Genomic DNA, 113243 nt, shown 5'->3' with positions numbered 1-113243 from the left:
ACGCCTGCACCTTGCGCGGGCCAGGCACCGGAATGGTTGTTGACGGCCCCTTCGCCGAGACCAAGGAACAATTGCTGGGACTCTATGTTGTCGACTGCGCCAACCGTGACGCCGCTGTCGACATTGCGCGCGACCTTCGCCGCGTCAATCCGACCGCCGTCTACGAAATCCGCCCGATTTCGCTGTATCTTCCCGGCGTGCCGCTTCCCGTCACGCGGCCCTAATGCATGTCGCGCAAAAGTGTGCAGCGGTTTGTGATAACGACATGCATAAAAACAAGAATCTAAAAGCGCGTCGCATGAGGCCGGTCGCACGCGACGCGCTTTTAGGACCGGGCTGAGACTAGCCGCGGCCGACAAACGGCATCTTGGTCGCCATCACCGTCATGAACAGCACGTTGGCGTCGAGCGGCAGGCTGGCCATGTGAAGGACGGCATCGGCGACGCGCTCGACATCCATCACCGCTTCGGCGGCAATGGTGCCGTTGGCTTGCGGCACGCCGACCGTCATCGCTTGCGCCATGTCGGTCAGCGCGTTGCCGATGTCGATTTGACCGCAAGCAATGTCGAAGGGCCTGCCGTCCAGCGCCAGCGTCTTGGTCAGCCCGGTGATGGCGTGCTTGGTCGCCGTATAGGGCACCGAGCCCGGCCGTGGCGCATAGGCCGATACCGAGCCGTTGTTGATGATGCGGCCGCCCATCGGCTGCTGCCTGCGCATGGCGCCGAACGCGCCGCGAGCACACAGGAACGAGCCGGTGAGATTGACTCCGACAACGTCGTTCCACACTTCGACCGGGATGCCGTCGATCAATGTCGATTTGTAACTCGTGCCGGCATTGTTGAAGAGCAGGTCGACGCGCCCGAAGGCCGCAGCCACCGTCTCGAACAGATCGTCGACCTGATCGGCCTTGCTGATGTCGCAGGCGACCGCCAATGCCTTGGCCTGTGTCGGCCCGGCCGCGGCGATCGCATCCTCCAGCACCGGCTTGCGGCGACCGCAGAAGACCGTATTCCAGCCGGCCTTGAGCAGCGCCGTGGCGACGCTTTTGCCGATGCCCGTACCGGCGCCGGTGACGATGGCGGTTTTATAGTCGGTCATGGCTGTACTCCCTGAAAGGGATGAGGCATCGCAAATGACGGGAACCATGGCAAGCCGGCCCAAAGCCTGTGCTCGCAAAAAGGGCGGCCATTGGCGACCGCCCCTGATTCGAACCGGGCTTGGGAGGAGGAAAGCCGATCCGACTGCCTGAAATCATGCGCTCACCGGATTAACGAGAAGCTAACGCCAACGGCGCACCGGGTCTCCGCCGCCCTACCTTCAACCTACCAGCGCGAACCGGTCACCGGCTTGGCCGTGCTGCCCGCTGCCGGCACCTTCGCCACCGTCACTGTCGCCTCGACATGATCGACCAGCGCGTCCGGCAGGCCGAGACGGCCGGCAAGCAGGTCGAGATAGCCGCGTTCGGCCCGCGTGTCCGGATCGATGGCAAGACGCGAGGCGGTGTAGAGTTCCAGCTTTTGCGCATCGGTCTTGGCGCCGGCGATCAGCACATCCAGATCGAGCGGTGCCTCCAGTTCCGATATCAGGAATTTCTCCGCTTCGGCGCCGACGCCGGCGAGGCTGAGCTTGCCGGCGATCTTCTGCCGCTCTTCGTCATCGACGTGGCCGTCGGCCTTCGCCGCCGAGATCATCGCCCTGACCAGCGTCAGCGTGAATTCGTCTTCGCCCTGCGGCGCTTGCGACGGATGGAAGGCGGTATCGGCCGGCGGCGGCAGCAATTCCGGTTCGCCGGCAGCTTGAGTCTCGGCCGGCGCGTTGCCGTTCTTGTAGTTCTGGTAGGCCTTGTAGGCGAGGCCGCCGATCGCAGCCAACCCACCAAGCTTCACCGCCGCACCGGTGACCTGACGGCCTGGGCCGGTTCCGAGCAGCACCGCCGCCAGCGCGCCGGCAGCAAGCGGATTGTCCTTGGCCATCTGCACCGCCTGCCCCGCCTTGTCGCGGACGGTCGATCCGGTGCCGGGAACTTGCGAGCCGAGCAGATCGTCGAGGAGCTTCTTGGGATCGAACATCTATGCCTCCAGAATTGGCCCGGCCAAAGGCGCGCGGGCAGGTTTGCACGTCGAAGACCTAGGTCCCGCAGTTTGACATTACAATGACGCGGTGCATCCTTTGCCCGCTGCCACGCATGACCTCGCACCGACATCTGCTGGGATTTCACACGGAAATCAAAGTGCTGCAGCCTCCTTCCACCCAAAAACACTCGTCGCTCTGGACATTGGACGTGTCGAAACCGCCCTCGACTTCGAGTAATGTCGCAGCATGTCGCTTGCGAGGAGCCTGGCATGACCGATGAGACTGACCGCGAACCCGCACGCGATCCCCAGGAACTGGAGCGCCTGCTGATTTCACGGCAATGGCTCGGAGACATTGACGGCATGGCCGCGCTTTTTGAGCCGCATGCAATCATCGACAGCGGTGGCGGACAACTGACGTTCGGCCGCGAAGCCATCCAAACGCTGTTCGCGGAGATCACCGCAACCGGCCGCAAATTTCAGTCCGGAGATCAGCGTCCGGCTGTCATCAATGGCGACCTGGCGCTCACCTCGACCCGGCTTCCCGACGGCACGATCACCACCGAGGTCGCGCGTCGGCAGAACGACGGGACATGGCTGTGGGTCATCGATCGCTTCTCTGTTGCTTAACGTGAAGTTGCTTGACGTGCAGCTAACTTCCGATGTGACGATCGCCGCGCGCTTGCGCCAGCTCGACCTGGCGCTGGCGCTCAGCATAGCGGGCGCGATCCTCGTCCGAGCGGGCATCGAAGCAATGCGGGCATGAAACGCCGGTGGCGTATTCCGGCGATAGCCGGTCTTCTGCGGCTAGCGGATGCCGGCAGGCGCGGCAGAGTTCGGCCTCGCCTTCGACCAACCCGTGCGATACCGAAACGCGCTCGTCGAAAACGAAGCATTCGCCCTGCCAGAGGCTCTGTTCGGCGGGCACGTCTTCGAGATACTTCAGAATGCCGCCCTTGAGGTGGAAAACGTCCTCGAAGCCAAGCGACTTCACATAGGCCGTCGCCTTCTCGCAGCGTATGCCGCCGGTGCAGAACATGGCGACCTTGCGCCCCTCGAGCGCATGCCGATGCCGCTCGACCCAGGCTGGGAATTCGCGGAAGCTGGTGGTGGCGGGATCGACAGCGCCCTTGAAGGTGCCGAGCGACACCTCGTAGGCGTTGCGCGTATCGATGACGATGGTGCCTGCATCCGAGATCAATGCGTTCCAGTCGGCCGGCGCAACATAGCTGCCTGCACCTGCCGCCGGATCGATATTGTCCACGCCCATGGTGACGATCTCGCGCTTCAGCCGCACCTTCATGCGGTGGAACGGCATCGCTGCGGCGCTGCTGTATTTAATCTCGAGGCCGGCGAGACCTTCGATGGATTCGAGATGATGGATGAGCGCGGCGATTGCCGCTTCACTGCCGGCGACCGTGCCGTTGATGCCCTCACGCGCCAAAAGCAGCGTGCCTTTGATGCCGCATGCGCGGCAGAAGGCGGCGAGCGGCGCGCGCAGCGCCTCGAAGGTGTCGAGCCGGGCGAAGCGGTAAAGCGCGGCAACACGGAAGGCTTGGCTGGACAGTGTCATCTCCAAGCCACTAAACGCTCACGACAGCCGGATCAAGGCAGAGCCGGGAGCGGTCTGCCCGCGACGGGTTTCGAACACCACGCGTGACATCGCGACACGCCGCGTTTCGTGGACAGAAAAACCGCCTTCTGCTAACCGGTCGACTTGATCAACAGAGGAGAGACGACGAATGCCCAGCACGACCGAAAAGCTCCTGTCGCTCCTCAACGGCCAGCCGGTCATACCGGTGCTGAAGATCGCCAATCCCGCCGACGCGGTGCCGCTGGCCCGGGCGTTGGCCCGCGGCGGCCTGCCGGCGATCGAGATTACGCTGCGCACCGCCGACGCGCTGGAGGCGATCCGCCGGGTGGCGGGCGAGGTCGAAGACGCCGTCGTCGGCGCCGGCACCATCCTGGACGCCCGCCAGTTCGGCGAGGCGGCGGCCGCCGGTTCGAAGTTCATCGTCAGCCCCGGCATCACCCGCGAGCTTCTCGCGGCAGCCAAGGACAGCGAAGTGCCGTTGCTGCCCGGTGCCATCACGCCGGGAGAGGTCATGGCCGCGCGCGAAGCCGGCCTGCGCTTTCTGAAATTCTTCCCGGCCGAACAGTCGGGCGGCATCGCCTCGCTCAAGGCCTTCGCCTCGCCGCTCGCCGACGTGAAATTCTGCCCGACCGGCGGTATCACCGGCCAGAATGCCGCCGACTATCTCAGCCTGCCCAACGTCATCTGCGTCGGCGGTTCCTGGGTGGCGCCGGACGATCTGGTCAAGGCCGGCAAATGGGACGAGATCGAAGCCTTGGCGCGCGCCGCGAGCAAGCTCGGGCGCTAGCATCGCCGCCGATCTGGCCTGCTGCCGATCTGGTTCGCCGGCTGGTTCCCGCTCATGGGCTCGAACCACGATTCACGCCTTCAAAGGGCGCTGTCCTACCATTAGACGAAGCGGGAGAATGCTGACCTTGGTTAGCATCCCGGCACGAAGGAAGCCAGTGCCGGCGGTGGCGGCAGCCGCGCCGGTTGCCAGCGCGGCCTCTACGATATTTGCCCAGCTGTTATTCGGTCTGGAAGCGGGCCACCGACATGAACTTGACGGCTTTGCCGGTGAACCGGTTGGCGTCGGCCATCTCGTTGCCCGGCTGGAAGCCGACGGTATAGACCTCGCTCGGTGCCGTACGGACGAAGTCGTAAGCGTAGCGCGGCGCCGTTGTCGCGTCTGAAACGGTCGCGACATACTCGCCGCTGTGCAGCGCCCAACGGGCAGCCTGCGGCGCGGCAGCGACCACCACCGGCTTGGGGCCTGGTTTCAGGTCGCGGGCGGTGGCCCTGGGTTCCTTGCGTGTGGTCTTCACGCCCGCGCCGATGACGGCCGTCGGATCGGAGCCGGCCGGGCGGGCAACGATGGCCTTGCGCGGCGACGCCCCGTCGCTCGATGCGTCGTCGCTCGCCGGTTCCTCGAACACCGATGCTTGCTCGGAAAGCGAAGCGACCTTGTATTCGTCGGTCGCGCTGACCCGTTCCAGAACGGCCTTGACCTCGTCGGGCTGCGAACTGTCGGGCCGCGCCGACGGCAATACCGAGAATGCATCGGTGGCGGTGTTGCTCCGCTCGGCCGCACTCGCGAGCGCCAGCAACACTTGCTTGTCCTGCGGCGCAAGACCAGCCGACGAAAGATCGGCCGGCAGCGAATGATCGGGCCGCCAGCTCGGCACGGGAATGTTGTTTGCCGCGACCTGCACCGGGCCGGCCGTAGCCGACGCGTCTGCCATGCCGAACGGAACACTTGCCGACGCCACACTTGCCGGCGCTTGCGCGGTTGCCACCGCCTGTTCGGTGGATGCAGTCGCATCCGCCACGCCGAACGGAACGTTTTCAGGCGGCTGGGCACCGATGTCGGCCTTCGGGCGCGGAGCAAAATCGGGCAGCGGAATGCTGCGCGCCGGCAATGCCGCGATGATCGTCTCCGGCGTGTCGTTCTCCGGTTCCGGCGCAGGCGCCGGAGCATCGGCGACTTCCGGAATCTCGGCACGCTTGGCATCCCGAGGCGCCACGATGGCGATGCCAGGCAGATTGCTGCTCTTGGCCGACGGCGCCGGCTTCACGTTACGGGGCTTTGGCGCTGGCTCGGCCATCGCCACATCGGCGCTGTCGTCCGCCTCGTCGTCGCCGCCGCCGAAGAAGGCTGCCAGGAAGCCGCGGGATTTTTTGCCACCGCCGCTTGCGCTGGCCAGTTCGATGGCCGGCGCGCCGGCGCCCTTGCGGGCTTTGTAGGAGGCGAGCGCCTGTTGATAACCAGGCAGCGGCTTGCCGTCGCTCGGCACATGCAGCGTCTTGCCATTGGGGAACACGCGCGCCAATTCCTGGCGGCTGATGCCGGGCCAGTGGCGCACATTGCCGACGTCCATGTGCACGAAGGGCGAGCCGGAGCTGGGATAATACCCGACGCCGCCGCCCTGCATCCTGAGGCCGATGTCGCGCAGCTTCTTCAGCGGCACGCCGGGAATGTAGAAATCCATCGCCCTGCCGAGCATGTGCTGGCTCTTCTCGGCGACGCCCCTGCTGCGGCTGCGCAGCATCGAATTCGTCGACGGCGAACGATAACCGCAGACGACCTGGATATAGTCGGTGGCGCCGCTCTCACGATAGGCTTCCCAGACCAGGTCCAGCAGGCGCGGATCCATCTTGGTCGGCTCGTTGCGACGCCAGTCGCGCAGGATGATGTTGATCTTTCGCAAGCCCGCTTGATCGTAGCGGCCGTTGCGCTTGTAGACGATCTCCGCCTTTTCATGCGTGTGGAGATGATAGAGCTTCAGCGAACGTGTCTCGGCGCCGGCGCCGGTTGCCGCCGCTGCAAGGAACCCGACGGCAACAATCACCGCTGCCAGCCATCTCGGCCAGACGCTCATGTGATAATGCCGCCCGTTTTTGTGTCGTTCGATTCTGTTCAAATCAAAAGGCCTTGCAGGCTGCCGTTTTGTCCCCGGATTTGACCAAACGGATGCGTTAGATGTGCATCCGAATATCGATCCTAATGGTTAATCATCGCTTATTGAAGCCGAAATGCGGTAACACCGTGGCGATATCCCGCCAAAAATATTGCGCAGGATATCTTGGTAAACCGCTGGTTTAGATCATGTTTTGGCGCCAGCTCGAAACACGATCTGTTACCGTCCGCCTTAATACGTGAACATTGCGGCGAACACGTCATTACGAGACTCAGTTGCCTGGAATGATGTCCGGATGAGAACCGGCTTGGCCCTGTGACTCAGGAAGCGAGCCTCTCTACACGGCCGGTCTCCGGGTCGATGCCGTATTCCTTGAGCTTGCGGTAGAGCGTCGACCGGCCGATGCCGAGGCGGCGGGCGACCTCGCTCATCTGGCCGTTGTAGTGGTCGATGGCGAGCTTGATCATTTCGAGCTCGACATCGGCCAGCGCACGCACATTGCCGCGCTCGTCGAGCGCCCGCAGCGTGCCGAAGCGGGGTCTGGCCGGCGCGTTGGGCTCGGCCGCGGCGGCGCCGACGGCGGCCGGGACGTTATCACGCGGCAGGCTGCCCGAAGCCAATCCGGAAGCTGGCCACCCTGAAGCTGGCCCCCCTGACTCTGGCGAGGCGATATCCGCATCGAGATTGACCGTGCCCTCGACCTGCGCCCGGATCTGCGGGAACTCTTCTTCGGTCAGCATGTCGCCCTCGGCGAGCACCGAAGCCCGGAAGACGGCATTTTCGAGCTGCCTTATATTGCCCGGCCAGTCATAGGCCTGCAGCATGGCGAGCGCCGCAGCCGAGATGCCTCGCAGACGGTGGCGCGGATCGGCGGGCGCCACCTTCTCCATGAAGTGCTCGACCAGATGGGGAATGTCGTCGCGACGGTCGCGCAATGGCGGCACGAAGATCGGATAGACGTTCAGACGATAGAACAGATCCTCGCGGAACTTGCCGTCCTTTGCCTGCTGCAGCAGGTTGCGATGGGTTGCCGAGATCAGCCTGATGTCGACCCTGACGGTCGAGCGCCCGCCTACCGGATCGACCTCGCCGTCCTGTACGGCGCGCAACAGCTTGACCTGCACGTCGAGCGGCAGGTCGCCGATTTCGTCGAGGAACAGCGTGCCCGAATGCGCTTCGACGAACTTGCCGGTGTGTTTTTCGGTGGCGCCGGTGAACGAGCCCTTTTCGTGACCGAACAGGATCGATTCGACCAGATTGTCGGGGATGGCGCCGCAATTGACGGTGACGAAGGGTTTCGAGCGGCGGTCGCCGCTGCCCTGGATGGCGCGCGCCACCAGTTCCTTGCCGACGCCGGATTCACCCTCGATCAGGATCGGAATGTTGGACGCCGCCGCCTTGCGGCCGAGCCGGATCACCCGATCCATCGCCGGACTGTGAGTGATCATGTCCTTGAACGTCAGATGGCCGCCGCGCTGCCGTGACGAGCGCTTCACTTCGCCTTCGAGCGCTTCGACCTTGAGGGCATTGCCGATCGACGCCTGCAGCCTGTCGGGAGAGGCCGGCTTGACGACGAAGTCGAAGGCGCCGTGACGCATTGCCGAAACGACGGTTTCGATGCCGCCCTGGGCGGTCTGCACGATGACGGGGATGTGGATGCCGCGCTCGCGCATTGCCTTCAGCACGCCGATGCCATCGAGGCCCGGCATCATCAGGTCGAGGATGACCACCGAGACGTCGCGCGCATTGGGCCCGTCGACAACATCGAGACCGGCCTCGCCGCCATCGGCGACGATCGCGGTGTGGCCGAATTTCGTCACCGCTGCCTCGAGCAGCCTGCGCTGCACCGGATCGTCATCGACTATGAGTATGGAAGCTGCCATGACTGATCCGACCGTGCCCGCCCGAGAATGCGCCCTATGGATCATCTTGGCACAGGGTTCTAAATAAGCTTTCAAAAAACCCGGTGAATGAATTCCTTAGGATTTGACCGGCTTCTCGTTTCCTCGAATTTTCGTGTTTGGAAGGATCGGCAATGCGCATGGTTTTTGCTCGAAAGCTGGCGGCGGCGTCCAGTCAGGGCGTGGCGGAGCTTGGCGACCTGCCGGAATGGAATCTGGCCGATCTCTATTCGGGCATGGAAGCGCCCGAGTTGAAGCGCGACATCGCCAAGGCCGCCGCCGATGCCATCGCCTTCGAGAGCCGTTGGAAAGGCACGCTCGCCGCCGAGGCCGGGCGTGGCAGCGCCGGCAGGCTGGGCGAGGCGCTCCAGGCCTATGAAGCGCTGGAGGAGCTGATCGGCCGGATCGTCTCCTATGCCGGGCTTGTCTATGCCGGCAACACGTCGGATCCGCAGCGCGCCAAGCTCTATGGCGACATCCAGGAAAAGATGACCGATGCCAGCGCGCACCTGCTGTTTTTCGCGCTCGAGCTGAACCTCATCGACGATGGCGCGATCGAAAACGCACTCGCCGCCGATCCGGCCTTCGCCCACTACCGGCCCTGGGTGCTCGATCTGCGCAAGGACAAGCCATATCAGCTCGAAGACCGCATCGAGCAACTCTTCCACGAAAAGTCGATCACCGGGCGCGGGGCCTGGAACCGCCTGTTCGACGAGACGATGACCGATTTGCGCTTCGGCCTCGACGGCGAGGAGTTGACGCTTGAGCCGGCGCTCAATCGCCTGCAGGACGCCGACGGCGAGGTGCGCCGCCGGGCGTCCGAAGCGCTGGTCGCAACTTTCCGCAAGAATTTGCGCGTCTTCACGCTGATTACCAACACGCTGGCCAAGGACAAGGAGATCTCCGACCGCTGGCGGGGCTTCGAGGACATTGCCGATTCCCGCCATCTCGCCAACCGCGTCGAACGCAGCGTGGTGGACGCACTCGCCGCGGCGGTTCGCGACGCCTATCCGCGCCTGTCGCATCGCTATTATGCGATGAAGGCGCGCTGGCTCGGCATGGACGTGATGAACCATTGGGACCGAAACGCGCCCCTGCCGGAGACCCCGCAGGCGGTCATCGGCTGGGACGAGGCCAAGAACACCGTGCTTTCCGCCTATCAGCGCTTTTCACCCGACATGGCGGAGATCGCCAGAACTTTCTTCGACCGCAACTGGATCGATGCACCGGTGAGACCCGGCAAGTCGCCCGGTGCCTTCGCCCATCCGACCGTGCCTTCGGCGCATCCTTATGTGTTGCTCAACTACATGGGCAAGCCGCGCGACGTGATGACGCTGGCGCACGAGCTCGGCCACGGCGTGCACCAGGTGCTGGCCGGCGGCCAGGGCGCCCTGATGGCGTCGACGCCGCTGACGCTGGCCGAAACCGCATCGGTGTTCGGCGAAATGCTGACCTTTCGCTCGTTGCTCGAGCAGACCACCGACAAGCGCGAACGCAAGGCCATGCTCGCCCAGAAGGTCGAGGACATGATCAACACGGTCGTGCGCCAGGTCGCCTTCTACGAGTTCGAGCGCAAGGTGCATGCCGAGCGCAAGAGCGGCGAATTGACCTCCGACAAGCTCGGCCAATTCTGGCTGGAAGTGCAGGCGGAAAGCCTCGGGCCGGCGATCAAGCTACGCGAGGGGTACGAGGTTTTCTGGACCTATATCCCGCACTTCATCCACTCGCCTTTCTACGTCTATGCCTATGCATTCGGCGATTGCCTGGTGAACTCGCTCTACGCGGTCTACCAGAACGCCGAGCGCGGCTTTCAGGAGAAATATTTTGCCATGCTGCGCGCCGGCGGCACCAAGCATCATTCCGAGCTTCTGGCGCCGTTCGGCCTTGACGCGGCGGACCCTGCCTTCTGGCAGATCGGGCTTGGTGTGATCAGCGGACTGATCGACGAGCTGGAAGCACTGGACAAGTGATGCGCAACACTGGGTGATGCGCAACACCGGGTGACCGGGTTTTCCAGAACAGTTTAGCTGCAATGCATATTGACGATGGTTCTATTCTTGTCTTGGATATTTGTTCTTAAATAACTTTCCATGGAAGTTTTCCGTTAGATTCCCGTAAGCTGTATGATAGCGTCCGCCCTCAAGCTCAGCCGGGCACGAATGGATCCGGTCGGAAAGTCCCGACCGGTCATGGCGCGTCGGCGGATGCGACAACGGTTGTTGGCCAGGGGCAAACCGGTCGCCGACAGCTCGATCGAAGCCGGCTGTTCTGCAAATTGCGGAACCACCATCGAATGGTCCTTCGCCGAGGTCATGGCTCCACAGGCCAGGGCGGACGGATCGGACTGGAGAGAGAAAGACAATGGGCACTTTTTTCTACATGCTCCTGGCGTTCCTGGTAGGTGTGTTGGTTGGCTGGTTCATTTGGGGACGCCTGCGTGGCGAACTCGACAGTTTGCGCGGCGATCTCGACCGCACGCGCAGCGAACGCGACAGATTGCGGGCCGATAGCGACCGTCTGACCGGTGAGTTGGATGCATGCGGCCGCGCCCGCGCCGACCTCGAGCGGCGGCTGGGCGAGGCGCCGGCCGCCAAGGCGCCAACCGCGAAGGCGGCAACAGCCAAGGCGCCAGCCGCCAAGGCCGGCGCGACCAAGGCGGCGATGCAGGCACCGTCAACCCTGATGTCGACATCCGCGCCGGCCAAACCGGCGCCGAAGAAATCTGCAACGGCCAAGGCTGCGACCGCGCCACGCACAAGTGCGGCGAAAACGGCAACGCCGAAGCCGGCTGCATCGAAAGCGAGCGCCGCACCCAAGACTGCGCCAGCGGCAAAAAAGCCTGCGCCAGCGGCAAGCAAGGCTGCGCCGGCGGCAAAGAAAGCCGCGACCGGCAACGCAACGACCGCAGCGGCGGGCAAAGCCAACGATCTGCGTCGCCTGATCGGCATCGGCCCGACCAACGAGCGGCTGCTCAAAGGGCTTGGGGTCACGACCTATGCCCAGATCGCCGCCTGGACGCCCGACGATGTCAGGCGGATCGAGGCGACGTTGAATTTCGACGGCCGCATCGAACGTGAACGCTGGATCGAGCAGGCGAAACTGCTTGCCGCCGGCGACGAAAAGGAATTTGCGCGCCGCTTCCCGACCGCGGGGGAAGCCAGCAACACCTGATCCATCGCAGGCGGCATTTGGAACAAGGCGGCGCTCTCGGGCGCCGCTTTTGTTTTTGCCCCGCCGCGCCTTTGCGTCTTGAGACGCCGTTCCCTCGATTGCGCACGGTCGAGCCCCCATATAGATCGATCGCTGGTGACCGCAGCATCCGAGCCTTATGTCCCTGCCCCTGCCCTTTGCAATTTTCCGGAACGACGAGACCGCGCGTCAGCTCGTTTTCGACCGGCCGGCCGAGATCATCTCGGCGCATGGCGAGGCGGACTTCCTGCCGGCGCTTGAAGCCGCGCAGGCTGCACATGATGGCGGCAAATGGCTGGCCGGCTATTTCTCCTACGAGGCCGGCTACCTGCTCGAGCCCAAGCTCGTTCCGCTGCTGCCAGCCGGCCGCCGCGCCCCGCTTTTCTGCCTCGGCGTGTTCGACCCGCCGGTCGAAGAGACGGTCGCGCCAGGCGATCTGCCGGCTAGCAACGGCCCAATCTTCGACCCCAAGGCAGCCTGGTCCTCGGACGACTACGCCAAACGCTTTGCCGGGCTGCATGACCACATCCGCAAGGGCGACTGCTACCAGGGCAATCTGACCTTTCCGGTCCACGCGCAATGGTCGGGCGATCCGCTGGACGCCTTCAACGCGCTGACCGAACGCCAGCCGGTGAAGTATGGGGCGCTGGTCGCGCTTGGCGATCCGATCGTCTTGTCGCGTTCGCCGGAACTGTTCTTCGAGGTCGACGCGGAAGGCATGATCGAGACGCATCCGATGAAAGGCACTGCGCCGCGCGGCGCCACCAAGGCGGAGGACGATCGCCTGAAAGCGTTCTTGCGCAACGACGAGAAGAACCAGGCCGAGAACCGGATGATCGTCGATCTCCTGCGCAACGACATCTCACTGATCAGCGAGGTTGGCACGCTCGATGTGCCGGAGCTTTTCCGCATCGAGAGCTACCCGACGGTCCACCAGATGGTGAGCCGCGTGCGGGCGAAACTTTTGCCCGGCCTCGCCATCCGCCAGATTTTCGCCGCGCTGTTCCCCTGCGGTTCGATCACCGGCGCGCCGAAGATCCGTGCCATGGAGATCCTGCGCGAGCTGGAAGGTGGCCCGCGCGATGTCTATTGCGGCGCCATAGGCTGGATCGCCCCCGGCGGCCGGATGCGCTTTTCGGTGGCGATCCGCACCATCTCGCTCTTTGCCAATGGCGAGGCAGTCTACAATGTCGGCGGTGGCGTCGTCTTCGATTCGACAGCCGAAGAGGAGTACCAGGAGTGTCTGCTGAAAGCCCGTTTCGCGACGGGAACACTGCCGATCTCGAACTGATCGAAACAATGCGCTGGGAACCCGGCTCGGGTTTCCTCCGTTTCGACCGCCATCTCGCGCGGCTTTACGGCTCGGCAGACGAACTCGGCTTCGGCTGCGACCCGCAACGGGTCGGTGAAGCGCTGATGAATGCGGTCGGCCGCCAGCACATTGCGTTGCGCACTCGCCTCGTCCTGTCGCGCAAGGGCGATGTAGCGGTTTCGGTGCAGCCCTACGCGCCGCTCGCCGCAGACAAGGTCTGGACCGTGCAGCTGGCGCGCGTGCGGCTTGATTCGAGCGATATGCTGCTGCGCCACAAGACCAGCCGCCGACAAATCTATACGCGCGCCCGCGCTGAATATCTCGCCGGCCGGGCCGACGAGGTGCTGCTCGCCAATGAGCGCGGCGAAATCTGCGAGGGCACGATCACCAATGTCTTTGCCGAATTCGGCGACGGCGTGCTGGCCACGCCGCGGCTCGATTGCGGCCTGCTGCCTGGCGTCCTGCGCGGCGAACTGCTGGATCAAGGCCGCGCCCGCGAAGCAATCTACACATGGAGCGAACTGAAATCGGCCAAGGCGCTGTTCGTCGGCAACTCGCTGCGCGGATTGATCCCGGCGCGGCTGGGCTGAAGCATCGGGAGACAACAATGTTCGTGGTTTCGCTGAAGTATACGGTGCCGCTGACCGAGATCGACAGCCTGCAGCAAGCGCATGTCGAGTGGCTGAAGGCCTGTTATGCGGAAGGCATTTTTGTCGCCTCCGGGCCGAAGCGGCCGAGGACCGGCGGCATCATCATCGCGCGCGGTCCACGCGACGTGCTCGATGCCAGACTGGCGGACGATCCCTTCGCCAAGGCAGGCGCCGCCGATTACGAAATCACCGAATTCACGGCGAGAATGGCCGCTGCCGCACTGGAAGCCTACAAAGAAGCATGAGTTTCCGCCCACCGACCCACACACCCTATGACGGCTCGTCGAAACTGTTCACCATCGGGCTGAAGCCGCTCAATCTAGATAGATGGATCGAGATCGACGAATATCTGCTGCCCTATCTTGCCGAGAAACGCCGGCTTTATGCCGAAATTCCAGACAAGGTTTTTGTCGAGGAGCAAGCCACACGCGATGCCCAACGCGAAGTGCTCGATCTGCTCGGTGCGCATCTGGCGGCGAACTTTCCTGGGACCCACAGGCGTACCGACAACGGGATCGTGGTGATCGGCGGCACCGACAGTCTTGTAGGCTCAGGCACCGCAGCTTCTTTCAGCGATGCGCCGCTTGTCGCGGCCTCGTTGCTCGTCCAGGAGGATTTGATCCTGATGCGCCGCGACGAGAGCGGCTGGCGTCTGGCGGCCGGCTCGCTCTGCTTCCCCTCGTCATGGTCGCTGACCGAAAAATTCGGCAAGCCGCTGCAGCAGATCCACGCGCCGGTACCGGGTTTCGGTCCAGGCACACGCCCGGCCGATCTCATCAACCGCATGTTCGACGGCCTCCAGGGCCAAGCCGTCGAGCGCTACAACTGGTCGATCCAGGCGGGCGACGCGCTCTACCATCCGCTCTCCAATGTCGAACGCATCGACCGCGCCAGCAGTCGCCCGTCGAGATTCCCGGACGGTGACATCGACGCCCATGCCTTTATCCGCGTCGAGCGGCAGACGCTGAGAAAACTCCCCGTTTCGGGCGACGTACTCTTCACCATCCGCATCCATCTCGACCCGCTCGCCGTGCTGGAGCGCCACCGCGACCGTGCGGCGCTCGCAGCGTCCTTGGCCGAACAACTTCTGGCGCTGGACGAGGCCCAGCTCGACTACAAGGGGATGACCGCCGATCGTGACCGGCTGGTCGCGTGGCTTAGGGCGCTGGCGCTGTCCTAGAGCAGTTCATCGTTTCACGGAAACGCCGAACCGCTCCACCTCTTTGTTCTTGCGCAATTCCGGACGGAAAACCGTCTCACACTTTTCCCGGAATTGCCCTAAATCGCAGCCAGGCCCAGCAGCAGGATCGCCGACATCGCGGTAAAGACGGTGACGTTGACATCCCACCGCCAGCCCGCCGGTCCAAACGGCGGCCGGAACGGCGGGTAGCCGTTCTCGTCATACAGCACGCCACCATAGATCGACCGCGAGAGCATGGCCGCGAAGAATGCCCCATACATGGCCGCGGCCAATCCGCCGGCGAGATAGAGCCGCTCGGCTTCGAGTTGCCCCTTGATCCAGATGAGTCCGAGGGCAATCAGCGCCACCCCGGTATAGCTCAGCACCTGCCAGACGACGTGAAACCGGGCATGGGGAGTCCACAGTGGATTGGTGGCGTGGGTGGCGTTCAAGTCGGCTTTGATCGTCGCTACACCGTAACCCACGGTCGCGACGCTCAGCAGAATTCGAGCAAGCAGATGACTGTCATAAGCGAGTTCCATCGCATTTTCCTCCCCTCACGCCGGAACGGCTTGAATGGCGCCCTGAGCACAGAAGAGCTGCCCATCGGCCAGCCGCGCATAATTATGGACGATCCGGTTCTCGTGATCCTGCAACTGCACAATGAAGTTGCCGCTCTGCTCCGTCCAACTCGCGAGCACGAGATTCGGACGCACGCTGGTCAGGCCGACCTTGACCACCTCGTCGATTTCAGTGGTCCCGATCGACGCCTGGATATGCAATTCCTGCGGCGAAAGAAACGTCAGCCGCGGTACGAAGGGGCCGAAAACGCAGTCGAAAGTCTTGCCTACGAGCGAGGCTGGAAAAGCATCGGTTTCTGCCATCATCCTCTCCTTGGGCATTGGCCGCTGCGACCATGCCATGTGACGATTCTCGGTGTCTCAGTCGCAGAAACACCCTCAGTATATGCTCTTGGAGCGCTCCAAGGAGCACGATCCTCCTATTTTGGTTTTGAGTCAATAAAATTCTTGGAGCGCTCCAAAAAATGGTCTACCTCAGGGAAAACGAGTGAATCGCCAATGCCCACCCTAGCCGATGTCGGCAAGGCTGCCGGAGTTTCCCGGGGGACTGTCTCCAACGTCTTCAACCGGCCGGAGCTGGTCAGGCCCGAATTGCGCGAGCGCGTCGAAGCGGCCGCGCGAGCGCTCGGGTTTGGCGGCCCCGATCCGAAAGGACGATTGCTGCGGGACGGCAAGTTCAATGCCATCGGGTTCATGCCGCCTGGCGCCTACGCCATCTCCGAAGTGATGAGAAGCCCATACGGCCGCGAGCTGGTGCTCGGCGTTTCGCTCGCCTGCGACGAGGCTGGAACGACGCTCAGCCTTGTAAACGGCACCGACAACACGCGCTTCGCCAGCATCCGCGATGCCCTGGTTGACGGCTTTATCCTTGGTCACAGCGCCGACATTGGTCTCATAATTTCGGTCCAGAGACGCCGTCTGCCCTTCGTCATTCTCGAAAGCGACGCAGGTCCCGACATCAATTCGATAAAGATCGACGGCAGGAGTGGCGCGGTTGCTGCCGTCCGGCACTTGACCGGGCTGGGGCACCGGCATTTTGCCATCCTTTCGGTGCGCCGGTCTCCCGGCCCGCCGATTGTCCACATGCCCGGAAAGGCAACGCGCCCGCTTCTGGCCGGCTTCCCGCTCGACGATGAAAGGCTCGACGGTTTCAAACAGGGTTTGGCGGAGGCGAATTTGTCGATCGACGATGTCCCGATCATCGAGACGATCCCGGGCGAGCCATCTGCCGGAGCAGTGGTGTTCGACAGGGCGCCTGAAGCAACCGCGATCCTGACCATGTCGGACTGGCAGGCGATCACGATCCTGGACGAGGCGGTTCGCCGCGGCATAGACGTGCCGGGCCACGTGTCGGTCGTCGGCTTCGATGGCACCGCTGAATCCGCACGCACCACGCCTCCGATGACCACTGTCGCACAAGACGTGATCGGAAAAGGCCGGCTTGCCGCCCGAATGGTCCTTGACAATGAAGCCCCCCGCCAAGTCGTTCTGCCGGTAGAACTGGTGGTTCGAGCCTCCACAGCCGCGCCGAGGACAAAAACCCGCTGAAACGGGCGGATGCGCCATCCGCACCAGGGGTGGCGCTCGCCGCGTCTTTTCGCTGAGCAGCCTCAGGTGCGGGACGAGGCACAACTTGACTATAAGGGCCTGACAGCCGACCGTGACTGCTGGCGCAAGACAGCTGTAACTTGCGGCTTGGGGGAAAAATGATCCAGCATCTTAGCAGGCCGGTCACGTTAATGGCCGCGATCCTGGTACTGTCGACAGCAGCCGAGGCGGAGCCGGTGACTTATGCCGGCAAGCTTGGAAAGAGCGATATCGTCGTCGAATTCACCGGCGACCCCGCCGCGCCCGGCGGCCCGCTGGCCGGCCGCTATTTCTACCGCTCGAAGGGCGTCGACATCCCGCTGCAGGCCCGGTCTCAAAAGGGCAGCAAGTTCGAACTGGCCGAGGAGGAGGCATGCGGCGCCGACAATTGCGATGACGGAAAGGCTGCGCCGATTGCCGCCGTCTGGCGCCTGGCCTCATCCAGTAACGGCAAAACCCTTGAAGGCAGCTGGAACGGAAAGAGCGCGCTGCCGCTCAGATTGGAACGGGTCGCAAGTCGGCAGGTGACCGAGAACGAGCCCAGCAGCCCGCTCGATCTCTACGATTTCAGCTTCATGAAGTTCTTCGGCAATGACACGCCGCTCACCATGGAAACGTCCCCTTATGACTATCTGCGGGTGGACACTCAGCTCGATAACGGCAAGACGACTGGTTGGCCGGACGCAACCTACCGCTATGTCGTCGACCCCCGCACCAAATTTGCCACGCCGCGCATTGTCGAACTGTCCGGCGACGTTCCAATCGAGGCCGCGAACGCTCTGCTGCAAGACAGGCACTGGCGCGCCAACATCGGCGCACTGGGCTGCGTGGCGGCGCAGTATGCCGGTTTCAACGAAGGCGGGCCGATTGACGGTGTGAACGGCGGCACACTCGGCGGCTATGAGGACAGCACATTCGAAGTGACCTCGCTGACTCCGCGGCTGATGAGCTGGCGGGAGTCCGGCAGCATCTTCTGCGGCGGAGCGCATCCGACCAACTATTCGGACGCCTACATCATGGATGTGCGGCGCGGCGTCCTGCTCGGCCTTCAGGACATTTTCTTGGATACGATAGATGGCAAGCCCGGTCCTTCCCTCGCCTCCTTCGTCAAGCAGCGGCGCAAGAAACCGAGCGATCAGACCGATATTGATCACGAAGCCGAATGCGGCATCGACGATCTGATCGACGAAAATTTGGCTGCCAGCCTCTGGCGCGAGGGCGACAAGCAGGTTCTGGTGTTCGGGCTCCAGACCCTGCCGCATGCCATCCAGGCCTGCGCCGACGATCTGCTGGAACTGCCGGTCTCCGAGGCACGTGCCCTCTTCAAGCCGGAGTTTGCAAGTCTGGTCGAGCCGTAGCCGGGATGGCGCGGCGTAACGCCGGCCGTCCGATTTTCGCTTTATTGTGACAATGATCTATGGTTTGTCGCGCCGCGGCCAAGCCGCTGTTCCGAAGCGTTTTTTGAGGGAGTAATCGATAAATGGTGAATGAAAACTGGCCCGTTTACGGTGAGATCACCGGCCCTGTGGTGATGATCGGCTTCGGCTCGATCGGACGGGGAACGCTGCCGCTGATCGAGCGCCATTTCAAATTCGACAAGTCGCGCATGACGGTCATCGACCCGCGCGACACCGACCGCAAATTGCTCGACGAGCGCGGCATCACCTTCATGCAGGACGCGGTGACCAAGAAGAACTACAAGAAGCTGCTGACACCGCTTTTGACCAATGGCGGCGGCCGGGGCTTTTGCGTCAACCTGTCGGTCGACACTTCCTCGCTCGAACTCATGAAGCTCTGCCGCAAGCTTGGCGTCCTCTATATCGACACGGTGGTCGAGCCCTGGCTCGGCTTTTATTTCGACGAAAAGGCCGACAATGCCTCACGCACCAACTATGCGCTGCGCGAGACGGTGCGTACTGAAATCGCGAAGAACCCAGGCGGCACCACGGCGATCTCGTGCTGCGGCGCCAATCCGGGCATGGTCTCGTGGTTCGTCAAGCAGGCGCTGGTCAACCTCGCCACAGATCTTGGCCTCGATTTCTCGGAGCCCGCGCAGCACGATCGCGAAGGCTGGGCCAGGCTGATGAAGAAAGCCGGCGTCAAGGGCATCCATATCGCCGAGCGCGACACCCAGCGCACCAAGAAACCCAAGCCGATGAACGTGTTCTGGAACACCTGGTCGGTCGAAGGCTTCATTTCGGAAGGCCTGCAGCCGGCCGAACTCGGTTGGGGCACGCATGAGACGTGGATGCCGAAGAACGCCAAAAAACACAAGAACGGCTCGAAGGCCGCGATCTTTCTGGAGCAGCCCGGCGCCAACACGCGCGTGCGCACATGGTGCCCGACGCCCGGTCAGCAATACGGCTTCCTGGTGACGCATAATGAGGCGATTTCAATTGCCGATTTCTTCACCTTGCGCGGCAAGAAGGGCAAGGTGCAGTACCGGCCGACCTGCCATTACGCCTATCATCCCTGCAACGACGCCGTGCTGTCACTGCACGAGATGTTCGGTGCCGCCGGCGAGGCTCAGCCCGTGCATCACGTGCTCGACGAAAACGAACTGGTCGATGGCATCGACGAACTCGGCGTGCTGCTCTACGGTCACGCCAAGAACGCCTACTGGTACGGCTCGCAGTTGTCGCTGGCCGAGGCGCGCAAGCTGGCGCCCTACCAGAACGCCACCGGCATGCAGGTCACGTCGGCGGTGCTGGCCGGCATGGTTTGGGCGCTGGAAAATCCCGAGGCCGGCATCGTCGAAGCCGACGAGATGGATTACAAGCGCTGCCTCGACGTGCAGAACCCATATCTCGGGCCGGTCAGGAGCTATTATACCGACTGGACACCGCTCGACAATCGACCTGGTCTGTTTTCCGAGGACCTCGACACCAAAGACCCGTGGCAATTCCGCAACATCCTCGTTCGATAGCAGCGTTGCGTCGACACTCCGCCAGCTTGCAATCGCCCGGAAATCGGGCGATTGAAGAGGAGCGGCCTAGAGCGACGTGCGTCCATTTGGACGCACAAAGTACGCTCTAGCACTTTGAATGTGAGCATCGTGCTTTCCGAAAATCGGATCGATTTTCGGGCCGATGCGAGAGGAGAGGATTTTGAAGATGACGATCGCGCAAAGACTGCTTTCGGCTGGCATTGCCGCGGCCGCTACGGTCGCGTTGGCGGCCTGCACCACAACCGGCCCAGGCGAGCCGCCGGTGATCACGGCCAAAGGGGTTGAAGGCTCCTGGATCGACGCGCAGGGCACGGGCTTGTCCACCTTCAAGGGCGGCAGCTTCGCGACCGTCGCAACCGACACCGGCCAGAAGCTTGCCGATGGCAGCTACACCATGACCGGCGGCACCTCGGTCGAGATCCATGGCACTTCGCTGATCCGCCAGACGCCGATCAGCTTCAACTGCCTGATGGTCTCCACAAGCCAGCTCAATTGCACCAGCGCGAGCGGGCAGAATTTTGTGCTGACCAGGCGCACCTGAAATCCGATTCCGAATTGACTTTGCAAAAGGGCGGCGGCTTGAAGCCGCCGCTTTTTACGCCGGCAAAGCCTTTTTACGCCGGCAAAGCTGATGCCGATTTCCGCTTGCATCGACTGAAACGCGATGTGAACATGGCCCGAGAGGGCTGTTACATCCCAGTCAAACAAGAGCTTTAAACGCGTCTGCGCATGACCCCGAAAATCGGAGTCGATTTTCGGAAAGGATCATGCGCAAAATAAAATTGGTACTTTGCGCGTCCCAAATGACGCGCGGCGCTGTACTCAAGTTATCCGGGAGACGAGAATGAAGAAGATCGCTGCCATCGCCGCGCTGTCGGCATCGGCGCTTGGCCTGTCGGCAGGCGTATCCTTTGCCGACTACACGCTGAACATCCTGCACATCAACGACTGGCACAGCCGCATCGAGAGCAACAACAAGTATGAATCGACCTGCTCGGCCGAGGAGGAGACCAAGGGCGAATGCGTCGGCGGCGCCGGCCGCCTGGTCACCGCGATCGCGCAGGAGCGCAAGAAGCTGCAAGGCCAGAACGTGCTGCTGCTCAGCGCCGGCGACAATTTCCAGGGCTCGCTCTTCTACACGACCTACAAGGGCAAGACCGAAGGCGAATTCCTCAACCAGATGAAATTCGATGCCGAGGTGGTCGGCAACCATGAGTTCGACGATGGCGAGTCGGCGCTGGCGCCGTTCCTCGACATGATCCAGTTTCCGGTGCTCGGCGCCAATGTGAAGGCCAATGCGCAATCCAAGCTCGGCGACCGCGTCAAGCCGTCGATCGTGGTCGAGGTCGGCGGCCAGAAGATCGGCATCGTCGGCGCGGTCACCAACGACACGCCGGAGCTTGCCACGCCTGGCCCGAACATCGCCATCGAGGACGACGTCAAGTCGATCACCGCCGAGGTCGAGAAACTGAAGCGAGAGGGCGTCAACAAGATCATCGCGGTCACCCATATCGGCTACAAACGAGAACGCGACGTGATCGCCAAGATCCCGGGCGTCGACGTGGTGGTCGGCGGCCACAGCCACTCGCTGCTGTCCAACACCGACCCCAAGGCGGAAGGCCCTTATCCGACGATGGTCGACAATCCGGACGGCTACAAAGTGCCGGTCGTGCAGGCGGCGTCCTATTCGAAATATCTCGGCGAGTTCAAGGTCGTCTTCGACGACAATGGCGTCGTCAAAGAGGCAAGCGGCGATCCCATTCATCTCGACAAATCGATCACGCCCGACCCCGCCGTGCTTGCCCGCATCAAGGAACTCGGCGCCCCGATCGAGGCTTTGAAGAACAAGGAAGTCGCCGAGACCACCAAGGCGATCGACGGCAGCCGCGAAAACTGCCGCGCCCGCGAATGCGAGATGGGCAATCTGGTCTCCGACGCCGTCCTCGACCGGGTCAAGGGCCAAGGTGTCGAGATCGTCATCTCGAATGGCGGCGGCTTGCGCGCCTCGATCGACCAAGGCACCGTCACCATGGGCGAGGTTCTCACTGTGCTGCCGTTTCAGAACACGCTGGCGACCTTCCAGATCACCGGCAAGGATCTGGTTGCCGGCCTGGAAAGCGGCCTCAGTCAGGTCGAGGACGGCGCCGGGCGCTTCCCGCAGGTTGCCGGCCTGAAATATGCGTTCGACAAATCGGCGCCGCCTAATGGACGCGTCAAATCGGTCGAGGTCATGGAAGGCGGCGCCTGGACGCCGATCAAACCGGACAAGGACTATCTGGTCGCCACCAACAACTATGTCCGCCAGGGCGGTGACGGCTACAAGGTATTCGCCGAGAAGGCCAAGAACGCCTATGACTACGGCCCGGGGCTGGAACAGGTCGTCGCCGATTACCTCGGCGCGCACCGGCCCTATACGCCGAAGCTCGACGGCCGCATCACCGAGATCGCCGCGACCGGAGCCCCGGCCGCGGAACCAGCCAACCCGGCCGAACCGCCAAAACCTGCTGAGGCAGCGCCGATAAAGCCTGCTGAGCCGGCAATGCCCGAAATGCCGGCCGGCTCCGGCGACATTTCCAAAACACCACCGGCCGTCCCGGCTGAAACCGCGCCGGCGGCCCCCGCACCCGCCGAGCCGGCCCAGCCGGCGGCACCTGCGGCTCCGGCCACACCGGCTCCGGCCACCCCTGCTCCGGCTGTACCGGCCAAACCGGCCGAGACGGCGCCTGCCCCGAGTCAGCCGGCCCCGAGTGAACCGGCCCCAAGTGAGCCGGCAAAACCTGCCGAGCCCGCCAAGCCGGCTGAGCCGGCACCGGCCGAAAGCAGCCATGTAATCGTCGCCGGCGATACCTATTGGGATCTCGCGGTGAAGGCCTATGGCGACGGTACCAAATGGAAAATGATCTTCGATGCCAACAAAGCCTACGAGCCACGCCGGCTGCCGGTCGGCGCAACCTTGACTATCCCGGCGGCCTCGAAGTAATCCGGCCGCAGGAACGCAATGCACCCGCCCGGCAAACCGGGCGGGTGCTGCATTTCTGGGATAAGGTGCGGCCAGACGCTGCATTTGAAAACCGGCGCGGCATCGCTACCTTCGCCGCGGCACCGCTGGTTTCGCGGTGTTGGAGAACCCCATGACGCTTGCCAACCCTGCTGAAAGCAAAGCCGAAACGACCGCCGGCGCGCTCCCGGCAGGACACCCTCCGGTCGGGACAGGCAAGGTCGGTGTCATGCTGATCAATCTCGGCACCCCGGACGGCACCGACTTCAAGCCGATGTGGCGCTATCTCAGGGAATTTCTGTCCGATCCGCGCGTCATCGAACTCAACAAGGCGGTCTGGTATCCGATCCTCTACGGCCTGGTCCTCACCACCCGGCCGAAGAAGTCGGGCGCCAACTATGCCAGGATATGGAACCGGGAGCGCAACGAGTCGCCGCTGCGCACCTATACCCGTGCCCAGTCCGAGAAACTCGGGCTTGCGCTCGGCGATTTATCCCATGTGATCGTCGATTGGGCGATGCGCTACGGCAACCCTTCGACCGAGAGCGTGGCCAACAGACTGGTCGAGCAAGGCTGCGACCGCATCCTGTCTTTCCCGCTCTATCCGCAATATTCGGCGACGACGACTGCGACCGCCAACGACCAGTTGTTTCGCGCGCTGATGAAGATGCGCCGCGCCCCAGCCATTCGCAGCGTGCCCCCCTATTACAACGAGCCGGCCTATATCGAGGGGCTCGCCCGTTCGATCGAAGGGCATCTGGCGAGCCTCGACTTCGATCCGGAAATCGTCATCGCCTCCTATCACGGTATTCCGAAATCCTACTCCGACAAGGGCGATCCCTACCAGGCGCATTGCCTGGAGACGACGCGGCTGCTGCGCGAAAAGCTCGGCTGGGATGAGAACAAGCTGATCACCACCTTCCAGTCGCGCTTCGGCGCGCAGGAATGGCTGCAACCCTACACCGACAAGACAGTCGAAAGACTGGGGCGCGAAGGCGTGAAATCGGTCGCCATCGTCAATCCGGGCTTTTCCGTCGATTGCATCGAGACGCTGGACGAGATCGGCAGGGAAGCGGCCGAGACCTTCCACCATGCCGGCGGCGAAAAGTTCGCGCACATCCCTTGCCTCAACGACAGTGCAGAGGGCATGGCGGTGATCGAGGCAATGGTGCGGCGCGAGCTGTCCGGCTGGGCTTGAATGGATCCCGCCGTCCATGCACCCGCAATCCGTGATCACCTGATTGTAACATTGCTGAAACACACTTAAGTGTTTGGTGGAATCGGCCGCGTGGCAATGTCCAACATGGCCTTTGAGGGGAGAGCCAAAATGGGTTTCAGTGGTTTCGATATTGCGCTTCTTGTTCTTGTCGCCCTTGTCGTGCTGGTGCTTTTCAAGGGCATCCGGACAATTCCGCAAGGCTACAATTATACCGTCGAACGCTTTGGCCGTTACACCAAGACATTGAGCCCGGGCCTCAACCTCATCGTGCCCTTCGTCGACCGTATCGGCGCCAAGATGAACATGATGGAGCAGGTGCTCGACGTTCCGACCCAGGAGATCATCACCCGCGACAACGCCACCGTGGCCGTCGACGGCGTTGCCTTCTATCAGGTGCTCAACGCGGCGCAGGCCGCCTACCAGGTCGCCGGCCTGCAGAACGCTATCCTCAATTTGACGATGACCAACATCCGCACCGTGATGGGCTCGATGGACCTCGACGAGCTGTTGTCAAACCGTGATGCCATCAACGAGCGCCTGCTGCGCGTCGTTGATGAGGCCGCGCACCCCTGGGGTATCAAGATCACCCGTGTCGAGATCAAGGACATCAATCCACCGGCCAATCTCGTCGAATCGATGGGCCGCCAGATGATGGCCGAGCGCAACAAGCGCGCCCAGATCCTCGCCGCCGAAGGCCTCAAGCAATCGCAGATCCTAGAGGCCGAGGGCCGCAAGGAAGCCGCCTTCCGCGATGCCGAGGCGCGCGAGCGCTCGGCCGAGGCTGAAGCACGCGCCACGCAGGTGGTATCGGAGGCGATTTCCAAGGGTGACGTGCAGGCGCTCAACTACTTTGTCGCGCTGAAATACACAGAAGCGCTGACCAGGATCGGTGCAGCGACAAACAGCAAACTCGTGCTGATGCCGATAGAGGCTTCCTCACTGATCGGCACGCTCGGCGGCATTGGTGAAATCGCCAGGGAAGTTTTCAAGGGCGAAGGCACCGCCAGTCCAGCACGACAGGCCCGCCCGCCCGTGGTTCGTCCCAGCGAGACCTGAGGCCATGTTCGATCGCATCATTTCCGAACTCGGTCCGTGGAGCTGGATGGTCCTCGGCTTCGTCCTGCTGGTGATGGAGGTCGTCGCGCCGGGCATTTTCATGCTGTGGATCGGCATTGCCGCGCTGTTGATCGGCGTCGTCTCGCTGCTCATCTGGGACGCCGGTTTCTGGAGCTGGCAGGTCCAGGTCCTCGCCTTCCTCGCGCTGTCGCTGGTCTCGGCCTATGTCGGCAAGCGGCTGGTGGGCGGGCGGCATGAGGAAACCGACCAGCCGCTGCTCAACCGGCGCGGCGCCCAGATGGTCGGCCGGACGGCGACCCTTGCCGAGCCGATCAAGGATGGGCGCGGCCGCATCAAGCTCGGCGACACGTTGTGGCGCGTCTCCGGCCCTGACCTGCCGGCCGGCACGCAGGTGCGCGTGACCGGTGCCGCCGACACCGACCTGGAACTGACGGTCGAGGCAGTCTAGAAGCCCGCTAGGCAGCACCGATGCGCAGCAGGTCGTGCAGATGGACGAGCCCGATCGGCCGTCTGCCTTCGACCACCATCAGGCTGGTAATGGCAGAATCGTTGATCGTCTGCAGCGCCGTCGCAACCAGTGTGTCGGGCGCCGCCATTTTTGGCTCTCTGGTCATCACCTGATCGACGCTCATGGCCAGAAGATCGCTGCCGATATGGCGCCTGATGTCGCCATCGGTGATGATGCCGATCAGCTTGCCGTCCGCCGAAGTGACCGCCACGCAGCCAAACCCCTTGCGCGACAATTCGAGGATCGCCTCGCGCATGCCGGTGCCGGACGACACCAGAGGCAGCCTGTCGCCGACATGCATGATCTCGCGGATCTGCGTCAGGTTGGCTCCGAGCTGGCCGCCGGGATGGAACGTTCGGAAATGGTCCGGGGTGAAGCCGCGCGCCTCGAGCAACGCGATGGCCAGCGCATCGCCCATCACCATTTGCAGCAGCGTCGAGGTCGTCGGCGCAAGGCCGTGCGGACAGGCTTCCGGGGCTCGCGGCAGCAGAAGCACCACGTCGGCTGCACGCGCCAGAGCCGATTTTTCGCCGGCGGTGACCGCGACCAGCGGGATCGAGAAGCGCCTGGAATAGGCGATGATGCCCTTGAGCTCGAGGCTTTCCCCCGACCACGACAGGGCGATGATGGCGTCGTTCCGAGCGATCATGCCGAGGTCGCCGTGATTGGCTTCGGCAGGGTGGACGAAGAAGGCCGGCGTGCCGGTCGAAGCGAGCGTTGCGGCGATCTTCGAGCCGATATGGCCGCTTTTGCCGACCCCGGTGACGATGACGCGGCCATCGATCTGCGACACCATGTCGACCGCCCGTGCGAACGGCTCGGCCAGCCCGTTTTCGAGCGCGTCTGCCAGTGCCGCGACGCCGGCCTGCTCTGTCGCCACCGTTCTCAGCGCCGAGGCAATCGCGGCCTGCTCGTCGAGCGGCTTCCTGTCTGGGGATTTCACGTCCATGGACGATGCGATTAGCGCTTCGGCGCGCGCCTGTCCAACGGAATTGCCGCCCAGAACACCTTGGCGGGCGATCCCTCAACGCTCCGTTAACCATCCCCATTTACGGTTTCGTAAGTATGGCGCGCGTGCGCCGCGCAAGCAGTGGTGCCGATGTCCGGGTTTCAGCCTCAAAACAAAATAGGACGAAAGGGCAACGCGGTTTGCGCTTTGCTGCTGGCAACCAGTGTCCTTGCGTTGTCGCGTCCGGCACTGCTTTGCGCCCAGGAAATCGAGCTGCGCGGTGAGGTTTCGGAATCGACAATCCTGGACGACCAGCAGTACAGGATCAGGCAGTTGGGCATGGCTGCTGCAACCGCCAACGACGATACGCCGCTGCCTACCTATCGTCCGGCCAGCCCGGGGGCCTTGCCTGACGACGGCACGGGCGAGGCGGCGGCCACAACCGGCGGCACTTTCGATCCACCAGCGGCCAGCGACGACCCGTTTGCCGACCCTGCTGCGCCGCCACGACGGCGGCCGAGCGCAACGCAACGCGCCGTCGAAGAAGGCAAGGCCAAAGATGAGGCCGTGGACAACAAGAAGCGCAAGAGAGGCGCCACTGCGACTGCAGCGACGCCGACGACCGACGACACCGACACCGCCGCCATAGACGAGCAGGATACGGCCAACCGCCGTGCGGTGACCATCGATTCCGCCGAAAGGCTCAAGCTCGACCCCGGCGCCGAGCGCACCGAAGCCATCGAAGGCCAGGACAAGAAGAACGAGGACGACCCGTTCGCCGCCACCGGCATCCAGCTCGGCTCCTTCGTGATCCGGCCGACGCTCGAGCAAGGCCTGACGTATTCAACAAACGCAGATTCGAGCAGCCTCGGCAAGCCGGCATTGCTGTCGGAAACGACGCTGCGCTTCAACGCCGTCTCCGACTGGCGGGAGAATTCGGCGACGATTGAGGGCTATGGCATCTTCCGCGAGACGTTGTCCGGCTATGACGTTCACGAGGCGCAAGGCCGCGTCGACGGCACGCTCAACATCGATCTCGACAATGATCTGCGCGCCATCGCCAAACTTGGCTACGAGGCCGTGCCCGAATCGGCCTCGGCGCCGGACGCCATCGTCGGCGCCGTTGGGCAGCCGGTGCGCCAGACCGTGAGCGGCAGCCTCGCCGTCGAGAAGGATGCGGGAAAGATGCGCTTCGCGCTGACCGGCGCGGTCGAGCACGACATCTTTGGTGACGCCAAGCTTTCGTCGGGGGGATCGCTGTCGCAGAAGGGCCGCGACTCGACGCTCTATACGGCCATTTTGCGCACCGGCTACGAGATCTCGCCTGCCATCACTCCGTTCACCGAAATCGAGGTCGGCCGGCGCGCTTATGATTTGCGCGTCGATCCAAACGGCTTCCAGCGCTCCTCGACGCGGCTTGGCGCACGGGCCGGCGTCGAGCTCGATCTCCGCGAGAAGCTTACCGGCGAGTTCTCGCTCGGCTGGTTGCGCGAAGCTATCGACGACAACGCCCTGCCGGCGATTTCGGGCGCGACGGTTAATGCCGATCTCAAATGGTCGCCGGAACGCGGCACCACGATCGGCCTCACCGCACAGACGACCGCCGAGAACACGACGAACGCGGGCGAAAGCGGCGACATGCTCTATTCCAGCAGCCTCACCGGCGAGCGGCAAATCCGCGCCAACCTGACCGGAAATGCCGCTCTCGGCGTTGAATGGCGCGACTATACCGGCTCCGACGATCATGATTTGACGCTGAGCGCCGAGGCTGGGCTGACATGGTGGCTGAACCGCTATGCCGGGCTCACCACCCGCGTCAGGACTGAAAAACTGACCAGCAACCTGGTTGGACGCGACTACACGGCCAACAGTATCTTCGTCGGCTTGAAGTTGCAGCGCTAATGCATGTCGCGCAGAAGTGTGCAGCGGTTTTGCGATAACGACATGCATAAAACAAGAACCTAAAGCGCATCGCATAAGGCTGGTCGAATGCGGCGCACTTTAGCCAGTCAGCGCGAACCGGTGTTGAAGCTAGAAGGCTACGCCGCGGCGTTCTGACGGCGCGAGTTCGTCGAGAAGCGTGCGAATGACACCGGCCATGCTTGCATTCATGTCGCTGCGCCACAGTGCGAAGGCAACGTTGGCCTCGACGAAGCCTTCGGGCGAGCCGCAGTCGAACGTCCGCCCGCGGTAGTGGTAGCCGTAGAAGGGCTGTTGCTTCTGCAGCTTCAGCATTGCATCGGTGAGCTGGATCTCGTTGCCGGCGCCTTTTTCCTGGCCTTCGAGTATCTTGAATATCTCCGGCTGCAGGATATAGCGCCCGTTGATGAAGAGGTTCGACGGCGCGGTGCCGGTCTTCGGCTTTTCCACCATGCCGGTGATGCTGAAACCGTGATGGGCGTCCTCGCCGCGGCCGACAATGCCGTATTTGTGCGCCTCGGCGGGATCGCATTCCTGCACGGCGACGATGTTGTTGCCGGTCTCGGCGTAAAGCTCGACCATGTCCTTCATGCAGCTTTTTTCCGACTGCATGATCATGTCGGGCAACAGCAGCGCAAAGGGCTCGTCGCCGACAAGCTCGCGCGCGCACCAGACGGCGTGGCCAAGGCCGAGCGGCACCTGCTGGCGGGTGAAGCTGGTCTGCCCCGGCGCCGGCTGCAGCCGCTGCAGGCGGGCGAGCTGATCATCCTTGCCACGCTGCGCAAGCGTGTCGTAGAGCTCGAACTGGACATCGAAGTGATCCTCGATGACCGCCTTGTTGCGGCCGGTCACGAAGATGAAATGCTCGATCCCGGCTTCGCGCGCCTCATCGACCACATACTGGATGACCGGCCTGTCGACGACCGTCAGCATTTCCTTGGGAATGGCCTTGGTGGCGGGGAGAAAGCGCGTGCCGAGACCGGCAACCGGGAATACTGCCTTGCGAACTCTCTTCATGTGCCAATTATCCATTTGCATGCCGGTTCGGCAATCCCGATTCGAGACATTTTCATGCCGAAATCGAGCATTACTGAACGACGGGACAGAAATCTCAGCTGGTAAAGCGTCGACGCATCTTTTCATCCCGGACGGCACCTATGGTAAACCAAATGCTAACCGGGTTCGGCGATGAATAGTCTTCCTGAGATAAAGAAGGAGGAAAAGATGTCCGTTCGCAACGTCGCAAGGCGCTTCACCAGCGTCCTGACGGCCGCCAGCCTCTCGCTTGCCTTGCTCATGCCCAGCGGGCCGGCTTTTGCCGATGCCGGCTTCCGCCAATGGGTCGCCAGCTTCCGTGCTACCGCCGTGGCGAGCGGCGTTTCCGGCTCCGTCTACGACCAGGCATTCAAGGGCATCAGCGATGCTGATCCGATGGTGCTGGAAAAGGCCCGTACTCAACCCGAATTCACCGCACCCGCCTGGGATTATTTCGACAACCGCGTCCATGACCAGTCGGTCGCCGTCGGCCAGCAGATGGCAAGGAAATGGAAGCCGTGGCTGGACAGGATCGAGGCAAGATACGGCGTCGACCGCTACATCCTGCTGGCCATCTGGTCGATGGAGTCGAACTACGGCGAAACCCTCAAGCGCGATGACATCATGCGCAATGTCGTGCGCTCGCTGGCGACGCTTGGTTATGCCGACCCGAAGCGCGCGAAATTTGCCCGCACCCAGCTGATCGCGGCGCTGAAGATCCTGCAGACCGGCGACATCGACGAAAGCCATCTCAGCGGCTCTTGGGCCGGCGCGATGGGTCATACCCAGTTCATCCCCACCAGCTACCTGTCCTATGCGGTCGATATGGACGGCAACGGCAAGCGCGACATCTGGAATTCGATTCCCGACGCACTGGCGACAGCCGCCAATTTGCTGAGGAAGAACGGCTGGCAGGCAGGCAAGACCTGGGGTTATGAGGTCAGCCTTCCGGACGGCAAGAAGCTGCCCGGGGGCTCGAAGTCGCTGTCGCAATGGCAGGCGCTTGGCGTCACCCGTGCCAACGGCAAGCCATTCAAGAACGGTGGGGACAAGGCGACGTTGAAGCTGCCCGGTGGCCGGGGCGGGCCGGCTTTCCTGATGATCAAGAATTTCTCGGTCATCAAGCGCTACAACAATGCCGACAAATATGCGCTCGCCGTGGGCCTTCTTGCCGACGAAATCGCCGGCTATGGCGGGCTTGTGCAGGACTGGAAGCGACCGTTTACCAAGCTCTCCTTCGAGGAAAGGCAGGAGCTTCAGAAGCGACTTTCCGAGCACGGCTATTACGACGGCAAGTTCGATGGCAAGATCGGTGACGGATCGAAAACCGCCATCATGGCCTTCCAGGCAAAGGCCGGCTTGACCCAGGACGGGTATCCGAGCAAGGAAGTGCTCAAATGGCTCAGGCAAAACTAGAGCCGGTTACGGGATGGAGAGGGTGATTGGTTTCGGCTGCGCGCATCCGGTTGATCGTTCGTCGCGTGCCGATCCTCGTTCTGGCGATCGTCGTTCTGGCAGTCGGCGCGGCCAGCGCCTTTCATACCTCGGCCATGGCGCAGGAGCCGGAAAGTCGTGGCTGGTCGCTGCGCGACCTGTTGTTTCCGCGCAGAAGCGAGCGGTTTGAGCAGCCGCCGCCCGAATTCCCGAGAGAATTCCAGAGAACAAAGCCCAGACCCAAGCTGAGGAAGCCCCGGTCCGTTCGCCGGCCGGCGCCGGCCGAGCCGACAACCCCGGTGGCCGAGAAGGCGCCCGATGCGCGCGTCGTTCTGGTGGTCGGCGATTTCATGGCGTCTGGACTGGCTGAGGGGCTCGACGCCGCCTTTGCCGAAAACACCGGCGTCAGGATTGTCGTCCGCGCCAACGGCTCGTCCAGCTTCGTGCGCGACGATGTCTACAACTGGCCCGAACAGGTCAAGTCGCTGATCGCTGCCGAAAAACCGGCAGCCGTCGTCGTCATGCTCGGATCGAACGACCGTCAGCAGATGCGCGTCGGCGATGTGCGTGAGCAGCCGCGATCCGAAAACTGGACCAAGGAGTACGAGCGCCGGACCGAAGCGCTCGGCAAAGCCATCGCTTCAGCCAAGGTGCCGTATCTATGGGTTGGCATGCCGGCCTTCCGGGTCTCGAAAATGACCTCCGACATGCTGGCCTTCAACGACATCTACCGCTCGTCCGCCGAAAGCCACGGCGGCGAATTCGTCGATGTCTGGGACGGGTTCGTCGACGAGAACGGCGCCTTTATCACCAGCGGACCGGACATAAACGGCCAATCGGTGCGCCTGCGCTCCGACGACGGCATCAACATGTCGAAGGCCGGCAAGCGCAAGCTCGCCTTCTACACCGAAAAGCCGCTGATGAAGATCCTTGGGCTGGCCGCTCCGGGAAGCGTGGTCACAGCTTCTGCCCCGGCCGGCGCTCCCGTCGAGGCGCCGGCACCTGCTGCCGCACCGATAGCCGCCGATCGCACTGTGCCGATGCTGCTCAGCGATCCGGCGCTGGACGGCGGCTCGGAACTTCTCGGCGCCGCCCCGCCGGCAAAGGCGGACAAGAATTTGCCCGGCGAAAAGCTGATCGTCGAGGGCAAGGCGACCGACGCCTCGCCCGGCCGCGCCGACGATTTCTCGTGGCCGCCCAAGATACAACCTGCGACTGCGGCTGCTGCATCCGACACGACGACGGCGATCCGGCAGTAAAACCGGCGACTCTTTCTGTAGAGTTTCGGAACGGACTCAGCGCGGCAGCACGCTCGATCCCATCAGAGCCTCATCGATGGCGCGCGCCGCCTGGCGGCCCTCGCGGATTGCCCAGACGACCAGCGACTGGCCGCGCCGCACGTCGCCAGCCGCATAGAGCCTTTCGACGCTGGTTCTGTAATCGCGGTCATTGGCCTCGACGTTCTTCGAACGGCGGCTGTCGGTGACGATCGTCATCTGCCCGTCGAGTTCCGACACCGGCCCTCGAGCGGCCGGCCCGGCAAAGCCGATGGCGATGAACGCGAGATCGGCGCGGATGACGAATTCGGTGCCGGCGATCGGCTTGCGCTTTTCGTCGACCTCGCAGCATTTGACCCCGGTCAGCTGGCCGTCTTCGCCGATGAATTCAAGCGTCGCCACCTGGAATTCGCGCTCGGCGCCTTCGGCCTGCGAGGATGAGGTGCGCATCTTGGTCGCCCAGTAGGGCCAGACCGACAGCTTGTCTTCCTTTTCCGGCGGCTGCGGCCGGATGTCGAGCTGGGTGACGCGCACCGCGCCCTGGCGGAAGGCGGTACCGACGCAGTCGGAGGCAGTGTCGCCGCCGCCGACGACGACGACATGCTGGCCGCCGGCGACGATCGGGCGCGACGGCCATGCCACCGACTGGATCGGCTCGCCGCCGATGCGCTTGTTCTGCTGCACCAGATAGGGCATCGCGTCGTGCACGCCGTCGAGATCGTCGCCCGGGATGTTGGCCGGGCGCGGCGTTTCGGAACCGCCGCAATAGAGCACTGCGTCGTATTCGGCGAGCAGTTCGGCGACCGGCTTGTCGACGCCGACATTGACGCCGCAATGGAAGCTGACACCCTCGCCCTGCATCTGCTCGATGCGCCGGTCGATATAATGCTTCTCGATCTTGAAGTCGGGGATGCCGTAGCGCATCAGCCCGCCCGGCCGGCTCTCGCGCTCATAGACGTGAACGTCATGGCCGGCGCGGCCGAGTTGCTGGGCGGCCGCCATGCCGGCCGGCCCCGAGCCGATGATCGCGACGCGCTTGCCGGTCTTCCGTTCCGGCGGATAGGGCCGGATATGGCCGGTTTCATAGGCCTTGTCGGCAATCGCCTGCTCGATCGTCTTGATGGCGACCGGAATGTCCTCGAGGTTCAGCGTGCAGGCTTCCTCGCAAGGTGCCGGACAGATGCGGCCGGTGAATTCCGGAAAATTGTTGGTCGAATGCAGGTTGCGGATCGCGTTGTCCCAGTCGCCATTGTAGACGAGGTCGTTCCAGTCCGGGATCTGGTTGTGGATCGGGCAGCCGGTCGGTCCATGGCAATACGGAATGCCGCAATCCATGCAGCGCGCCGCCTGTTTCTCGACCTCCTTATCCGACATCGGCAGCGTGAACTCGCGGAAATGCCGGATGCGGTCGGAAGCCGGCTGGTACTTGTGCACCTGCCGATCGATCTCGAGAAACCCTGTTACCTTGCCCATAGTCCAGTCCCTGCTGTCCGGAAGGCACGCCTGGCGACGCACCCGTTAACCTCATAAGGCAGCCGTGGCAACCTTCAGTCCGAGGTCAGGATTGTTGATGAAGATGGTTGCCGGGACGCATGGCTTCCCGGCAATTTCCAAATCTATTCCGCCGCCACGTTCATGCGCATACGTTCCATCTCGATCAGCGCGCGGCGGTATTCGACCGGCATGATCTTCCGGAATTTCGGCCGGAAAATCGCCCAATCGTCGAGGATTTCGCGACCTCGTTCCGAGCCCGTGTAGTGGACGTGGTTGGAGATCAACTGGTAGAGCCGCTCCTCGTCATGGCTGGTCATATCGCCGGATACGTCGACACGGCCCTTGTGGTCGAGATCGCCGCCATGGTGGAGCAGCTTTTCCATCAGGTCGTCCTCTTCCGGAACCGGCTCCAGCTCGACCATCGCCATGTTGCAGCGTTCGGCGAAATCGCCCGCCTCGTCGAGCACATAGGCGACGCCGCCCGACATGCCGGCGGCGAAGTTGCGACCGGTCTGGCCGATGACGACGACGATACCGCCGGTCATGTATTCGCAGCCATGGTCGCCGACGCCTTCGACGACGGCGGCGACGCCCGAATTGCGCACGGCAAAACGCTCGCCGGCGACGCCGCAGAAATAGGCCTCGCCCTCGGTCGCGCCGTAGAGCACGGTATTGCCGACAATAATGGACTCGGCAGCAACGATTTTCGTGTTCTCCGGCGGACGGATGACGATGCGGCCGCCCGACAGGCCCTTGCCGACATAGTCGTTGGCCGCGCCTACCAGTTCGAACGAGACGCCGCGCGCCAGGAAGGCGGCGAAGGACTGGCCGGCCGTGCCGGTGAGCTTGACCGAGATCGTGTCCTCCCGCAGGCCCTTGTGCTTGAAGCGCTTTGCCACTTCACCCGACAGCATGGCGCCGGTCGAACGGTCGACGTTGCGGATCGGCAGTTCGATGCTGACTGGCTGCCTGGCTTCGAGCGCCGGCTTTGCCAGTTCGATCAGCTTGCGGTCGAGCACGTCGTCGATCGGATGCTTCTGCCGCTCGGTCCAGTGCACCGCCTCGTGCGGCGCATCCGGCTTGTAGAACATCTTGCTGAAGTCGAGCCCGCGCGCCTTCCAGTGCTGGATCAGCTCGCGCTTTTCCAGAAGGTCGGTGTCGCCGATGATCTGGTCGAGATGGGTGTAGCCCATCTCGGCAAGCAGCGCCCGCACCTCTTCCGCCACATAGAAGAAGAAGTTGATGACGTGCTCGGGCGTGCCCTTGAAGCGCTTGCGCAGTACCGGGTCCTGCGTCGCGACGCCGACCGGGCAGGTGTTGAGATGGCACTTGCGCATCATGATGCAGCCGGCCGCGATCAACGGCGCGGTCGAGAAACCGAACTCGTCGGCGCCGAGCAGCGCGCCGATGACAACGTCCCGCCCGGTGCGCAGGCCGCCATCGACCTGCAGCGCGACGCGCGACCTGAGGCCGTTGAGCACCAGCGTCTGGTGCGTCTCGGCAAGGCCCATTTCCCACGGACTGCCGGCGTGCTTGAGCGAGGTCAGCGGTGAAGCGCCAGTGCCGCCGTCATAGCCTGATATGGTGATGTGATCGGCACGCGCCTTGGCGACGCCGGCCGCAACCGTGCCGACACCGACTTCCGAGACCAGCTTGACCGATACGTCCGCCGCCGGATTGACGTTCTTTAGGTCGTAGATGAGCTGCGCCAGATCCTCGATCGAATAGATATCGTGATGCGGCGGCGGCGAGATCAGGCCGACGCCCGGCGTCGAATGCCTGACTTTGGCGATGGTCGCGTCGACCTTGTGGCCCGGCAACTGGCCGCCCTCGCCGGGCTTTGCCCCTTGCGCGACCTTGATCTGCATCATGTCGGAATTGACAAGATACTCCGCCGTGACGCCAAAGCGTCCCGAGGCGACCTGCTTGATCGCCGAGCGTTCGGGGTTCTTGCCGCCGCCCGGCAGTGGCAGATAGCGGTCGGCCTCTTCGCCGCCCTCGCCGGTGTTCGACTTGCCGCCGATGGCGTTCATGGCGCGCGCCAGCGTCGTGTGCGCTTCCCTGGAGATCGAGCCGAAGGACATCGCCCCGGTCGAGAACCGCTTGACGATGTCGGCCGCCGGCATGACCTCGTCGAGCGAAACCTTCTTGCGCCCAGTTTCTTCCGCGAGCCTGATCTTGAACAGGCCGCGAATGGTCTGGGCACGGGCCGTCTCGCTGTCGATCTGGGCGGAATAGTCCTTGAACGTTTCCCACGAGCCCTGGCGCACGGCGTGCTGCAAGGTGGCCACCGCATCCGGCGACCAGATGTGTGCTTCACCGCGCATGCGGAACACGTATTCGCCGCCCACCTCGAGGCTGTTGCGCAGCACCGGGTCGTTGCCGAAACCATCGGTATGGCGGCTGAGCGTCTCGGCCGCGATCTCGTCCAGTCCGACGCCCTCGATCAGTGTCGCGGTGCCGGTGAAGTATTGCTGCACGAAATCGGTCTTCAGCCCGATGGCGTCGAAGATCTGCGCGCCGCAATAGGACTGGTAGGTCGAGATGCCCATCTTGGACATCACCTTGAGGATGCCCTTGCCGATCGACTTGATGTAGCGGGAGACCACTTCGTAGGCGTCCACCTCTTTCGGCAGTTCGCCACGCTTGTGCATATCGAGCAGCGTGTCGAAGGCAAGATAAGGGTTGATCGCCTCGGCGCCATAGCCGGCAAGGCAGCAGAAATGATGCACTTCGCGCGGCTCGCCGGATTCCACGACCAGCCCGACCGAAGTGCGCAATCCCTTGCGGATCAGGTGGTGGTGCACCGCGGCTGTCGCCAGAAGCGCCGGGATGGCGATCCGGTCCGGCCCGACCTGGCGGTCGGACAGGATGATGATGTTGTAGCCGCCGGCGACCGCCGCCTCCGCCCGCTCACACAAGCGGTCGATGGCACCCTGCATGCCCGCTGCGCCCTCGTTCGAGCCATAGGTAATGTCGATCGTCTTGGTGTCGAACCGGTCCTCGGTGTGGCCGATGGAGCGGATCTTTTCGAGATCGCCATTGGTCAGGATCGGCTGGCGCACCTCGAGCCGCTTGCGGCGCGAATTGCCAACCAGGTCGAAGATGTTGGGCCGCGGCCCGATGAAGGACACCAGGCTCATCACCAACTCCTCGCGGATTGGGTCGATCGGCGGGTTAGTGACCTGAGCAAAGTTCTGCTTGAAATAGGTGTAGAGCAGCTTCGACTTGTCCGACATCGCCGAGATCGGCGTGTCGGTGCCCATCGATCCCACGGCTTCCTGGCCGGTGGTCGCCATCGGCGACATCAACAGCTTGGTGTCTTCCTGGCTGTAGCCGAACGCCTGCTGGCGATCGAGCAGGCTGACATCCCTGCGCAATTCGCGCGGCTCGACCGGCTTCAGGTCTTCGAGGATGAGCTGCGTGTTGGCGAGCCAGCTCTTGTACGGATGCCTGGTCGCAATCTCCGACTTGAGCTCCTCGTCAGAGACGATGCGGCCCTTCTCGAGGTCGATCAGAAGCATACGGCCGGGCTGCAGCCGCCACTTCTTGACAATCCTCTCCTCCGGCACCGGCAGCACGCCGGCTTCCGAGGCCATGATGACGCGGTCATCGTCGGTGACGATGTAGCGTGCCGGGCGCAGACCGTTGCGGTCGAGCGTGGCGCCGATCTGGCGGCCATCGGTAAAGACCACCGCCGCCGGTCCGTCCCACGGCTCCATCAGCGCGGCATGGTATTCATAGAAAGCCTTGCGGTCGGCATCCATGAGCTTGTTGCCGGCCCAGGCTTCCGGGATCAGCATCATCATGGCGTGGCTGAGGCTGTACCCGCCCTGGAACAGGAACTCGAGCGCATTGTCGAAGCAGGCGGTGTCTGACTGGCCGTCGTAGGAGATTGGCCAAAGCTTCGAGATGTTGTTGCCGAACAGTTCGGAATCGACGGACGCCTGTCGCGCCGCCATCCAGTTGTTGTTGCCGCGCACGGTGTTGATCTCGCCATTGTGTGCGACCATGCGGTAGGGATGCGCCAGCTTCCACGACGGGAACGTGTTGGTCGAGAAGCGCTGGTGGACCAGGATCAGCGCGGTTTCGAAGCGCGGATCGGTGAGGTCCTTGTAATAGGCGCCGACCTGGTAGGCCAGGAACATGCCCTTGTAGACGATGGTGCGCGCCGACAGCGACACGCAGTAGGAACCGATGTCCTTGTTGTCGTTCTCGGCGTAGATGCGGCCCGATATCACCTTGCGCAACAGATAGAGCCTGGCCTCGTACTCCTCGTCGTCAAGAATGTCGGCTGTACGGCCGATGAATATCTGACGATGGAACGGCTCGGACGCCACGATATCAGGCGCCGTCGACAAGGACGAATTGTCGACGGGCACATCACGGAAACCGATGAGCGGAAGCCCCTCGGACTGCGCCGATTCGGCAATGATGTCCTCGATGTGAGCACGAAGTGCTGCATCCTGCGGCATGAACCAGTGTCCGACACCGTACTGACCGGCCGGCGGCAGTTCGATGCCCTGGGCTGCCATCTCTTCGCGGAAGAAACGGTCTGGAAGCTGCACCAGCACGCCGGCGCCATCGCCGGCCAGCGGATCGGCGCCGACGGCCCCGCGATGCGTCAGGTTTTCGAGCACGGCAAGGCCGTCCTCGACGATCTGATGCGACTTCACGCCCTTCATGTTGACGATGAAGCCGACGCCGCAGGCATCATGCTCGTTGCGCGGATCGTAGAGGCCGTGCGCGGCATAGCCGGTGCTGGTTCGCCCAATATTGGTCAGGGACGGATTTTTGACGGCTGCCGCTTTCGTCTGCGCGGCCTTCGTCGCAGATGGCGTCATGTCCGTCATCGTCCTGTCCTCCGTTCCGTCCCCTTCGGGCGCTGGTTTCCGTCGGGAAGCGCGTGGCTCCCCTTTCAATCTTGCGGCACGTCTGGCGAAATTCTTGCCGACCGTGCGGCTTTCCGCATGGCTCGCATATGGTATTCGTACAGGCCAGAGCCAGGCTGTCTAGCTGTCGCTCGCGGCAATGGCCGTAGAGGCGCAATCATATGCCAATGCGGCCAGTTTTGTGCGACAAAATAAGACAGCACTACTGTCCTAAATTTTTATGACAGAAATCTTGAGCGCATACAAGACCGATTCACAAAATTATTGGAGCGTTGGCGACAGAAAATTGCGCGGAACGCGGCGACAGCGTAACCTTCAGTCGCTGCATTTACGGTCCGGCTTTCACTGGCTTTAGCGGATTTTCGGCATCTGCCACTTGCGGCCGGCATGCGAAAGCGGCCAAGCTCGCACCAATTTCCCCAGCATAGGCAGACGCATGATTTTCGCTTCCGACAATTGGGCAGGCGCCCATCCCCGTATCGCTGCCGGCCTGTCGGCCCATACCGACGGCTTCTCCACCGCCTATGGCGACGGTATACTCGATAAGGCCGTTTACCAGCGCTTCAATGAAATCTTCGAATGCGAGGTCGCGGTGTTTTTCGTGGCCACCGGCACCGCAGCCAATTCGCTGTCGCTGACTACCTACAACAAGCCAGGCGGCATTTCCTTCTGCCATCGCGAATCGCATGTCATCGAGGACGAATGCGGTGCACCGGAATATTTCACCGGCGGTTCGCGGCTTTATACAATCGACGGCGCACTCGGCAAGATCGATGCCGGCGATCTGGAACGGGCAGTGGACCGTTTCGCACCCGAAAACGTCCATTCCGGGCGGCCGATGGCGGTTTCGATCACCCAATCGACCGAGGTCGGCACCGTGTACACGCTGAACGAAATCGCCAGGATTTCGGCGATTGCAAAGCAGCACGGATTGCCGCTGCACATGGACGGGGCCCGCTTTGCCAATGCGCTCGTCGCGCTGGGAACGACGCCGGCGGAAATGACCTGGAAGCACGGCGTCGACATCCTTTCCTTCGGCGGCACCAAGAATGGCTGCTGGTGCGCCGAGGCGATCGTGCTGTTCGACCTCGAGCGAGCCAAGGAACTGGCGTTTTTGCGCAAGCGCGCCGCCCAACTGTTCTCGAAATCGCGCTTCATCGCCGCGCAATTCGATGCTTATTTCAGGGGTGGGCTATGGCTCGACACGGCACGGCACGCCAATGCGATGGCGGCACGCCTAGCCGCGGCGATCGAAGATTCCCCTTCAGCCCGGCTGGCCTGGCTACCGCAGGCGAACGAGGTCTTCGCGGTCATGAAAAAGGCCGAGGCCGAAAGAGTGCAAGCAGCAGGCGCCGTGTTCCACGACTGGCATAGGCCGCTCGGCTACGACAACCATGTCGGCGAGGACGAAGCTCTCTATCGCTTCGTCACCAGCTTCGCGACCACGGCCGACGAGGTCGACCGTTTCGGCTACCTGCTCGCCGGATAGCAAGTCTTACCACCAGCAAAAAGGGGTGGCGCATTTGCTGCACCGCCCCTTTTTCCCGGGGAGTTGGCGTCCCGGGGAGTTTAGCTGCCCGATTTAGGCGGCGGTCTTGGCCTCGATCTGCTTGGCCTTGGCCGGAGCCGAGGTGATCGCGATCTTGCGCGGCTTCAGCTCTTCGGGGATGTTGCGCTTGAGGTCGACAAAAAGCAGGCCGTTCTTCAGCGCGGCGCCGACAACCTCGACGTGATCGGCAAGCTGGAAGCGGCGCTCGAAGGCTCGGCTGGCAATACCGCGATAGAGCAGTTCGGAGCCTTCGCCATTGCCTTCCTCCTTGCGCTCACCCTTGACGGTCAGCACATTGCGGTGAGCTTCGATCGAAATCTCATCTTCCGAGAAGCCGGCCACAGCCATCGAGATGCGATAGGCGTCCTCACCGGTGCGCTCGATGTTGTAAGGCGGATAGGTCTGGCCTTCCGGCTGCGCAAGCGAATCGAGCATGGTGAACAGCCGGTCAAAACCGACGGTCGAACGGTAGAGCGGGGAAAAATCAACGTGACGCATGGTGTGTTCTCCTGTTGAGCAACAAGGTTTGCGTATGGCCGGTGCGAAACCCGTGACGGCGTTCCGGATGGGCCAGCGGCCCCGACATTGGCGGCCGCATGACAAATTTGGGAAGCGGGCGACGGCATTTCAAGATTTGCCCGCGTCCGAACCGCATCGGCCCCTGATCACGTCCCGATGCCGATGAACGGCAGATGAACCGTGGCTTCGGCGAGCGTTCAGCCAGACGGCATTAAAACTGTTCTCGAGATCAGAAACAGGTCGCCTGAGAAGGCGACACGACGAGGCCGAACCGGGTGTAACGTCCCTTCCTCCCGGGTCGACAGAGGCCGGAAGCACGCCCTAGGCTGCTTCCGGCCTTACTTGTTCGCTGCCTGGGTCGACATCCCCGGCGTCCCGAATTCCTTTGCTTTTGGCGCATGGGCGTTTATGCCTGACTTGCGCCCACGCCGTCACCGACGCCAAGCAAACACCGTATGACCGATCTGTTCCCCCAGCCCTCCCTGTTCTACGAAACGCCAGGCAATCCGCTGCCGGAAAACGCGGCCGGCGGCTTCTTCACCACGCGCGACGGCAAGAAGATCCGCTATGGGCTGTTTGCCGCGGTTGCCCGCCCGATGAAGGGCACCGTCGTCGTCCTGACCGGCCGCAACGAGTGCATCGAGAAGTATTTCGAGACCATTCGCAACCTTGCCGACCGGGGTTTTGGCGTGGCGACCCTCGACTGGCGCGGCCAAGGCGCTTCCGACCGGATGATCGGCGATCGCCAGCGCGGCTACGTCCGAAGCTTTTTCGACTATACCGGCGATCTCGAGCAGTTCTTCGAAGAGATCGTGCTGCCCGATTGCCGGGGACCCTACTACATACTGGCCCATTCGGCCGGGGCGGTGATTGCGCTGCTCGCCGCACCCTCAATGGCGAACCGCGTACGTCGCATGGTGCTGATCGCACCATTCTTCACCGTGCCTGACCTCCCGGTTTCGGTAAAAACCGTTCGCGGCATCTGTTCGCTGTTCTGCCTTCTCGGCCTTGGCCGGCTCTATGCCGCATGGGGGCCGCGGCCGAAGGAATCGGTGCCCTTCGCCATAAACAAGCTGACCAGCGACCCGGAACGCTATCGGCGCAACACGCTGATCTACGAAACCTATCCGCAGCTGGCGCTCGGCGGACCGACGATCTGCTGGCTGAAGGCGGCCACGGAGGCGTCCTTGATCGTCAGCGACCCGGATTTCATGGCCAAGATCCAGGTGCCCTTGCTGATGATCGCCGCCGGCGCCGACCAGGTCGTCTCGACCAGGGCAGTCGAAGCCTATGCAAGACGTCTGCGCGTCGGCTCGCTAGTGATGATCGACGGCGCTCGCCACGAGATCCTGCAGGAGGCCGACCTCTATCGCGAGCAACTGCTTGCGGCATTCGATGCTTTCATCCCAGGAACCGGCGACGCTGTTTGACCGCTTCGCCAGCGCCCGGCAACAAAGCCTGCGCGGGTTGCTTGCCCGGCGCAGCTTGCCCCTTATTCCCGTTCAGGCATCGAGCGCTAGGTAGCGGCCAAAGAGATTGGAGGCAATTCGGCAGAGACCGGGAGAAAAACGACCATGAACGCATCGAACACGCTGTCACGTCAGGGGCATCGGCTACTGCAGATTGGCGTCGCGCTGCTGCTGTTTTCGTCATTCGAAGGGTTTGCAATACCGTACCTCGCCGCACCGCGGCTCGGACTGTCCGCGCACACGCTCAGCGCCCTGGAGGGCGTTCTGTTGCTGGCGCTAGGCCTCGCATGGTCTAGGCTCAATCTCGGCGCGGCGATGTCGCGGATTGCGTTCTGGCTGCTGATCTATTCGGCTTTGGCGATCCTGGCCGCCTACGTGATCGCCAGCGCCTGGGGGGCCGGCAACGAGACAATGCCGTTGGCGGCCGGAGCCTTCCACGGAAGTGCCTTTCAGGAAACAGTCATCAAAGGCGTGGCGTATTCATCTGCGCCGACCGGCCTCATCTCTTTCGTGCTCATTTTGCGGGGCCTGCGTCTCTCGGACGCTTGGCCTGCCGATAGCTAATGCATGTCCCGCAAAAGTGCGCAGCGGTTTTGCGATAACGACATCCAAACGAGCGCGTCTCCCATGAGTCGATTCAAACCCGACGCGCTTTAGAACCGTACCACGGTTTCCGTCGGATTTGCGCAAAACAGACGCTTGGGTATACGGATCCTCAGCCGCGCAGCGCCGCCATCGCTGCTGCGTGCAGCTCCGGCGTCGCCGCCGCCAGGATGTCGCCGCCCTTTTCCGCCGGTCCGCCCTCGAAAGTGGTGACGACGCCGCCTGCCTTCTCGATGATCGGGATAAGCGCAACGATGTCGTAGGGCTTCAATCCCGGATCGGCGACGATATCGACGCTGCCTGCCGCCACCATGGCGAAGGCATAGCAGTCGGTGCCGTAGCGGGCGAGCTGGACCTGTTGCTCGAACAAGTCGTAGCGCAAGCGCGCGTCTCCCTTGAACAGCGCCGGCGTGGTGGTGAACAGCGTCGCCTCGGCGAGGTTCGTGGTCTTGCGCGTCGTGAGTCTTCGCGGGCCGCCCGGGCCCTCATAATGCGAGCCGGAGGCATTGGCGTAGAACAGCTCGCCGGTGAAGGGCTGCGACATCATGCCGGCGACGGCATCGCCGTCGACCGTCAGCCCGACCAGCGTGCCCCATACCGGCAGGCCGGAAATAAAGGCGCGTGTGCCATCGATCGGATCGATCACCCAGACATGCCGGCTGGAGATGTTTTCGCTGCCATGTTCCTCGCCGAGAATTCCGTGATCGGGGTATTGCGCGTTGATCAGCGCCCGGATGGCGCGCTCGGCCTCACGGTCGGCCTCGGTGACCGGGTCGAAGCTGCCGTGCTCCTTGTTGGCGACCGCGCCCTGATTGCGGAAGCGCGGCAAGGTCTCGGCTGCGGCGGCACGCGCAATGCGCCGCATGAACTCGATGCTGATGTCCAACTGATTCTCCCGCTCCAGCATGTTTGAGATGCCGGTTTGCCTACGGATTTGTGCCGAAACAAGGGCGTTTTGTACCGAAACAAGGGCATTCGGAGCCTTTCGCACGACGCCAACTGTTGCTCGAATGCAACGCAGTCATCATGGAAATGCAATTTCCACTTCACAGTGAATTAAAAAAGCCGGAACGTGCCTTGACATTTGTGCAGCGCACAATACGTTTGTTCTCGGACAGGGGTTCCTGTCCATGCCCTCCTTGGGCGTTTCCTCCCTAGACTTCGACCGTGTCGTGCAAACGATGCGGTCTTTTTTTACGCTTTTTACGCTGCCACATGAGCGGCGAATGCCGCGATTCCGGCCGCTATTCGGCGGCCAGCGGCAGATCGACGAAATGATGATCCGGCATTGCCATCAACTCGGCCGAAAACCGCGCCAGGTCGTCGGCCAACGCGTCGAAACCAGCTGATCTCTGGAACGTCCGCTCATTCATGTAGAGCCCGCGATTGACCTCGATCTGCAGAGCATGCAGATGGCGCACGGGCCGGCCATAGTGCTCGGTAATGAAGCCTCCGGCATAGGGCTTGTTGTGGGCAACGCTGTAGCCCATGCCGGTGAGCAGGCCGATCGCCGTCTCGGTCAACGCCGCCGCGGCCGAGATGCCGAAACGGTCGCCGACGATGAAATCCGGCCGCAATCCGCTGTCGCCAACTCTTATGCTTGCCGGCATCGAGTGGCAGTCTATCAGCACGGCGTAGCCGAAGCGCGCATGCGTTCTGGTCAAGAGCCGCTTCAGCGTCTCGTGATAGGGCTTGTAGACCGCTTCGATGCGCGCGACGGCTTCTGCCAGCGGCAAGCGGCCGGAATAGATGTCGAGCCCCTCGCCGACCAGCTTGGGCACGGTGCCGAGCCCGCCGGCCACCCGCGCCGAGCGGATGTTGCAGAAGGACGGCACCGGTTCGGCGAACATGCGCGGGTCGAGTTCCCACGGCTCCCGGTTGACGTCGAGATAGGCGCGCGGGAAGTTTGCCGCCAGCATCGGCGCCCCGAGCGCGACGGCACCGCCGAACAATTCCTCGACATAGCAGTCCTCGGAGCGGCGGATGGCGTTGCGGTCCAGCTTGGCCATCGCCATGAACCGGTCCGGATAGTAGCGGCCGCTATGCGGCGAGTTGAAGAGGAAGGGAACGCGCTGTTCGGCGCCCGATCGGATTTCGAAGGGTGGAACGACCGAAAAATCCTCGGCTGCCGTTTTCAATTTGAACGAACCCGGAAATACCAATGCATCATGATAGGAAAGTGCCACCTCGCCGCCCGCATGTCCAGCCGCCGAAGCGCTAGCCAAATCAGGATTGTGCGCCCAACGTTCACTTGATGTTTACCGTCACCTCCTCATATACAGCATGGTTAACGGGCTTGCCGCACGGCATTGTCGGTTGGGTGATTCGGACGGGACAAGATGGCACGCATTCTGCTGGCGGAAGACGACGACGACATGCGCCGGTTCCTCGTCAAGGCGCTGGAGCGCGCCGGCTATCAGGTCAGCGATTTCGACAATGGTGCCAGCGCCTATGAGCGGTTGCGCGAGGAACCTTTTTCGCTGCTTTTGACCGACATAGTCATGCCGGAGATGGATGGCATCGAACTCGCCCGCCGCGCCACCGAGATCGACCCCGACCTCAAGGTGATGTTCATAACCGGCTTTGCCGCCGTCGCGCTGAACCCCGATTCGAAGGCGCCGAAAGACGCCAAGGTGCTGTCGAAGCCGTTCCACCTGCGCGACCTCGTCAACGAAGTCGAAAAGATGCTGCAGGCCGCCTGACGCGCTTTTTGTCCCGTCCTGACCGGCCCGGCAAGCCAGCCATTCTTTCCCTTTTCCCGCTATTGACGTGCAGAACCAAAAATGGTGTATGCGCGGCTTCGGATGGGCGTGTAGCTCAGCGGGAGAGCACTGCATTGACATTGCAGGGGTCACAGGTTCAATCCCTGTCACGCCCACCATCCAGACAATCCCTCAATCGGCCGTCGGTGTTTTCATCGGCTGACGTTCTCGGCCTGATCCGATCCTGACGCCGAGCTCGCCAATACCGACCTCAGGCCGCGCCGAGGCGAAGATCGCCAGTCTCGACGTGCTCCAGAAACCACGCATAGGTCTGTTCCAATCCGCTGCGCAGCGAGTAGCGCGGGCGCCAGCCGGTGGCGAACAGGCGCGATACGTCCATCAGCTTGCGCGGCGTGCCGTCCGGCTTTGTCGGATCGAATGTGATCGTGGCATCGGCGCCGGCGACCGACACGATGGTGCGGGCAAGGTCGGCAATGGTGATGTCTTCCCCAGAGCCGACATTGATGTGGCTGTCGCCGGCATAATTCTTCAACAGCCAGACCAGGGCGTCGGCGGCGTCGTCGACATGCAGGAATTCGCGCATCGGCGTGCCCGATCCCCACACCTCCAGGCTCTTGCGGCCGGCGCGCCTGGCCTCGTGCGCCTTGCGCATCAGAGCGGGCACGACATGGCTGGAATTGAGGTCGAAATTGTCGCCCGGGCCGTAGAGATTGGTCGGCATCGCCGAGATGTAGTCGACACCGTATTGGCGCCGGTAGGCCTGGCACAGTTTCAGTCCGGCGATCTTGGCGATCGCATACCATTCGTTGGTGGGTTCGAGCGGGCCGCTCAGCAAGGCGTCCTCGGAGATCGGCTGCGCCGCGAATTTGGGATAGATGCAGGATGAACCGAGAAACAGCAGCTTCTGCACCTCGTTACGGAAGGCGCTGTCGATGACATTGTTCTGCATGACGAGGTTGTCCTGCAGAAAATCGACCGGAAGCCTGTCGTTGGCCAGGATACCGCCGACCTTGGCCGCTGCCATCACCACTGCATCCGGCTTGCGGTCGGCCATCCAGCGCCGCACCCCGGCCTGGTCGAGAAGATCGAGCTCGGCGCGCGAGGCGGTCAGGACCTCGCAATCCTCGTCGGCCAATCTGCGCAGGATGGCCGAGCCGACCATGCCGCGATGCCCGGCGACAAAAACGCGCTTGCCCTGAAGGTCGAAGGTCATCAACTCACCCCAATGCAGAACGGCAGCTTTGCCAGTGGCCGGCGGAGCGCCGGATCGGCTTCTCTGTTGCCGGACGCATACCGCATACAGATTTATCCAGACAAGCCAAATCGCAAAACCACCCAAACCAGGCGTTTGGATCAGACGCTGTAACGTCTAGCGATCAGACACCCGCTACTGCGCAGAGGCTTGTCATTCTGGCGATGGCGAGTTCCGGCTCGGCCAGCAACCCCGCCTGATCGGCAAGGCGAAAGACATCGGCATAGTGACGGATGCCGCGCGCCGATTGCATGCCGCCGATCATCGAAAAGTGCTCCTGATGGCCGTTAAGCCATGCCATGAAAACGATGCCGGCCTTGTAATATTCGGTCGGCGCCTCGAAGATCTTGCGCGACAGCGGCACTGTCGGGACCATCAGCGCGTCATAGCCGGCGCGGTCGCCGTCGGCCAGCTTTGCCAGCGCCGCATTGGCGACGGGCGCGATGGCATCGAAAATGCCGAGCAGCGCGTGCGAATGCCTGTCGCCGTCGCCGGCGATCAGCTCGGGGTAGTTGAAGTCGTCGCCAGTGAACATCACCACGCCCTCGGGCAGCCGGTCCCTGAGCGCGATCTCCTTGCCGGCATCGAGCAGCGATATCTTTATGCCTTCGACCTTGCCGGCATGGCGTTCGATGATCGCGATCACCGTCTCGAGCGCAGTTTCGAAATCGCTGCTGCCCCAGTAGCCTTTCAGCGCCGGGTCGAACATATCGCCCAGCCAGTGCAGGATGACCTTGCCGGAGGACTGGGACAGGATGCGGTCGTAGACACTGACATAATCGTCGGGCCCTTTGGCGACCGCCGCCAGTGCACGGCTGGCCATCATGATCGCCTTGCCGCCAAGTCCTTCGATGAAGCCGAGCTGCTCTTCATAGGCCGCGATGACATCGGCGAGCGTGCTCGCGGCGCCCGGCGCCAGATGGTCGGTGCCGGCGCCCGACGCGAGATCGGCGCCGTCGACGCTGCGCGCCTCGGCGATCGAGCGGCGGATTAATTTCCTGGCATTTGCCCAGTCGAAACCCATGCCGCGCTGCGAGGTGTCCATCGCTTCGGCGACGCGGAAGCCGAGCCGCCAAAGGTGACGGCGAAACGCCATCGTCTTGTCCCAGTCGACTGCCGGCCGGGACCACGGATCGGTCATCGCCACAGGATCGGCGACCACATGGGCGGCGGCATAGGCGATGCGCGAGAACCGCGCGCCGGCCGCAGGCTGCGCCGGCTGGCCGACAAGCCGGTAGCGGATGCGGCCGCCGCCTTCCCCTGGCAAGGTGATGTCCATGGCTCTCTCCCTTCCCAGCGCCTATTAAATGGAACGTTCCAATAAATCAAGATGCTTTACCGCTCCGCCGTGCGCCGGTCGAATTGCGGCAGCGCAACAGCAGAAAGCCATACACTCCTTCGCAATTGGGCGCCATGAGCCGCATTTTCACGGATTCGCAAAAACGCGATTGACTCAAATCCATAGGAGGGATTAGATCGTTCCAATAAATCGCATAAGAAACCATCGGGAGGATAGATCTGGATGGCCAGCCGGGCCAAGGCAACGATACTCGACATAGCCCGTGAGGCGGGCGTGTCCAAATCGACGGTTTCGCTGGTGCTGCAAGGCAGCGGGCTGATCCGGCCTGAAACTGCGCTCAAGGTGCGCAAGGCGATCGAGGATGTCGGCTATGTCTACAACCGCGGCGCCGCCAATCTGCGCAAGGCCCATTCCAACGTCATCGGCATGGTCATCAACGATCTTACCAATCCGTTTTTCGCCGAGATGGCGGTCGGCATGGAGCGCGTCTTCCAGTCGGCCGGCATCGTGCCTTTCATCGCCAACACGGCGGAGAGCCCGGTGCGCCAGGAAGAGGTGCTGAAATCGCTGATGGAGCAAGGGGTCGCCGGGCTCGTCGTGTCGCCGGCGCGCGGCACCGCGCCTGGCGCCTTCCGCCGGCTTGAGACCGCGGGCGTTCCGGTCGTCTTCGTCATGCGCCGGCTTCCTGAAAGCCGCATTCCGGTGATCGCGCCCGACAACCATCGCGGCGCCTATCTTGCCACCGCCCATCTGATCGGCAAGGGGCATCGCCGGCTGGCCTTCTTCGGCGGCTCGCCCGATCTTGTCGTCTATCACGAGCGGCTGGGCGGCTTTCGCGAGGCCTGTGAAGCGCTCGGCATCGCACCGGCCGACAGGCTGGTCTTCGAGGGCGAAACCAGCCGCAAGGGCGGCATTGCCTGCCTGGAAACCGCGCTCGCCATGGCCGCGCCGCCGACCGCGGCGCTTTGCTTCAACGATGCGGTCGCCTTCGGCGTCTTGCTGGCCCTGCGCAAGCGCGGCCTGGAACCCGGCGCGGATTTTGCCGTCGTCGGTTTCGACGACGTGGCCGAGGCCGAACACTACATGCCGGCGCTGACCAGCGTCGCGGTGAACACCGCCGGTCTCGGCGAGCGCGCCGCCCATGTCGTGCTGAAGATGATCCAATCGCGCACCACGCGCGCCGAGGATCATATCGGCGCCGTCAACCTCGTGGTCAGGGAAAGCTGCGGCCCCGATCGCAAGGGACATAGCTGCGCAGGAATGGGAGACGCGGCATGACCGTCAGTTGGGGGCTGATCGGCGCCAGCACGATCGCAAGACAGTTCATGATCGGCGCCATCCGCGCGCAGCCGGACGGCGAGATCGCCGCAGTGATGAGCTCCAGCCCGGGGCGCGCCGCCACCTATGCCAGCGAAAACCGCATTCCGGCGGCGGTCTCGGCGCTTGATGAATTGCTCAGCTCCGACATCGACGCCGTTTACATCTCGACCACCAACGAATTGCATCTCGAACAGGCACTCGCCGCTATCGAGGCGGGAAAGCATGTGCTTTGCGAAAAACCACTGGCGCTGACCAGCGCCGACGCCCGCAAGATGGTCGCCGCCGCCAGGGCTGCCGGCGTCGTGCTCGGCACCAATCACCATTTGCGCAATGCCGGCTCGCATCGGGCGATGCGCGCAGCGATCGCTGCCGGCCGCATTGGCAGGCCGATCGCCGCGCGCGTCTTCCACTCTGTCTATCTGCCGGAAACCTGCAGGGCTGGCGCATCACCAGGCCGGACGCCGGCGGCGGCGTGGTGCTCGACATCACCGTCCACGATGCCGATACGCTGCGCTTCGTGCTCGGCGACGATCCAGTCGGGATCTCGGCCTTCACACAATCGGCCGGCATGGCCGCCGGCGGGCTGGAAGACGGCGCCATGTGCCTCTGGCGCTTCGCATCGGGCGTCATCGCCCAGTCGCATGAGGGCTTCACGACAAAATTCGCCGGGACCGGCTTGGAGGTGCATGGCACCGAAGGCTCGCTGATCGGCAGGGACGTGATGACGCAGAAGCCAGTCGGCTCTGTGTTGCTGCGAACGGCACAGGGCGAGGAGGAATTGAGCTTCGATCGCGAAGACCTCTATGCCCGTTCGCTGCGCCAATTCCACGCGGCGATCCGCGGCGAGGGCCAGCCTTCCGCCACCGGCGAGGACGGCGTCTGGTCGCTGACCGCGGCCGAAGCGGCATTGCAGTCGGCCAGGTCCGGCAAGGCCGTTGCCATCGACCCGAAGCTCGGGAGTGCTGGGTGAGCAAGCTCGTCTCCGCGACTGAGGCTGCCGGCCTGATCAAGGATGGTATGGTCGTTTCCGTGTCATCGTCGAGCGGCCTCGGCTGTCCGGACGCGGTGCTGGCCGCCATCGGCGAGCGCTTCGACGCGGATGGGCATCCCAAGGATATCACGACGCTGCACCCGATCGCCGCCGGCGACATGTACGGCATCAAGGGCATTGATCATCTCGCCAAGCCCGGCTTGTTGAAGCGCACTTTGTGCGGCTCCTATCCATCCGGGCCGTCCTCGTCCGAACCGCCGCAGATCTGGAAGATGATCGGCGACAATTCGGTCGCCGCCTATAACGTGCCGTCCGGCATCCTGTTCGACATGCATCGCGAGGCCGCCGCCAAGCGCCCCGGGGTGCTGACCAAGGTCGGGCTCGACACCTTCGCCGACCCGCGCCACCAAGGCTGCGCCATGAATGCCGCCGCCAGCGAGCCGATCGTTTCCGTGCAGCAGTTCGATGGCGAGGAGTGGCTCTATTTCCGCTCGATCGTGCCGCAGGTCGCGATCATCCGCGCCACCACCGCCGACGAGCGCGGCAACCTCACCTATGAGCATGAAGGCGCCTATCTCGGCGGCCTCGAACAGGCGCTGGCCGCTCGCAACAATGGCGGCATCGTCATCGCGCAGGTCAAGCGCGTCGTCGAGAACGGCACGCTGAAGCCGCACGATGTGCGTGTGCCCGGCGTGCTGGTCGATCATATCGTGGTGGCGCCCGACCAGTTGCAGACGACGCTGACGCCCTACGATCCGGCCATCTCCGGCGAGATCTTCCGGCCACTGTCGAGCTTTCGCAACGCTGAAATGAACGTCCAGAAGGTCATTGCCCGCCGCGTCGCCATGGAGCTTGCCGACGGCATGGTCGTCAATATCGGCTTCGGCATCTCGGGCAATGTGCCGCGCATCCTGCTCGAGGAAGGCCAGCACGGCAAGGTCACCTGGGTCATCGAACAGGGCGCGGTTGGCGGCGTGCCGCTGCTCGACTTCAAGTTCGGCTGCTCGTCGAACGCCGACGCTTTCATGCCCTCGCCGCACCAGTTCATCTATTTTCAGGCTGGCGGCTTCGACGCCTCGCTGCTGTCCTTCCTGCAGATCGACCGCCACGGCTCTGTCAATGTCTCGAAGCTTTCGGCGCGGCCGCATGTCACCGCCGGCGCCGGCGGCTTCGTCGACATCACCGCGCGGGCGAAGAAGATCGTCTTTTCCGGTTTCTTCAATGCCGGTGCCAAACTCTCATTGGCCGATGGCGGCATCCGCATCGACCAGGAGGGCAAGGTCAAGAAAGTCGTCGGCGAGGTCGAGCACATCTCCTTCTCGGGCAAGCGTGCCGTCGCCCAAGGGCAGGACATCACCTACATCACCGAGCGCTGCGTGATGAAGCTGACGCCGGCAGGGCTGATGGTCACCGAGCTGGCGCCGGGCATCGACCTTGAACGCGATGTGCTGGCGCAGGCCGAGATCCCGCTTGCTGTCGCCAACGACCTCAAAGTGACGCCGGACGCGCTCTACCACGACCGACCGATCGGCCTGTTGCTTAATAGCGGCGCCTCGCTTGGGGGCGCACATGGCTGAGCGTCTAGTAACCTTTGAAACTGACGGCGCCATCGGCATTGTCACGCTGCGCCGGCCGGAGAAATTCAACGCGCTCGACATTCCGATGCTGCGGGCGCTGGAAGCAGCACTCGACGAGGCCGAGGCGGCGGATGGCGTCCGCGTCGTGCTGGTCTGCGGCGAAGGCAAGGGCTTTTGCGCCGGCGGCGATGTCGAAGCATGGGCAGAAATGAGCGCTGTCGACTTCCAGGTGCAATGGGTGCGCCACGGCCACCGCGTCTTCGACCGGCTGGCGCGGCTGCGGCAGCCGACGATCGCCGTGCTTGCCGGCCATGCGCTGGGCGGTGGGCTGGAACTGGCAGCTGCATGCGACTTTCGCGTGGCAGAAACACAGGTGAAGCTGGGCTTCCCCGAGACCTCGATCGGCGTCGTTCCCGGCTGGTCCGGCACACAGCGCGCCGTGCGCCGGTTCGGTGCACAGGCGGTGCGGCGGATGGCGCTTGGCGGCGAGGTGTTTCTGGCAACCGATGCGATGGCGTTGGGGATTGTCGACCGGGCGGTCGAGACCGGCAAGGCGTTCGCGGACGCCAAGGCCTGGGCCGGCAAGATCGCCGAGCGCGGGCCGCTGGCAACCGAAGCCGCCAAGCTGATGATTGCCATCGCCGAAGGCGAAGAGAGTGCCGCCGCGACCGAAGCGCTGGCCAGCGGCTTCATTGCGCTGACAAGCGATCTCAGGGCCGGCGTCGAGGCTTTCAAAGCCAAGCAGAAGCCGGCGTTCTCAAGATCTTAGGAACCTGAAACTCACATGAACGCGCCTCTTAACATCACTATGCCCGCCGAGGCAGCCGCAGCGCCGAAAAGCTACCGGCTGCTGATCGACGGCAAGTTCGTCGATGCCCAGGACGGCCGCACGCTGGAGCGCAGCAGCCCCGGCCACGGCTTCACCGTTTCGCGCTATGCGCAAGCCGGCGCGGCGGACGTCGAGGCGGCGGTACAGGCCGCGCACAAGGCCTTCGAGACCGGCCCGTGGCCGCGCATGAAAGCCGCCGAGCGCGCCGCGATCCTGCTCAAGACGGCTGGGCTGATCGAGGCGCGACTGGACGAGATTGCCCGGCTCGACGCGCTGGAATCCGGCAAGCCGATTGCCCAGGCGCGCGGCGAGATCGGCGGCGCCATCGACATCTGGCGCTATGCTGCGGCACTCGCCCGCACGCTTCACGGCGAAAGCTACGCCAATCTCGGCGATGCCATGCTCGGTGTCGTGCTGCGCGAACCGATCGGCGTCGTCTCGATCATCACGCCGTGGAATTTCCCGTTCCTTATCGTCAGCCAGAAACTGCCCTTCGCGCTCGCCGCCGGCTGCACGGCGGTGGTCAAGCCGAGCGAGATGACCTCGGCCTCGACCTTCGTGCTCGGCGAGATCCTGATGCAGGCCGGCTTGCCCGATGGCGTCGTCAACATCCTTGCCGGGCTGGGCGCCGATGTCGGCGCACCGATGGTCAGCCATCCGCTGGTCGAAATGGTGTCGTTCACCGGCTCCACCCGCGTCGGCAAGATGACCATGGCGTCTGCCGCCAACTCGCTGAAGAAAGTCTCGATGGAGCTCGGCGGCAAGAACGGCCAGATCGTCTTTCCCGACGCCGACCTCGAGGCCGCCGCCGACGCGGCGGTATTCGGCGGCTTCTTCAATGCCGGCGAATGTTGCAATGCCGGCAGCCGGCTGATCGTCCATGAGGCGATCGCCGACGAGTTCCTCGGCGCCGTCAAAGCCCTCACCGCCAAGGTGGTTGTCGGCGACCCGCTCGACGACCGCACCAAGGTTGGCGCGATGATCTCCGCCGACCATGTGGCCAAGGTCACCGGCTACGTGACGGCAGCGGAAAACGACGGCAGCCGGATTTATACTGGCGGCAAGCAACTTGCTTCCAGCGCCGGCCAGTATCTCGACCCGACCATCATTCGCGACGTCACCGAAGACATGGCCATTGCGCGCGAGGAAGTGTTCGGTCCGGTGCTCTCGGTGCTGACTTTTGAATCGATTGAAAGGGCGTTGCACATCGCCAACAACACGCCCTATGGTCTGTCGGCGGGCGTGTGGAGCGCCAGCATCGATACGTGCATGTCGGTGGCGCGGAATGTGCGTTCGGGAACCGTTTGGATGAACACGTTCATGGAGGGTTACCCCGAACTGCCTTTCGGCGGCTACAAGCAGTCCGGTTTGGGACGCGAACTCGGCAAGCGCGCCGTCGAGGATTATACCGAGGAAAAGACAATCCAGTTTCATCGCGGCCAGCGCACCGGATGGTGGGTCGGCTGAGTTGGGAAGAACCCGGTGGCCATCCGCCGGTCGTTGTAAGTTCAACAAGGGAGGAAGTACATGTTGCGCAAACTGCTTATCGGGACGGCACTCGCGTCGGGCGTTGCGTTCGCGGCCCATGCCGAGGACGTCAAGGAAGTCCAGATGCTGCATTGGTGGACGTCGGGCGGCGAAGCTGCCGCTCTGAACGTGCTCAAGCAGGATCTGGCCAAGGAAGGCTTTGCCTGGAAGGACGTGCCGGTGGCCGGCGGCGGCGGCGACGCCGCCATGACCGCGCTGAAGGCGATGGTGGCGGCCGGCAACTACCCGACCGCCTCGCAGATGCTTGGCTATACCGTGCTCGACTACGCCGCAGCCGGCGTCATGGGCGACCTGACCGAGACGGCGATAAAGGAAGGCTGGGACAAGTCCGTTCCCGCGGCCCTGCAGAAATTCTCGGTCTATGACGGCAAGTGGGTCGCGGCCCCGGTCAACGTCCACTCGGTCAACTGGCTGTGGATCAACAAGGCGGTGATGGACAAGATCGGCGGCACCGAGCCCAAGACCTTCGACGACTTCATCGCGCTGCTCGACAAAGCCAAGGCGGCGGGCGTCATCCCGCTCGCGCTGGGCGGCCAGAATTGGCAGGAAGCCACCATGTTCGACTCGGTCGTGCTGTCGACCGGCGGGCCCGAGTTCTACAAGAAGGCCTTCAACGACCTCGACGAGGAGTCGCTGAAGTCCGACACGATGAAGAAGTCGTTCGACAATCTCGCCAAGCTCGTCACCTATGTCGACCCGAACTTCTCGGGCCGGGACTGGAACCTCGCCACCGCCATGGTCATCAAGGGCGATGCGTTGGTGCAGGTGATGGGTGACTGGGCCAAGGGCGAATTCAACGCCGCCAAGAAGGTCCCCGGCACCGACTTCCTGTGCTACCGCTTCCCCGGCACCGATGGCAGCGTCGTCTACAACTCCGACATGTTCGGCATGTTCAACGTTCCGGAGGACCGCAAGGCCGCCCAGATCGCCTTGGCCACCGCCACTCTGTCGAAGAGCTTCCAGTCGGCCTTCAACGTCGTCAAGGGCTCTGTTCCGGCCCGCACCGACGTGCCGGACACCGATTTCGACGCTTGCGGCAAGAAGGGCATGGCCGATTTGAAGGCCGCCAATGAAGGCGGCACGCTGTTCGGTTCGCTGGCGCAAGGCTATGGCGCGCCTCCGGCGGTTGCCAACGCCTACAAGGATGTCGTCTCGAAGTTCGTGCACGGCCAGATCAAGACCTCGGACGAGGCCGTGACCCAACTGGTCAGCGCGATCGAAGACGCCAAGTAAGGCACCGCCGATGTGAATGATCTCCCCGGCGCAAGCCGGGGAGATTTCCCTGCGGCGAGGTTTTGCGGTTGCGCCGACCGGCACGCTTTCGTGCCGCAGAGCCCGCGACAGCCGAATTCCGGACCCGCCATACGGAATGGACAGATGAGTACAGTTGCTGAAACCAGTATCACGCTGACGCCGGAGCACGATGCCCGTCCGGGCGCCTCTGTGCGCTCGCGCCTCCAGGACGCGCTGCCGAAGCTCGTGCTAGCGCCAAGCTTTGCCGCCTCCGTCGTCTTCGTCTACGGCTTCATCCTGTGGACGATCTATCTGTCCTTCACCAACTCCAAGACCTTTCCCTCCTACGCCATCACCGGGCCACGCGCCTATCAGCGGCTATGGCGCTGGACCTTCGAAAGCGATCCGCCGTCCAGCTGGTACACGTCGATCACCAATATGGGGATTTTCGGCTTCCTCTATATTTCCATCTGCTTGGCACTCGGCCTGTTCCTGGCGATCCTGCTTGATCAGAAGATCCGCGGCGAAGGCATGTTGCGGCCGATCTATCTCTACCCCATGGCACTGTCCTTCATCGTCACCGGCGTTGCCTGGAAATGGTTTCTCGACCCCGGCCTCGGCCTCGAGCAGACGTTGCACCAGTGGGGCTGGACGAGCTTCCATTTCGACTGGATCAAGAACAAGGATTTCGTCATCTACACGGTGGTCATCGCCGGCGTCTGGCAGGCTTCGGGCTTTATCATGGCGATGTTCCTGGCCGGCCTGCGCGGGATCGACGGCGAGATCATGAAGGCGGCGCAGATCGACGGCGCCACCACCTTCCAGCTCTACCGCCGCATCGTCATTCCGCTGCTGCGGCCGATCTTCCTTTCGGCGTTGATCGTGCTCGCGCATCTCGCCATCAAGTCCTACGATCTGGTCGTCGCGCTGACCAGCGGCGGGCCGGGCGGCTCGGCTTGGCTGCCGTCGAACTTCATGTATGAGTACACCTTCAAGCGCAACGAAATGGCCGTCGGCTCGGCCAGCGCCGTGATCATGCTGATGACCATCACCGCGATCATCGTTCCCTATCTCTATTCCGAGCTCCGGGAGAAGCCGCGATGAGCGCCGTGGCCACTCCTGCTCGCCAGAACACTGGCGGTATCCGCGCCAGGACGGTCAACCGCATCGTCATCTACGGGCTGCTGGCGCTGTTCGCGCTGTTCTACCTGATGCCGCTATTCGTCATGCTGGTGACCTCGTTCAAGACCATGGACGAAATCCAGAACGGCAACATGCTGGCGCTGCCGCAAGCGCCGACTTTCGCACCCTGGATAAGGGCGTGGAGCGAGGTCTGCTCGGGTCTCACCTGCGTCGGCATGAAAGGTTATTTCTGGAACTCGATCAAGATGGTGGTTCCAGCGGTCGTCATCTCGACCCTGCTCGGCGCGCTCAACGGCTATGTGCTGACGAAGTGGCGCTTTCGCGGGGCGACGCTGGTGTTCGGGCTGATGCTGTTTGCCTGCTTCATCCCGTTCCAATCGGTTCTCTTGCCGATGGCAACGATCCTCGGCAGCTTCGGCCGGTTCGGCGTCAAACTGCAGAACGCGACCGGCCTCACCTTCGGCTTCGGCAATCCGACGGTGAACCTGGTGTTCGTCCACGTCGTCTACGGCATCGGCTTCACCACCCTGTTCTTCCGCAATTACTACGAAGCGTTTCCGAATGAATTGGTGAAGGCGGCGCAGATCGACGGCGCCAGCTTCTTCCAGATCTTCCGGCGCATCATGCTGCCCAACTCGCTGCCGATCATCGTGGTGACGGTGATCTACCAGTTCACCAATATCTGGAACGACTTCCTCTTTGCCTCCGCCTATGCCGGCTCCGGCGACGTGATGCCGATGACCGTGGCGCTGAACAACGTCGTCAACACCTCGACCGGCGTCGTCGAATACAACGTCAACATGGCGGCGGCGATGATCGCCGCGCTGCCGACGCTCCTCGTCTATGTGCTCGCCGGCCGCTATTTCGTGCGCGGCCTGATGGCCGGCGCCGTCAAAGGATAATCGCATGGCTTTTCTGGAAATTGACGGGTTGAAGAAGCGTTTCGGAGCGGTCGAGATCCTGAAAGGCATCGATCTCGACCTCGAAAAGGGCGGCTTTCTCGTGCTGGTCGGGCCCTCCGGTTGCGGCAAGTCCACGCTGCTCAACACCATTGCCGGCCTGGAGACCATCACCGAAGGCGAAATCCGCGTCGACGGACGCACGATCAACGATCTCCACCCCTCCAAGCGCGACATCGCGATGGTCTTCCAGAGCTACGCGCTCTATCCGAACATGACGGTCGCCGGCAATATCGCCTTCGGCATGGAGATGCGCGGCGTGCCGGCCGACGAGCGCCAGAAGGCCATCGACAAGGTGGCGAAGGTCCTGCAGATCGGCCATTTGCTGAAGCGCAAGCCAAGCCAGCTTTCCGGCGGCCAGCGCCAGCGCGTCGCCATGGGCCGGGCACTGGTGCGCGATCCAAAGCTGTTCCTGTTCGACGAGCCTTTGTCCAACCTCGACGCCAAGCTGCGCGTCGACATGCGCATCGAGATCAAGCGCCTGCACGCCACCACCGGCACCACCATCGTCTACGTCACGCACGACCAGATCGAGGCGATGACGCTGGCCACCAAGATCGCGGTGATGCGCGACGGCGAGGTGCAGCAGTTCGGTACGCCGGCCGAAATCTATAACAATCCGGTCAACCTGTTTGTTGCTGACTTCATGGGCTCGCCGGCGATGAACCTGATCCCGGCGACGATCGGCAGCAACGGCAGCGGCTTCTCCGTCGTCATGGAGCGCGAGGCGCGCCAGCCGATCTCGCTGCCGCTGGCCAATGCGCCGGCCGGCCTGTCGGCGTTCCAGGGAAAACCGATCATCTTCGGCGTCCGCCCGGAAGCACTGACCGATCCCGAAGGGGCCGAACGCAACGCCTCGAACATCGCCCGCGCCGACTGTCACATCGAGGTCATCGAGCCGGCCGGCTCGGATACGTTCGCGGTCACCAATCTCGGCGGCAAGGCGGTGGTGGCGCGGCTGCGCGCCGACGCCAACATCCAGCCCGGCACGGTCACGCCGCTCGCCTTCAACCTGACCAAGGCGGTGTTCTTCGATCCGGCGACCGAGAGACGCATCGTCTGACGGCCATGACAAATCCAGATATCGTCATCATCGGCTCCGGCATAGGCGGCGCCACGATCGCTTCCGGCCTTGCCGGCGGTGGCGCCTCGATCCTGATGCTGGAGCGCGGCGAACCGCTGCCGGCGACGCCGCATACACGCGACACCCGCGCCATCTTCGTCGATGGCCACTACCGGCCGAAGGAGATGTGGCTCGAGGCCGGGGGTGCCGCGTTCAACCCTGGCAATTACTACTATGTCGGCGGCAATTCGAAATTCTACGGCGCGGTGCTGATCCGCTACCGCAGGCAAGACTTTTCGGAGATGGAGCACTATGGCGGCATCTCGCCGGCCTGGCCGTTTTCCTATGAGGAATTCGAACCCTGGTATTCCAGGGCCGAGCAGCTTTTTCGCGTGCGTGGTGCGCTCGGCGAAGACCCGACCGAGCCGTTCCACTCGACGCCCTACCCTTTCGGCCCGGTACCCGACGAGCCGCCTATCGCGCGTGCGCGCGCCGAGTTGAAGAGCCTGGGCCTGCATCCGGCATCGCTGCCGCTCGGCGTCGACATCGAAGCCTGGCTGAAAGACGGCAGCACGCCGTGGGATGCGTTTCCCAACACCGGCGCCGGCAAGGTCGACGCGCAAACGGGGCCGCTGGCGTCGGCCCTTGCCGACCAGAACATCAAGCTCGAGACCGGCGCGCATGTCGAACATCTCGAAGCATCGCCGGACGCCAGGACGATCGCCGCCGTCCATTATCGACAGAACGGTACGCTGAAGAGCGTCGCGCCGAAGCTGGTCATCCTGTCGGCCGGCGCGGTCAATTCCGCCGCCATCCTGCTGCGTTCGCCTTCCCCCAACGGCAAAGGCGGCGGCAAAGGCCTGGCCAACCGCTCCGACCAGGTCGGCCGCAACTTCATGAACCACAATTCGAGCGCCATGCTGGCGATCGATCCGCGCCGCCGGAACAAATCCGTCTACCAGAAGACGCTGATGCTGAACGACTATTATCTGTCCGACGGCAAGGGCGGCAAGCCGCTCGGCAATGTCCAACTCCTCGGCAAGATCGACGGCAACATCCTCAAGGCCAATGTCAGGCGCGCGCCCAAATTCGCGCTCGATTTCATGGCCGGCCGCGCCGTCGACTGGTATCTGATGTGCGAGGACCTGCCCGATCCCGAGAGCCGCATCATGGTCGACGGCAAGGACATCGTCATGCAGTGGCGGCGCTCCAACATGGAGTCGCTCGACGGGCTGACCAAGGTGATGCGCGAGAATTTCCGCGCCTGCGGCTATCCGATCGTCCTGTCGCGGCCGTTCGACAAGCGCACGCCCTCGCACCAGTGCGGCACGGTGAAGATGGGCAATGACCCGGCGACCTCGCCGCTCGACCCATTCTGCCGCTCCTTCGACCACAGCAATTTGTTCGTCGTCGATGCCGGCTTCCTGCCGAATTCGGCCGCCGTCAATCCGGCGCTGTCGATCGCCGCACAGGCGCTGCGCGTCGCCGACCACATCCGCAAGACGGAGCTCGCAACATGAGCCGCCCGGCAGCGATCGTCACCGGCGGCGCGCGCGGCATCGGCCTTGCCTGCGCCGAGGCGCTGGCCAGCGCCGGCTTCGACATCCTCGTCGCCGACCTTGCCAACGAAGCCGCCGACGGGCTCGCCGCCGACATCACCGGGCGCGGCGCGAAGTTCGCCTATGTCAGCGGCGACATCGCCGACCTCGACGACCATGCAGCGCTGATCGATGCCGCGACAAGCGCCTTCGGCCGCATCGACTGCCTGGTCAACAATGCTGGCATCGGAACCGTCCTGCGCGGCGACTTGCTTGAACTCAAGCCGGAAAATTTCGACCGGGTGCTCAGCATCAATCTGCGCGGCACCGTATTCCTCAGCCAGGCCGTTGCCAAAGCGATGCTCGACCTGCCGAGCGATGGTGCGAGGTCGATCATCACCATCACTTCGGTCAGTGCCGCCATGGCCTCGCCGGAACGCTCCGATTACTGCATTTCCAAGGCCGGGCTTTCGATGTGGGTGAAGAACCTGGCGCTGCGGCTTGCCGCCGAAAACATCGCCGTGTTCGAAGTGCGGCCGGGCATCATCCGCACCGACATGACCGCGGGTGTCACCGCCAAATATGACGGATTGATCGACGGCGGCCTGGTGCCGGCAATGCGCTGGGGCGAGAGCAAGGATATCGGTGCCGCCGTGGCGGCGCTCGCCGGGGGCAAGCTCGGCTTTTCGACCGGCTCGGTCATCAATGTCGACGGCGCGCTGTCCGTGCCGAGGCTATGAACAGGTGACGCCATGATCGACTACATCCCATGACTGACTACATAATTGTCGGCGCCGGCCCGGCCGGCTGCGTACTCGCCAATCGGCTGAGCGAAGATCCGTCGCATCAGGTGCTGCTGCTCGAAGCCGGCGGCAAGGACTGGCATCCCTTGATCCACATGCCGGCCGGTTTTGCCAAGATGACCAAGGGCATCGCCGCCTGGGGCTGGTCGACGGTGCCGCAAAAGTACATGAACGATCGCGTCTTCCGGTACACGCAGGCCAAGGTGATCGGCGGCGGCTCTTCGATCAACGCCCAGATCTACACGCGCGGCAACGCACGCGACTACGATGCCTGGGAGAAGGAAGAAGGCCTTGCCGGTTGGGGCTATCGCGACGTGCTGCCCTATTTCAAGCGCGCCGAGAACAACCAGCGCTATGCCAACGATTTTCACGGCGACCAGGGCCCGCTCGGCGTATCGAACCCGATCGCGCCGCTGCCGATCTGCGAGGCCTATTTCCGTGCCGGACAAGAGATGGGCATTCCCTTTAATCCCGACTTCAACGGCGCCAGCCAGGAGGGCGTCGGCTACTACCAATTGACGCAGAAGGACGCAAAACGCTCCTCCGCCTCGGTCGCCTATCTCAGGCCGATCCGCGAGCGCAAGAATCTCACCATCAGGACCGGCGTTCTGGTGACACGCATCGTCGTCGACAAAGGCCGCGCTGTCGGCGTCGAGATCGTCGACAAGCCGGGCGGCCAGCCAACGATCCTGCACGCCGAACGCGAGGTGATCGTCTCGTCCGGCGCCATCGGCTCGCCGAAGCTTCTGATGCAGTCGGGCATCGGCCCGGCCGACCATCTGAAGGCGGTCGGCGTGACGCCGGTGCACGATTTGCCCGGCGTCGGCTCCAATCTGCAGGATCATCTCGACCTGTTCGTCATCGCCGAATGCACCGGCAACCACACCTATGACAACTACGCCAAGCTGCACTGGACGGCGTGGGCCGGCCTGCAGTATCTTCTCCTGAAGAAGGGCCCCGTGGCCTCCAGCCTGTTCGAGACCGGCGGGTTCTGGTACGCCGATCCGACCGCCGCCTCTCCCGATATCCAGCTGCATCTCGGCCTCGGCTCCGGCATCGAGGCCGGCGTCGAGAAGCTGAACAATCCGGGCGTGACACTGAACTCGGCCTTCCTGCCACCGCGCTCGCGCGGCACGGTGCGGCTGAACAGTGCCGACCCGGCCGACCGCCCGCTGATCGATCCGAACTATTGGTCCGATCCCTATGACCGCGACATGTCGATCAAGGGGCTGAGGCTGGCGCGCGAGATCATGCGGCAGAAGGCGCTGCAGCCCTACGTGCTGCGCGAGGTACTACCGGGACCCGACCTGCAGACCGGCGACGAACTGTTCGACTACGCCTGCCGCAGTTCCAAGACCGACCACCACCCGGTCGGCACCTGCCGCATGGGCCACGATGCGATGAGCGTGGTAACGCCCGATCTCAAGCTGCGCGGCATCGAGGGCCTGCGCGTCTGCGACGCCTCGGTGATGCCGCGCATCCCCTCCTCCAACACCAACGCGCCGACGATCATGGTAGGCGAAAAGGGCGCCGATCTGATCCTTGGCCGGGAGCCGCTGCCGCCGGCGGTGTTTTCCACCAACCGAGCGGCATGAGGGACAAAGAATGATCAGGCACTGTGTTTTCGTCAGATTCCGCAACGATGTCGCCATCGCCGAGCGCGCGGCAATCCATGGCGATCTCGAAGCGTTGCGGCCGGTGATCGACGGCATGGGCAAGGTCGAGTTCAGCGCCAACACCAGCCCAGAACCCTTCGCCCGCGGCTTCACGCACGGCTTCACCATCGACTTTCGCGATGCGGCGGCACGCGATGCCTATCTGGAGCATGAAGCGCACCAGCGAGCCGGCGCGAGACTGGTCGCGGCGCTCGAAGGTGGCACGGACGGGCTGATAGTGTGCGACCTGGAGATCGCGTGACTATCCCAGTCTCAGCGCAACGACGCCGGCGACGATGCTAAGCACCGCAGCACCTCGCCATGCCGTCATCTTCTCGCCGAGCGCGAACACCGAGATCATCATGGCGAACAGGATCGATGTTTCGCGCAGCGACGCCACCGAGGCGATCGGCGCCTTGGTCATCGCCCACATCACGATCCAGTAGGCGCCGCCGCTGAGCACGCCGGTATAGATTCCCGCCTTCCAGTCGCGCGCCAGCACCGGCAGCGCCCGTGGGCCGCGAAAGACGACGCACAGCACCAGCGCCCACAGCGCGTCGCAGACGAACAGCCAGGCCGCATAACTCGACGCGGTGGCGGCGAGCCGCGCGCCGCTGCCGTCCGACAGCGTATAGCTGGCGATGAAGATCGATGTGCCCAGCGCGAAGCCGACGGCGCGCAGGTTCAACTTCTCCAGATGCGCGCCGCCGCGAAACGACAGCACCAGCGTGCCCGCCGACAACAAGACGATGCCGACGATAGCGAGCGGCGCCGGCATCTCGGCCACAACCACAATGCCCCCCAAAGCAGCCAATAGCGGCGCGGTGCCGCGCGCCAGCGGATAGGTCTGGGCGAAATCGCCGGCCTTGTAGGCACCGATCAGGAACGTCCTGTAGCCCATGTGGAAGACAACCGAGGCGAGGATGTATGGCCACACTTCCGGCTTCGGCACCTCGACGAAAGGCAACGTCACCAGCGCGGCGGCACCCATGCCGGCCGTCATCAGCGTAATCGACAGGAAACGGTCGAGATGGACCTTGACCAGCGCGTTCCAGATCGCATGCATGGCCGCAGCGGCAAGCACCGCGAAAAAGACAAACAGGCTCATCGGCGGCTCATCCGCCGCCGATCCCGGTGGCTACCGGCGCTTCCATGTCGATATCGACCCAGAGCGGAAAATGATCGGAGGCGATTTGGCCGACATCGGCACTGACCGAACGCACGCGCCCGGCAAACATGCCGCCGACGAAGCAATGGTCGAGCCGGCGCTTTGCTACTCTGCCGTCGATGGTCTTCACATGGGTATGGAAATCCGTTGTCGGTTCCATGGCGACGGCGGCGGCATCGACAAAACCGTCGAGATAGGCGGCACCGCGATGATAGGGCGCGCTGCCGGCGATGCGGCGGTACTCGGCGCTGCCCGGCTCCATGTTGAAGTCGCCCATCCAGATCGCCGCCAGCGGGCTTTCCGGCTCCTGTTCGCCATTGCTCCAGTTGCGCGCCGGCTCATCGTCGGCACCGCTCCATGGCCCGCCCTCGGACGGCGCCCGGTGATGCTCGGCGAGCAGGTATTCGATCTGCTCCAGCCGCTCCTCGGCGGCAATATGTGCCAGATGCAGCGACAGCACCCGCACCGGGCCGGCAGGGGTGCGGATCATGCACTCGAGTGCGGCATTGCGGGTGTTGAGCGGCCGCAGCGTGCGCCTGAGCGGCAGCGTGTGCAGCCGCGACCAGGCGATCGGCAGCTTCGACAGAAGCATGGTGCCGAATTGCCGCCGCCGGTTGACGATGCGGCCTTCACGCCGTCGGCTGGCATCCATGTCGAAGGCCGGGCCATAGACCCAATGGTAGTCGGGCAGCAATTGCGAAAGAAGTTCCGGCTGGTCGTCCTCGTTGCTGCGCAACCAGTGCCGCTCCACTTCCTGTAAGGCGATGATGTCGGCGCCGGCAACGACCTTGGCGCAGCGCGCCAGATCGTAGCGGCCATCGCTGCCGAAGCCGTACTGGATGTTGTAGCTGACCAGCTTCATTGCTTATCCGGCTCAGTTTCCTGCTGGCAGTAGCCGTTCGCTGACAGCCTTGCAATGTGCAGCCGGGCGGAGGGAGCTTGGGCCAGATGCTAATGCTTGTCGCCCAAAAGTGCGCAGCGGTTTTGGGATAACGACATGCATAGAGACAAAAACTTAAAGCGCGTCGCAAGAGGCTGTCCAAACGCGACGCGCTTTAAGTGGTCAGCGGCTGGAACCGACCGGGCGGGGATGCTGCCAGTTCCGACCAGTCGATTTCTTCCTCAAGGCGGTGGTAGGCTTCGTCGCCGATCGTTCCGTCGATGCGCAAACGCTCCAGCGCATCGCGCTGGCTCTTGATGGCATAAAGACGCAATCTGTCATACTCGGTCGCGGCCTGGGCATCCTCCGGGTTTTCGGCGATGGCGCGCTGCGCCGCATATTGCTCTCGCACCGCCCCTGCCGCACTCGATGTCTTGCCGCTCAGCACGTCCAGCGCCGCCTGCATGATGGCGACGCGCGCCTGCGCGACCTCCCGGTCGACGGTCTGGTCGGGGTCGAAATTGAGCAGAAGCAGCAACGGCTTCAGGCTGACGCCTTGCAGCACCAGCGTGCCGAGCACGACAGTGAAAGCGGCGAGCACGATCGGGTCGCGGCCGGGAAAATCGGCCGGCAAGGCGAAGGCTGCCGCAAGCGTCACCAGGCCGCGCATGCCGCACCAGCCGATGAGCACGCCGCCGCGAAATGTCGGAGCGTCTCTCCGCCTGTCCTCATCGCCCAGACGTGCCAGCCTTCTGAGAATCGCGCCACAGCCCAGCACCCAGACCAGCCGCGAGACGATGACGACAGCCAGCACGGCTGCGGCGAAGATGAATGCTTCGACCTGCCCCTGCTCAGCAAGGCGGCCGACGATCAACCGTGCCTGAAGTCCCATCAGAACGAAGGCCAAGACATTGAGCACGAACACCGCCGTCTCCCAGACCGAGTAGGAACTGACACGATTCCTTGCCGGCATGCGGCGCGGCGACGTACGTGCGATCGTCATGGCATAGACGACGATCGTGATGATGGCGGAAAGCCCTATCCTGTCGGCCAGGATCCAGACGCCGAACGTTGAGGCGAATTGCACCACGGTGCCGCTCGCCGGGTCGTCGATGCGGCCGAGTATCGCGAGAGACAACCGGCCGAGCACATAGCCTGCGGCAAGGCTGCCAACCGTCGACAGCAGGATCATTGGTACGGCACTGCTGAACAGGATGGAGCCGGCGGCTGCGGAAACCGACATCCTGTAGATCAACAGCGCCGTGGCGTCGTTGAGCAGGCTCTCGCCTTCCAGGATGGCGGTGATGCGGTGCGGCACCTTGAACTGTCCGAGCACGGCCGCGGCTGCGACGGCATCGGGCGGCGCCACGATCGCCCCAAGTGCTATGGCCGCGGCAATGGGCAGGCCTGCCATCGTCCAACCGACAAATGCCACGGTCACGGTGGTAAAGATGACGGCGCCGAGCGCCAGCAGGATGAGCGAAACCTTGTAGCGGTTGAGATCGCGCAGCGACGTGTCATAGGCCGCGTCGAGCAGCACCGGCGCGATGAACAGAGCGAGCGCCAGCTCCGGGTCGATCTCGATGGTCGGTGCAAACGGCAGGAAGGCTATGCCGGCGCCGGCCAGCGCCAGCAACGAAGGATAGGGAATCTGCAGACGCCGTGACAACGCCGTCAGGGCGACCGCGGCCAGGAGAAGAACAAGGGTCAGTTCAAAAAGCGCCATGCCCAGTTATAACCGTGAAAAGCGACCGACGGCAGGGGCCTGGACGGTTCGATCATGACTGAGGGCGGTCAGCGAACTGCGGCGGCGCGCTGGAATGCTCCAAGAAGCGCGTCCGCATACATCTGGCGACGCGCCGCATGATCGGCACGCAGCTTTTCGGCCTTTTCATGCGTTCGCGCCGGTCCCTGAGACATGGTGACCATGGCGGACGCTAACGCGACGGCATCGTCGACCGGAAAGAACGTCGCGTTTGGCGCCTGCTCCCGATGAAGGCTGATATCCGAGAGGAGCATCCGTGTGCCGAGCGCCTTGGCTTCCTCGACCGTGGTTGACCAGCCCTCGAACAGCGAAGGATTGATGAGAGCATCGGAAGCAGCGTTGAGGCCGAACACATCCTCGTAAGGCACAAGGCCCAGATGACGGAAATGACCCGACACGCCGGCCTCCCTGGCGCTAGCCAGCAACTGGTCGAAATGTCGGGGATTGCGCGGGTCTTCGGTTCGCCCGGTCAAGATCACGGGGGCAACCTTATCAAGCCCGCCATTTGCCGATATGTGCGCCAATGCTTTGATCACAAGCCCATGGTTCTTGTGCGACCAGAACTGGTTCGGTAGGTAGAAATAACGCTGCGGCAGTTCATACCGTGCGATCACCTCCGCCTGCCTTGCTATATGCGGGGCCGGATCAAGATCGATTGCAAACCGAACGACCGCCGTCTTGCCGCGTGCTGCGGGATAATACGTCTCGCAGTCCCGCCTGGCGTCATCGCTCGACAACAGGATGATGCGTTTGCCGGACGTCTGCAGACGGTATCCCAAATCGCGACGCCACCACATGGAGCGCGAGAACAGGTGTGGCAAGTGTCGGTGCTGGAAGTCAGGAATCCACGATACGACAGAAATCGGAAAACGGTTGCCGTAGAACTGCGCCGGCTCGAACACCACGTCGACGCCTTCGTGGCTTAGTATCCGTGCCGCATCGGCGTCGCTGCCGCTGGCCAGCGCCCGGATGGCGTTGCGACCGCGGCCAAAATCAGCAACCTTCGCATCGACGATCGGCGGCGCGGCCAGGAAAGCATCCATCGATGTGCCGATCTTTTCTGCCTGCGCCGGAGTTAAGAACAGCTTGGCCTGCAACTTCCCGGCCAATTCGCTGGAAATAACGCCGAGCATGTTGCGCAGGTAGGTCTCCCCACCTGACCAGTTGCCTCGGCCGATGAGCGTGAAGCCCGCGGTAATCATCTTCGCCCCTCGATGCCTCAGCCTGCCTTTTTGAAAGGAAACCCGCGCACGATATCGGCCACGGCGGCTGGAAGTTCGATCTTGGCGGACCAGCCAACTCGATTTCCGATCTTGTCCACCTTGGCCAGTTGCGTTGCGCGGTCGACCCTGCGTAAGCGCGCCTTGTCCTCGACGATCTCGATATCGACCTTCATCGCCGCTCCGATCAGGCGAACAAGCTCCTCCACCGATGCGTCCCTGCCGGAACCGATATTCATGACATCGAAACTCGCCTCACCAGTGTCGCCGGCCAAAGCCGCCACCCCGGCAGCGGTATCCTCCGCATGGATGTAGTCGCGCCGCGGTTTCAGATTGCCCAATGCGATCCTGGCCTGGCCCTTGGCATTGTAGAGCTGGTTGAGAATATCGGGAATGAGATGCGCATTGGGGTCGTCATGGCCGATAGTGTTGAAGATGCGCGCCACACGCCCCCTCCCGCCGGTCCTGTCGGCCCAGAAACGAAGCTGGCTTTCATTAGTCAGCTTGGACAGAGCATAATTGTCGCAAGGCCAGGTCCTGGTCGCATCCTCGTCGAGCGGGGCATCGACCCAGTCGTACACCGCGCCGCTGGACGCCAGCACGACCGTTCCGACACCAGCCTTTTCAGCAGCATCGAGGACGATTTCGGTGCCGACCACGTTCACGTCCAACGCATAGGCGCGCTGTCGCTCGCATGTCGGAATGTGGTGAATAGCCGCCAGGTGGATAATGGTGTCGGGCTTGAAACCCTCAGCCAACTCTACCATCCCACTCTTGTCGCGGATGTCGATCTCCCGCGTCTCGCATCCGTCCATGTCAGGCATCGGCATGCCGACCGAAAGATTATCGGCGATCAACACCCGAGCGCCGTCCTTGGCGAGATTTCGCGCGCACCGCCAGCCTATGAAACCAGCTCCGCCCGTAACGAGGACGCGTTGGGGATTCGTCATCAGGATTTCTCTCCGGCTATCTGAAGTTCACAAGGGCATGGCAGCCGGGGCGGACGGATCATCGCGCGGCCGGCAGAGCACCATGAGGGAAAAGCCGCCCAGCAGCAGCGCGCTGGTAGCGGGGGCAACGCTGCCTATCAGTTTGCGCACTGGATTGAGCAATTTGGTGCGCAGAGGCCTCGTGGAAACGTTGGCTTCGCCCGCCACGTCGGTAAAGTGCCAATCGACCACCGTGTAACCCGTGTCCTCAAGCGTCGCAAGCGCGGTCTCGCGCGTGAAATAATGGAGATGCCCCACCTTCTGACGTGCGTGCATGTAAGCTCGCCGAACCAGTCCCTGGACGTGAAGGTCCAAAGGAATATGAAAAACGTGATAGCGGCCGTGCGGGCGCAGTGCCCGCAAAAAGCCCATATAGTCTTCGACATGTTCGAAGACGTCGATCAGCATGACAAGGTCATGCACTGACTTGGTCGCCAGAAAATCCTCGTGGTGGAAGATCGCGCCAGACGCCTTTTGCAGCGGCCAGAGTTTTGCTGCGTCTTCGGAAATATCGTATCCATGAATAGGTCTGCCCGGATATTGCGCGGCCAATTTGCCGACGATGCCGCCGCTGCCGCAGCCGACCTCGACGGCGTCGCGCCAGACAACATTGTTGCGCTCCAGGATGTTTGCGATCTCGCGCGCCTTCCAGGCTGTATCGGCCAGATGCCAGTCAGGATTGTTGGCAAGGTACTGACTGTCCGAGTAGATGTCAGCCGCGGTATCAGTGACTGTTATCGGCCGCGCTTCTTCGACCCCTTTAGCCGACATCACGATCTTCCTTTTCACAAATGAACGATACCAGGTGACCGGCTTCGACGACATCAATGCGCGTACCGGTGTTTCTGGCGGGCGCCCGAATCGCATCAGTTCCGGTCAACGCGCTAGGGTCCGGCTCAACCGCCGTGACCTGCCATCCATCGGCCGCCGACGCAAGAGACAGGGTTCCATTGCCCACCCCGAGATCAAAGGCTCGCCCAAGCTGCTTCGGCAAATTGCGGCGCAACTCGGCACTTCCATGATAGCGGCGCGCCGGCATCGATTTCAGTTGATGGAAATACGCTGCGCGCGCCAAGTCGGCCTGTTCCGGATGACCAGGCAACCTGCGCACAGCGTCTTCAGAGTCCAGGAAATTGCTGGAGCCCATCAGCCAAAATGTCCCAAACTGCAGGTCACAAAACCGGCTGCAGACAATTCCAATTCAAGGATCAATCTTCACTCCCCAGCGGGTTTCCCTTGGCGGTCTGCTTGTCTCTTTTGACGCATGAGATTGACCGCGATTGCAACATTCCCTGACTAAATGTGGAGCACAGGAAATCACACCGTCGCGACCTCCGTATATTCGTCCGATCGACAATTGTCACGCTACCAAGCTTGGGTCTGAGCAGATCCGGTTCTTTTGCTCGCGCCGAGGCAAATCCGCCTGTCTATTGGCGGATCGCCTGAAGGCGATCCCAGGAAAATGTGGAACAGTTTTTCCAGAACTGCCTCAATGCAGCACAAGCATGTCGCCGGACGAGAACGAAATCTCGGCCTTTTCGCCGACGGCAGGCGGCGGCGTTGCCGGGCTGTTGAATGTGTCTAGCGAGACCGTGCTGCCGCCGATGCCGACGCGCACCCGGATCACCGAACCGAGGAAATGCACCTCGGCGATTTCGCCCGAAAGGCTGGAGTCGCGGCCGGGGTGGCGGCCGAGCGAGATCGCCTCGGGCCGCAACGCCAGCGACAGCGTGTCCCCGGACTTCGAGCCGTTGAGCTTGCCCTTGAGCGAGACCTCTTGCGAGTTGACGCGCACCTTGCCCGAAGCCGCGTCGGTGACCGTGCCTTCCAGCACGTTCAGCGTGCCGACGAAATTGGCGACGAATTTGGTTGCCGGCCGGTTGTAGATCTCGAACGGCGTGCCGACTTGCTCGGCCTTGCCGCCATACATCACAGCGATGCGGTCGGAAATCGACAGCGCCTCTTCCTGATCGTGGGTGACGAAGATGGTGGTGATGCCGAGCTTCTTCTGGATCGAGCGGATTTCCTCGCGCAGCGATACGCGCACCTTGGCATCGAGCGCCGACAACGGCTCGTCGAGCAGCAGGAGCTTCGGCTTCGGCGCGATGGCCCGCGCCAGCGCGATACGCTGCTGCTGGCCACCGGAGAGCTGATAGGGATAGCGATCGCCCATCTGCGGCAGCTTGATGAGGTCGAGCATCTCGGCAACGCGCCTGTCGGCATCGGGCTTGGGCATGCCCGCGACCTTCAGCCCGAAGCCGATGTTCTGCGCCACGGTCAGATTCGGAAACAGCGCGTAAGCCTGGAACACCATGCCGACATTGCGCTGGTTGGGCTTGAGCCGGGTGATGTCCTTGCCGGCCACCACGATCTTGCCGGCGCTCGGCTCCTCGAAGCCGGCGACCATGCGCAGCACCGTCGTCTTGCCGCAGCCCGATGGCCCGAGGAAGGAGACGAATTCGCCCGGCTCGACGTCGAGGTTGAAATCCTGCACCACGGTGGTGGCGCCGAAGGATTTTTGCACCTGCTGTATTGAGAGGAATGGCTCGGCCATGACTTTTTCTTTCGATCAGTTCGGGCGGTTTGCCGATTTCGGCGCGAAGCGCGACAGGATCTGGATCAGCGACATGCAGCCCCAGGTGATGGCGAACGAAATGATCGCCAGTGCCGACGGCTCATAGGCACTGTTGGCGCCGATGTTCTGCAGATAGGGGCCGAAGGCTGGGCGATTCAACAGCGAGGCCATGGTGAACTCGCCGATGACGATGGCAAAACTCAGGAACGCGCCGGATAAGACGGCGATCAGTACGTTCGGCAGGATGATGCGGGCGATGATGGTGGTCCAGCCGGCGCCGAGGATTTGTGCGGCTTCGGTGAGCGTTCTGACGTCGATGGTCCTGAGACCGGTATCGACCGCCCGGTACATATAAGGCAGCGCCAGCACTGCATAGCCGATGACCAGCAGAACATCGGTGCCGCGCGCTGTCGCCAGGAAAGGCAGCGTTGAATTCGAACCGAACATTCTGATGTAGCCGAAGACGATGACGATAGCGGGAATAACCAGCGGCAGCAGAGTGATGAACTCTACGAGCGGCCGCAGATTCGGTAGCCGCAGCCGAATCCAGTAGGCCGTCGGGACAACGAGGAGCACGCCCAAAAGAATGGTGAAAACCGCCACAACGACGGAGTAGGTAAATGTCGTCTGGAAATTCGGATCTTCGAAGACTGAGCGGTAGGCGTCAAAGGAGTATTCCCCGCGCCGCTTACGCAAGGAGAATTCAAAGGTCGCCAAAAGCGGCAGGACAAAATAGGCGGTTCCCACGCCAAAAACGAGCCAAGCCCAAAAGCGGCTGCCTTGCTTCATTTCAGCCACCGCTCGGCTCGCCGTTGGAACAAGATATAGAAGAGGTTGGCCAAGCCGGTGATGACTATCATGCCGAATGCAAGCGCGTAGCCTAGATTCGGATTGTAAAGCACGTCGCCGCGAATCTGCGCGAACAGCTGGATGGGCACGATGTTGAGTGACGGCCCCGTCAGTGCATAGGCTGTTGCGACCGCCCCGAACGCGTTGGCAAAGAGGAGGACCGTCGTACCGAGAAAACTCGGCCATAAGACCGGGATGACCACCATGCGCCAATATTGCCAATTGCTTGCGCCGAGCGTGGCGGCAGCTTCACCCCATTCCTTCTTCAGCCCATCGACCGCCGGCGTGATGATGACAATCATCAATGGAATCTGGAAATAAAGGTAGGTGAGGATTAGGCCCCAAAACGAAAAGATACTGAAGCCGAGCGAATAGATGTTGATGCCGAAAATGTCTCGCAACAGGATTGTCGCCACTCCGAGCCGACCTAGCGTCGCGATGAACGAGAATGCCAGCGGCACGCCGGCGAAATTCGAGACGACGCCCGAGAAGGTCAAGGTCGCCGAGCGTAACCACGACGGCAAACCTCCGCGAACGACTGCCACGGCCATTGCCAGGCCGATCAAGGCGCCAAGGATCGCAGAAACAAAGCTGATCTGAATGGATACCCAATAGGCCGCCGCGAGCTTGGGTTGCGACAACGCTATGATGTTATCGAGCGTATAGTCGCCAGCTGCATTTTTGAACGCGCCCGCGATCAGCCCTACCGTGGGCAAGATCAGAAAGAGCAGCGCGAAAATGAAGAACGGAGTTACGCCTAACCAATGCAGTGGCAGCCGAAGGCGGCTGATCTCCGGCGCGCCAGGACTGACGCTGGCTGTCTGGGACATTGTGGAATCTGCCATGGAGTTCCCGAAGTTGGCATAGGGCGCCGGGCGGCGAACCGCCCAGCGCCCTATGAATTACTTCACGACGGCGCCAACGATGGCATCCCAGTTCGTGCTGATTTCCTTCTTGGCAGCGTTCTGTTCCTCCAAAGTAGGGAAGACCGCTTTTTCATAGTTCTCGGCGGCCGGCAGCTTATCCAGCATCTCCTTCGGGATCACGCCCTTCTTGGCGAGATCGTTGAAGCGGATCGGGTGGCAGTAGCCCTTCAGCCAACCGAGCTGGCCTTCGTCCGAATAGAGATACTCCATCCACAACTTGGCGGCATTCGGGTGCGGCGCATAGGCACTGATCGCCTGAACGTAGACGCCTGCGACCACCGCTCCCTTTGGCACGACGATTTCGATTTCCGGATTGCCGGCCATCTTGTCGCGCATGGCAAGCAGGTTGTAGTCCCAGTTCATCACGATCGGCGTCGTGCCCTGGGCGACAGCTGCCGCTTCAGCGTCGACCGGCACGAAGTTGCCGGCATCGTTGAGCTGCTTGAAGAATTGCAGACCCTTGGCGGCGGCGTCCTGGCCGCCGGTACCGCCAGCCGCGAGGCCCGCAGCGTAGACCGACATGACGGCGTTGTTCGACGTGCGCGGGTCACCGGCGAGCGCCACCGAGTTGGCATATTCCGGCTTCTGCAGGTCAGCCCAGTCCTGTGGCGCGTTCTGCACGACGGCTTTGTTCACGCCGAAGGCGAGCACGCCGTAGTAGTCGCCGGTCCAGAAGCCATCGGCATCCTTGGCGCTGTCAGGGATCGTATCCCAGGTCGACACCTTGTAGGGTTGGATCAGGTTATCTGCCTTGGCGGACGGGCCGAAAGACAGGCCGACGTCGATGACATCAGGCGCCTGCGGGCCTTTATTGTCCTTGTTGGCCTTGATCGCCTCGATCTCGTCGCCGGAGCCGGCATCGGGATTGAGTTCGTTGACGGTGATCCCCGGATATTTTGCCTTGAAGCCGGCGATGACGTCGCCATAGCCGCACCAGCTGTGCGGCAGCGCGATCGTGGTGAGCTGGCCTTCCGCCTTGGCTGCGGCGACCAGTTCATCCATGGACTGGGCCGACGAGATGGCAGAGGTCGCCATCAGGGCGACGGCCGAAAGGGAAAGCAGTTTTCCCGTGAATTTGAACATGTGTTCTCTCCGTTGAACTGACGCCGTTGGACGCCTGCGATGCGGTATCGTTTTCGTGTGACAGCCAGATGAAAGCTTTGTGAAAGCGATGCCCTGCAGTACGAAAAAGTAAACTCTTTTTAACCGGCTGTAGCAATCGCTACGCCGTTATTTTTCCGGCTAACTAGTTTCGGCCTTGCCTTTCATCCTTTCCCCCTTTCTTCGCCTCGTTTTTCCCAAATGGATTTGCAATGCTGAAGTTGCCTCAGACGGCGCCGGCGATGGCGTTTTCCAGCAGCGTCAGCGCCGCCTTCTTGGTCAGCTTGACCGGGTTGCCGCCGGCGGTCGGATCGACCACCGCCATGTCGGCGATCAGGCCCTTGCGCTTCTTGTCCATGTCGAGCCCCTTGATCAGGCCGGGCAGCGCGTGCGGCACCTTGAGCTCCTTGCGCAGCTTGACGATCGCCTTGGCAAAGCCGTTGAAGCCGCCCTTGATGCCGCAATAGGCGGCGAGCCGGGCGATGCGCGGCTCGATCGCCTCGCGGTTGAAGGCCAGCACATAGGGCATGAACACGGCGTTGGTCATGCCGTGGTGGGTGTCGTAAAGCGCGCCGATCGGATGCGACAGCGAATGAATGGCGCCAAGCCCTTTCTGGAAGGCGGCGGCCCCCATGGCGGCGGCACTCATCATATTGGCGCGGGCAACCAGATCCTTACCATTGGCATAGGCTTTCGGCAGGTTTTCGAAGACCAGCCTGATGCCTTCCACGGCGATGCCGTCGGCCATCGGGTGATAGCCCGGCGCGCAATAGGCTTCGAGGCAGTGGGCGAGCGCATCCATGCCGGTGCCGGCGGTGATGAAGCCCGGCATGCCGACCGACAGCTCCGGATCGGCGATGACGATCGCCGGCAAAAGCTTCGGATGGAAGATGACCTTCTTGGTGTGGGTCGCTTCATTGGTGATGACGCCGGCGCGGCCGACCTCCGAACCGGTGCCGGCCGTGGTCGGCACGGCGATGATCGGCGCGATCGCATCGGCATCGGCGCGCGTCCACCAGTCGCCGACATCCTCGAAATCCCAGACCGGTCGCGTCTGCCCTGCCTGGAAGGCGATCAGCTTGCCGAGGTCGAGCGCCGAGCCGCCGCCAAAGGCGATGACGCCGTCATGCTTGCCCTTCTTGAACACGGCGATGCCGGCGGTCAGGTTGGAATCGACCGGGTTCGGCTTGACCTCGGAAAACACGCCATACGGCACCTTGGCGTCGTCGAGGATCTTCAGCGTCGAGGCCACCACCGGCAGCTTGGCCAGTCCCGGGTCGGTGACGAACAGCGGCCGCTTGATGCCGGTCGCCGCCAGCACCTCCGGCAGTTCCTTGATGCGTCCGGCGCCGAAGCGGACGGTCGTAGGGTAATTCCATTTAGAAACGAGTTTTGTCATTTCGACCTTCTGACTGCTTTCATGCTCTCGGATGTCGTTAATTCACAAAGGTATTGGCCACACGGTCTGACCGCATCATGTACGGAATCCAGATGGCTGCGGCCCAGACCGAACGGTAAATGTCGCGCATCGTTTCTTTATCGAACGCATCATCCAGCGTTGGAAAGCTGTCGGGAAAAGCCAGATACCCGGCCCATGAATCGACAACGGAATATATCGGCATCGCGAATGCCCAAATCATGTACCAGCCGGGGAATATCTGCCAGCGCTTGAACATGAAGAACAATAATAGGGCCGGGGCTGTAAGGTTTAGTATGCCGGATATCACCAATTCGGCAACAATCAGCACACCTTGGGACAAACTGAAGGCCTGCCAGTTCTGTAACATGCCGAGATAGTCGGTATTGTGCAATTGTACCAACCCTAGTATCGGGGTGAGCATCAACCCGAGCATCGGCAGGACAAGCCAGCCGCCGATACCCTCGGGACCTTCACGATCCGGCAGCGCCGATTGTTGCGTATCCGCCATTACTCCCTCTCAACAGCGATCGTTGGCTTGCCGATCGCCACCTTAGATCACCTCGCGCAGATGGTATGATTTCGGCCTGGTCAGATTGTCGTAGCCGATGGCCGACAGTGCCGCACCCTTGCCGGTGTCCTTGACGCCGGTCCAGACCAGCGCCGGATCGAGATAGTCGCAGCGGTTCATGAACACGGTGCCGGTCTCGACGCGGTCGCCGATCGCCGCCGCATGGTCCGTGTCGCGCGTCCAGATCGAGGCCGTCAGCCCATAGGGGCTGTCGTTCATCAGCGCGATCGCCTCCTCATCGTTGCGCACCTTCATGATACCGACGATCGGGCCAAAGCTTTCCTCGCGCATCACGCTCATCTGGTGGTCGACCTGGGTAAGCACTTCCGGCGCCAGATAGGGCGAGCCTTGCCTGTCGTTAGCCACCTTCATGTCGATGTGCGCCTTGGCGCCCTTGCGTAGCGCCTCCGCCTTTTGCTCGCGGATCAGGTCGGCGAAGCGCGCCTGCGCCATCGGCCCCATGGTGGTCGCCTGGTCGAGTGGATTGCCGACGACGTAGTTCCTGGTCTCGGCGATGAAGCCTTCGACGAATTCGTCGTAGACCTTCTCGTGGACATAGACGCGCTCGATGCCGCAGCAGCACTGGCCGGAATTGAAGAAGGCGCCGTCGACCAGATTGGCAACGGCATGGTCCATCTTGGCGTCCGGCAGCACATAGGCCGGATCCTTGCCGCCAAGCTCGAGGCCGAGCGTCATGAAGGTGCCCGCCGCCGCCTTTTCGATGGCGCGGCCGCCGGCGACCGAGCCGGTAAAGTTGACATGGTCGATCTTGCCGGAGCCGAGCAGCCTTTCGGTCTGCGCATGGTTCAGAACGAGGTTCCGGAACAGGCCCTTGGGCAGGCCGGCTCTGTCGAACGCCTGCTGAAACCGTTCGCCGACCAACAATGTCTGTGCCGCGTGCTTGAGGATGACGGCGCTGCCCGCCATCAGCGCGGGCACGATCGTGTTGACGGCAGTGAGATAGGGATAGTTCCACGGCGCGATCACCATGACCACGCCGAGCGGCACCTTCTTCACATAGCGGCGAAAGCCGTGCTTCGGGTTGGAAGCCATGACCGGCTTCAGTGCCGCCTCGGCGATCTCGACCATGTAGCTGACGCGTTCCTTGACGCCGCCGAACTCACCGCCATAACGCACCGGCCGGCCCATCTGCCAGGCGATCTCCGGCACGATCTCGTCGCTCATGGCGACCAGCGCTTCCAGCATGGCAAGCATGTACTTGCCGCGCTCGACGACCGGCGTCTGCGCCCACTTCTCCTGCGCCGCCTTGGCACGTTCGACCGCGGCACCGATCGCCTGGTCCGTGGCCAGAGGCCGTTCGGCATAGATCGAACCGTCGATGGGGGATTTTATCTTGACCGTTTCGGTCATGCCTTGGGTCCTCGCATTCTACAATAATTCTCGTTGGTCATGCCGCTCTGGAAGGGACGAAACACCGGCGTTGGCCCCGTTCTTCACAGCGAGCGGGTAAGGGACGGGCGGCGCCGACATTGCCAGGTCATTTAATACCGCTCGAACCCCCTGTGCAGTTCCCAGTCCGTAATCCGGCGGTCGTATTCGAACTGTTCCCAGTGTGCCGTGTGGACGTAGTGTTCCAGCACATCGTCGCCGAGTGCCTGCCTCAGCATCTTCGATTCCACCAGCGTCGCGGTAGCGTCGCGCAATGTCTTTGGAATTTCAGGCAACTGCGAGGCCTGGTAGGCGTCGCCGACGAAGGGCTTCTGCAGTTCAAGCTTTTCATCGATGCCGGCAAGCCCGGCCGCGATCAGCGCGGCGAAAGCCAGATAGGGGTTCAAATCGGCACCGCCGATGCGGCATTCCATGCGGATGCCCTTGGTGCCCTCGCCGCAAAGACGGAAACCGGCGGTGCGGTTGTCCTCGCTCCACATGATCTTGGTCGGCGCAAAGGTGCCGGCCTGGAAGCGCTTGTAGGAGTTGATGTAGGGCGCCAGGAACCAGGTGAATTCCTTGGCATATTTGAGCTGGCCGGCTGCCCATTGCTGGCCGAGCGTCGACAGCGTCCACTCGGCATTTTTGTCGTAGAACAACGGCGTCTTGCCGTCGGCGCTCCACAGCGAATTGTGGATGTGGCTGGAATTGCCGGCGAGCCCGTAATTGTACTTGGCCATGAACGAGATCGCCTTGCCTTCGGACTCGGCGATTTCCTTGGCGCCGTTCTTCAGGATGACGTGGCGGTCGGCCATGTCGAGCGCTTCAGCATAGCGGACATTGATCTCTTCCTGGCCGGGACCCCACTCGCCCTTGGAATTCTCGATCGGAATGCCGGCCGCCTCCATTTCGTTGCGCAGCCGGCGCATGACGCCTTCTTCCTTGGTGGTGATGCCGATCTGGTAGTCGCCGATATAGGGCGATGCCGTCTCGAGGCCCTGCCAGTGCTTCCTGCGGGCGGAATCGTAGGTCTCGCTGAACAGGTAGAATTCGAGCTCGGACGCGAAATAGCCGATATAGCCGCGCTCCTGCAGCCGCTCGACCTGCTTCTTCAGCATGGCGCGCGGCGAATGCGCCAGGTCGTCATGGGTGTGGTGGTCGAGCACGTCGCAGATCACCAGCGCCGTCTTCTCCAGCCACGGAATGCGCCGCAGCGTCGCAAGGTCCGGCTTCATGACGAAATCGCCATAACCCTTCGACCAGCTCGCCGCCTTGTAGCCGGGCACCGGTTCCATATCGATATCGGCGGCCAGCAGGTAGTTGCAACCATGCGTCTCGTCATGCGCGGAATCGACGAAGTACCGGGCCAGGAACCGCTTTCCCACAAGCCGCCCCTGCATGTCGACGATGCAGGCCAGCACGGTGTCGACCTCACCGCTGGAAACCGCTTGCTTCAACTGATCGAACGAGAAATTTCCGGCCATTCTTACGGCACTCCAGCGCTTGTCGTTTTGAAAAGGGAATGAAACCATGGCCGGCGCGATGCCGGCCATGGTCATGAGAGAGCGTCAGGCGCCGGCTTCGCCGACAGCTATCTCGGCTGCCTTGATCGCCGCCTGGCGCTTCGCGATCTGGTCGCCGATGGGCGGACCCTGGAAGCGGCGGTTCTCGAAACCGAACCAAAGCACCGCGGTCAGTACAATGAAGCCCAGGGTGATATAGAGCACTTTGTCGTTCGGCGGCTGGATGGCGATGTAGAAGATGATCGCCATGCCGATGACCGACAGGATGCAAAACAGCTTGAACAGGCCGGCACCGAGATTCCATGGGCCGGGATTCGGCCATTTCGCCGTTCCGAAAGCCATCATGCCGAGCGCGATCGGAATGGTGAAGGACAGGAACAGGAACACCAGCGTCGAATTGACGACGATGGTGTAGATGTTGGTGCCGCCGATCGAAATGAACTGGGCAAGAAAGACATAGATGATCTCGAGGATCGCAGCTGTCCAGATGGCATTGACCGGCGTGCGCCAGGTTGGGCTGACTTTGGCGAGCCCGGCCGAACCGACCGGCATGCCGCCGTCGCGAGAGAAGGCAAACAGCATGCGCGAGGCCGAGGTCACCGTAGCGAGGCCGCAGAGGAACTGCGAGATCAGGATGGCCAGATAGAGCAGTGTTTTTAACCATCCTGGCAAGATCGCGTTCATGGTTTCGAAGAACACGGCCCACCCTTGCTTGGCGCCTGCCGCCATATCCGGAATTGCCAGCACGATCGCGCACAGCATCACCCAGCCGATCAGCGACGACCAGAGCACGGATGAAACGATTGCCCGCGGAACCGAGTGCGCCGCCCTCAACGTTTCTTCCGAGGTATGCGCCGACGCATCATAGCCAGTAATGGTGTAAACCGGCAGCAGCAGGCAGAGCAGGAAGAGATACGTCATGGAATCGGACTGCGGGAAAACACCGCCGCCCGCATCGCCCGAATAGTTCGTGAACGTCCACAACCGGGTGATGTCGATCGCTGGAGCAAACACCAGGCAGGCGACGATCAGCACCGCCGTCGCTCCGAGAATCAGGAAGCCGGACGCATCCGTCAGCATGGCGGTCAGCTTGATGCCGAAATGGTTGAACAGCGCCTGAAGGACCGTGATGATGGCAACAAAACCAACGACTTGAGCCGGAGACGCAACACCGTCGGTGGTAAGCCCTGCGCCGAAGGTCCCGTAGAAAAACAAAGACGTTCCGATGTTGATCGCGCCGAGCACGGTGATCAGGCCGAGCAAATTGAGCCATGCGGTAAGCCAGCCAGTGAAACGGTTCCCCAGAATGGATGCCCAGTGATAGAGGCCGCCGGCGGTCGGAAATGCCGAGGCGATCTGGGCCATGGCGAGCGCGAAAAATCCCGAAACCATGCACCCGACGATCCAGCCGATACCAGCGCCGGCGCCACCGATGGACGATGTCGCCTGCGCGAAGGAATTGATGCCGCCTGAGAGGATGCAGATGATCGAGAACGAGATCGCGAAATTCGAGAAGCGGCTCATGCTTCGCGACAGTTCCTGAGCATAGCCCATTCCGTGGAGAACTTTCAGGTCCTCCTTCTTGTCACCTTCGCTGTAACCCGGTGCTACCATTTTGAAGTCCCCTTTTAGTTTCTTAGCTGGCCGATTGAACTGACTTTCCGACTGCGCTTGGTCTGGAGGCCTTGGCCGCTTCGGGCTCCAGATTGAGAAAAATACCCGTGAGCAGATCCGCCCATTTCCGCTGCCCGGCTGCGCCGGAGATCTCGTCATTGCGGATTTCGATCATTGCGCAGGGCAGCCCGCGCGAGCGGGCATGGCGTTCCAGCGTGAAATAGACGCGGTCGGCCGGCGAATAGGGTTCGTTGACGCCGACGGTGACGCCGGCGACCCGCTGCAGCGCCGCGATCAGCGGCGCCGCCAGCCGGCGGTCCTCGTCGTGGATAACGCCGATATGCCAGGGCCGGCTGCTGCCCTTGTAGACCGGGGTGAAAGAATGGACCGAGACCAGCCGCGTCTCCCGTCCGGCCGCCAGGCGCTCGTCGATGATCGTCGCGATCCGGTCGTGGAACGGCCGCCAAGCGAGCGCGATGCGCGCCTCCCGCTGATCGGCCGAAAGCCCCTGATTGGCCGGGACCACGGTTTTTTCGCTGGCGCTGACCGTCACTATCAGGTCCGGTGCATCGAGCGGGCGGTTGCAGTCGATGACGAGCCGCGAAATGCAGGTCTCGACCAGCGTCGCATCGAGTGCCTCGGCCATGCGGCGCGCCACCGGTAAGGCGCCGGGATCCCAGGCGATGTGGCGGGAAAGCTCCTCGGCGGCAAGTCCGAGCGTTCCGAATTCCGGCGGCAGGAAATTGGAGGCGTGGTCGCAGGTTAGCACGAAAGGGCTCAATCCGCCGGGGTTCGTCACCCTTACGGTTTCAGGCGATGCAAGGCTGGCGGGCCGTGCTGTCTCCATTGTCTGCCGTCCCCGGGGAGCGCTGTACCGTATGTTACGTATTTTGCCTCATTGCGTCCCTACGGATGATTTCATACAGTTTGGCCGGCTTTGTCAAACGCGATTTCGATAATGCGGTAACGGCCCGGCCAGGGTGGGGAAAAACATGGTTTCCAGCATTGCCGAACTGATCTCCGACCGCATCGGCACCATGCCGGCCGGCGAGCGGCGCGCAGCGCAAACGCTGATCGCCAGCTATCCGCTGATCGGGCTGAAGACGGTCGCCGAATTCTCGGCTGCCGCCGGCGTATCGTCGCCGACGATCCTGCGTTTCGTCGCCCGGCTCGGCTTCCAGAACTATCCGGAATTCCAGTCGGCGCTGCAAGACGAACTGGCGGCGCAATTGCAGTCGCCGGCCTCGCGCACGCTCAATCCGCCATCGCCGGGCAGCAGCGCCGTGTCGCCGATGCTGGAAGCGACGCTCGACAATATGCGCGAGACCTTCCGGCACCTTTCGGATAAGCAGCTTGCCGACATCGTCGCCAAGCTGGCCGACCGGCGCGGCAAGACATTCCTGATCGGTGGCCGCTTCACCGACCCGCTGGCGCGCTACATGGCCGCCCACCTCGCCATCATCCAGCCCAACGTTTTTCACCTCGGCGGGCAGGAAAGCGTCTGGCGCGACCGGCTGATCGACATGGGTAAACGCGACGTGCTGGTGATCTTCGACATCAGGCGCTACCAGGACAGCCTTGTCCGCTTCGCCGAGACGGCCAACCAGCGTGGCGTGCAGATCGTGCTGTTTACCGACCAGTGGCTGTCGCCGATCGCCCGCTTCGCCCGCCACGTCATCGCCGGGCGCACCGCCGTGCCTTCGGCCTGGGACTCATCCGCCGCACTTTTCGTCGTCGTCGAAACGCTGATCGGCGCCGTCACAAGGCAGCTCGAGGCCGACGGCACCAAACGCATCCGCGAGTTGGAAAGCCTACGGTAGAGCGGCCCTTCGGGCGAACGGTCTTCGTTGGGTCTAGTCAACCAAAAGGCTGACCATCTGCAGGATCAGGATCAGCAAAAAGACGCCAAAGACAGACGCAAAGACCGCTGCCAACAGGACGATGCGTTGTTTCTTACCCACAGCTCCCTCGGGAAGGCATAGCTCCCCCACGATCACGAACGTCAGTCCTGCCTATCGCTCGGCTACCGTCCCAAGTCCTCAAGATCTGCCTGCGGCTTGGGCGGAGGAGTAATGACGAGTTGCTTCACGCGCGAAATGAACCGCTGGCCAAGGTGCTCGCTTAGGGAGACGGCTGCATCATTCATCCGACCCATGTCACGGCCGAATGACCACCTTGCCGCTGGGGCTTAACCATTTCAGCCGCAAAGCGTGCCATCGCCCCAGTCCAGATACTTTACCCGTGGCAAGGGTGATCGAAGTTCGGCTAGCCTTGGCGACGCGAAGCCGCTCCTTGACCCACCATCAAACAGCGGTGAACTGCGCGGAGGAATTCGATGAGCTATCTGGACGAGCTGTTCTCAGTCGCCGGCAAGACGGCGCTGGTCACCGGCGCCGCGACCGGCATCGGCCGCATGGCGGCGACCGCTCTGGTCAGGGCCGGCGCCACTGTGATGATCGCCTCGCGCAAGGGCGAGGATTGCGCCAAGGTAGCGGGCGAGTTGAACGGGCTTGGCGCATCCGGCCGGGCCGAGGGTTTCGCCGGCGACGTCGCGAGCGAGGCCGGCATTGCAGCGCTTGTCGCCGAGGTCAGGGCGCGGACCGAACGGCTGCACATACTGGTCAACAATGCCGGCATCTCCTGGGGCGCGCCGCTGGAAAGCTTTCCCTATCATGCCTGGGCCAAGGTGTTCGGCGTCAACGTCACTGCGGTCTTCCATCTGACGCGCGAATTGCTGCCTCTGATCGAGGCCGCTGCCAGCGAGGCCGACCCGGCCCGGGTGATCAATCTGGGATCGGTGATGGGCACGCAGCCTTTGGCCGAAGACGCTTACTCCTACTCGGCCTCGAAGGCTGCGGTTCACCATCTGACGCGTATCCTGGCGATCGAGTTCGCCGCCCGCCGCATCACCGTCAACGCCTTTGCGCCCGGCCCTTTCCAGAGCCGGATGACGGCCTTCGCCACCGGCACCGAAGACCAGGCAAGACATGTCGGCAATCACGTTCCGATCGGCCGCATCGGCGCACCGGATGACATTGCCGGCGCAACGCTCTATTTGTGCAGCCGTGCCGGCAGCTATGTCACCGGCGCCATCCTGCCGATCGATGGCGGGCAGTCGGTGCAACACGGGCTGACATTGTTCAAGGAATGAGACGCACGCCATCCGGCGAGTGAAATGCCGGGGGTGAAGATGGAGGACATCAGCGTGGAACCGATCAGTCTCGATGTGCTTCTGGCCAACGTCGGCAAGGAAGTCGGCGTGTCGCCATGGCGGGTGGTCACGCAGCGCATGATCGACCAGTTCGCCGATGCCACCGACGACCATCAGTTCATCCATTGCGATCCGGAGCGCGCCAGGCGCGAGACGCCGTTCGGCGGCACCATCGCGCACGGCTTCCTGTCGCTTTCGCTGTTGTCGGCAATGACCTTCGAAACCATGCCGCCGCTGGAAAACAGCAAGATGGGCGTCAATCACGGCTTCGATTCGCTGCGCTTCCTGGCGCCGGTGAAAACCGGCTCGCGCATCCGCACCCGCTTCGTGCTGGCCGATGTCAAGGTCAGGCCGTCGGGCTGGGTGCAGACTGCGCACGACGTGACGATCGAGATCGAGGGCTCGAAAAAACCGGCGCTGACCGCGCGCTGGCTGACGCTGACGCTGATCGAACGCCAGCCGGAAGCGGTTTGACTGGCATCCGGGCCTGGGAACCTAAATCTATTTGGCTTCGGCCGCGACGTACTTCATGTGGCGGCTCACCTGCAGCGCAATGTAGACGACCAATGAGCAACCGATTGGGAACACGATCTCGTTGAGGCCGGTTGCGATAGCCTGTGGCAGTGCCAGAGCAGCGTCGTTCGCCGCGGCCGTCTCAATCGTCAGCACCGTGATGCCGCCACCGAATACCGCGCCTATCAGGGCGCCTGCCAGCGCGAAATGGAGCGGACGGGGTTCTTCCTTCGATGCCAGCGACGCCAGTATCCAGCCGAGCAGCCCGTATTCGATCGCCCGCAGGACGCCCAGCGTCGTGAGCGACAGGATGGCCGGCTTTGCCGCCGCGTCGAGCGCGCTGACCATGACCTTTTGCGTCCCCTTGGCGATGCCCATGGCCAGCGGTGCCGAGATCGCGGCGATCAGGCCGCCGAGCGAGGCTCGCACTTTGGCGAGCGCCGTGCCGAGGCTGACGCCGGCGCAGACGAAGAACGACCAGGTCACGCCTTGCGCCAGTTCGATCAGGATCAGCGTCGTCGCCGGGTAGGAACCTGCCGCAAATCTGACGGTCAGAATGAGAGCCTCCATGGCGAAGCCGAGCGCGATCGCCAGCCATGCGACCATGACGACGCGCCTGAGCGCCATCCTGGCGCGATGGGAAAGCGGGTTCACGTCCGGCACGCCGGACGAAAGCTCAGTCAGGGCCATGTTGGCCTCCCAGATCACAATTCTTGCAGAGCCGCGAATTAGCGTTTGTCTGTAACAGTCCGATGTTGCCGGCTTTATTGCCGGGTTACATCGTTTTGTGACGTCAAGCTTCTGCTTCGTGCCACCCTTGCCCGACGTCGTACAGCGTATATATGCTGCATCCAGCCATCAGTTATTAAAGGCAGTCGAACAATTGCAGCTAAGCGTCCAGGAGCGCCGCGAAAAACAAAAGGCCGAACTGCGTTCCGAACTTGTCGACGCCGCGCACAAGCTTGTCCAGGAAGAAGGCTATGACGGCCTCACCATCCGCAAGCTCGCCAAGCGCGTCGGCTATGCGCCGATGTCGGTCTATTCCTATTTCGCCGACAAGCAGGACATCCTGTTCGCGTTGGCCGAAAACGCCTTCGAGACCCTGGCCAGGCACATCGAAAATCATACGGCCGACGACCCGATCGAGGCGCTCAAGGCGGTGCTGGTCGAATATGCCGCCTTCGGGCTCGAGAATCCCAACGAATACCGCACCGTCTTCATGACCGAAAAAGTCAGGCCGCCGGCCGGCAAGACGTTCGCCGAAATGCAGAGCGGCAACCCGGCGATGAAAGTGCTGATCGAGAGGGTCGAGGCCTGCGTTGCCGCCGGCAGGCTCAAGGGCGATCCGCGCGCCATCGCCACCATGCTGTGGGCGGTCGGCCACGGCGCCATCTCGCTGCTGATCACCTTCCCGTTCTACCCGTTCGGCGACCAGACGACGTTCATCACACGGATCGGCAACATCATGCTCGAAGCGATCGCCGCGCACGAGATTGCGCCCCTCGGCCCGCCGGTCAACTGCTGAGGAGCGGCGCTCCTCCCGATCTGTAAAATCTTTCTCCGAACGATCCGCGCTCCGGTGCCGAGCGTCCGGCAATTCCTGCGCCTAATTTCTCCGTACGTGTACGATTTTTGCTTGAACTCCCTCAGCCTTGGGCGTATCTGTACGCAATACCGTACATGTACGAATTCACTAGCTGGAACCGGAGACCGATCATGAAGAAGGCAATTCTCACGCTCGCCGCCCTGCTGGCGCTCTCTGGCGCCGCAATTGCCGGCAGCAATCAGACAGGCAAGCAAGAAGCGGCCTGCATCGACACCAAGACCGATGTGAAGCTCGATTGCGCGCCGACCGGATCGCTTGAAAATGCCGATACCGAGACCCACAAGGCCGGCAGCAAGGGCCCGAGGCTCGGCATCGGCATCGACCCGTGGATCGTGCCCAGCAGCTTCTGAGCCGACCGGCGATAATATGCGGCGATGAACCGAAAGGGCGGCAGCAATTTCCGGCCGCCTATCTTGCCGGCCTCAGCCCTGCTTTATCGCGCCGTGCAGATCACTTCTTACGCTTCTGTCCCGCCACCCTCTTCGCCTTGCCGGGTCTTGCCGGCGCGCCGGGAATGGCCGTTCCGGTGATCGACACCGGATCGCTGGCCGGAAACGTATCCTCGAGGCCTTCCTCGAGTTCCTCTTCGACATCCGCCTCAGTGCGCTGCTCGTGTTCGAAAGAGCGCACGGCCGGCGTCTTGGCCGGCAACTTCGGCGCGGAGTTCGACGGCATTTGCATTCTCCCTCGGCTCGCTGTCGCAGAACTGCTGGGCGCGGCGAACATTGCTATGCTGCCGCGTCGCGCGCTGCCTCCGACAGAAAAGTAAAGACATAGTCGGAGAAGGAACGCCAGCATTCGACGCGGAACGCGTCGGCCGCCGTGCGCAACAGCACGATTTCGACCTTGCCGAGAATGGTGCGCGATGCCGCCCCGATCGGAAAGGCGTCGAGCGACAAATCCTGCGGGCAGCCGGCATTGATCGTCGTCGCGGCAGCCGGTCCGGTGACCGATACGGCGACGTTGCGGTGCGAGATGCCGACCGCCGAATGCAGCGCGGAAATCTTGGCGCAATCGGCGAGTGGATCTTTGCCGCTTTCATCGATGACCAGCCATTCGTCCGGCCCGAGCCACAAGGCGGTCCGTCCAGCCTTTGCCGCCGAGGTTTTCGGCCTTAGCGGCAGGGCGATGCCAAGTGCTTTCGAAAGTGCCGCGATCGAGGCGTCCGGCGCGCGCAGCGATATGCGTTCGGCCGGCGGCAGCACGACAAGTGTGACGCCGGTGGCGGAAAGCGACTGGCCGGCGACAGCCGGACGGCGTTCGACCGACGGCCCGGCGACGGCGGTTTTCACTGCGGCCTTAGCCATTGAGGCGCTCCCCCTTCTCGTCGAAGAACACCATACCGGTAACCTCCACCTCAATCACCCCGTTCGGCATCGGTACATAGAGCGTCTTGCCTATGCAATCGCGGCCGCCGGCAACCAGCCCCAGTGCGATCGAGCGGCCGCAATTTTGCGACCAATAGCTCGACGTGACATGGCCGATCATCTTCATAGGGATTGCCTGCTTCGGGTCCGCGACGATCTGCGCGCCCTCCTCCAGCACCACCTTGGCATCCCTGGTCTTCAGGCCGACAAGCTGCTTGCGGCCCTTGGCGACCAGATCCGGCCGCTCCATGCCGCGAATGCCGACGAAGTCGGCCTTCTTCTTGCCGACCGCCCAGTCGAGGCCGGCGTCGTTCGGCGTCACCGTGCCGTCGGTATCCTGGCCGACGATGATGTAGCCCTTTTCGGCGCGCAGCACATGCATGGACTCGGTGCCATAGGCACAGGCGCCGTGCTTCTGGCCCTCGGCCCATAGCGCTTCCCAGACCGCCTCGCCGTAATCGGCCGGCACGTTGACTTCGAAGCCGCGCTCGCCGCTGAACGACATGCGAAACAGCCTGGTCGGTACGCCGCAGATCCGGCCTTCGCGCACCGACATATGCGGCAGCGCCTCGTCCGACATCTCGATGCCTTCGACCAGCGGTGCGATGATGTCGCGAGACTTCGGCCCCTGCACGGCAATCACCGCCCACTGCTCGGTGATCGAGGTCAGCCAGACGTTGAGATGCGGGAACTCGGTCTGGAGATAGTCCTCCATATGGTTCATGACGCGCGGCGCGCCGCCGGTCGTCGTCGTCACATGGAAACGGTCGGGTGCAAGCCTGCCAACGACACCGTCGTCATATATGAAACCGTCCTCGCGCAGCATGATGCCGTAGCGGCAGCGGCCGGGCTCGAGCTTCTCCCATGGATTGGTGTAGAGCAGTTCCATGAATTTGGCCGCATCCGGCCCGACCACCTCGATCTTGCCCAGCGTCGAGGCGTCGAACAGGCCGGCCGTCTTGCGCACCGTGACGCATTCGCGGTCGACGGCCGCATGTATGTCCTCGCCCGGCTTCGGGAAATACCAGGCGCGCTTCCACTGGCCGACATCCTCGAACATCGCGCCTTGACGCTCTGCCCAGGGATGGATCGCCGTCTTGCGGGTCGGGTCGAACAGGGGACCCCGCGCATGCCCGACGATCGAGCCGAACGTCACCGGCGTATAGGGCGCACGGAACGTCGTCAGCCCGACCTGCGGGATCGGCTTGCCCAACGTCTCGGCGGCAATCGCCAGGCCGTGCATGTTGGAGGTCTTGCCCTGGTCGGTCGCCATGCCGTTGGTGGTGAAGCGCTTGACGTGCTCGATCGAGCGCATGCCCTCATGCACCGCCTGGCGGATGTCCTTGGCGGTGACGTCGTTCTGGAAGTCGACGAACGCCTTTACCGTCGTTTCTGCCCCGGCGCCGGGCGCCGCACCCAGCATGCCGCGCGACCAGCTCTCGCTGGCATCGACTTTCGGCTTGGTTCCCTTGGCTGGCTTGCTGCCGGCGTCCTTGGCGCCCGCTGCATAAGCCTCGTCGATCGTCGCCGACAGCCCGTCGGTGCCGTTGCAGGCGCCGACCGATACGCAGTCCTGCGCATAAATTCCGGGCACGAAGCGCTTGGTCTCGTCGTTGAAGGCGACCTTGCCGCGCGATTGCGAGAACAGATGCACCGATGGCGTCCAGCCGGCCGACATCAGAATCGCGTCAACCGGGATGGTGCGTTCGCCGCCGCCATTCTTCGGCTGCACAGTCATTGACGACACCCGCAGCTTGCCGCCGGCGCGGATCACCGCGCGACCGAAATTAACCTCGATGCCAAGCCCCCTCGCCTCGTCGATCGCCGGCCCGGTCGGATTGTCGCGCAGATCGACGATCGCCGCCACGTTGATGCCGGCCTTCTTCAGGTCGATCGCCGCCGCATAGGCGGAATCGTTCGCCGTATAGACGCCGATATTCCTGCCGACCGCGACGCCGTAATGGTTGAGATAGGTGCGCGCCGCCGACGCCAGCATGACGCCGGGACGGTCGTTGTCGGCAAACACCATGTGGCGCTCGATGGCGCCGGTCGCCAACACCACGCGTTTGGCGCGAACCTGCCACAGCCGCTCGCGCGGCAGGTCGCGGCCGGGGCTCTGCAGATGGTCGCTGACGCGCTCAACCAGTCCGACGAAATTCTGCGCGTAATAGCCGAAGGCCGTGGTGCGCGGCAGTACGCGGACATTGTCCATCGCGCTCAACTTGGCGAGAGCGGATTGCGCCCAGGAAAAGCCGTCCTGGCCTTCGATCTTCGCCCCGCTCTCGAAGCGAAGGCTGCCGCCGAATTCCGCCTGCTCGTCGGCAAGGATGACGCGCACGCCGGTTTCGGCGGCAGCCAATGCCGCGGCAATACCCGCCGCACCACCGCCAAGCACCAGCACCTCGCAATGGGCGAAGCGCGCCGAATAATGGTCGGGATCCGGCTGTTCGGGGGCGACGCCGAGACCGGCCGCGGCCCGGATCTTAGGCTCGTAGAGGTTCTTCCACGCAGCCTTCGGCCACATGAAGGTCTTGTAGTAGAAGCCGGCCGAAAGCATCGGCGAGGCGATGCTGCTGACCGCACCGATGTCGAAGGCGAGCGACGGCCAGCGGTTCTGCGACTGTGCCGTCAGCCCGTCATAGAGTTCCTGTACCGTGGCGCGGACGTTCGGCGTCTTGCGTGCCGCGTCGCGCTTGATCTCGACCAGCGCGTTCGGCTCTTCGGCGCCGGCCGACAGGAAGCCGCGCGGCCGGTGGTATTTGAACGAGCGGCCGACGAGATGGACGCCATTGGCAAGCAGCGCCGAGGCCAGCGTGTCGCCCTCGATGCCGGTATAGGGGCGGCCGTCGAAGCTGAAGCCAGCTATCTTTGCCTGCTTGAGCCGCCCGGCGCCGGCAATGCGGAACGTCGCGCTCATTTGGCGGCTCCCGGCAGCTTCGCCGGCTTTGGCTCGCCGGCCTTGTAGGTCATCAGGAACCTGTCGCTGACGGTGTCGCGCACGGCGTTGAAGAACCGCGCGCAGCCATGCATGTGCCGCCACCGCTCATAGATGATCCCCTTGGGATTGGAGCGGATGAAGAAGAACTTTTCGAAGTCGTCGTCGCTCTCGCCGGCGATGTTTGGGGAACGCGCAATATGCGCCTCACCGGCGTTGCGGAATTCGAGCTCGGGACGCTCTTCCTCGCAATAGGGGCAGCGGATGAGAAGCATGGTTGGTCCTACAGTTCGCCGTGGCCGACGCGAGCGCCGGCAGGTTGGTCGCAAAGCCTCTGACCCATCGTGACGAAAGGCGCGACGAGCCGGATGCGCTCCTCGATGCTTGCCGCAGGGCGAAACAGAGCGCGATTGGCCATGTTGCCGATGGTCAGTTGGATTGGATCGGTGGTAACGATGACGCCGCGCGGTTGGAAAGGCTCGTCCGGATCCAGATCGGAAGGACGGGCCTCGAAGAAGAAGACGATCTTTCGCCCGCCGCTCCAGACGCAGGTCAGCATGCCGTCATCGATGGAAAACGGCCAGTCGGCCTCGTTCCCGGCGCGACTGATCGGCTGCGTGCGCACCTCGTCCGGTGACGGAAAATGAAACAGGCCTTGCTCGCCGGCGAGCATCAGCGGCATGGCGACGGCCATCTCGGTCATCATCAGTGCGCCACCGCCGCCGCCGCCGCCTCGTCGATGAGGCGGCCGGTGCGGAAGCGCTCGATGGTGAAGGGTGCGTTGATCGGGTGCGGATCGTCCCTGGCGATCGTATGGGCAAAGACGTGGCCCGAACCCGGCGTCGCCTTGAAGCCGCCCGTGCCCCAGCCGCAATTGACGTAGAGGCCGGGCACCGGCGTCTTGGCCAGGATCGGCGAACGGTCCGGCGTCACGTCGACAATGCCGCCCCATGAGCGCAGCATCTTCATGCGGGTGAAGATCGGGAACATCTCGCAGATCGCGTCGAGCGTGTGCTGCAGGATGTGCAGCCCGCCGGTCTGCGAATAGGAGACATATTGGTCGGTGCCGGCGCCGATGACCAGCTCGCCCTTGTCGGATTGCGAGATATAGGCATGCACCGTGTTCGACATCACCACGCAAGGCACCACCGGCTTGACCGGCTCCGACACCAGCGCCTGCAGCGGATAGCTTTCCAGCGGCATGCGCACGCCGGCCATGTTCATGATCACCGAGGAGTGGCCGGCGGCGACCACGCCGACCTTCCTGGCGCCAATGAAGCCGCGCGTCGTCTCGACACCGGTAACCGCGCCGTTCGGCGCCCGTTTGACGCCGGTGACCTCGCAATTCTGGATGATGTGGACGCCGCGCGCCGAGGCGCCGCGCGCATAGCCCCAGGCGACAGCATCGTGCCGCGCCGTGCCGCCACGGCGCTGCAGCGCGGCACCCATCACGGGATAACGGGCATCGCGCGAAATGTTGAGCGGCGGGCAGAATTCCTTGGCCTGTTCCGGCGTCAGCCATTCATTGTCGATGCCGTTCAGCCGGTTAGCATGGACGTGGCGCTTCAGCACCTGAATGTCGTGGATGTTGTGGGCGAGCATCATGACGCCGCGCGGCGAATACATGACGTTGTAGTTGAGCTCCTGGCTGAGCCCGTCCCACAGCTTCAGCGCATGGTCGTAGATGCCGGCGCTCTCGTCATAGAGATAGTTCGAGCGGATGATGGTGGTATTGCGGCCGGTATTGCCGCCGCCGAGCCAGCCTTTTTCCAATACCGCGACGTTGGTGATGCCATGCACGGTGGCGAGGTAATAGGCTGTGGCCAGGCCGTGGCCGCCGGCGCCGACGATGACGACGTCATACTCCTTCTTCGGCTCCGGCGAGGACCACTGTTCCTCCCAGCCCTTGTGGCCGCGCATGGCCTCGCGGGCGATAGCGAATACCGAGTATTTCTTCAACGTTGCAGGCCTCGCAAATGGCGGCCGGGCAGATCAGCCAACCCCGGCGCGCGAGCTGTATCACTAGCGAAACCGCACTGCCAGCCTTGCACTGTTTGCGACGGCGCTTGCCGTTTTGCGCCGTGCCTTCAACGGCCGCTGTTCTGAGTTTCGCCTTTTGACGTTTCAGACGAAGCACGCTTGAAGATGGACGGCCCGATTGCATAGGTCGGCCGCAAATAACCTTCACGGCAATCGCTGGCGATTTTACGAACTTCCGCGTCGTCCGACTGCTCCGCCATGGCCACGAAGCGCTCGATGATCACGTCGCGTGGCCTGATAGCCACTGCCGCTGCAAAGCGCCGCAACACCGCATCCGGATCCTCGAGCAGTCGCCGCAGGTCCTTGGCGCTCGGCATGAAATACCTGCCGTAAGCGTTAACCAGCATCGCGAAAGCAGAGTCTGGACGCAGTGCGGCGGCATTTTCCACCCCGAGCCGCAACTGCCAGCGCTGCGCAAAGCAGATGAACTTGACGACGGACCACCGAACGCCCGCATGCTCATCATCCAGTCGCAGCATCACGCGACCTAGAAAGGCGCCATCTGCAGGTGTGGTACAACTTCTGAGCGTTTAGATCGCATCGAAGCGTATCGTTGAACTTTTGCTGTCGAGCAGGTTGGCTATTTCCGCCGCTACACAATTCAGCTCGAAGCCCAACCTAAAGACCGTTTCGACCGTTATAAAGACGGCCGCGGCCTGGGTCTGGACATTGCTGGACACCAACAATTGCCGCAGGTTTTCGAGCGGAAAACCCTTGAGGAATTCCGAACGAAGCGCATTCGCCAATTCGCCGTCGCCCTCGTAGCCGGGCTCCAGCAACTTGCTCATCATGTCTTGGGGGGTCATTGCAAATGGGTGGCGCGTCCACCCGCGATTTTGGATGAGGACCCGTAGCTTGGTGGCCAGCGGGCGTCAAGAAGCGCTGTTGAAAACAGCGCAGGTATCGGGTGGCCCGCGCCGCCTCGATCTGCGACCAAGCATCCCGATTGCCGGCAAGGGCTGGCGCGAAGAAAAGGATGCAGAAAATGTTCGCACTTACCGACAAAGTCGCCATCGTCACCGGCGCCAGCTCCGGCATCGGCCGCGCCACGGCCAAGGTGTTTGCGGAGGAAGGCGCCAAGGTGGTCGTCGCAGCCCGCCGCCAGGCGGAGCTCGATGCGCTGGTTGCCGAAATCGAAGACGCCGACGGCACCGCCGTCGCTCTTGCCGGCGATGTCCGCGACGAAGCCTACGCAAAAGCCCTCGTCGACCTGGCGGTCGGGAAATTCGGCGGGCTCGACATCGCCTTCAACAATGCCGGCTCGGTCGGTAGGATGGGGCCGGTTTCGGAGCTGTCGCTGGAGGGCTGGCGCGAGACGCTCGATACCAATCTGACCAGCGCCTTTCTCGGCGCGAAATACCAGGTGCCGGCGATGATCGATCGCGGCGGCGGCTCGCTGATCTTCACCTCCACCTTCGTCGGCCACACCGTCGGCATGCCGGGCATGACCAGCTATGCCGCAAGCAAGGCCGGACTGATCGGGTTGACGCAGGTGCTGGCCGCCGAATATGGCGCCAAGGGCATTCGAGTCAACGCGCTGCTGCCGGGCGGCACCGACACGCCTTCGGCGACGTTCAAGACACCTGAATCGCGAGCCTTCGTCGAAAACCTGCATGCCTTGAAGCGCGTCGCCGAGCCTGAGGAGATCGCCCGCTCGGCGCTCTACCTGGCGTCCGACGCATCGAGCTTCACCACCGGCGCGGCGCTGTTCGCCGACGGCGGCGTCTCGATCACCCGGACGTGAGGGTTCGGAGGGCGCAACGCATGCCCGCCAGCCGAAATGTCGCGAACCGGCCCTTGATTTTTTCGGCGATTTGACGATTCCGTCTTCTCCTCGAAGACGGGTTGGAAACATGTTGCTGATCAGGACCTATATCGCTGCAAGCGCAATCGAAGGCGTCGGTGTGTTTGCCGCCGAGCCGATCCGGAAAGGCGCGCAGATCTGGCGGCTCGATCCGGACTTCGACCGGCTGATCCCGAGGGAAAAATACGAGACGGCGCCGCCGCACCTCAAGGAATTGCTCGACAGATATGCCTATCCCAGCCCGGACCGGCCGGGCTTCATGGTCTATGAGGTCGACAATGGCCGCTTCATGAACCATGCCGACAAGCCAAACACCGATTTTTCGCAATATGGCGGGGCCACCGCGACCCGCGATATCGCCGCCGGCGAGGAGATAACCTGCGACTACGGCGAGTTCTTCGAGGGTTTCGAGCAGCTCCACCTGGCCACGGCCGTGGCCACGGCATAGCGGCGCCTATCTGGCCCAAGGCGAATTTTGTTCTTGCTTTGTGCCGGCAGCTATGCTACTAAATTGCCTATGGTGATGATTCACACCAGAGACCCGCCGCCGAGGCGGGTTTTTCGTTTCGGGATCGGCACCGCCTCTCAATCGGCTGTGGACAGCGCCCCTTGATTCTGCTATCAGCCGCCCCAATTCGTGGTGTAACGCGCCGCGGAGGCTTGCGGCTATGGCCGCTTGCCTGTTGATTTCAAACCGAAAGACAGGATTGCACGTGCAGGTACTCGTCCGCGACAACAATGTTGATCAGGCGCTTCGCGCGCTCAAGAAAAAGATGCAGCGTGAAGGCATCTTCCGCGAAATGAAGATGCGCGGACATTACGAGAAGCCTTCCGAGAAGCGCGCCCGTGAAAAGGCGGAAGCCGTGCGCCGCGCCCGCAAGCTGGCCCGCAAGCGCGCCCAGCGCGAAGGCCTGCTGCCGATGACGCCACGTCCGGTCGCAGCCGGTGCTGCCGGTGCCGGTGCTCCGCGTCCGCCGCGGTTCTGACGTCAATTTTTCGTCCTTTTCCAAGGATATCCAAGGTGGCGCGATGCGGAATCGCCGCCACCTTTTTGTTGTGATTTCGATCCGGTCCGAGAGGACCGGTTGGGAGAGATGCCGGTTCGGAGGGGGAACGGACCAGACGGCGCAGTAAGGACAGGGCAGACATGGACGCAATCACCGTAAAGCGCAGAACCGCGTGGCGCGGCCTCGCCCTGACGGCAGCCCTGCTCTCCGGGTTGGCGCTTGCCGGCTGCCAGAGCGTTCCGACCGGCGAGTTCAACAACATCGACAAGGCGCAAGCCTCGACCGAGAACATCTCCTCGCTGTCGGCGGTGATCCAGCGCAACCCCCAGGATCCGGAAGCCTACAATGTGCGCGGCTCGGCCTATGGCCGCGGCGGCCAGTACCAGGCGGCGCTGAAGGACTTCAACACCGCCATCCAGCTCAATCCGAATTTCTACCAGGCCTATTCCAACCGGGCGCTCATCCAGCGCTTCCTCGGTGATCAGGCAAGCGCGCTTGCCGACTACAACCGCTCGATCCAGATCAATTCCAATTATGACGCCGCCTATATCGGCCGCGGCAATCTCTACCGCAAGGCAGGCCGGGTCCAGGAGGCGTTCAACGATTTCCAGAAAGCGATCCAGCTCGACACGACCGACGCGCGCGCCTATCACAATCGCGGCCTGATCTACCAGAGCCAGGGCCAGCACGCCTTTGCCATCGAGGATTTCTCGACCGCCATTTCGCTGGCGCCGGATGCTTCCGAGCCTTACAACGGACGCGGCCTCTCCTACCTTGCCATGAACGACGAGGACAATGCCTTCGCCGACTTCAACATGGCCATCAAGCTCGACGGCAAGAACGCCGAGGCCTGGTCCAACCAGGCGCTGATCTACGAGCGGCGCGGCGACAAGGTCAGGGCCGCGAAATCCTACCGCGAGGCAGTGCACCTCAATCCGACCTACCAACCCGCCAAGGACGGTCTGGCCCGCACCAGCGCCGCCTGACCGGGCCGGTTTTATCGGGCCTCCGTTCCGCACTCCGACAACCCTGCGTTTAGTCTGCCTTGCTGGCGCCAAGTTTTCGGCGGAACGCTCGGCGTGCTCAGCCGTTGTACCCTCCCATGATCAAGCAACTTGCCTGTGCCGCCGCACTCGCCACAACCGTCGTTGCCGCTCCCGCCAGCGCCGGCAAGCTCCAGCTCGGCGTGCTCGACTGCACCATCGACGGCGGCACGGCCTATCTGGTCACCTCCAACAAGGGTGTTTCCTGTGTCTTTCGTCCGCATCGTGGCGGCCCACCCGAAGTCTATACCGGGGTTATTTCCAAGCTCGGCGTCGACGTCGGCCGGACGCATCAGGGCCAACTGGCATGGGCGGTTCTGGCAGCAACCCGCAACCACGATGAAGGCGATCTTGCCGGCAGCTACTATGGCGTGAATGCCGAGGCGAGCGTGGTCACCGGTGGCGGCGCCAATCTTCTGGTCGGCGGCCTTGGCAGCGCCTTCTCGCTGCAGCCGCTCAGTGTCCAGGCGCAGACCGGCGTCAACCTGGCGGTCGCCGTCACCTCGCTGGACTTGATCCATTCATTCAAATAGCGGCGCAGCATGGCTCCCCGATCAGCGGGGCAGCGTAGGTGTCGGCCTGCGAATAGCTGCCGAAAGCTCATGGATTCCGGCAGGCCCACTCCGCAGAGGATGGGCCGCCCTGATGTTCAAAGTTGCAGCGCTCGAAGATCACGGCATGGATCCTAGGATCCATGCCGTTACCGTGACCGAAGATTGCGGCGATCCAATATTGCTTGCATCTTCGGCCTGACCAGGATCTCGACATCTCGTGACTGTCTCGCGCCGCATGATCTTTGGCATCCGCCACGCTAACGGCGATCAAAAAACCGCTTGAGCTCAACGGCGGTTGAGGTTTTACAAACCGCACGCGAACAAGGCGCGCATCGCGCCTGAAGTGGCAAAGATGCTCTGGCTCGGCAGGAATTCGGGGGTGGACTTGACCAGAACAAGCACAAACAGGGTCGATTGGCGCGCGCTGTGGGCGAGCGGCGATCTGGCGCGCTTCTGCTTCATCAGCCTCGGCATCCTGTTGCACGCCACCAACGAAACCATGGTGGCAACGGTCATGCCGGCCATGGTCGGCGAGCTCGCCGGCGTGCAGCTGGTCGGCTGGTCGCTGGCGATCTACGAGCTCGGCGCCATCGTTGCCGGTGCGGCCGCAGGACGGCTGGTGAGCTATGTCGCGCTGCGCACCAACATGACGGCCGCCGTCCTGCTCTATGCCGCCGGCGCGCTGGTCTGCGCCACCGCGCCTTCGATGCCGCTGTTCCTCTCCGGCCGCCTGATCGAAGGGCTTGGCGGTGGCGCGCTGGTGTCGCTGGCCTTCGTCTCGGTCGAGCGGCTGTTTGCCCGCGCGATCTGGCCGCAGCTTTTCGGCGTTATGTCGGCGATCTGGGGCGTCGCCGCCTTCAGCGGGCCGGTGCTCGGCGCGGTCATGACCGAATTGCTGTCCTGGCGCTGGGCCTTCGGCGTCTTCACCCTCGGCGGCACGGCCATGGCGCTGGCAAGCTTCCTCGTGCTCGATACACCTAAAGCAACAAGGCCGCAGGCGACCGGCGGGTCGGCGCCGCCCTTCCCGTTTGCGGCACTTGGCTGTCTTGCCGTCAGCGTCGTGCTGATCGCCACCGCCGGCGTCGACATCGCCCTGCTGCGCTCGTCGCTGCTGCTCACCCTCGGCATGATCGGCCTGGCGCTGTTCGTCTATATCGACGCGCTGAAGCCGCGCTCGCGCCTGTTCCCGTCGCGGCTGTTTTCATGGCGCTCGCCGGTCGGCGCGGGCATGACCATGGTCGCGGCGTTTTCGGTGGCGACCTGCTCGTTTGCGGTCTACGGGCCACTGCTCCTGACCAGCCTGCACGACATTCCGATCCTCACCACCGGCTACATCATCGCCGCCGAATCGATCGCCTGGTCGATCCTGTCGATCCTCGTCGCCAATGCCCCGCCGGAGCGCGAGCGGCTGATCATCGTCGGCGGGGCGCTGATGATCGCCACGGGCGTCGCGGGTTTCGCCTATACGGTGCCGGCGGGCTCGATCCCGTTGATCCTGCTTTGTGCCTTGCTGCAAGGCGGCGGTTTCGGCATCGCCTGGCCGTTTGTCACGCGTGTCATCGTGGCATCGGCCAAGGAAGGCGAGCAGACGATCGCCTCGGCCGCCGTGCAGACCATGCAGCGCATCGGCTATGCCGTGGGTGCGGCACTGACCGGCATCGTCGCCAACGCCAGCGGCTTTTCCGAAGGCCTGAACCGCGAGGCCGCGGCAAATGTCGCCGCTTGGCTGTTCCTCGCCTTCATCCCGCTCGGCATCCTGGGATGCCTTGCCGCCTTGCGGATTTCGGGCGCGAGCGACGACGCGCGGCTGGCGAAGCTGCCAATCTCCCTCACGAGAGGTGAGATCGGCTAAACACCCGAGGGGAGATCGCTAAACCACGACCGTCTTCAGCCGGCCGGCGATCAGTGCCGCGAGCCGCGTCGCCACCTCTTCCTTGCTCATCTCCGGCCATTCCTCGACGCCGGCCTTCGAGACGATCCGCACCTTGTTGCGGTCGCCGCCCATCACGCCCGGAGAACCATCTTCATGCGAGACATCATTGGCGACGATAAGATCGGCACCCTTTTTCGCAAGCTTGGCCTCGGCATTCCTGACCAGGTCCTGCGTCTCCGCGGCGAAACCGACCACCAGCATCGGCCGCTTTTTGTGATGCCCGACGCCGGCAAGAATATCGGGATTTTCCACCATCTGCAGCGCCGGCGGCCCCTCGCCCGCCACCTTCTTGATCTTTTCCCCGGCCGAACTTTGAGTGCGCCAGTCGGCGACAGCCGCGACGAACACTGCCGCGTCGGCCGGCAGCAGCTGTTCGACCGCATCCTTCATCTCGACGGCCGTTTCGACATGCATCGTGGCGACGCCGGCCGGATCCGCAATGCCGACCGGACCGGAGACGAGACGCACGTCGGCGCCGAGCCTGGCCAGCGCCGCCGCGATGGCATGGCCCTGCTTGCCCGACGAACGGTTGGCGATGTAGCGCACCGGGTCGATCGGTTCATGCGTCGGCCCGGAAGTGACAATGATCTTCCTGCCCGCCAGCGGCTTTGGCCGACTGTCGAGCAGCGCCTCGATCGCGGCGACGATCTCCAGCGGCTCGGCCATGCGGCCCTCGCCCGCCTCGTTGCTTTCGGCCATCTCGCCCTTCGCCGGGCCGACGAATGCGACGCCGTCCTTACTCAGCATCGAGCGGTTGCGCCGGACCGCCGGGTGCGTCCACATTTTCGGGTTCATAGCCGGAGCCATCAAAACCTGCTTGTCGGTGGCGATGAGCACCGTCGAGGCAAGGTCGTTGGCGTGGCCGTTGGCGAGCTTTGCCATCAGGTCGGCGGTGGCCGGCGCCACGACCACAAGGTCGGCCTCGCGCGACAGCCTGATGTGGCCGATGTCGTGCTCGTCCTGCCGGTCGAACAGCTCGGTGAAGACATGATCGGCGGACAGTGCTCCGGCCGACAGCGTGGTGACGAATTCCTGCGCCGCGGCGGTCATCACCACGCGCACCGAAGCACCGCGCTCGCGCAGCCGGCGGATCAGGTCGAGCGCCTTGTAGGCGGCGATACCGCCGCCGATGATCAGCAGGATGCGCTTGCCGGAGAGGACACCTCGCGCGACTTGGCTGGGGACCGCGACCACCGGAGCTGCAGGATTCTGCAAGCTTGTCAGTTCGCGCAACGTTTTCTCGATCTGGTCGATGCGGCCGGACGAACCGAGTTGACCTTCGACCGCTGCGCGGATCATGACCCGCGCCTGGTGTTCCATTGACCGGCCATTCTCCGCAGCCAATCGGCGCAGCATATCCTTGACCTCGTCATCAAGGTTGCGGATCGTGATGCTGGCCATGTGATTGCACTTTGCCCGAGATCGCTGCAAGCAATGATATCAATGCAATCAAGCGACAACAAGGCGTTAGAGCAGCTTCCAGGCGATATACAGCAGCGTCAGAGCGATCACCCACAGCGCCAGCCGGCCGGAGCGGGTGTAGCGCGCCTCGGCCTTGCCGATCGCGCGCGCGGTCCTTTCGTCGAAACGCAGGCCGTTTTCGGCCATCAGGTCGATCTCGCGCGACAGCCGCTCGGTGCGTGCGGCGAGGTCCGGCGCCTGGCGGGCCAGCGCCAGCAGCGCACTGGCACCGTCGCGCGCATCGGCCAGCAGGGCGCGCGGGCCGAGGTTGCGGGCAATCCAGCCGCTCACCACCGGCTCCGACGTCTTCCACATGTTGAAGGCCGGGTCGAGCGTGCGGGCGACGCCTTCGACGACGACCATGGTCTTCTGCAGCAGCACCAGCTCGGACCGCGTCGCCATGTCGAAGAGGTCGGTCACTTCGAACAAAAGCGTCAGCAGCTTGGCCATCGAGATTGTCTCGGCAGGCTGGCCGTGGATCGGTTCACCGATCGCCCGGATCGCCTGGGCGAAGGCCGCGACATTGTGCTGGCGCGGCACGTAGCCGGCCTCGAAATGGACCTCGGCGACGCGCTGATAATCGCGCGTGATGAAGCCGTAGAGGATTTCAGCGAGGAACCGGCGCTCCTTCCTGCCGAGCCGGCCGGCAATGCCGAGGTCGACGGCGACGATGGTGCCGTCGGCCTCGACGAACAGGTTGCCCGGATGCATGTCGGCGTGGAAAAAACCGTCACGCAGCGTATGGCGCAGGAACGACTGGACCAGGTTGGCGGCGATCGCCTTCAGGTCGTGGCCGGCGGCGGTCAGGCCGACAATATCGTTCATCTTGATGCCGTCGACCCACTCCATGGTCAGCACATCGCGGCCGGTGCGCTCCCAGTCGACCGACGGCACGCGAAAGCCGGGATCGTCCTTGGTGTTTTCAGCGAGCTCCGAAAAAGCCGCCGCCTCCAGCCTCAAATCCATTTCGATCTTGGTGGTCTGGGCCAGCGTCTCGGTCACCTCGACCGGCCGCAGCCGGCGCGACGACGGGATGTATTTTTCCTGCAGCCGGGCGGCGAGGAAATAGCTCTCGAGATCGCGAAAGAAGCGGCGGCGCACGCCCGGCCGGATGACCTTCACCGCCACCCGGGTAACGACGCCGTCCTGCAGGGTTTCGGCGGTATGGACCTGGGCGATCGAGGCGGCGGCGACGGCCTCGCCAAAACTGGCATAGAGCTCGCCGACCTTGCGTCCGAGCGAGGCCTCTATTGCCGCTATGGCTTCGGCCTTCGGAAATGTCTGCATCTTGTCCTGCAGCATGGCGAGATCGAGCGCTATGTCGTTGCCGACGACGTCCGGCCGCGTCGCCAGGAACTGGCCGAGCTTGACGTAGGATGGGCCGAGCCGCACGACCGCCTTGGCCAGCCGGTCGCCGCGCTCGTAGGCAAGCGCGCGGCGGCGGGTGAACAGCCGGGCCATGCGCCAGCCGAATTTCGGCAGGCCGAAGAGTTCGTCGCCGGGCAACGCCGCGATGACACCCTCGCGGACCAGCACCCAGCCGGCCCGCACGAGCCTGAAACCAGCGCCTATGCTGCTCATGGCTGGCTTTGCCTTGCCGGTTTCCTGAACTGGCGAAAGGCACGTCGGGCTATGAAAATGCGGGCCAGCCTCAAAGCTTCCAGCCCGAATGAAGCGCGGCGATGCCGCCGGAATAGTTGCGGAATGAGGCGCGCTCGAAGCCCGCGCGCGAGATCATCGCCGCGAAATTCTGCTGGTTGGGAAATTTGCGGATCGATTCGACCAGATAGGAGTAGGGCTCGCCGTCGCCGGTCACCGCCTTGCCGATCCGCGGGATGGCGTTGAACGACCATGCCTCATAGACCTTGTCGAGCAGCGGCATCTCGACCTCGGAAAATTCAAGGCAGAGAAAGCGCCCGCCAGGCTTCAGCGCGCGATAGGCTTCGGCAAGCGCCACATCGATGCGCGGCACGTTGCGGATGCCGAAAGCAATGGTGTAGGCATCGAAAGTAGCGTCGGCAAAAGGCAGTTCCTCGGCATTGGCCTCGACGAAATCGGTATTTGCCGACAGGCCCTTTTTCTCGGCTCGGTCGCGGCCGACGGCGAGCATCGAACCGTTGATGTCGAGAACCGTTGCATGGGCGTGCCTGGCGCTCGCCTCGACGATGCGGAAGGCGACGTCGCCGGTGCCGCCGGCAACGTCGAGAACGCGCCAGCCCGGCCGCTTCGGTGGATTGAGCCAGGCGACCATGGCGTCCTTCCACAACCGATGCAACCCGGCCGACATCAGGTCGTTCATCAGGTCGTACCGGTTCGCCACCTTGTGGAAAACATCATTGACCAGGGGCTGCTTGTCGCCTGGCCCTACCCGCTTGAAACCATAGGACGTTTCCATGCCGCCCGCAGCCGTGGTTCTTTCAACCGACATCGTTTTGATCCGCCACAAAATCGGCGGGACCATAGCCGATCGATGGTGCGGGCGCTATTGTTTAAGGCGCGGTGTTCGGCCGCGCTTCGAAGCAGGTTCCGGAAAAGCGTCGCACGGTTTTCCGACCAGAACCTGCGTCATAAGAAAAAGGCCTGACGGGATAATTGAATGCCTTTGAAAGCAGAACTGCACTGCCACATCGAAGGGGCAGCGGCGCCTGAACTCGTCCTCCGCCAGGCCGAGAAATACGGCAGGGATGCCTCGCCCTATATCCAGAACGGCTCCTTCGTCTGGCACGATTTCACCTCTTTCCTCGCCGCCTACGACTTCTCCTCCGACCTGTTCCGCACCGAAGAAGACTATGCGCGGCTGGCCGATCACTACCTGACCAGCCTCGCCCGCGACGGCGCCATCTATTCCGAGGTTTTCACCTCGCCCGACCATGCCGGCAAGGCCGGGCTGTCGCCGAAGGCCTATACCGATGCGCTCGGCGAAGGCATGGCCCGCGCCAAGGCGAAGACCGGCATCGAAGGCCGCATGATCGTCACCGGCGTGCGCAATTTCGGTGTCGAATCGATCGAGCGGGCGGCGCGTTTCGCCGCCCGCAGCGGGCATCCGCTGGTCACCGGCTTCGGCGTCGCCGGCGACGAGCGGATTGGCGATTTGGAAGATTATGTCAGGGCCTTCGAGATCGCCCGCGAGGCCGGCCTCGGCATCACCGTGCACGCAGGCGAATTGATGGGCTGGGAGAGCGTCGAGGCGGCACTCGACCATATCCGCCCCTCTCGCATCGGCCACGGCGTGCGCGCCATCGAGAACCCCGATCTCGTGCGGCGCATCGCCGACGAAGGCGTCGTGCTCGAATGCTGCCCCGGCTCCAACATCGCCCTGAAAATCTTCGACAGCTTCGCCAACCATCCCTTTCCTGCTTTGAGGGCGGCGGGCTGCAAGGTGACGCTCAACTCCGACGACCCACCCTATTTCTGGACCTCGCTGAAGCGCGAATACGACATCGCCGCCGAACATTTTGCGATGGATGACAAGGCGCTCACCGCCGTCACCAGGACGGCCATCGAGGCAGCTTTCGTCGACAGGAAGACCAGGGCGGCGCTGCTGGGCAGGCTCGGCGCCAAGGGCAGGTGAATGGTGAATTGCGAGCCTGGCGCTTCGGTCCGTCAACCGCGAGTTTTTCCGCGCAACCAAGGACTCGCAAACCAGTTCACTATTCACTATTCACCATACACCATTCACTATTCACCTGCGCAGTTCGGAGAACACCATGAAGGGCGTCACCGTCGTCGACCATCCGCTTGTCCAGCACAAGCTGACCATCATGCGCAAGAAGGAAACCTCGACGGCCGGGTTCCGGCGGCTGCTGCGCGAGATCTCGCTACTGCTCGGCTATGAGGTCACCCGCAACCTCGAACTGACCACGACGACGATCGAGACGCCGATCGAGACGATGGAGGCGCCGACGCTGGAGGGCAAGAAACTCGTCTTCGCCTCCGTGCTGCGCGCCGGCAACGGCTTGCTCGAAGGCCTGCTCGATCTGGTGCCGGCGGCGCGTGTCGCCCATATCGGCCTCTACCGCGACCATGAGACGCTGGAAGCGGTCGAATATTTCTTCAAGGCGCCGGGCGACCTCGCCGACCGGCTGGTGATCGTCGTCGACCCGATGCTGGCGACCGCCAATTCGGCGATCGCCGCGATCGACAAGCTGAAAGGCCGCGGTGCCACCAACATCCGCTTCCTCTGCCTGTTGGCGGCACCAGAGGGCCTCGAGCGGTTTACCCAGGCGCATCCCGATGTTCCGGTCTTCACCGCTTCCATCGACCGCCAACTCAACGAGAAGGGCTACATCATGCCCGGTCTCGGTGATGCCGGCGACCGCATGTACGGCACCAAATAGATCCATTTACCGATTGTTTACGCAAACGGCTGGTTTCCGCATTCGTTAAAGCGGCAAACACCATGTCGGACTAAGGATCGGCAACCACAAAGGCCGGTCCATGCTGCGCAAGCTCCTCATCCTTGGCGTGTTTGCCGGAACGTCGGCATCGCTGCCGATCGTCTATCAGTCGAATCCACAGACGATCGAGCGGCTGTTGAAATCAGCCATCGGAGCCAACCCGGCCGACACACAAACCGACCTGAACCTCGCCGCCGTTCCGGACAGGCCGGCAACGCCGCAGCCGCTCGGCCGCAAGGTCGTCGTCACCGCGGACGCGCGCGGCCATTTCGTGTCGGTCTTCAAGTTGAACGGCCGCCAGATCGACGGCATGATCGATACCGGTGCGACGCTCGTCGCCATCAACAGCTCGACTGCGCGCAGGATCGGCATCTCGCTCAATTCGACGGATTTCAGCCATCAGGTCAACACCGCCAATGGTGCGATCAAGGCCGCCGTGGTGACGATCGACCGCCTGCAGATCGGCAGGATCAGCGTTGAGGGCGTCGAGGCCGTCGTGCTCGACGACAGGGCGCTGCACACCAACCTGATCGGCATGAGCTTTCTGCAGCGGCTCGAAAAATACCAGGTCGAAGACGGCACGCTGCTGCTGGTTCAGTGACTATCAGCGCGGCAGGATCCGCCGGATGACGGTTTTCTCCGCGGCCGGTTTGGAAGTCCCGATCGTATAGGCCGAAAGCACGGCGGCCGCGGCCGCCTCGGCATCCCCGGCATTGCGGGCATGGACCAGCGCCAGCGCCTCGCCGGTCCGCACTTCAGCGCCGACCGGCAGCAGCCTGGTGATGCCGACGGCGTGATCGATCCTGTCGTCCGGCCGCGTCCGCCCGCCGCCAAGCCCGACCACCGCAAGCCCGATCTCGCGGGTTGCGATGCCGGTGACGAAGCCGTTCGCGCTCGCCTTGACGGCGAATTCCGTTGCCGCTTTCGGCAGATATTTTTCCGGATTCTCGATGAAATCGGCGGGACCGCCAAGTGCCGCCACCATGCGCGCGAAGATGGCAGCGGCAAGACCGCCGGCCAGCGTCTCGGCGGCGCGGCGTAGGCCGTCCTGGTTGGACGACACCAGGCCTGCCGATTGCAGCATCTCGGCGGCCAGCGCCAGCGTCACATCCTCCAGCCGCCGGTCGCGAAAGCGGCCGGTGAGAAAATCGACGGCGTTGCGCACCTCGACCGCATTGCCGGCGGCGGATGCCAGCGGCTCGTTCATGCCGGTCACCAGTGCCGAGGCTTTCAGGCCGGCGCCATTGGCGACGTCGACCAGGCTGTTGGCCAGCGTGGTTGCGTCGCGCGATTTCTCCATGAAGGCGCCGTTGCCGACCTTGACGTCGAGCACCAGCGAATTGAGGCCGGCCGCCAGCTTCTTCGACAGGATAGAGGCGGTGATCAGCGGCACCGGTTCCACCGTTCCCGTCACATCGCGGATGGCGTAGAGCCTGGCGTCGGCGGGTGCGAGATCGGCGGTCTGGCCGATGATGGCGCAGCCGGTTTCGAGCACGGTCTTGCGGAAGCGCGCAACATCCGGCTGGCTGATATAGCCGGGGATGGCATCCATCTTGTCCAGCGTGCCGCCGGTATGGCCGAGGCCCCTGCCGGAAATCATCGGCACATAGGCGCCGCAGGCAGCGACGATCGGTGCCAGCATCAAGGAGACATTGTCGCCGACGCCGCCCGTCGAATGCTTGTCGGTGACCGGGCCGGGCAGATCCGACCAGTCGAGCACATCGCCGGAATCGCGCATCGCCATAGTCAGCGCCACCACCTCGTCGCGGCTCATGCCGTTGAAGAACACCGCCATGGCGAAGGCGCCGACCTGCGCGTCGGTAACGGTGCGGGCGGTCAGGCCCTCGATGAAAGCCGATATCTCCTCAGCCGAGAGTTTTTGACCGTCGCGCTTGCGGCGGATGATTTCCTGGGGAAGCATCAGGCGTCTACCCTGTGCTCCGGAAGCCCGTCCTGAAAAACACGCTGCAGAATGGTCGCCAGCCGCGCGCCGCCGACCGGCGCCATGTCCTTGGTCTCCTGGTGCGACAGCTCGGCTCCGGTCATGCCGGCGGCAAGGTTGGTGACGACCGAACAGGCTGCGACGCGCAGCCCGAGGAAGCGGGCGAGAATGACCTCCGGCACCGTCGACATGCCGACCGCGTTGGCGCCCATGATGCGAGCCATGCGGATCTCGGCCGGCGTCTCGAAGCATGGGCCGGAGAACCACATGTAGACGCCCTTGTGCAGCCTGGTACCGGTGGCCTTCGCGGCTTGCTCGATGGCGGAGCGGAGACCGGCGTCGTATGCTTCGGTCAGGCCGACGAAGCGGCGGTCGCTCGGCTCGCCGATCAGCGGGTTGGAGCCTGAGAAATTGATGTGGTCGGTGATCAGCATCACCGAGCCCGGGCCCATCCCGGGATCGACCGAACCGGCGGCGTTGGTGAGGATCAGCCTGGAGATGCCGAGGCCGGCGAGCACCTCGAGTGCAGGCCGCATCGCCGCCGCGTTGCCGTGCTCGTAATAGTGTGCGCGACCGGACAGCATCAGCACCGGCGTGCCGGCAAAGAGCCCCGCCACCACCTCGCCGGCATGGCCGCTGACGCCGCTTCTGGGGAAGCCCTGCAAGTCGGCATAGGAAATGCGCACCGCATCCTCGACCTTGTCGACAAGCCCGCCAAGCCCCGATCCCAGCACCAGCGCAGTGGTCGGCGCCAGCCCGTCCAGCCTTTCGACGAGGTGATCGAGTGCTTCCTTCATTTCAACACATCGCCCTGGAAGCCGTATGGCAGCAACTCGCCCATGGTCACGGTCTCGACCACGCCGCTATCATCGCAGAGATAGAACTTCGTTTCCGGCCGGCAGAATTCAGCCAGCCGCTGCCGGCAGCCGCCGCAGGGCGAGCATTTTGCCACGCGTTCGGCGATCACGGCGATTTCCGTAATCTTGCCGCCGCCACCCATGATGTAGTGGCCGAGCGCGGTGGTTTCGGCGCACCAGCCCTCCGGATAGGACGCGATCTCGACATTGGCGCCGGTGAAGACACGGCCGTCCTCGGTGCGCAACGCCGCGCCGACCGGAAATTTCGAATAGGGCGCATAGGCCTTGGCCATGGCGGCTTTCGCCGCTTCGAACAGATCACGAGCCATGATAAATCAGCGTTCCTTGACATAAGGCACGCCGCCGGCACGCGGAGGGATTGCCTTGCCGATGAAGCCTGCAAGCAGGATGACGGTCAGCACATAGGGCAGCGCCTGCATGAATTGCACCGGCACCTTGCCGATCAGCGGCAGCGGCGTGCCTTGCAGGCGGATCGACGCCGCGTCGAGGAAGCCGAACAGCAGGCAGGCGAACATGGCGTTGACCGGTTTCCATTTGGCGAAGATCAGCGCGGCCAGCGCGATGTAGCCCTTGCCGGCGGTCATGTCCTTCACGAAGCCGCCATTCTGCACCATCGACAGGTAGGCACCTGCAATGCCGGTGAGCACGCCGGTGCAGATCAGCGCCCGATAGCGCAGCCAGGCGACCGATATGCCGGCGGTATCGACCGCGGCCGGGTTCTCGCCGACGGCGCGCAGGCGCAAGCCGAAGCGGGTGCGGAACAGCACCCACCAGGTGAACGGCACGGCCAGGAAGGCGAGATAGACCAGCACTGAGTGGCCGGAGATGAGTTCCGAATAGATCGGCCCGAGGATCGGCATGCTCCTGAGCGCATCCGCGCCCGGCCAGATGATTGTCTCGAAGCGCTCGCCGGCGGCCAGCGCCGGCGTGCGCCCGCCTTGCTGGAACCAGGCCTGGCCGAGCATGATCGTCGATCCGGCGGCAATGAAATTGATCGCGACACCGGAAACGATCTGGTTGCCGCGGTGGGTGATCGAGGCAAAGCCATGGATCAGCGCGAAGGCGACCGAAATGAGGATGGCCATGCCGAGGCCGAGATAGGCCGAGTGGAAGACCGAGGCGGCGGCGGCACCGGCGAAGGCCCCAACCAGCATCTTGCCTTCGAGCCCGATGTCGAAGACGCCGGCCCGCTCTGAATAGAGGCCGGCGAGGCAGGCGAGCAGCAAGGGGACCGACAGACGGATGGTCGAGTCCAGGACCTGTACGATGGCGTTGAAGAAATCCATCTCAGGCGCCCTTCCCCTTGACCGCTTCCATGCCGACCGATCTCGGGCTGAGCGAGGCGAACAGCGCCTGGACATAGGGCCGGAACATATGCTCGAGCGCGCCGGCGAACAGGATGACCAGGCCCTGGATGATGACGATCATGTCGCGGCTGATCGCCGGCATCTCGAAGGCGAGCTCGGCGCCGCCCTGGTAGAGCATGCCGAACAGGATTGCGGCAAGCACGATGCCGACCGGGTGCAGTCGCCCCATCAGCGCCACCGCGATGCCGACGAAACCGGCGCCCGAAACGAATTCGAGCGCGACATTGTGCTGGTCGCCCATCGTCGGGTTGAGCGCCATCATGCCGGCCAGCGCGCCCGAGATCATCATCGCAATGATGATGATGCGGATTTCCGAAATCCCGGCATAGCGCGCCGCTTTCGGGCTGTGGCCGTAGGTACGCATCTCGTAGCCGAGCTTGGTGCGCCAGATCAGGACCCACACCAGAAAGGCCATGGCCAGCGCCAGCAGCGAGCTGACGTTGAACGGCGCCGAACGGATTTTGGCGCCGAACAATTCGATGATCCAGTTGAGCTTCGGCAATTGTGCGCCTTCGAGGAAGGTGCGCGTCTGCGGCGCCATCGAGCCGGGCGGCTTCAGCATGCCCACCAGCGCATAGACCATGACGCTGGCGGCGATGAAATTGAACATGATGGTGGTGATGACGATGTGCGAGCCGCGCTTGGCCTGCAGATAGGCCGGGATCAGCGCCCACAGCGCGCCCATCGCCGCGGCGGCGATAATGGCGATCGGGAAGGTCAGCCACCAAGGCAGCACGCTGTCGAAGGCCAGGCAAACGATGCCGATACCGAGACCGGCGATATAGCCCTGGCCCTCGCCACCGATGTTGAACAGGCCGCAATGCGCCGCAACCGCCACCGACAGCCCGCTGAAGATGAAGGTGGTGGCATAGAAAAGCGTGAACGCGATGCCTTGGCCGCGACCGAAGGCACCCTCGACCAGGATGACCGCAGCACGCAGCGGGTTCTCGCCGACCAATATGACGACGAAACCGGCAACGACGAAGGCGACGAACAGATTGATCAGCGGGATCAGCACATAATCGGCCCAGGCCGGCAGCTTGGCATAGGGAGTGCTCATTCCGCGGCCTCCCGGTGCTCGACGCCGGCCATCAGCAGGCCGAGTTCGCCCTCGGTCGCGTCGGGGCCGCGCTCGCCGACGATGCGGCCGGCAAACATCACCAGAATGCGGTCGGAAAGCGAGCGGATCTCGTCGAGCTCGACCGAAACCACCAGCACCGCCTTGCCCTGGTCGCGCATCGCGATTAGGCGCTTGTGGATGAATTCGATGGCGCCGACATCGACGCCGCGCGTCGGCTGGCCGACGATCAGCACGCCGGGATCCTGCTCCATTTCCCGCGCCAGCACGATCTTCTGCTGGTTGCCGCCGGAGAAATTGGCGGTCTTGAGGCGGCAGTCCGCCGGTCGGATGTCGTATTTGACGATCTTGTCCCTGGCATCGTTACGGATGGCGTCGATGTCGAGAAACGGCCCCTTCAGATAGCGCTCGTCGTCCTGGTAGCCGAGGATCGAATTCTCGTTCTCCTCGAAGGCCAGCACCAGGCCGACATGATGGCGGTCCTCCGGCACATGGGCAAGGCCGCGCTCGCGCAGTTCACCGGGATCGGCGGCGCCGGTGAGGTCGATCGGCTTGCCGTCCAACGTGACCGAACCCGAAACGGCGCGCCTGATGCCGGAAATCGCCTCGAGCAGTTCGGATTGTCCGTTGCCGGCGACGCCGGCAATGCCGACGATCTCGCCGGCATGGATATCGAAGGAGACGTCGTCGACCATGGTGACGCCGCGGGAATCCTTGACCGTCAGGTTCTTGACCGCGAGCTTGACGCCGCCGGCCTTCGCCTCGCCTTTCTCGACGCGCAGCAGCACGCGCCGGCCGACCATCAGCTCGGCCAGCTCCTCGACCGTGGTCTTCCTGGTTTCGCGTGTCGCCACCATGGTGCCCTGGCGCATCACCGAGACCGTGTCGGTGATCGCCATGATCTCGCGCAGCTTGTGGGTGATCAGCACGATCGTCTTGCCCTGCTCCTTCAGCTGCCTGAGGATACGGAACAGGTGGTCGGCCTCGGCCGGCGTGAGCACCCCCGTCGGCTCGTCGAGGATCAGGATCTCGGCGCCGCGATAGAGCGCCTTGAGGATTTCGACGCGTTGCTGCAGGCCGACTGGCAACTCCTCGATGATGGCGTCCGGATCGACTTCGAGCCCGTATTCGCGCTCGAGCCGCTCCAGCTCGGAACGCGCCTTGGCGATGCTTTTCTTCAGCAGCGCATCGCTTTCGGCGCCGAGAACGACATTTTCCAGCACCGAGAAATTGTCGACCAGCATGAAGTGCTGATGCACCATGCCGATGCCGAGCGCGATCGCATCGTTCGGTGTCTTGATCGATGCCGGCTGGCCGCCGACACGGATTTCGCCGCTGTCGGCCTGGTAGAAGCCGTAAAGGATCGACATCAGCGTCGACTTGCCGGCGCCGTTTTCGCCGACGATGCCATGGATGGTGCCGCGCGTAATTTCCAGATTGATGTCGCGGTTGGCGCGCACGGCGCCAAAGCTCTTGTCGATGCCGATCAGCTCGATTGCGGCTTGCGCCATGCAGCCTGTTCCCACTGTTATTTTTTTACCGCTTGGTCAAACGCCTAGCATGACGCCCAGTCTGTGCCAATTGGGTCTGTGCCAATTGGCCGGAGCACGGTTCACTCTCGACAAATCCCGTCATGCTTGTCAATTTCCAACGTGGCCGCACCCTGCACAATCGCCTGATCGAGGAATTCAAATGACCATGCCCGACGACCGGCTGACGACGCTGGAAATCCGCGCCGCCGAGCAGGAGAAGACCATCGAGGAACTGTCCGGCCAGATCGCCGAGCAGTGGAAGGTGATCGAGCGCATGCAGCGCAAGCTCGACGCGCTGGCCGAGCGCTTCCTGGCGCTGGAGGAACAGGCCGCACCCGACGTGCCGGTGACCAAGCCGCCGCACTGGTGAGCGGCCTGACAATGCAAAACCGCCGGGCTTTCACCCGACGGCTCGTCAGCTCAGCAATGTCTGTCGATCAATACGGGCAGGCATTGTCCGACATGTAGTCGTGCACCTTGATGGTGCCGGCGATGATGTCGGCCTTGGCCTTTTCGACCGCTGCCTTCATCGCATCGTCGACAAGCGCCTTGTTGTTGTCGTCCATGGCGTAGTCGACGCCGCCTTCCTTGAGGCCGAGATCATTGATGCCGGCCGTGAACTTGCCGTCCTTGGCATCCATGAAGGTGTTGTAGACGGCAACGTCGACACGCTTGACCATGGAGGTCAGCACCTTGCCGGGCTGCAAGCCGTTCTGGTTGGAATCGACACCGATGCCGAGCTTGCCCGCGTCGGCCGCCGCCTGCAGCACACCGACACCGGTGCCGCCAGCCGCAGCATAGATCACGTCGGCGCCCTGGTCGATCTGCGTCTTGGCGATCTCGCCGCCCTTGGCGGGATCGTTCCAGGCTGCGGGCGTATCGCCGGTCATGTTCTGGATGACGTCGGTGGCGCCGGCCGCTTTGGCGCCGCCGACAAAGCCGCAGCCGAATCTGCGGATCAGCGGAATATCCATGCCGCCGATAAAGCCGACCTTCTTCGACTTCGAAGCCATCGCCGCCATCACGCCGACGAGATAGGAGCCTTCCTGCTCTTTGTAGACGAGGGAGCGGACATTGGGCTTGTCGACGACCATGTCGATGATGGCGAATTTGGTCTCGGGGAATTCCGTGGCAATCTTGTCAAGCGCATCCGACCAGGAGAAGCCCGCCATGACGATCGGATTGCGGCCATCCTCGGCGAAGCGGCGCAGCGCCTGCTCGCGCTGGGTGGCGTTGCTGACCTCGAATTCCACATAGGGGATGCCGGTCTCGGTCTTGAACTTTTCGGCGCCGTTGAAGGACGCCTCGTTGAACGACTTGTCGAACTTGCCGCCGAGATCGTAGAGGATCGCGGGTTGAATGTCCGCGGCGAAGGCCGGAAGAACCATTGCAGCTGCGGCCATAAGGCCGAGAACGATACGTTTCATGTGATCCACACCCCTGTCGGTTATTTGTCCATTATGCACCGCATGCCGGCCCGGTTCTCCGGCAGGCATTCGGCGTCAGGCAGGAGTGTCTTCCTCCCGCTTCGGGCCAATCTGGCACGGCCCGAAACAAAATTCACGTGGAATTTTGACCTGTTGGAAAAGCGTTGGGGGGGCCCGGCCCGCCCCCCCCCCAAAAAATAGAGTGGGGGGGGGGAAAAAAAAGGCGGGCGGGGGGGGGGGGGGGGGCGCGGCGCCGCGGCTCGGCACGCGCGGGCTCCGGGGCGAGCGGGCGGGGGGGCTTCCCCCCCGCCGCCATCGGCGTCGCGGCGAATGGCGCGCCGGCTTTCGTGGTCATCCTGTTGATGGGCGTGGCG

General features: G+C 63.2%; 104 protein-coding genes, 2 tRNA genes and 1 pseudogene (1 of these 107 running past the window's edge). 53 read left to right on the top strand and 54 right to left on the bottom strand.

Features of this window, described 5'->3' with window-relative positions:
* Positions 1-224, top strand: partial view of a YciI family protein gene (locus NKJ93_RS18535; RefSeq protein WP_023720202.1) — the 3' portion only. It extends 157 nt beyond the left edge of the window; 224 of the gene's 381 nt are visible here — the last part of the coding sequence; the start codon falls outside the window, past its left edge; its stop codon occupies positions 222-224.
* Positions 225-342: 118 nt separating this feature from the next.
* Here NKJ93_RS18535 and NKJ93_RS18530 read toward each other — a convergent pair whose 3' ends face one another.
* Both NKJ93_RS18530 and NKJ93_RS18525 read right to left on the bottom strand, forming a co-directional pair.
* Positions 343-1098: an SDR family oxidoreductase gene (locus NKJ93_RS18530; RefSeq protein WP_023720201.1), complete on the bottom strand. Its 756-nt coding sequence runs from the start codon at positions 1096-1098 to the stop codon at positions 343-345.
* Positions 1099-1322: 224 nt separating this feature from the next.
* A complete protein-coding gene (locus NKJ93_RS18525; protein WP_352590589.1) occupies positions 1323-2069 on the bottom strand; it encodes a tellurite resistance TerB family protein in 747 nt (248 codons plus the stop codon).
* A gap of 273 nt (positions 2070-2342) precedes the next feature.
* On the opposite strand from NKJ93_RS18525, the gene NKJ93_RS18520 reads away from it, so the two are divergent.
* Positions 2343-2702, top strand: a complete 360-nt coding sequence (locus NKJ93_RS18520) for a YybH family protein (RefSeq protein ID WP_352590586.1) — start codon at positions 2343-2345, stop codon at positions 2700-2702.
* Between the two features lie 22 nt (positions 2703-2724).
* Here NKJ93_RS18520 and trhO read toward each other — a convergent pair whose 3' ends face one another.
* Complete coding sequence (trhO, locus tag NKJ93_RS18515) at positions 2725-3645, bottom strand: oxygen-dependent tRNA uridine(34) hydroxylase TrhO (RefSeq protein ID WP_352590583.1); 921 nt, start codon at positions 3643-3645, stop codon at positions 2725-2727.
* Positions 3646-3814: 169 nt separating this feature from the next.
* Here trhO and NKJ93_RS18510 point away from each other — a divergent pair, with 169 nt between their 5' ends.
* Positions 3815-4453, top strand: coding sequence for a 2-dehydro-3-deoxy-phosphogluconate aldolase (locus tag NKJ93_RS18510; RefSeq protein WP_352481952.1), 639 nt, complete (start codon positions 3815-3817; stop codon positions 4451-4453).
* Positions 4454-4495: 42 nt separating this feature from the next.
* Here the strand turns inward: NKJ93_RS18510 and NKJ93_RS18505 are convergent.
* The 3 genes from NKJ93_RS18505 to NKJ93_RS18495 all read right to left on the bottom strand — a co-directional run bounded on the left by NKJ93_RS18505 (position 4496) and on the right by NKJ93_RS18495 (position 8446).
* Positions 4496-4569: transfer RNA gene (locus NKJ93_RS18505), tRNA-Gln, on the bottom strand.
* A 104-nt stretch (positions 4570-4673) separates the two neighbouring features.
* A complete protein-coding gene (locus NKJ93_RS18500; RefSeq protein WP_352494716.1) occupies positions 4674-6524 on the bottom strand; it encodes a peptidoglycan L,D-endopeptidase MepK in 1851 nt (616 codons plus the stop codon).
* Positions 6525-6883: 359 nt separating this feature from the next.
* Entirely contained in the window at positions 6884-8446 is a 1563-nt protein-coding gene (locus NKJ93_RS18495) for a sigma-54-dependent transcriptional regulator (RefSeq protein ID WP_352590580.1), read from the bottom strand.
* Between the two features lie 152 nt (positions 8447-8598).
* On the opposite strand from NKJ93_RS18495, the gene NKJ93_RS18490 reads away from it, so the two are divergent.
* From NKJ93_RS18490 to NKJ93_RS18465, 6 genes are all read left to right on the top strand, one after another.
* The gene (locus NKJ93_RS18490) at positions 8599-10434 is read left to right on the top strand and encodes a M3 family oligoendopeptidase (RefSeq protein WP_352494714.1); all 1836 of its coding nucleotides are present in this window, start codon (positions 8599-8601) and stop codon (positions 10432-10434) included.
* Positions 10435-10825: 391 nt separating this feature from the next.
* Positions 10826-11635 carry a helix-hairpin-helix domain-containing protein gene (locus NKJ93_RS18485; protein ID WP_352481948.1) on the top strand — a complete coding sequence of 270 codons (810 nt, stop codon included), beginning with the start codon at positions 10826-10828 and terminating at the stop codon, positions 11633-11635.
* A 157-nt stretch (positions 11636-11792) separates the two neighbouring features.
* A complete protein-coding gene (locus tag NKJ93_RS18480) occupies positions 11793-12944 on the top strand; it encodes an aminodeoxychorismate synthase component I (protein WP_352494713.1) in 1152 nt (383 codons plus the stop codon).
* Positions 12893-13555, top strand: a complete 663-nt coding sequence (locus NKJ93_RS18475; protein WP_352494712.1) for an aminotransferase class IV family protein — start codon at positions 12893-12895, stop codon at positions 13553-13555. Before NKJ93_RS18480 ends, NKJ93_RS18475 begins: the two co-directional genes overlap by 52 nt.
* Before the next feature lie 17 nt (positions 13556-13572).
* The gene (locus tag NKJ93_RS18470; protein ID WP_023720190.1) at positions 13573-13860 is read left to right on the top strand and encodes a YciI family protein; all 288 of its coding nucleotides are present in this window, start codon (positions 13573-13575) and stop codon (positions 13858-13860) included.
* Positions 13857-14795 (top strand): heme-dependent oxidative N-demethylase family protein, encoded by a 939-nt coding sequence (locus NKJ93_RS18465; RefSeq protein ID WP_352481946.1) that lies wholly within the window; start codon positions 13857-13859, stop codon positions 14793-14795. Before NKJ93_RS18470 ends, NKJ93_RS18465 begins: the two co-directional genes overlap by 4 nt.
* Positions 14796-14893: 98 nt before the next feature.
* Here NKJ93_RS18465 and NKJ93_RS18460 read toward each other — a convergent pair whose 3' ends face one another.
* Together NKJ93_RS18460 and NKJ93_RS18455 are read right to left on the bottom strand one after the other, a co-directional pair.
* Positions 14894-15337: a DUF6640 family protein gene (locus NKJ93_RS18460; RefSeq protein ID WP_352481944.1), complete on the bottom strand. Its 444-nt coding sequence runs from the start codon at positions 15335-15337 to the stop codon at positions 14894-14896.
* Positions 15338-15352: 15 nt separating this feature from the next.
* On the bottom strand, positions 15353-15679 hold the full coding sequence (locus NKJ93_RS18455) for a MoaF-related domain-containing protein (RefSeq protein ID WP_156948115.1): 327 nt from the start codon (positions 15677-15679) through the stop codon (positions 15353-15355).
* A gap of 195 nt (positions 15680-15874) precedes the next feature.
* On the opposite strand from NKJ93_RS18455, the gene NKJ93_RS18450 reads away from it, so the two are divergent.
* From NKJ93_RS18450 to NKJ93_RS18415, 8 genes are all read left to right on the top strand, one after another.
* Positions 15875-16924: a LacI family DNA-binding transcriptional regulator gene (locus tag NKJ93_RS18450; protein WP_352494711.1), complete on the top strand. Its 1050-nt coding sequence runs from the start codon at positions 15875-15877 to the stop codon at positions 16922-16924.
* Positions 16925-17082: 158 nt separating this feature from the next.
* Complete coding sequence (locus NKJ93_RS18445) at positions 17083-18321, top strand: hypothetical protein (protein ID WP_352481941.1); 1239 nt, start codon at positions 17083-17085, stop codon at positions 18319-18321.
* A 122-nt stretch (positions 18322-18443) separates the two neighbouring features.
* Positions 18444-19889, top strand: a complete 1446-nt coding sequence (locus NKJ93_RS18440; RefSeq protein WP_352481939.1) for a homospermidine synthase — start codon at positions 18444-18446, stop codon at positions 19887-19889.
* Between the two features lie 187 nt (positions 19890-20076).
* Positions 20077-20451 carry an outer membrane lipoprotein Omp10 gene (omp10, locus tag NKJ93_RS18435; RefSeq protein WP_023720183.1) on the top strand — a complete coding sequence of 125 codons (375 nt, stop codon included), beginning with the start codon at positions 20077-20079 and terminating at the stop codon, positions 20449-20451.
* Positions 20452-20754: 303 nt separating this feature from the next.
* A complete protein-coding gene (locus NKJ93_RS18430; RefSeq protein WP_352590577.1) occupies positions 20755-22890 on the top strand; it encodes a 5'-nucleotidase C-terminal domain-containing protein in 2136 nt (711 codons plus the stop codon).
* A gap of 151 nt (positions 22891-23041) precedes the next feature.
* A complete protein-coding gene (gene hemH / locus NKJ93_RS18425) occupies positions 23042-24106 on the top strand; it encodes a ferrochelatase (protein ID WP_023719099.1) in 1065 nt (354 codons plus the stop codon).
* Between the two features lie 129 nt (positions 24107-24235).
* A complete protein-coding gene (locus NKJ93_RS18420) occupies positions 24236-25183 on the top strand; it encodes an SPFH domain-containing protein (RefSeq protein ID WP_023719098.1) in 948 nt (315 codons plus the stop codon).
* 4 nt (positions 25184-25187) lie between these two features.
* Positions 25188-25652, top strand: a complete 465-nt coding sequence (locus tag NKJ93_RS18415; RefSeq protein ID WP_023719097.1) for an NfeD family protein — start codon at positions 25188-25190, stop codon at positions 25650-25652.
* 7 nt (positions 25653-25659) lie between these two features.
* Here the strand turns inward: NKJ93_RS18415 and NKJ93_RS18410 are convergent, their stop codons facing one another.
* Positions 25660-26661, bottom strand: a complete 1002-nt coding sequence (locus NKJ93_RS18410) for a KpsF/GutQ family sugar-phosphate isomerase (RefSeq protein ID WP_023719096.1) — start codon at positions 26659-26661, stop codon at positions 25660-25662.
* 150 nt (positions 26662-26811) lie between these two features.
* Here NKJ93_RS18410 and NKJ93_RS18405 point away from each other — a divergent pair, with 150 nt between their 5' ends.
* The gene (locus NKJ93_RS18405; protein WP_352590574.1) at positions 26812-28563 is read left to right on the top strand and encodes an outer membrane beta-barrel protein; all 1752 of its coding nucleotides are present in this window, start codon (positions 26812-26814) and stop codon (positions 28561-28563) included.
* Positions 28564-28692: 129 nt separating this feature from the next.
* Here the strand turns inward: NKJ93_RS18405 and galU are convergent, their stop codons facing one another.
* On the bottom strand, positions 28693-29598 hold the full coding sequence (galU, locus tag NKJ93_RS18400) for a UTP--glucose-1-phosphate uridylyltransferase GalU (RefSeq protein ID WP_023719094.1): 906 nt from the start codon (positions 29596-29598) through the stop codon (positions 28693-28695).
* A 207-nt stretch (positions 29599-29805) separates the two neighbouring features.
* Here galU and NKJ93_RS18395 point away from each other — a divergent pair, with 207 nt between their 5' ends.
* Positions 29806-31032: a lytic murein transglycosylase gene (locus NKJ93_RS18395; RefSeq protein WP_023719093.1), complete on the top strand. Its 1227-nt coding sequence runs from the start codon at positions 29806-29808 to the stop codon at positions 31030-31032.
* Positions 31033-31058: 26 nt separating this feature from the next.
* Positions 31059-32309, top strand: a complete 1251-nt coding sequence (locus NKJ93_RS18390; RefSeq protein ID WP_352590572.1) for an SGNH/GDSL hydrolase family protein — start codon at positions 31059-31061, stop codon at positions 32307-32309.
* Positions 32310-32345: 36 nt separating this feature from the next.
* On the opposite strand, the gene NKJ93_RS18385 is transcribed toward NKJ93_RS18390, so the two are convergent.
* Complete coding sequence (locus tag NKJ93_RS18385; RefSeq protein ID WP_352465855.1) at positions 32346-33800, bottom strand: glutamate synthase subunit beta; 1455 nt, start codon at positions 33798-33800, stop codon at positions 32346-32348.
* A gap of 143 nt (positions 33801-33943) precedes the next feature.
* On the bottom strand, positions 33944-38674 hold the full coding sequence (gltB, locus tag NKJ93_RS18380; RefSeq protein WP_352590569.1) for a glutamate synthase large subunit: 4731 nt from the start codon (positions 38672-38674) through the stop codon (positions 33944-33946).
* A gap of 475 nt (positions 38675-39149) precedes the next feature.
* Here gltB and NKJ93_RS18375 point away from each other — a divergent pair, with 475 nt between their 5' ends.
* Positions 39150-40202, top strand: a complete 1053-nt coding sequence (locus tag NKJ93_RS18375; protein ID WP_352590566.1) for a threonine aldolase family protein — start codon at positions 39150-39152, stop codon at positions 40200-40202.
* Positions 40203-40295: 93 nt separating this feature from the next.
* Here NKJ93_RS18375 and NKJ93_RS18370 read toward each other — a convergent pair whose 3' ends face one another.
* Positions 40296-40760, bottom strand: coding sequence for an Hsp20 family protein (locus tag NKJ93_RS18370; protein WP_023675381.1), 465 nt, complete (start codon positions 40758-40760; stop codon positions 40296-40298).
* Between the two features lie 476 nt (positions 40761-41236).
* Between NKJ93_RS18370 and NKJ93_RS18365 the strand changes: the two genes are divergently transcribed.
* Both NKJ93_RS18365 and NKJ93_RS18360 read left to right on the top strand, forming a co-directional pair.
* Positions 41237-42211: an alpha/beta fold hydrolase gene (locus NKJ93_RS18365; RefSeq protein WP_352494701.1), complete on the top strand. Its 975-nt coding sequence runs from the start codon at positions 41237-41239 to the stop codon at positions 42209-42211.
* A 144-nt stretch (positions 42212-42355) separates the two neighbouring features.
* Positions 42356-42814, top strand: coding sequence for a styrene oxide isomerase (locus tag NKJ93_RS18360; protein WP_352590563.1), 459 nt, complete (start codon positions 42356-42358; stop codon positions 42812-42814).
* Between the two features lie 151 nt (positions 42815-42965).
* Here the strand turns inward: NKJ93_RS18360 and hisN are convergent, their stop codons facing one another.
* Both hisN and NKJ93_RS18350 read right to left on the bottom strand, forming a co-directional pair.
* The gene (hisN, locus tag NKJ93_RS18355; RefSeq protein WP_352590560.1) at positions 42966-43739 is read right to left on the bottom strand and encodes a histidinol-phosphatase; all 774 of its coding nucleotides are present in this window, start codon (positions 43737-43739) and stop codon (positions 42966-42968) included.
* A 358-nt stretch (positions 43740-44097) separates the two neighbouring features.
* Positions 44098-45039, bottom strand: coding sequence for an N-formylglutamate amidohydrolase (locus NKJ93_RS18350; RefSeq protein WP_352481931.1), 942 nt, complete (start codon positions 45037-45039; stop codon positions 44098-44100).
* 153 nt (positions 45040-45192) lie between these two features.
* Here NKJ93_RS18350 and cpdR point away from each other — a divergent pair, with 153 nt between their 5' ends.
* Together cpdR and NKJ93_RS18340 are read left to right on the top strand one after the other, a co-directional pair.
* Positions 45193-45555 (top strand): cell cycle two-component system response regulator CpdR, encoded by a 363-nt coding sequence (gene cpdR / locus NKJ93_RS18345; protein ID WP_006199474.1) that lies wholly within the window; start codon positions 45193-45195, stop codon positions 45553-45555.
* Positions 45556-45659: 104 nt separating this feature from the next.
* Positions 45660-45734: transfer RNA gene (locus tag NKJ93_RS18340), tRNA-Val, on the top strand.
* A gap of 92 nt (positions 45735-45826) precedes the next feature.
* Here NKJ93_RS18340 and fcl read toward each other — a convergent pair.
* Both fcl and NKJ93_RS18330 read right to left on the bottom strand, forming a co-directional pair.
* Complete coding sequence (gene fcl, locus NKJ93_RS18335; RefSeq protein ID WP_352481930.1) at positions 45827-46789, bottom strand: GDP-L-fucose synthase; 963 nt, start codon at positions 46787-46789, stop codon at positions 45827-45829.
* Positions 46790-46952: 163 nt separating this feature from the next.
* Positions 46953-48107, bottom strand: a complete 1155-nt coding sequence (locus NKJ93_RS18330; protein WP_352590557.1) for a dihydrodipicolinate synthase family protein — start codon at positions 48105-48107, stop codon at positions 46953-46955.
* A 243-nt stretch (positions 48108-48350) separates the two neighbouring features.
* On the opposite strand from NKJ93_RS18330, the gene NKJ93_RS18325 reads away from it, so the two are divergent.
* From NKJ93_RS18325 to NKJ93_RS18265, 13 genes and pseudogenes are all read left to right on the top strand, one after another.
* Entirely contained in the window at positions 48351-49406 is a 1056-nt protein-coding gene (locus NKJ93_RS18325; protein WP_352481928.1) for a LacI family DNA-binding transcriptional regulator, read from the top strand.
* Positions 49403-50418, top strand: a pseudogene (locus NKJ93_RS18320) (Gfo/Idh/MocA family protein). Before NKJ93_RS18325 ends, NKJ93_RS18320 begins: the two are co-directional and overlap by 4 nt.
* The gene (locus NKJ93_RS18315; protein ID WP_352481926.1) at positions 50415-52016 is read left to right on the top strand and encodes an acyl CoA:acetate/3-ketoacid CoA transferase; all 1602 of its coding nucleotides are present in this window, start codon (positions 50415-50417) and stop codon (positions 52014-52016) included. The pseudogene NKJ93_RS18320 and the gene NKJ93_RS18315 overlap by 4 nt, the downstream one beginning before the upstream one ends.
* Positions 52009-52785 (top strand): enoyl-CoA hydratase/isomerase family protein, encoded by a 777-nt coding sequence (locus NKJ93_RS18310; protein ID WP_352494698.1) that lies wholly within the window; start codon positions 52009-52011, stop codon positions 52783-52785. Before NKJ93_RS18315 ends, NKJ93_RS18310 begins: the two co-directional genes overlap by 8 nt.
* A gap of 15 nt (positions 52786-52800) precedes the next feature.
* A complete protein-coding gene (locus NKJ93_RS18305) occupies positions 52801-54312 on the top strand; it encodes an aldehyde dehydrogenase family protein (RefSeq protein ID WP_023719059.1) in 1512 nt (503 codons plus the stop codon).
* A gap of 60 nt (positions 54313-54372) precedes the next feature.
* A complete protein-coding gene (locus tag NKJ93_RS18300) occupies positions 54373-55626 on the top strand; it encodes an ABC transporter substrate-binding protein (protein ID WP_031194023.1) in 1254 nt (417 codons plus the stop codon).
* Positions 55627-55770: 144 nt separating this feature from the next.
* Positions 55771-56730: a carbohydrate ABC transporter permease gene (locus NKJ93_RS18295; protein ID WP_023719058.1), complete on the top strand. Its 960-nt coding sequence runs from the start codon at positions 55771-55773 to the stop codon at positions 56728-56730.
* Positions 56727-57671 (top strand): carbohydrate ABC transporter permease, encoded by a 945-nt coding sequence (locus NKJ93_RS18290; RefSeq protein ID WP_023719057.1) that lies wholly within the window; start codon positions 56727-56729, stop codon positions 57669-57671. Before NKJ93_RS18295 ends, NKJ93_RS18290 begins: the two co-directional genes overlap by 4 nt.
* 4 nt (positions 57672-57675) lie before the next feature.
* Positions 57676-58791: an ABC transporter ATP-binding protein gene (locus tag NKJ93_RS18285; RefSeq protein WP_023719056.1), complete on the top strand. Its 1116-nt coding sequence runs from the start codon at positions 57676-57678 to the stop codon at positions 58789-58791.
* 5 nt (positions 58792-58796) lie between these two features.
* On the top strand, positions 58797-60311 hold the full coding sequence (locus NKJ93_RS18280) for a GMC oxidoreductase (RefSeq protein ID WP_023719055.1): 1515 nt from the start codon (positions 58797-58799) through the stop codon (positions 60309-60311).
* Positions 60308-61069 carry a 3-ketoacyl-ACP reductase gene (locus NKJ93_RS18275; RefSeq protein ID WP_023719054.1) on the top strand — a complete coding sequence of 254 codons (762 nt, stop codon included), beginning with the start codon at positions 60308-60310 and terminating at the stop codon, positions 61067-61069. The genes NKJ93_RS18280 and NKJ93_RS18275 overlap by 4 nt, the downstream gene beginning before the upstream one ends.
* A 29-nt stretch (positions 61070-61098) precedes the next feature.
* Positions 61099-62727 carry a GMC family oxidoreductase gene (locus NKJ93_RS18270; protein WP_023719053.1) on the top strand — a complete coding sequence of 543 codons (1629 nt, stop codon included), beginning with the start codon at positions 61099-61101 and terminating at the stop codon, positions 62725-62727.
* A 10-nt stretch (positions 62728-62737) separates the two neighbouring features.
* Complete coding sequence (locus NKJ93_RS18265; RefSeq protein WP_023719052.1) at positions 62738-63049, top strand: Dabb family protein; 312 nt, start codon at positions 62738-62740, stop codon at positions 63047-63049.
* Here NKJ93_RS18265 and NKJ93_RS18260 read toward each other — a convergent pair whose 3' ends face one another.
* The 17 genes from NKJ93_RS18260 to NKJ93_RS18180 all read right to left on the bottom strand — a co-directional run bounded on the left by NKJ93_RS18260 (position 63050) and on the right by NKJ93_RS18180 (position 81621).
* Positions 63050-63895 carry an EamA family transporter gene (locus NKJ93_RS18260; protein WP_023719051.1) on the bottom strand — a complete coding sequence of 282 codons (846 nt, stop codon included), beginning with the start codon at positions 63893-63895 and terminating at the stop codon, positions 63050-63052.
* A gap of 7 nt (positions 63896-63902) precedes the next feature.
* The gene (locus tag NKJ93_RS18255; protein WP_352494695.1) at positions 63903-64817 is read right to left on the bottom strand and encodes an endonuclease/exonuclease/phosphatase family protein; all 915 of its coding nucleotides are present in this window, start codon (positions 64815-64817) and stop codon (positions 63903-63905) included.
* 193 nt (positions 64818-65010) lie between these two features.
* On the bottom strand, positions 65011-66561 hold the full coding sequence (locus tag NKJ93_RS18250) for a cation:proton antiporter (RefSeq protein WP_352494694.1): 1551 nt from the start codon (positions 66559-66561) through the stop codon (positions 65011-65013).
* Between the two features lie 68 nt (positions 66562-66629).
* Complete coding sequence (locus NKJ93_RS18245; protein WP_023719048.1) at positions 66630-67802, bottom strand: glycosyltransferase family 4 protein; 1173 nt, start codon at positions 67800-67802, stop codon at positions 66630-66632.
* Between the two features lie 17 nt (positions 67803-67819).
* Positions 67820-68770, bottom strand: a complete 951-nt coding sequence (locus NKJ93_RS18240) for an NAD-dependent epimerase/dehydratase family protein (protein ID WP_352494692.1) — start codon at positions 68768-68770, stop codon at positions 67820-67822.
* Positions 68771-68797: 27 nt separating this feature from the next.
* Positions 68798-69634: a class I SAM-dependent methyltransferase gene (locus NKJ93_RS18235; RefSeq protein ID WP_198030481.1), complete on the bottom strand. Its 837-nt coding sequence runs from the start codon at positions 69632-69634 to the stop codon at positions 68798-68800.
* Entirely contained in the window at positions 69570-69956 is a 387-nt protein-coding gene (locus NKJ93_RS18230; RefSeq protein WP_023719046.1) for a class I SAM-dependent methyltransferase, read from the bottom strand. The genes NKJ93_RS18235 and NKJ93_RS18230 overlap by 65 nt, the downstream gene beginning before the upstream one ends.
* A 342-nt stretch (positions 69957-70298) precedes the next feature.
* Entirely contained in the window at positions 70299-71363 is a 1065-nt protein-coding gene (locus NKJ93_RS18225; protein ID WP_023719045.1) for an ABC transporter ATP-binding protein, read from the bottom strand.
* 15 nt (positions 71364-71378) lie between these two features.
* Positions 71379-72173, bottom strand: coding sequence for an ABC transporter permease (locus NKJ93_RS18220; RefSeq protein WP_352484656.1), 795 nt, complete (start codon positions 72171-72173; stop codon positions 71379-71381).
* The gene (locus NKJ93_RS18215) at positions 72170-73063 is read right to left on the bottom strand and encodes an ABC transporter permease (RefSeq protein ID WP_352590554.1); all 894 of its coding nucleotides are present in this window, start codon (positions 73061-73063) and stop codon (positions 72170-72172) included. Before NKJ93_RS18215 ends, NKJ93_RS18220 begins: the two co-directional genes overlap by 4 nt.
* 72 nt (positions 73064-73135) lie before the next feature.
* On the bottom strand, positions 73136-74242 hold the full coding sequence (locus tag NKJ93_RS18210) for an ABC transporter substrate-binding protein (protein ID WP_352590551.1): 1107 nt from the start codon (positions 74240-74242) through the stop codon (positions 73136-73138).
* 244 nt (positions 74243-74486) lie between these two features.
* Positions 74487-75659 (bottom strand): iron-containing alcohol dehydrogenase, encoded by a 1173-nt coding sequence (locus tag NKJ93_RS18205; RefSeq protein WP_352590548.1) that lies wholly within the window; start codon positions 75657-75659, stop codon positions 74487-74489.
* A gap of 37 nt (positions 75660-75696) precedes the next feature.
* The gene (locus tag NKJ93_RS18200) at positions 75697-76188 is read right to left on the bottom strand and encodes a DUF2569 domain-containing protein (RefSeq protein ID WP_352590545.1); all 492 of its coding nucleotides are present in this window, start codon (positions 76186-76188) and stop codon (positions 75697-75699) included.
* A 42-nt stretch (positions 76189-76230) separates the two neighbouring features.
* On the bottom strand, positions 76231-77619 hold the full coding sequence (locus tag NKJ93_RS18195) for an aldehyde dehydrogenase family protein (protein WP_352590542.1): 1389 nt from the start codon (positions 77617-77619) through the stop codon (positions 76231-76233).
* Positions 77620-77750: 131 nt separating this feature from the next.
* Complete coding sequence (locus tag NKJ93_RS18190; protein WP_352590540.1) at positions 77751-79121, bottom strand: glutamine synthetase family protein; 1371 nt, start codon at positions 79119-79121, stop codon at positions 77751-77753.
* Between the two features lie 84 nt (positions 79122-79205).
* Positions 79206-80774, bottom strand: a complete 1569-nt coding sequence (locus NKJ93_RS18185) for an amino acid permease (RefSeq protein ID WP_352484627.1) — start codon at positions 80772-80774, stop codon at positions 79206-79208.
* A 22-nt stretch (positions 80775-80796) separates the two neighbouring features.
* Positions 80797-81621 carry an N-formylglutamate amidohydrolase gene (locus tag NKJ93_RS18180; protein WP_352484629.1) on the bottom strand — a complete coding sequence of 275 codons (825 nt, stop codon included), beginning with the start codon at positions 81619-81621 and terminating at the stop codon, positions 80797-80799.
* A gap of 145 nt (positions 81622-81766) precedes the next feature.
* Between NKJ93_RS18180 and NKJ93_RS18175 the strand changes: the two genes are divergently transcribed.
* Positions 81767-82594: a MurR/RpiR family transcriptional regulator gene (locus NKJ93_RS18175; protein WP_023719035.1), complete on the top strand. Its 828-nt coding sequence runs from the start codon at positions 81767-81769 to the stop codon at positions 82592-82594.
* A 33-nt stretch (positions 82595-82627) separates the two neighbouring features.
* On the opposite strand, the gene NKJ93_RS18170 is transcribed toward NKJ93_RS18175, so the two are convergent.
* Positions 82628-82771 (bottom strand): hypothetical protein, encoded by a 144-nt coding sequence (locus NKJ93_RS18170; protein WP_352484631.1) that lies wholly within the window; start codon positions 82769-82771, stop codon positions 82628-82630.
* A 338-nt stretch (positions 82772-83109) separates the two neighbouring features.
* Between NKJ93_RS18170 and NKJ93_RS18165 the strand changes: the two genes are divergently transcribed.
* Together NKJ93_RS18165 and NKJ93_RS18160 are read left to right on the top strand one after the other, a co-directional pair.
* Positions 83110-83925 carry an SDR family oxidoreductase gene (locus NKJ93_RS18165; RefSeq protein ID WP_352590537.1) on the top strand — a complete coding sequence of 272 codons (816 nt, stop codon included), beginning with the start codon at positions 83110-83112 and terminating at the stop codon, positions 83923-83925.
* 39 nt (positions 83926-83964) lie between these two features.
* The gene (locus tag NKJ93_RS18160) at positions 83965-84459 is read left to right on the top strand and encodes a MaoC family dehydratase (protein WP_031194015.1); all 495 of its coding nucleotides are present in this window, start codon (positions 83965-83967) and stop codon (positions 84457-84459) included.
* A 27-nt stretch (positions 84460-84486) separates the two neighbouring features.
* Here NKJ93_RS18160 and NKJ93_RS18155 read toward each other — a convergent pair whose 3' ends face one another.
* Positions 84487-85188, bottom strand: a complete 702-nt coding sequence (locus tag NKJ93_RS18155) for a hypothetical protein (RefSeq protein WP_156948069.1) — start codon at positions 85186-85188, stop codon at positions 84487-84489.
* A gap of 193 nt (positions 85189-85381) precedes the next feature.
* On the opposite strand from NKJ93_RS18155, the gene NKJ93_RS18150 reads away from it, so the two are divergent.
* On the top strand, positions 85382-86023 hold the full coding sequence (locus NKJ93_RS18150; protein WP_352590534.1) for a TetR/AcrR family transcriptional regulator: 642 nt from the start codon (positions 85382-85384) through the stop codon (positions 86021-86023).
* A 191-nt stretch (positions 86024-86214) separates the two neighbouring features.
* On the top strand, positions 86215-86454 hold the full coding sequence (locus NKJ93_RS18145) for a DUF680 domain-containing protein (protein WP_352484636.1): 240 nt from the start codon (positions 86215-86217) through the stop codon (positions 86452-86454).
* A gap of 100 nt (positions 86455-86554) precedes the next feature.
* On the opposite strand, the gene NKJ93_RS18140 is transcribed toward NKJ93_RS18145, so the two are convergent.
* The 8 genes from NKJ93_RS18140 to NKJ93_RS18105 form a co-directional block, all read right to left on the bottom strand.
* Positions 86555-86779, bottom strand: a complete 225-nt coding sequence (locus NKJ93_RS18140) for a hypothetical protein (protein WP_023719028.1) — start codon at positions 86777-86779, stop codon at positions 86555-86557.
* Between the two features lie 53 nt (positions 86780-86832).
* Positions 86833-87411, bottom strand: coding sequence for a sarcosine oxidase subunit gamma (locus NKJ93_RS18135; RefSeq protein WP_023719027.1), 579 nt, complete (start codon positions 87409-87411; stop codon positions 86833-86835).
* Positions 87404-90388 carry a sarcosine oxidase subunit alpha gene (locus NKJ93_RS18130; RefSeq protein ID WP_352590531.1) on the bottom strand — a complete coding sequence of 995 codons (2985 nt, stop codon included), beginning with the start codon at positions 90386-90388 and terminating at the stop codon, positions 87404-87406. The genes NKJ93_RS18135 and NKJ93_RS18130 overlap by 8 nt, the downstream gene beginning before the upstream one ends.
* A complete protein-coding gene (locus NKJ93_RS18125; protein ID WP_023719025.1) occupies positions 90385-90681 on the bottom strand; it encodes a sarcosine oxidase subunit delta in 297 nt (98 codons plus the stop codon). The genes NKJ93_RS18130 and NKJ93_RS18125 overlap by 4 nt, the downstream gene beginning before the upstream one ends.
* A gap of 8 nt (positions 90682-90689) precedes the next feature.
* The gene (locus NKJ93_RS18120) at positions 90690-91112 is read right to left on the bottom strand and encodes a hypothetical protein (protein ID WP_023719024.1); all 423 of its coding nucleotides are present in this window, start codon (positions 91110-91112) and stop codon (positions 90690-90692) included.
* Positions 91112-92365 carry a sarcosine oxidase subunit beta gene (locus NKJ93_RS18115; protein ID WP_352494681.1) on the bottom strand — a complete coding sequence of 418 codons (1254 nt, stop codon included), beginning with the start codon at positions 92363-92365 and terminating at the stop codon, positions 91112-91114. The genes NKJ93_RS18120 and NKJ93_RS18115 overlap by 1 nt, the downstream gene beginning before the upstream one ends.
* 128 nt (positions 92366-92493) lie before the next feature.
* Positions 92494-92925, bottom strand: a complete 432-nt coding sequence (locus NKJ93_RS18110; RefSeq protein ID WP_352590528.1) for a hypothetical protein — start codon at positions 92923-92925, stop codon at positions 92494-92496.
* Positions 92926-92976: 51 nt separating this feature from the next.
* Complete coding sequence (locus NKJ93_RS18105) at positions 92977-93234, bottom strand: hypothetical protein (protein ID WP_352590525.1); 258 nt, start codon at positions 93232-93234, stop codon at positions 92977-92979.
* A gap of 197 nt (positions 93235-93431) precedes the next feature.
* On the opposite strand from NKJ93_RS18105, the gene NKJ93_RS18100 reads away from it, so the two are divergent.
* The 6 genes from NKJ93_RS18100 (at position 93432) to NKJ93_RS18075 (ending at position 98706) form a co-directional block, all read left to right on the top strand.
* Entirely contained in the window at positions 93432-94190 is a 759-nt protein-coding gene (locus NKJ93_RS18100; RefSeq protein ID WP_352484642.1) for an SDR family oxidoreductase, read from the top strand.
* Positions 94191-94299: 109 nt separating this feature from the next.
* Positions 94300-94698 (top strand): SET domain-containing protein, encoded by a 399-nt coding sequence (locus NKJ93_RS18095; RefSeq protein ID WP_352590523.1) that lies wholly within the window; start codon positions 94300-94302, stop codon positions 94696-94698.
* Between the two features lie 265 nt (positions 94699-94963).
* Positions 94964-95236 (top strand): 30S ribosomal protein S21, encoded by a 273-nt coding sequence (gene rpsU / locus NKJ93_RS18090; protein ID WP_023675331.1) that lies wholly within the window; start codon positions 94964-94966, stop codon positions 95234-95236.
* Between the two features lie 161 nt (positions 95237-95397).
* The gene (locus NKJ93_RS18085) at positions 95398-96243 is read left to right on the top strand and encodes a tetratricopeptide repeat protein (RefSeq protein WP_352484643.1); all 846 of its coding nucleotides are present in this window, start codon (positions 95398-95400) and stop codon (positions 96241-96243) included.
* Positions 96244-96359: 116 nt separating this feature from the next.
* Positions 96360-96833, top strand: a complete 474-nt coding sequence (locus NKJ93_RS18080; RefSeq protein ID WP_023719019.1) for a DUF992 domain-containing protein — start codon at positions 96360-96362, stop codon at positions 96831-96833.
* 373 nt (positions 96834-97206) lie between these two features.
* Complete coding sequence (locus tag NKJ93_RS18075) at positions 97207-98706, top strand: MFS transporter (protein ID WP_502904397.1); 1500 nt, start codon at positions 97207-97209, stop codon at positions 98704-98706.
* Positions 98707-98724: 18 nt separating this feature from the next.
* Here the strand turns inward: NKJ93_RS18075 and coaBC are convergent, their stop codons facing one another.
* The 3 genes from coaBC to ubiE all read right to left on the bottom strand — a co-directional run bounded on the left by coaBC (position 98725) and on the right by ubiE (position 102676).
* Positions 98725-100188, bottom strand: a complete 1464-nt coding sequence (coaBC, locus tag NKJ93_RS18070; RefSeq protein WP_352590517.1) for a bifunctional phosphopantothenoylcysteine decarboxylase/phosphopantothenate--cysteine ligase CoaBC — start codon at positions 100186-100188, stop codon at positions 98725-98727.
* A 66-nt stretch (positions 100189-100254) separates the two neighbouring features.
* Positions 100255-101829, bottom strand: coding sequence for a 2-polyprenylphenol 6-hydroxylase (gene ubiB / locus NKJ93_RS18065; RefSeq protein WP_352494675.1), 1575 nt, complete (start codon positions 101827-101829; stop codon positions 100255-100257).
* 70 nt (positions 101830-101899) lie between these two features.
* The gene (gene ubiE, locus NKJ93_RS18060) at positions 101900-102676 is read right to left on the bottom strand and encodes a bifunctional demethylmenaquinone methyltransferase/2-methoxy-6-polyprenyl-1,4-benzoquinol methylase UbiE (protein ID WP_352484649.1); all 777 of its coding nucleotides are present in this window, start codon (positions 102674-102676) and stop codon (positions 101900-101902) included.
* A 168-nt stretch (positions 102677-102844) separates the two neighbouring features.
* On the opposite strand from ubiE, the gene NKJ93_RS18055 reads away from it, so the two are divergent.
* The 3 genes from NKJ93_RS18055 (at position 102845) to NKJ93_RS18045 (ending at position 105246) form a co-directional block, all read left to right on the top strand.
* Positions 102845-103819 carry an adenosine deaminase gene (locus NKJ93_RS18055; RefSeq protein ID WP_352484651.1) on the top strand — a complete coding sequence of 325 codons (975 nt, stop codon included), beginning with the start codon at positions 102845-102847 and terminating at the stop codon, positions 103817-103819.
* Between the two features lie 136 nt (positions 103820-103955).
* Positions 103956-104585 (top strand): uracil phosphoribosyltransferase, encoded by a 630-nt coding sequence (gene upp, locus NKJ93_RS18050; RefSeq protein WP_023675320.1) that lies wholly within the window; start codon positions 103956-103958, stop codon positions 104583-104585.
* 100 nt (positions 104586-104685) lie between these two features.
* The gene (locus NKJ93_RS18045; protein ID WP_352590514.1) at positions 104686-105246 is read left to right on the top strand and encodes a TIGR02281 family clan AA aspartic protease; all 561 of its coding nucleotides are present in this window, start codon (positions 104686-104688) and stop codon (positions 105244-105246) included.
* A 3-nt stretch (positions 105247-105249) separates the two neighbouring features.
* On the opposite strand, the gene deoA is transcribed toward NKJ93_RS18045, so the two are convergent.
* From deoA to NKJ93_RS18015, 6 genes are read right to left on the bottom strand one after another with little or no spacing between them, the layout of a single operon-like run.
* Positions 105250-106566: a thymidine phosphorylase gene (gene deoA / locus NKJ93_RS18040; RefSeq protein ID WP_352590511.1), complete on the bottom strand. Its 1317-nt coding sequence runs from the start codon at positions 106564-106566 to the stop codon at positions 105250-105252.
* Positions 106566-107384 (bottom strand): purine-nucleoside phosphorylase, encoded by an 819-nt coding sequence (locus NKJ93_RS18035; RefSeq protein ID WP_023719009.1) that lies wholly within the window; start codon positions 107382-107384, stop codon positions 106566-106568. The genes deoA and NKJ93_RS18035 overlap by 1 nt, the downstream gene beginning before the upstream one ends.
* Positions 107381-107773, bottom strand: coding sequence for a cytidine deaminase (cdd, locus tag NKJ93_RS18030; RefSeq protein ID WP_023719008.1), 393 nt, complete (start codon positions 107771-107773; stop codon positions 107381-107383). Before cdd ends, NKJ93_RS18035 begins: the two co-directional genes overlap by 4 nt.
* Positions 107774-107779: 6 nt before the next feature.
* Complete coding sequence (locus NKJ93_RS18025) at positions 107780-108751, bottom strand: ABC transporter permease (RefSeq protein ID WP_352484652.1); 972 nt, start codon at positions 108749-108751, stop codon at positions 107780-107782.
* Position 108752: 1 nt separating this feature from the next.
* Entirely contained in the window at positions 108753-109892 is a 1140-nt protein-coding gene (locus NKJ93_RS18020) for an ABC transporter permease (RefSeq protein ID WP_352484653.1), read from the bottom strand.
* Positions 109889-111421 (bottom strand): ABC transporter ATP-binding protein, encoded by a 1533-nt coding sequence (locus NKJ93_RS18015; RefSeq protein ID WP_352590508.1) that lies wholly within the window; start codon positions 111419-111421, stop codon positions 109889-109891. The genes NKJ93_RS18020 and NKJ93_RS18015 overlap by 4 nt, the downstream gene beginning before the upstream one ends.
* Positions 111422-111602: 181 nt before the next feature.
* Between NKJ93_RS18015 and NKJ93_RS18010 the strand changes: the two genes are divergently transcribed.
* Positions 111603-111812 carry a SlyX family protein gene (locus NKJ93_RS18010; protein ID WP_031194007.1) on the top strand — a complete coding sequence of 70 codons (210 nt, stop codon included), beginning with the start codon at positions 111603-111605 and terminating at the stop codon, positions 111810-111812.
* A gap of 67 nt (positions 111813-111879) precedes the next feature.
* On the opposite strand, the gene NKJ93_RS18005 is transcribed toward NKJ93_RS18010, so the two are convergent.
* Positions 111880-112869, bottom strand: coding sequence for a BMP family lipoprotein (locus tag NKJ93_RS18005; protein ID WP_352484655.1), 990 nt, complete (start codon positions 112867-112869; stop codon positions 111880-111882).
* Positions 112870-113243 lie beyond the last annotated feature (374 nt).

Origin of the sequence: Mesorhizobium sp. M0028 (assembly GCF_040323855.1) — a bacterium.
GTDB lineage: Bacteria > Pseudomonadota > Alphaproteobacteria > Rhizobiales > Rhizobiaceae > Mesorhizobium.
This window is presented reverse-complemented; position numbering and strand designations above follow the sequence as displayed.

What these genes read in the sequence shown, in the direction of transcription:
- NKJ93_RS18530 (WP_023720201.1), bottom strand. Translation starts at nt 1,098, where the DNA reads ATGACCGACTATAAAACCGCCATCGTCACCGGCGCCGGTACGGGCATC.
- NKJ93_RS18525 (WP_352590589.1), bottom strand. Translation starts at nt 2,069, where the DNA reads ATGTTCGATCCCAAGAAGCTCCTCGACGATCTGCTCGGCTCGCAAGTT.
- NKJ93_RS18520 (WP_352590586.1), top strand. Translation starts at nt 2,343, where the DNA reads ATGACCGATGAGACTGACCGCGAACCCGCACGCGATCCCCAGGAACTG.
- trhO (WP_352590583.1), bottom strand. Translation starts at nt 3,645, where the DNA reads ATGACACTGTCCAGCCAAGCCTTCCGTGTTGCCGCGCTTTACCGCTTC.
- NKJ93_RS18510 (WP_352481952.1), top strand. Translation starts at nt 3,815, where the DNA reads ATGCCCAGCACGACCGAAAAGCTCCTGTCGCTCCTCAACGGCCAGCCG.
- NKJ93_RS18500 (WP_352494716.1), bottom strand. Translation starts at nt 6,524, where the DNA reads ATGAGCGTCTGGCCGAGATGGCTGGCAGCGGTGATTGTTGCCGTCGGG.
- NKJ93_RS18495 (WP_352590580.1), bottom strand. Translation starts at nt 8,446, where the DNA reads ATGGCAGCTTCCATACTCATAGTCGATGACGATCCGGTGCAGCGCAGG.
- NKJ93_RS18490 (WP_352494714.1), top strand. Translation starts at nt 8,599, where the DNA reads ATGCGCATGGTTTTTGCTCGAAAGCTGGCGGCGGCGTCCAGTCAGGGC.
- NKJ93_RS18485 (WP_352481948.1), top strand. Translation starts at nt 10,826, where the DNA reads ATGGGCACTTTTTTCTACATGCTCCTGGCGTTCCTGGTAGGTGTGTTG.
- NKJ93_RS18480 (WP_352494713.1), top strand. Translation starts at nt 11,793, where the DNA reads ATGTCCCTGCCCCTGCCCTTTGCAATTTTCCGGAACGACGAGACCGCG.
- NKJ93_RS18470 (WP_023720190.1), top strand. Translation starts at nt 13,573, where the DNA reads ATGTTCGTGGTTTCGCTGAAGTATACGGTGCCGCTGACCGAGATCGAC.
- NKJ93_RS18465 (WP_352481946.1), top strand. Translation starts at nt 13,857, where the DNA reads ATGAGTTTCCGCCCACCGACCCACACACCCTATGACGGCTCGTCGAAA.
- NKJ93_RS18460 (WP_352481944.1), bottom strand. Translation starts at nt 15,337, where the DNA reads ATGGAACTCGCTTATGACAGTCATCTGCTTGCTCGAATTCTGCTGAGC.
- NKJ93_RS18455 (WP_156948115.1), bottom strand. Translation starts at nt 15,679, where the DNA reads ATGGCAGAAACCGATGCTTTTCCAGCCTCGCTCGTAGGCAAGACTTTC.
- NKJ93_RS18450 (WP_352494711.1), top strand. Translation starts at nt 15,875, where the DNA reads ATGCCCACCCTAGCCGATGTCGGCAAGGCTGCCGGAGTTTCCCGGGGG.
- NKJ93_RS18445 (WP_352481941.1), top strand. Translation starts at nt 17,083, where the DNA reads ATGATCCAGCATCTTAGCAGGCCGGTCACGTTAATGGCCGCGATCCTG.
- NKJ93_RS18440 (WP_352481939.1), top strand. Translation starts at nt 18,444, where the DNA reads ATGGTGAATGAAAACTGGCCCGTTTACGGTGAGATCACCGGCCCTGTG.
- omp10 (WP_023720183.1), top strand. Translation starts at nt 20,077, where the DNA reads ATGACGATCGCGCAAAGACTGCTTTCGGCTGGCATTGCCGCGGCCGCT.
- NKJ93_RS18430 (WP_352590577.1), top strand. Translation starts at nt 20,755, where the DNA reads ATGAAGAAGATCGCTGCCATCGCCGCGCTGTCGGCATCGGCGCTTGGC.
- hemH (WP_023719099.1), top strand. Translation starts at nt 23,042, where the DNA reads ATGACGCTTGCCAACCCTGCTGAAAGCAAAGCCGAAACGACCGCCGGC.
- NKJ93_RS18420 (WP_023719098.1), top strand. Translation starts at nt 24,236, where the DNA reads ATGGGTTTCAGTGGTTTCGATATTGCGCTTCTTGTTCTTGTCGCCCTT.
- NKJ93_RS18415 (WP_023719097.1), top strand. Translation starts at nt 25,188, where the DNA reads ATGTTCGATCGCATCATTTCCGAACTCGGTCCGTGGAGCTGGATGGTC.
- NKJ93_RS18410 (WP_023719096.1), bottom strand. Translation starts at nt 26,661, where the DNA reads ATGGACGTGAAATCCCCAGACAGGAAGCCGCTCGACGAGCAGGCCGCG.
- NKJ93_RS18405 (WP_352590574.1), top strand. Translation starts at nt 26,812, where the DNA reads ATGTCCGGGTTTCAGCCTCAAAACAAAATAGGACGAAAGGGCAACGCG.
- galU (WP_023719094.1), bottom strand. Translation starts at nt 29,598, where the DNA reads ATGAAGAGAGTTCGCAAGGCAGTATTCCCGGTTGCCGGTCTCGGCACG.
- NKJ93_RS18395 (WP_023719093.1), top strand. Translation starts at nt 29,806, where the DNA reads ATGTCCGTTCGCAACGTCGCAAGGCGCTTCACCAGCGTCCTGACGGCC.
- NKJ93_RS18385 (WP_352465855.1), bottom strand. Translation starts at nt 33,800, where the DNA reads ATGGGCAAGGTAACAGGGTTTCTCGAGATCGATCGGCAGGTGCACAAG.
- gltB (WP_352590569.1), bottom strand. Translation starts at nt 38,674, where the DNA reads ATGACGGACATGACGCCATCTGCGACGAAGGCCGCGCAGACGAAAGCG.
- NKJ93_RS18375 (WP_352590566.1), top strand. Translation starts at nt 39,150, where the DNA reads ATGATTTTCGCTTCCGACAATTGGGCAGGCGCCCATCCCCGTATCGCT.
- NKJ93_RS18370 (WP_023675381.1), bottom strand. Translation starts at nt 40,760, where the DNA reads ATGCGTCACGTTGATTTTTCCCCGCTCTACCGTTCGACCGTCGGTTTT.
- NKJ93_RS18365 (WP_352494701.1), top strand. Translation starts at nt 41,237, where the DNA reads ATGACCGATCTGTTCCCCCAGCCCTCCCTGTTCTACGAAACGCCAGGC.
- NKJ93_RS18360 (WP_352590563.1), top strand. Translation starts at nt 42,356, where the DNA reads ATGAACGCATCGAACACGCTGTCACGTCAGGGGCATCGGCTACTGCAG.
- cpdR (WP_006199474.1), top strand. Translation starts at nt 45,193, where the DNA reads ATGGCACGCATTCTGCTGGCGGAAGACGACGACGACATGCGCCGGTTC.
- fcl (WP_352481930.1), bottom strand. Translation starts at nt 46,789, where the DNA reads ATGACCTTCGACCTTCAGGGCAAGCGCGTTTTTGTCGCCGGGCATCGC.
- NKJ93_RS18330 (WP_352590557.1), bottom strand. Translation starts at nt 48,107, where the DNA reads ATGGACATCACCTTGCCAGGGGAAGGCGGCGGCCGCATCCGCTACCGG.
- NKJ93_RS18325 (WP_352481928.1), top strand. Translation starts at nt 48,351, where the DNA reads ATGGCCAGCCGGGCCAAGGCAACGATACTCGACATAGCCCGTGAGGCG.
- NKJ93_RS18310 (WP_352494698.1), top strand. Translation starts at nt 52,009, where the DNA reads ATGGCTGAGCGTCTAGTAACCTTTGAAACTGACGGCGCCATCGGCATT.
- NKJ93_RS18305 (WP_023719059.1), top strand. Translation starts at nt 52,801, where the DNA reads ATGAACGCGCCTCTTAACATCACTATGCCCGCCGAGGCAGCCGCAGCG.
- NKJ93_RS18300 (WP_031194023.1), top strand. Translation starts at nt 54,373, where the DNA reads ATGTTGCGCAAACTGCTTATCGGGACGGCACTCGCGTCGGGCGTTGCG.
- NKJ93_RS18295 (WP_023719058.1), top strand. Translation starts at nt 55,771, where the DNA reads ATGAGTACAGTTGCTGAAACCAGTATCACGCTGACGCCGGAGCACGAT.
- NKJ93_RS18290 (WP_023719057.1), top strand. Translation starts at nt 56,727, where the DNA reads ATGAGCGCCGTGGCCACTCCTGCTCGCCAGAACACTGGCGGTATCCGC.
- NKJ93_RS18285 (WP_023719056.1), top strand. Translation starts at nt 57,676, where the DNA reads ATGGCTTTTCTGGAAATTGACGGGTTGAAGAAGCGTTTCGGAGCGGTC.
- NKJ93_RS18280 (WP_023719055.1), top strand. Translation starts at nt 58,797, where the DNA reads ATGACAAATCCAGATATCGTCATCATCGGCTCCGGCATAGGCGGCGCC.
- NKJ93_RS18275 (WP_023719054.1), top strand. Translation starts at nt 60,308, where the DNA reads ATGAGCCGCCCGGCAGCGATCGTCACCGGCGGCGCGCGCGGCATCGGC.
- NKJ93_RS18270 (WP_023719053.1), top strand. Translation starts at nt 61,099, where the DNA reads ATGACTGACTACATAATTGTCGGCGCCGGCCCGGCCGGCTGCGTACTC.
- NKJ93_RS18265 (WP_023719052.1), top strand. Translation starts at nt 62,738, where the DNA reads ATGATCAGGCACTGTGTTTTCGTCAGATTCCGCAACGATGTCGCCATC.
- NKJ93_RS18260 (WP_023719051.1), bottom strand. Translation starts at nt 63,895, where the DNA reads ATGAGCCTGTTTGTCTTTTTCGCGGTGCTTGCCGCTGCGGCCATGCAT.
- NKJ93_RS18255 (WP_352494695.1), bottom strand. Translation starts at nt 64,817, where the DNA reads ATGAAGCTGGTCAGCTACAACATCCAGTACGGCTTCGGCAGCGATGGC.
- NKJ93_RS18250 (WP_352494694.1), bottom strand. Translation starts at nt 66,561, where the DNA reads ATGGCGCTTTTTGAACTGACCCTTGTTCTTCTCCTGGCCGCGGTCGCC.
- NKJ93_RS18245 (WP_023719048.1), bottom strand. Translation starts at nt 67,802, where the DNA reads ATGATTACCGCGGGCTTCACGCTCATCGGCCGAGGCAACTGGTCAGGT.
- NKJ93_RS18240 (WP_352494692.1), bottom strand. Translation starts at nt 68,770, where the DNA reads ATGACGAATCCCCAACGCGTCCTCGTTACGGGCGGAGCTGGTTTCATA.
- NKJ93_RS18235 (WP_198030481.1), bottom strand. Translation starts at nt 69,634, where the DNA reads ATGTCGTCGAAGCCGGTCACCTGGTATCGTTCATTTGTGAAAAGGAAG.
- NKJ93_RS18230 (WP_023719046.1), bottom strand. Translation starts at nt 69,956, where the DNA reads ATGGGCTCCAGCAATTTCCTGGACTCTGAAGACGCTGTGCGCAGGTTG.
- NKJ93_RS18225 (WP_023719045.1), bottom strand. Translation starts at nt 71,363, where the DNA reads ATGGCCGAGCCATTCCTCTCAATACAGCAGGTGCAAAAATCCTTCGGC.
- NKJ93_RS18220 (WP_352484656.1), bottom strand. Translation starts at nt 72,173, where the DNA reads ATGAAGCAAGGCAGCCGCTTTTGGGCTTGGCTCGTTTTTGGCGTGGGA.
- NKJ93_RS18215 (WP_352590554.1), bottom strand. Translation starts at nt 73,063, where the DNA reads ATGTCCCAGACAGCCAGCGTCAGTCCTGGCGCGCCGGAGATCAGCCGC.
- NKJ93_RS18210 (WP_352590551.1), bottom strand. Translation starts at nt 74,242, where the DNA reads ATGTTCAAATTCACGGGAAAACTGCTTTCCCTTTCGGCCGTCGCCCTG.
- NKJ93_RS18205 (WP_352590548.1), bottom strand. Translation starts at nt 75,659, where the DNA reads ATGACAAAACTCGTTTCTAAATGGAATTACCCTACGACCGTCCGCTTC.
- NKJ93_RS18200 (WP_352590545.1), bottom strand. Translation starts at nt 76,188, where the DNA reads ATGGCGGATACGCAACAATCGGCGCTGCCGGATCGTGAAGGTCCCGAG.
- NKJ93_RS18195 (WP_352590542.1), bottom strand. Translation starts at nt 77,619, where the DNA reads ATGACCGAAACGGTCAAGATAAAATCCCCCATCGACGGTTCGATCTAT.
- NKJ93_RS18190 (WP_352590540.1), bottom strand. Translation starts at nt 79,121, where the DNA reads ATGGCCGGAAATTTCTCGTTCGATCAGTTGAAGCAAGCGGTTTCCAGC.
- NKJ93_RS18185 (WP_352484627.1), bottom strand. Translation starts at nt 80,774, where the DNA reads ATGGTAGCACCGGGTTACAGCGAAGGTGACAAGAAGGAGGACCTGAAA.
- NKJ93_RS18180 (WP_352484629.1), bottom strand. Translation starts at nt 81,621, where the DNA reads ATGGAGACAGCACGGCCCGCCAGCCTTGCATCGCCTGAAACCGTAAGG.
- NKJ93_RS18175 (WP_023719035.1), top strand. Translation starts at nt 81,767, where the DNA reads ATGGTTTCCAGCATTGCCGAACTGATCTCCGACCGCATCGGCACCATG.
- NKJ93_RS18165 (WP_352590537.1), top strand. Translation starts at nt 83,110, where the DNA reads ATGAGCTATCTGGACGAGCTGTTCTCAGTCGCCGGCAAGACGGCGCTG.
- NKJ93_RS18160 (WP_031194015.1), top strand. Translation starts at nt 83,965, where the DNA reads ATGGAGGACATCAGCGTGGAACCGATCAGTCTCGATGTGCTTCTGGCC.
- NKJ93_RS18155 (WP_156948069.1), bottom strand. Translation starts at nt 85,188, where the DNA reads ATGGCCCTGACTGAGCTTTCGTCCGGCGTGCCGGACGTGAACCCGCTT.
- NKJ93_RS18145 (WP_352484636.1), top strand. Translation starts at nt 86,215, where the DNA reads ATGAAGAAGGCAATTCTCACGCTCGCCGCCCTGCTGGCGCTCTCTGGC.
- NKJ93_RS18140 (WP_023719028.1), bottom strand. Translation starts at nt 86,779, where the DNA reads ATGCCGTCGAACTCCGCGCCGAAGTTGCCGGCCAAGACGCCGGCCGTG.
- NKJ93_RS18135 (WP_023719027.1), bottom strand. Translation starts at nt 87,411, where the DNA reads ATGGCTAAGGCCGCAGTGAAAACCGCCGTCGCCGGGCCGTCGGTCGAA.
- NKJ93_RS18130 (WP_352590531.1), bottom strand. Translation starts at nt 90,388, where the DNA reads ATGAGCGCGACGTTCCGCATTGCCGGCGCCGGGCGGCTCAAGCAGGCA.
- NKJ93_RS18125 (WP_023719025.1), bottom strand. Translation starts at nt 90,681, where the DNA reads ATGCTTCTCATCCGCTGCCCCTATTGCGAGGAAGAGCGTCCCGAGCTC.
- NKJ93_RS18120 (WP_023719024.1), bottom strand. Translation starts at nt 91,112, where the DNA reads ATGATGACCGAGATGGCCGTCGCCATGCCGCTGATGCTCGCCGGCGAG.
- NKJ93_RS18110 (WP_352590528.1), bottom strand. Translation starts at nt 92,925, where the DNA reads ATGCTGCGACTGGATGATGAGCATGCGGGCGTTCGGTGGTCCGTCGTC.
- NKJ93_RS18105 (WP_352590525.1), bottom strand. Translation starts at nt 93,234, where the DNA reads ATGAGCAAGTTGCTGGAGCCCGGCTACGAGGGCGACGGCGAATTGGCG.
- NKJ93_RS18100 (WP_352484642.1), top strand. Translation starts at nt 93,432, where the DNA reads ATGTTCGCACTTACCGACAAAGTCGCCATCGTCACCGGCGCCAGCTCC.
- NKJ93_RS18095 (WP_352590523.1), top strand. Translation starts at nt 94,300, where the DNA reads ATGTTGCTGATCAGGACCTATATCGCTGCAAGCGCAATCGAAGGCGTC.
- NKJ93_RS18085 (WP_352484643.1), top strand. Translation starts at nt 95,398, where the DNA reads ATGGACGCAATCACCGTAAAGCGCAGAACCGCGTGGCGCGGCCTCGCC.
- NKJ93_RS18080 (WP_023719019.1), top strand. Translation starts at nt 96,360, where the DNA reads ATGATCAAGCAACTTGCCTGTGCCGCCGCACTCGCCACAACCGTCGTT.
- NKJ93_RS18075 (WP_502904397.1), top strand. Translation starts at nt 97,207, where the DNA reads ATGCTCTGGCTCGGCAGGAATTCGGGGGTGGACTTGACCAGAACAAGC.
- coaBC (WP_352590517.1), bottom strand. Translation starts at nt 100,188, where the DNA reads ATGGCCAGCATCACGATCCGCAACCTTGATGACGAGGTCAAGGATATG.
- ubiB (WP_352494675.1), bottom strand. Translation starts at nt 101,829, where the DNA reads ATGAGCAGCATAGGCGCTGGTTTCAGGCTCGTGCGGGCCGGCTGGGTG.
- ubiE (WP_352484649.1), bottom strand. Translation starts at nt 102,676, where the DNA reads ATGTCGGTTGAAAGAACCACGGCTGCGGGCGGCATGGAAACGTCCTAT.
- NKJ93_RS18055 (WP_352484651.1), top strand. Translation starts at nt 102,845, where the DNA reads ATGCCTTTGAAAGCAGAACTGCACTGCCACATCGAAGGGGCAGCGGCG.
- upp (WP_023675320.1), top strand. Translation starts at nt 103,956, where the DNA reads ATGAAGGGCGTCACCGTCGTCGACCATCCGCTTGTCCAGCACAAGCTG.
- NKJ93_RS18045 (WP_352590514.1), top strand. Translation starts at nt 104,686, where the DNA reads ATGCTGCGCAAGCTCCTCATCCTTGGCGTGTTTGCCGGAACGTCGGCA.
- deoA (WP_352590511.1), bottom strand. Translation starts at nt 106,566, where the DNA reads ATGCTTCCCCAGGAAATCATCCGCCGCAAGCGCGACGGTCAAAAACTC.
- NKJ93_RS18035 (WP_023719009.1), bottom strand. Translation starts at nt 107,384, where the DNA reads ATGAAGGAAGCACTCGATCACCTCGTCGAAAGGCTGGACGGGCTGGCG.
- cdd (WP_023719008.1), bottom strand. Translation starts at nt 107,773, where the DNA reads ATGGCTCGTGATCTGTTCGAAGCGGCGAAAGCCGCCATGGCCAAGGCC.
- NKJ93_RS18025 (WP_352484652.1), bottom strand. Translation starts at nt 108,751, where the DNA reads ATGGATTTCTTCAACGCCATCGTACAGGTCCTGGACTCGACCATCCGT.
- NKJ93_RS18020 (WP_352484653.1), bottom strand. Translation starts at nt 109,892, where the DNA reads ATGAGCACTCCCTATGCCAAGCTGCCGGCCTGGGCCGATTATGTGCTG.
- NKJ93_RS18015 (WP_352590508.1), bottom strand. Translation starts at nt 111,421, where the DNA reads ATGGCGCAAGCCGCAATCGAGCTGATCGGCATCGACAAGAGCTTTGGC.
- NKJ93_RS18010 (WP_031194007.1), top strand. Translation starts at nt 111,603, where the DNA reads ATGACCATGCCCGACGACCGGCTGACGACGCTGGAAATCCGCGCCGCC.
- NKJ93_RS18005 (WP_352484655.1), bottom strand. Translation starts at nt 112,869, where the DNA reads ATGAAACGTATCGTTCTCGGCCTTATGGCCGCAGCTGCAATGGTTCTT.